Source organism: Streptococcus parasanguinis, from assembly GCF_047463195.1.
GTDB classification, from domain to species: domain Bacteria; phylum Bacillota; class Bacilli; order Lactobacillales; family Streptococcaceae; genus Streptococcus; species Streptococcus parasanguinis_R.
In genome coordinates this window covers 230,686-327,444 of record NZ_JASHEI010000001.1, presented here as the reverse complement: position 1 = coordinate 327,444, position 96,759 = coordinate 230,686, and the positions used below count along the sequence as shown (strand labels likewise).

General features: G+C 35.2%; 77 protein-coding genes and 4 pseudogenes. 15 read left to right on the top strand and 66 right to left on the bottom strand.

The features are described from left to right. The first annotated feature begins 785 nt into the window (after positions 1-785). From QM870_RS01480 to xerS, 6 genes are all read left to right on the top strand, one after another. Entirely contained in the window at positions 786-2,054 is a 1,269-nt protein-coding gene (locus tag QM870_RS01480) for a site-specific integrase (RefSeq protein WP_006151645.1), read from the top strand. 3 nt (positions 2,055-2,057) lie between these two features. Continuing rightward, positions 2,058-3,908, top strand: a complete 1,851-nt coding sequence (locus tag QM870_RS01475) for a hypothetical protein (RefSeq protein WP_025197155.1) — start codon at positions 2,058-2,060, stop codon at positions 3,906-3,908. Next, positions 3,905-5,575, top strand: a complete 1,671-nt coding sequence (locus QM870_RS01470; RefSeq protein ID WP_006151537.1) for a hypothetical protein — start codon at positions 3,905-3,907, stop codon at positions 5,573-5,575. Before QM870_RS01475 ends, QM870_RS01470 begins: the two co-directional genes overlap by 4 nt. Then, positions 5,568-6,281, top strand: coding sequence for a hypothetical protein (locus tag QM870_RS01465; RefSeq protein WP_006151858.1), 714 nt, complete (start codon positions 5,568-5,570; stop codon positions 6,279-6,281). Before QM870_RS01470 ends, QM870_RS01465 begins: the two co-directional genes overlap by 8 nt. 8 nt (positions 6,282-6,289) lie before the next feature. Then, positions 6,290-8,137, top strand: a complete 1,848-nt coding sequence (locus QM870_RS01460) for a zinc-ribbon domain-containing protein (RefSeq protein ID WP_414368296.1) — start codon at positions 6,290-6,292, stop codon at positions 8,135-8,137. Positions 8,138-8,413: 276 nt separating this feature from the next. Beyond that, on the top strand, positions 8,414-9,484 hold the full coding sequence (xerS, locus tag QM870_RS01455; RefSeq protein ID WP_070673944.1) for a tyrosine recombinase XerS: 1,071 nt from the start codon (positions 8,414-8,416) through the stop codon (positions 9,482-9,484). A gap of 83 nt (positions 9,485-9,567) precedes the next feature. On the opposite strand, the gene QM870_RS01450 is transcribed toward xerS, so the two are convergent. The 39 genes and pseudogenes from QM870_RS01450 to ptcA form a co-directional block, all read right to left on the bottom strand. Further along, positions 9,568-10,209, bottom strand: coding sequence for a hypothetical protein (locus tag QM870_RS01450; RefSeq protein ID WP_023918155.1), 642 nt, complete (start codon positions 10,207-10,209; stop codon positions 9,568-9,570). A 109-nt stretch (positions 10,210-10,318) separates the two neighbouring features. Next, positions 10,319-11,308: a lipoate--protein ligase gene (locus QM870_RS01445; RefSeq protein WP_414368293.1), complete on the bottom strand. Its 990-nt coding sequence runs from the start codon at positions 11,306-11,308 to the stop codon at positions 10,319-10,321. Between the two features lie 375 nt (positions 11,309-11,683). Then, a complete protein-coding gene (gene lpdA, locus QM870_RS01440; protein ID WP_414368291.1) occupies positions 11,684-13,390 on the bottom strand; it encodes a dihydrolipoyl dehydrogenase in 1,707 nt (568 codons plus the stop codon). A 41-nt stretch (positions 13,391-13,431) separates the two neighbouring features. After that, entirely contained in the window at positions 13,432-14,475 is a 1,044-nt protein-coding gene (locus tag QM870_RS01435; protein WP_195190009.1) for a dihydrolipoamide acetyltransferase, read from the bottom strand. A 220-nt stretch (positions 14,476-14,695) separates the two neighbouring features. Then, positions 14,696-15,688: an alpha-ketoacid dehydrogenase subunit beta gene (locus QM870_RS01430; RefSeq protein WP_003011072.1), complete on the bottom strand. Its 993-nt coding sequence runs from the start codon at positions 15,686-15,688 to the stop codon at positions 14,696-14,698. A gap of 16 nt (positions 15,689-15,704) precedes the next feature. Further along, positions 15,705-16,673 carry a thiamine pyrophosphate-dependent dehydrogenase E1 component subunit alpha gene (locus tag QM870_RS01425; RefSeq protein WP_003014979.1) on the bottom strand — a complete coding sequence of 323 codons (969 nt, stop codon included), beginning with the start codon at positions 16,671-16,673 and terminating at the stop codon, positions 15,705-15,707. A gap of 219 nt (positions 16,674-16,892) precedes the next feature. After that, positions 16,893-18,059, bottom strand: coding sequence for an ATP-grasp domain-containing protein (locus QM870_RS01420; RefSeq protein WP_214254945.1), 1,167 nt, complete (start codon positions 18,057-18,059; stop codon positions 16,893-16,895). Between the two features lie 21 nt (positions 18,060-18,080). Beyond that, positions 18,081-18,821, bottom strand: coding sequence for an esterase family protein (locus tag QM870_RS01415; RefSeq protein WP_003001389.1), 741 nt, complete (start codon positions 18,819-18,821; stop codon positions 18,081-18,083). A 39-nt stretch (positions 18,822-18,860) separates the two neighbouring features. Then, positions 18,861-19,688 carry an alpha/beta hydrolase gene (locus QM870_RS01410; protein WP_414368287.1) on the bottom strand — a complete coding sequence of 276 codons (828 nt, stop codon included), beginning with the start codon at positions 19,686-19,688 and terminating at the stop codon, positions 18,861-18,863. A gap of 94 nt (positions 19,689-19,782) precedes the next feature. Continuing rightward, complete coding sequence (gene trmFO / locus QM870_RS01405; protein WP_414368284.1) at positions 19,783-21,117, bottom strand: methylenetetrahydrofolate--tRNA-(uracil(54)-C(5))-methyltransferase (FADH(2)-oxidizing) TrmFO; 1,335 nt, start codon at positions 21,115-21,117, stop codon at positions 19,783-19,785. Positions 21,118-21,276: 159 nt separating this feature from the next. After that, on the bottom strand, positions 21,277-21,981 hold the full coding sequence (locus QM870_RS01400) for a DUF3307 domain-containing protein (protein ID WP_414368281.1): 705 nt from the start codon (positions 21,979-21,981) through the stop codon (positions 21,277-21,279). Then, a complete protein-coding gene (locus QM870_RS01395) occupies positions 21,965-22,642 on the bottom strand; it encodes a SatD family protein (RefSeq protein WP_414368279.1) in 678 nt (225 codons plus the stop codon). The genes QM870_RS01400 and QM870_RS01395 overlap by 17 nt, the downstream gene beginning before the upstream one ends. 107 nt (positions 22,643-22,749) lie before the next feature. Next, positions 22,750-24,831, bottom strand: a complete 2,082-nt coding sequence (gene topA, locus QM870_RS01390) for a type I DNA topoisomerase (protein ID WP_414368276.1) — start codon at positions 24,829-24,831, stop codon at positions 22,750-22,752. 86 nt (positions 24,832-24,917) lie between these two features. After that, a complete protein-coding gene (gene dprA / locus QM870_RS01385; protein WP_414368273.1) occupies positions 24,918-25,766 on the bottom strand; it encodes a DNA-processing protein DprA in 849 nt (282 codons plus the stop codon). A 61-nt stretch (positions 25,767-25,827) separates the two neighbouring features. Continuing rightward, on the bottom strand, positions 25,828-26,757 hold the full coding sequence (locus QM870_RS01380; RefSeq protein ID WP_049492884.1) for an ROK family protein: 930 nt from the start codon (positions 26,755-26,757) through the stop codon (positions 25,828-25,830). Between the two features lie 3 nt (positions 26,758-26,760). Further along, entirely contained in the window at positions 26,761-27,528 is a 768-nt protein-coding gene (locus tag QM870_RS01375) for a ribonuclease HII (RefSeq protein ID WP_414368270.1), read from the bottom strand. Then, entirely contained in the window at positions 27,515-28,366 is an 852-nt protein-coding gene (gene ylqF, locus QM870_RS01370; protein ID WP_414368267.1) for a ribosome biogenesis GTPase YlqF, read from the bottom strand. The genes QM870_RS01375 and ylqF overlap by 14 nt, the downstream gene beginning before the upstream one ends. Positions 28,367-28,480: 114 nt before the next feature. After that, positions 28,481-28,819 (bottom strand): ATP cone domain-containing protein, encoded by a 339-nt coding sequence (locus QM870_RS01365; protein WP_003001449.1) that lies wholly within the window; start codon positions 28,817-28,819, stop codon positions 28,481-28,483. Positions 28,820-28,996: 177 nt separating this feature from the next. Beyond that, positions 28,997-29,932 (bottom strand): 4-hydroxy-tetrahydrodipicolinate synthase, encoded by a 936-nt coding sequence (gene dapA, locus QM870_RS01360; protein ID WP_155167734.1) that lies wholly within the window; start codon positions 29,930-29,932, stop codon positions 28,997-28,999. 139 nt (positions 29,933-30,071) lie between these two features. After that, a complete protein-coding gene (locus QM870_RS01355) occupies positions 30,072-31,148 on the bottom strand; it encodes an aspartate-semialdehyde dehydrogenase (protein ID WP_414368264.1) in 1,077 nt (358 codons plus the stop codon). Between the two features lie 145 nt (positions 31,149-31,293). Then, entirely contained in the window at positions 31,294-31,845 is a 552-nt protein-coding gene (locus QM870_RS01350; RefSeq protein WP_024055977.1) for a LemA family protein, read from the bottom strand. Continuing rightward, positions 31,842-32,843 (bottom strand): annotated as a pseudogene (locus tag QM870_RS01345) (DUF3137 domain-containing protein). Before QM870_RS01345 ends, QM870_RS01350 begins: the two are co-directional and overlap by 4 nt. Before the next feature lie 329 nt (positions 32,844-33,172). After that, on the bottom strand, positions 33,173-33,688 hold the full coding sequence (locus QM870_RS01340; RefSeq protein ID WP_414368262.1) for a GNAT family N-acetyltransferase: 516 nt from the start codon (positions 33,686-33,688) through the stop codon (positions 33,173-33,175). A gap of 144 nt (positions 33,689-33,832) precedes the next feature. Continuing rightward, on the bottom strand, positions 33,833-35,611 hold the full coding sequence (locus QM870_RS01335; RefSeq protein WP_414368259.1) for an ABC transporter ATP-binding protein: 1,779 nt from the start codon (positions 35,609-35,611) through the stop codon (positions 33,833-33,835). 13 nt (positions 35,612-35,624) lie between these two features. Beyond that, entirely contained in the window at positions 35,625-37,361 is a 1,737-nt protein-coding gene (locus QM870_RS01330) for an ABC transporter ATP-binding protein (RefSeq protein WP_371608629.1), read from the bottom strand. Positions 37,362-37,538: 177 nt separating this feature from the next. Beyond that, entirely contained in the window at positions 37,539-37,988 is a 450-nt protein-coding gene (locus QM870_RS01325; protein ID WP_023918199.1) for a hypothetical protein, read from the bottom strand. Positions 37,989-38,096: 108 nt separating this feature from the next. Further along, positions 38,097-38,549 carry a hypothetical protein gene (locus QM870_RS01320; protein WP_003007432.1) on the bottom strand — a complete coding sequence of 151 codons (453 nt, stop codon included), beginning with the start codon at positions 38,547-38,549 and terminating at the stop codon, positions 38,097-38,099. 147 nt (positions 38,550-38,696) lie between these two features. Further along, positions 38,697-39,140 (bottom strand): hypothetical protein, encoded by a 444-nt coding sequence (locus QM870_RS01315; protein WP_023918201.1) that lies wholly within the window; start codon positions 39,138-39,140, stop codon positions 38,697-38,699. A gap of 293 nt (positions 39,141-39,433) precedes the next feature. Further along, positions 39,434-40,645 (bottom strand): tyrosine-type recombinase/integrase, encoded by a 1,212-nt coding sequence (locus QM870_RS01310; protein WP_414368256.1) that lies wholly within the window; start codon positions 40,643-40,645, stop codon positions 39,434-39,436. Then, positions 40,638-40,886: a DUF3173 family protein gene (locus QM870_RS01305; protein WP_049492926.1), complete on the bottom strand. Its 249-nt coding sequence runs from the start codon at positions 40,884-40,886 to the stop codon at positions 40,638-40,640. Before QM870_RS01305 ends, QM870_RS01310 begins: the two co-directional genes overlap by 8 nt. A 96-nt stretch (positions 40,887-40,982) precedes the next feature. Beyond that, a complete protein-coding gene (locus tag QM870_RS01300) occupies positions 40,983-42,914 on the bottom strand; it encodes a DnaB-like helicase C-terminal domain-containing protein (RefSeq protein ID WP_414368254.1) in 1,932 nt (643 codons plus the stop codon). 267 nt (positions 42,915-43,181) lie between these two features. Next, positions 43,182-44,105 carry a hypothetical protein gene (locus QM870_RS01295; RefSeq protein ID WP_414368251.1) on the bottom strand — a complete coding sequence of 308 codons (924 nt, stop codon included), beginning with the start codon at positions 44,103-44,105 and terminating at the stop codon, positions 43,182-43,184. 344 nt (positions 44,106-44,449) lie between these two features. Further along, on the bottom strand, positions 44,450-45,076 hold the full coding sequence (locus QM870_RS01290; protein WP_414368249.1) for a CHY zinc finger protein: 627 nt from the start codon (positions 45,074-45,076) through the stop codon (positions 44,450-44,452). Between the two features lie 399 nt (positions 45,077-45,475). Next, the gene (locus QM870_RS01285) at positions 45,476-46,150 is read right to left on the bottom strand and encodes a PIN domain-containing protein (protein ID WP_414368247.1); all 675 of its coding nucleotides are present in this window, start codon (positions 46,148-46,150) and stop codon (positions 45,476-45,478) included. A gap of 89 nt (positions 46,151-46,239) precedes the next feature. Beyond that, positions 46,240-47,772: a hypothetical protein gene (locus tag QM870_RS01280; RefSeq protein WP_414368245.1), complete on the bottom strand. Its 1,533-nt coding sequence runs from the start codon at positions 47,770-47,772 to the stop codon at positions 46,240-46,242. A gap of 493 nt (positions 47,773-48,265) precedes the next feature. Next, entirely contained in the window at positions 48,266-49,069 is an 804-nt protein-coding gene (locus tag QM870_RS01275; protein ID WP_013903607.1) for a glycoside hydrolase family 2 protein, read from the bottom strand. A gap of 102 nt (positions 49,070-49,171) precedes the next feature. Beyond that, positions 49,172-50,284 carry an agmatine deiminase gene (aguA, locus tag QM870_RS01270; protein ID WP_013903608.1) on the bottom strand — a complete coding sequence of 371 codons (1,113 nt, stop codon included), beginning with the start codon at positions 50,282-50,284 and terminating at the stop codon, positions 49,172-49,174. A gap of 39 nt (positions 50,285-50,323) precedes the next feature. Continuing rightward, the gene (locus QM870_RS01265; RefSeq protein WP_013903609.1) at positions 50,324-51,682 is read right to left on the bottom strand and encodes an APC family permease; all 1,359 of its coding nucleotides are present in this window, start codon (positions 51,680-51,682) and stop codon (positions 50,324-50,326) included. A 63-nt stretch (positions 51,683-51,745) separates the two neighbouring features. Continuing rightward, positions 51,746-52,759, bottom strand: coding sequence for a putrescine carbamoyltransferase (gene ptcA, locus QM870_RS01260; protein ID WP_013903610.1), 1,014 nt, complete (start codon positions 52,757-52,759; stop codon positions 51,746-51,748). A 223-nt stretch (positions 52,760-52,982) separates the two neighbouring features. Here ptcA and QM870_RS01255 point away from each other — a divergent pair, with 223 nt between their 5' ends. Further along, positions 52,983-53,954: a response regulator transcription factor gene (locus QM870_RS01255; RefSeq protein ID WP_414368240.1), complete on the top strand. Its 972-nt coding sequence runs from the start codon at positions 52,983-52,985 to the stop codon at positions 53,952-53,954. Between the two features lie 342 nt (positions 53,955-54,296). Here QM870_RS01255 and QM870_RS01250 read toward each other — a convergent pair whose 3' ends face one another. From QM870_RS01250 to QM870_RS01215, 8 genes are all read right to left on the bottom strand, one after another. After that, entirely contained in the window at positions 54,297-55,493 is a 1,197-nt protein-coding gene (locus QM870_RS01250) for a protein kinase family protein (protein ID WP_414368238.1), read from the bottom strand. 173 nt (positions 55,494-55,666) lie between these two features. Beyond that, complete coding sequence (locus tag QM870_RS01245) at positions 55,667-56,575, bottom strand: hypothetical protein (protein WP_414368235.1); 909 nt, start codon at positions 56,573-56,575, stop codon at positions 55,667-55,669. A 33-nt stretch (positions 56,576-56,608) separates the two neighbouring features. After that, on the bottom strand, positions 56,609-57,220 hold the full coding sequence (locus tag QM870_RS01240) for a hypothetical protein (protein WP_414368232.1): 612 nt from the start codon (positions 57,218-57,220) through the stop codon (positions 56,609-56,611). Positions 57,221-57,297: 77 nt separating this feature from the next. After that, positions 57,298-60,084 carry a DNA methyltransferase gene (locus QM870_RS01235; protein ID WP_414368230.1) on the bottom strand — a complete coding sequence of 929 codons (2,787 nt, stop codon included), beginning with the start codon at positions 60,082-60,084 and terminating at the stop codon, positions 57,298-57,300. A gap of 219 nt (positions 60,085-60,303) precedes the next feature. Further along, on the bottom strand, positions 60,304-61,059 hold the full coding sequence (locus tag QM870_RS01230; protein ID WP_414368227.1) for a hypothetical protein: 756 nt from the start codon (positions 61,057-61,059) through the stop codon (positions 60,304-60,306). A gap of 15 nt (positions 61,060-61,074) precedes the next feature. Continuing rightward, positions 61,075-61,740, bottom strand: coding sequence for a hypothetical protein (locus QM870_RS01225; protein ID WP_414368224.1), 666 nt, complete (start codon positions 61,738-61,740; stop codon positions 61,075-61,077). A gap of 4 nt (positions 61,741-61,744) precedes the next feature. Continuing rightward, complete coding sequence (locus QM870_RS01220) at positions 61,745-62,950, bottom strand: hypothetical protein (protein WP_414368223.1); 1,206 nt, start codon at positions 62,948-62,950, stop codon at positions 61,745-61,747. A gap of 104 nt (positions 62,951-63,054) precedes the next feature. Then, the gene (locus tag QM870_RS01215; protein WP_414368220.1) at positions 63,055-66,903 is read right to left on the bottom strand and encodes an SEC10/PgrA surface exclusion domain-containing protein; all 3,849 of its coding nucleotides are present in this window, start codon (positions 66,901-66,903) and stop codon (positions 63,055-63,057) included. A 160-nt stretch (positions 66,904-67,063) separates the two neighbouring features. Between QM870_RS01215 and QM870_RS01210 the strand changes: the two genes are divergently transcribed. Beyond that, positions 67,064-67,390: a helix-turn-helix domain-containing protein gene (locus tag QM870_RS01210; RefSeq protein ID WP_003013607.1), complete on the top strand. Its 327-nt coding sequence runs from the start codon at positions 67,064-67,066 to the stop codon at positions 67,388-67,390. Between the two features lie 216 nt (positions 67,391-67,606). Here QM870_RS01210 and QM870_RS01205 read toward each other — a convergent pair whose 3' ends face one another. From QM870_RS01205 to QM870_RS01165, 9 genes are all read right to left on the bottom strand, one after another. Then, entirely contained in the window at positions 67,607-67,972 is a 366-nt protein-coding gene (locus QM870_RS01205) for a hypothetical protein (RefSeq protein WP_414368217.1), read from the bottom strand. Between the two features lie 531 nt (positions 67,973-68,503). Further along, complete coding sequence (locus tag QM870_RS01200; RefSeq protein ID WP_414368214.1) at positions 68,504-69,265, bottom strand: ABC transporter permease; 762 nt, start codon at positions 69,263-69,265, stop codon at positions 68,504-68,506. A 1-nt stretch (position 69,266) separates the two neighbouring features. Beyond that, on the bottom strand, positions 69,267-69,617 hold the full coding sequence (locus QM870_RS01195) for a hypothetical protein (RefSeq protein WP_414368211.1): 351 nt from the start codon (positions 69,615-69,617) through the stop codon (positions 69,267-69,269). Positions 69,618-69,644: 27 nt separating this feature from the next. Next, the gene (locus QM870_RS01190) at positions 69,645-70,193 is read right to left on the bottom strand and encodes an ABC transporter ATP-binding protein (RefSeq protein WP_414368209.1); all 549 of its coding nucleotides are present in this window, start codon (positions 70,191-70,193) and stop codon (positions 69,645-69,647) included. 50 nt (positions 70,194-70,243) lie between these two features. Beyond that, complete coding sequence (locus QM870_RS01185; RefSeq protein ID WP_414368298.1) at positions 70,244-70,693, bottom strand: ATP-binding cassette domain-containing protein; 450 nt, start codon at positions 70,691-70,693, stop codon at positions 70,244-70,246. Positions 70,694-70,773: 80 nt separating this feature from the next. Further along, entirely contained in the window at positions 70,774-71,904 is a 1,131-nt protein-coding gene (locus QM870_RS01180; protein WP_414368207.1) for a hypothetical protein, read from the bottom strand. A gap of 36 nt (positions 71,905-71,940) precedes the next feature. Next, on the bottom strand, positions 71,941-72,831 hold the full coding sequence (locus QM870_RS01175; RefSeq protein ID WP_414368205.1) for a C39 family peptidase: 891 nt from the start codon (positions 72,829-72,831) through the stop codon (positions 71,941-71,943). 14 nt (positions 72,832-72,845) lie between these two features. After that, positions 72,846-73,979: a hypothetical protein gene (locus tag QM870_RS01170; RefSeq protein WP_414368202.1), complete on the bottom strand. Its 1,134-nt coding sequence runs from the start codon at positions 73,977-73,979 to the stop codon at positions 72,846-72,848. A 499-nt stretch (positions 73,980-74,478) separates the two neighbouring features. Next, complete coding sequence (locus QM870_RS01165) at positions 74,479-75,327, bottom strand: helix-turn-helix domain-containing protein (protein ID WP_414368200.1); 849 nt, start codon at positions 75,325-75,327, stop codon at positions 74,479-74,481. Between the two features lie 170 nt (positions 75,328-75,497). Between QM870_RS01165 and QM870_RS01160 the strand changes: the two are divergent. From QM870_RS01160 to QM870_RS01150, 3 genes and pseudogenes are all read left to right on the top strand, one after another. After that, positions 75,498-75,647 (top strand): annotated as a pseudogene (locus QM870_RS01160) (lactococcin 972 family bacteriocin); the annotation flags it as partial. 66 nt (positions 75,648-75,713) lie between these two features. Further along, positions 75,714-77,723, top strand: coding sequence for a DUF1430 domain-containing protein (locus QM870_RS01155; protein ID WP_414368197.1), 2,010 nt, complete (start codon positions 75,714-75,716; stop codon positions 77,721-77,723). A 2-nt stretch (positions 77,724-77,725) separates the two neighbouring features. Continuing rightward, positions 77,726-78,361 (top strand): ABC transporter ATP-binding protein, encoded by a 636-nt coding sequence (locus tag QM870_RS01150; protein ID WP_003003180.1) that lies wholly within the window; start codon positions 77,726-77,728, stop codon positions 78,359-78,361. A gap of 838 nt (positions 78,362-79,199) precedes the next feature. Here QM870_RS01150 and QM870_RS01145 read toward each other — a convergent pair. After that, the gene (locus tag QM870_RS01145) at positions 79,200-79,820 is read right to left on the bottom strand and encodes a tetratricopeptide repeat protein (protein ID WP_414368194.1); all 621 of its coding nucleotides are present in this window, start codon (positions 79,818-79,820) and stop codon (positions 79,200-79,202) included. A gap of 660 nt (positions 79,821-80,480) precedes the next feature. On the opposite strand from QM870_RS01145, the gene QM870_RS01140 reads away from it, so the two are divergent. The 3 genes from QM870_RS01140 to QM870_RS01130 all read left to right on the top strand — a co-directional run bounded on the left by QM870_RS01140 (position 80,481) and on the right by QM870_RS01130 (position 83,907). Beyond that, positions 80,481-81,788 carry an MFS transporter gene (locus tag QM870_RS01140; RefSeq protein ID WP_414368191.1) on the top strand — a complete coding sequence of 436 codons (1,308 nt, stop codon included), beginning with the start codon at positions 80,481-80,483 and terminating at the stop codon, positions 81,786-81,788. A 65-nt stretch (positions 81,789-81,853) separates the two neighbouring features. Beyond that, positions 81,854-82,585 carry an ABC transporter ATP-binding protein gene (locus tag QM870_RS01135; protein WP_414368188.1) on the top strand — a complete coding sequence of 244 codons (732 nt, stop codon included), beginning with the start codon at positions 81,854-81,856 and terminating at the stop codon, positions 82,583-82,585. A gap of 17 nt (positions 82,586-82,602) precedes the next feature. After that, the gene (locus QM870_RS01130) at positions 82,603-83,907 is read left to right on the top strand and encodes a beta-carotene 15,15'-monooxygenase (RefSeq protein WP_414368186.1); all 1,305 of its coding nucleotides are present in this window, start codon (positions 82,603-82,605) and stop codon (positions 83,905-83,907) included. A 537-nt stretch (positions 83,908-84,444) separates the two neighbouring features. Here QM870_RS01130 and QM870_RS01125 read toward each other — a convergent pair. The 5 genes from QM870_RS01125 to QM870_RS01105 all read right to left on the bottom strand — a co-directional run bounded on the left by QM870_RS01125 (position 84,445) and on the right by QM870_RS01105 (position 90,901). Beyond that, positions 84,445-86,019, bottom strand: a complete 1,575-nt coding sequence (locus tag QM870_RS01125) for an ATP-binding cassette domain-containing protein (protein ID WP_414368184.1) — start codon at positions 86,017-86,019, stop codon at positions 84,445-84,447. A gap of 643 nt (positions 86,020-86,662) precedes the next feature. Then, complete coding sequence (locus QM870_RS01120; RefSeq protein ID WP_414368181.1) at positions 86,663-87,319, bottom strand: ABC transporter ATP-binding protein; 657 nt, start codon at positions 87,317-87,319, stop codon at positions 86,663-86,665. Between the two features lie 4 nt (positions 87,320-87,323). Beyond that, positions 87,324-89,525 (bottom strand): ABC transporter permease, encoded by a 2,202-nt coding sequence (locus QM870_RS01115; RefSeq protein WP_414368179.1) that lies wholly within the window; start codon positions 89,523-89,525, stop codon positions 87,324-87,326. Positions 89,526-89,531: 6 nt separating this feature from the next. Then, positions 89,532-89,825: a hypothetical protein gene (locus QM870_RS01110; RefSeq protein WP_414368177.1), complete on the bottom strand. Its 294-nt coding sequence runs from the start codon at positions 89,823-89,825 to the stop codon at positions 89,532-89,534. A 203-nt stretch (positions 89,826-90,028) separates the two neighbouring features. After that, complete coding sequence (locus tag QM870_RS01105) at positions 90,029-90,901, bottom strand: helix-turn-helix domain-containing protein (protein ID WP_414368175.1); 873 nt, start codon at positions 90,899-90,901, stop codon at positions 90,029-90,031. 838 nt (positions 90,902-91,739) lie between these two features. On the opposite strand from QM870_RS01105, the gene QM870_RS01100 reads away from it, so the two are divergent. Next, positions 91,740-92,579, top strand: a complete 840-nt coding sequence (locus tag QM870_RS01100; protein ID WP_414368173.1) for a DUF4238 domain-containing protein — start codon at positions 91,740-91,742, stop codon at positions 92,577-92,579. A 390-nt stretch (positions 92,580-92,969) separates the two neighbouring features. Here QM870_RS01100 and gggC read toward each other — a convergent pair whose 3' ends face one another. From gggC to QM870_RS01085, 4 genes and pseudogenes are all read right to left on the bottom strand, one after another. Beyond that, complete coding sequence (gene gggC, locus QM870_RS01095; protein ID WP_414368170.1) at positions 92,970-94,511, bottom strand: streptosactin export ABC transporter GggC; 1,542 nt, start codon at positions 94,509-94,511, stop codon at positions 92,970-92,972. Beyond that, positions 94,504-94,596: pseudogene (locus QM870_RS10235) on the bottom strand (radical SAM protein); the annotation flags it as partial. The pseudogene QM870_RS10235 and the gene gggC, both read right to left, overlap by 8 nt. Before the next feature lie 237 nt (positions 94,597-94,833). Further along, positions 94,834-95,697 (bottom strand): annotated as a pseudogene (locus QM870_RS01090) (IS3 family transposase); the annotation flags it as partial. Between the two features lie 102 nt (positions 95,698-95,799). After that, complete coding sequence (locus tag QM870_RS01085) at positions 95,800-96,132, bottom strand: hypothetical protein (RefSeq protein ID WP_414368168.1); 333 nt, start codon at positions 96,130-96,132, stop codon at positions 95,800-95,802. Positions 96,133-96,759: the final 627 nt, after the last annotated feature.

Genomic DNA, 96,759 nt, shown 5'->3' with positions numbered 1-96,759 from the left:
TAGAATAGCCAATATGAATAGAAACGACAGTAGTCAATACTAGGGCTACTGTTCCGTTCCACAGTATCATTTAAAAATCATTTTCACACCCTTTCGTCTATTAGTATAGAAGAAAGCTCTCAGCACATGAGGAGAAATCATGAGGGATATTCTCAGTTGAATAAGTAAGAGTATAATCTACATCTCCAAAGTAGGAGTGGCCAGTTCCAGCAGAAAGACCTTCATAGGTTTTATAACTGAATAGATCGACTACTTTGTTGTCGAATTTTTCCTGTTCTTCAAGTAATCCTGAGGAATAGACGACAACTTTAAAATCAAATAAGCTAAAAACGCTCTAAAATCATTAAATTGATATAAAAATGTTTTTTATTGTCAAAATATACAATTAAAAAAATTTCCAGTTTTTTTAAAATCACTATCTCAGATGACAATTTAATCAAAATATGATATAATACAGAAAAAGTAAAAATAACAAAAGTAACTTACAAAAGTAAAAGAAAAAAAGTAAATAGATAGCCACGGCGGATATTCCTTTCATTGTTTAGAAGGAGTTGCTGTGGTTATCGTTGTTGCTGAGCTAATTAATTGCTCTTATTACTTAGATGAAGTTACTTTTGTTATTGAATTAATTCAAATAATAATAACGATCAATGAAAGTACTCATCGATATTCCCTTTATGCAGTTTAGAGCACAAAGGAAAATGGTACTGATTTGATCGTTTTTTTGTGTATTGACATCCTAAAACCCAGTCAGAACCTTCAGTCATATTAAACAAGGAGATAACATGAGATTTGTTGTATATAAACATTCACTAGTTTTAGGTGATAACAACATCGTGACAAAGCAATTTATCGTTCTGAAGCACGATGACGGCAACTTACAATTTACTGATTTTCATCGTTATGTTAAATCTACTTCAAGAATCAAGTCTATTTCAGATGATGGGAATAAACGCTTTTCTTACGTTGTTAAGTTTCTAAATTTTATATTTGGTACTTCTGGACTTAAAAGTATAGATCAACTTACACTTGAAATGGTTAGAGAATTTTTTACGCTTTATGGATTATCTCAGTTACCAGGAGATAGAGAAAAAAGAAAGAAAAGCACCGTTGAAAAATGCGTAAATGCAGTTCTTGACTTCTTAACTCTTTATTTAAGTGAGCGAGAGGGAAAGGCTAAGTTAAAAGCAGAAGAATTGTATTCTACGACAACTTTTACGAATAGTAGAGGACGGGTTATAAAGCGTAAAGAACCAAATTTTGAAATATACGTAAATGATAGCAACACTGAGAAAGCTATTTTTCGTGATATGCCAAATAGTGCTTTTGAGATGTTATTTTCTCACATAGCACACTATCATAAAGATCTACTCATGGTTGTGGCCTTGGGAGCCTTTGTTGGCTTAAGACCATCAGAAGCATGCAATGTAAGACGTGAAGATAGTCCTCTAGGGCCAGGTATTTTGTTTCACCAAAGTGATGGGCAAGTATTTAAGATTGAGATCGATCTACGAAAAGAAATACCTCTCCGAAGCGATTTAAAGCCAACTGGACGGATTAAAAAGGAAAGACTTCAAGCAGTACCTTATATCTTTCTGGAGGTCTTTTTAGACACTTATAATGACTATATGACTTATCTGGAAGGTAAGAAGTATGAGAAGGATTATGGACCTTTAAATCTTAACAGACGAGGAAAAGCATTATCATACGATGTATACTATCAACGATTTCGTAAGATTATTCGCGACGAAATGATCCCAATCTTCTTAAAATCTGATGATGCAGAGGTTGTCTTTTTTGGGCAGCTTTTGCAGGAGCATAATATTTCCCCACATATTTTCAGACACTGGTACACGACACAGTTAGTATTATCTGGGGTTTCTGAAATAAGTGAGCTTATGTCAGCAAGAGGTGATAAATCGCCTGAGAGTGCTTGGGTTTATCTACAAAACAAAGGAGAAATCGCAAAACAATATGGTCAAGTTAATAATGGTGTTTTTGACTATATGAATTGGCGAGCAAATGAACTTTTTGGTGATAAGTTAGAAAGGTAATGTATGACTTATTCAATTAAATCTTTGATCGAAAATCTGTTAAGTGAACTCGGAAAAAACGATATACAGTATAAAGGCAAAATTAGTAAGTTTTTAGTTGATAACAATTGGTTTAATATTGAGATTGATTTGGATAACTATTCTATCTCAGATAAAGATGCTCAATTATTAATAGAAAAAATAACCAATTATCTTCTTGGACCAACTGGTTTAGCAGGAATTCAGCCTATATTTAAACAAAAATTCCCATTAACTTACAAATATTTTCAGCAATACTCAGAAGATAGCAACTTATCTAAGGAAAACATGTTTTATGTTCAAGATTTTCTTGCTTTTTATCTTAAAAGAGATTTATTTCTCTGTAATGATAATGAGATTGAATTGTTGGTTGAAGAAGCAGTATATGCACTTGAAAAGCAAAAAGGCGAAGTTTTTATTGATTTTTTAAAGTGGTTAATGAATAAAATGAGATGTAACTATCACAAAAGATATGAATTTACACCTCGATACACATTAGAACAGGAGACTAACGCTTATGAGTTAGACGAATATTTAGAATTACTGTATTTTCTTTTTAATGACAATTACATTAGAAAAGAAGATATGCTTTATAAAGCAGCAATCTCAAAAGACTACGCAGATACCTGGCTATTTCTAGCACTTCATTTTATATGTGCGCTACGTGGAACAGATTTAGAACAACTTGGACATCCACAACTTCCTAGAACACCGAAAGAAGTTCTAAAATCAGTTAGAAGTGGTAATTGGAGTAGCAGTGAGGCAAGAAGAACTCTTTTAAGTATTACAACTCGTTTAACTTATTTAAATATTACTCCAAACAAAACAAAGCGAACTAAAAATATTAGTCAGATTAAATTTCAGGTCCCTGAGAGTTGTCAGGTATTGATTGGAACGTTGTTGGCTATCTGTGAAGCTCATTATCAGTTGAATAAAGATAATAATGATGAACCTTTAATTCGACAAATAAAAGAATATAAACGAATTAATCGATATATGGGGAAAGAAATTGGAGACTTATTTCTTGAAAGGAATTTTAGTTCTAGATCTGCAAATAAATCCTATCTTCAAACTGTTGCCATGTTAGCAGATGATGTTTTGCAAGAAAAATCTGAGTTAAATATTAAAGGCTATTTTTTAGCCGCATTAGCCCGTAGCCATAAAGGTTCATTCGATGAATTTGCACAAACTACAACAACGTACCTAAAAGATGCCCAACTAAGCCAGCTTAAACCAGAAATGGTTGCGAGAGAACTATTTGAACGAGGTGTTTTATCTATGATTCCATCAATGATCCTGACGATTGTAACTAGAGGAAAGTATAAAGAATTAAGTCCTAGTCAACAGACTCAGATGATTAAACAGTTAGATTTGACACCAAATGAGATTGAAAAAACATTGGCTTTAAGCATTCAGGCAGAAGTGAAATCGCAAAAGGCATTAAAGATTTTGGTAGAAGAAGAAGCAGAGCCTAATCAACTTCTTACTATTTGTCATCGTATAGGAAACGGTGAAGCCTTCTCAAAACAAGGTGAAAGCATGTGTCTTTTATCTGCGCTTGGAAAGATTTGTCCATATGACGATAGGCAACATTGCATCGGTTGTCATTATGAATTACAAACGAAATCTACTTTATTGTTATTAGTAGGAGAATTCAATCGTTTGAACAAACAATACTCTAGAGTTCGAACTGATTTAGAAAAAGGTAAAATTCGGAGTATTTTAGAAGAACAAATAAAACCTTGTTTAACTGAAATGTTGCAAGCTTTATGCGAGCAATATGGAGATGACGTGTTACATGATTACGAAGAAATAATAAAGGAGTTAATAAATTGAACAATCAAGCTAAACTTTTTAAAATTGAAAATTATTTTGAAACTTTTGACCGTGATTGTGTTCTGCGAGCAAAAGAAGTTTTCGATGACTATTTTGATAAAGGAATTATTCTAAGTTACGATTTTGATCATAAGAAATGGGAAACTACAAATGAATATGCCAATATTAGCCTGTTTTTTAACATTTCTGAATTTCAATATAGGAGATTTTATCAATCATTTTTTCAGTTGTCTTATAAGGAATTTATCAATTACTTAAAAAGTTTTATTGTTTTCTCAATGAAACAACATGTTTTAAAAACTTTACAGCTATTTCTAATGGATATTAAACAAATTATTAAAAATACAACCAAAGATACGTTTTTAGATTTAGAAAATATTTCTGTAAAATTTCCTGGTTTATGTATTGACTTTTTCTCAAATCTTCCCTGTTCAGATGATAGTCAACTAAATCAACTATTGGAGCAATTAGATAATAAATTAACTATCAACCTTCAAAAAAAGCAGAGGTCAAAACAGCAAAGACAATTAGCGCAATTTCAATCCTATTTTACTTTTAATGACATTTTAAATGATTATTGGTCTCAAACATTATCTAAGAAAGAACGTCTATTTTATTATCCATTGTATCTCTGGTGGCAGATTACAGCAATTTTACCTTTAAGGCCAAGAGAATTTCTTTTAATACAAAGAAACTGTTTAACCGAGAAAGATGGAAAATATTTTCTTACATTAAGGAGAAATATAATCAAAGGAAGGGATCGACTTGTTGCACATAAAATTTCTGAAGATTATACTTTGAATACTTATGAAATTACTAATTCATTAGCTTCTGAAATAAAGACTTACCTCAAACTTACGGAAAATAATAATTCTACTAAATTAGATACATTATTTGTGACTGATCCTCATTATAACCGTTGGGGTCGTCGAACAGGTGTTAATAACCGATTTTTAACTTACACTAATCTCAATACTATTTTGAGGTATTTTTTTAATGAGATTATTTCTCAAAAATACGGTTATCAAGTTAATTATTTTAGTTTTCCAGCTAGATTAGATGAAAACGAGATTAATTTGATTCATATTGGGGATACGAGACACATTGCAATGATCAATTTAATTGCAGAAGGGGCTAGTCCTGTTACAGCTATGCTTTTAGCTGGTCATGAAGATGTGACAACTTCATCTCACTATTTTTCAAATTTAAGCCAATTTATTGAATGTCGTAGTTATCAAATGTATCGTAAACTAACGAGTAAGAATACGAATTACACCATAAGTAAGAGACAGCCATTTTATACAGCACAAGGACAATACATCACTTTAGAAAATAAAGGACGGTGTTACTCACCCCGCTTTGCGAAAGGTGATTATTCAGATTGTCTGAAAGTTATTAGTGAGCATGCAGAACTAGGTGCTTGTACGAGCTGCCCTTTTTACCGTAAAGCAGGTAAAGATTATTTTTCAATGGATAAAACATTTAAAAAGTCAGTTGATGAAAAAGCTATGGTTGTAGATGAAGCGATTAGAAAAGTTAGGCAAGGGAAAGGTCATATTGAAGATATTGGAGAAGCTTTGTTGAAATTAAAAACAGTTAGCAATACCTATCAAGATTACTTAAATGCTAAACAACTATCTTTAGAGGAGAATAAGTCTAATGGCTAGAAAGAAATCAATTTCTGATGATGAATTGATTCATTTGTTTGAACAGTATTTAATTTCCCAGTGTTCCTGTGATTTAAGCTTGGTAAAAATCCCTCGGTTTGGTGACTATGTTAGGAATAATGGCTATCAAAATGTTGCGGATACAACCATTAGACGTAATAAAAGATTCAGGGATTTTTTAAAAGAAAGTGAAATTAAATACCAAGATGAAAATTATGAAGCTGTAATTACTTATAAGACCATAGATCCTGACAATTTTATGGCAAAAAATCGTGCTCCAGGTGCTATGAAAAGAGCATTGGTGGAAATTAGCCAATACTACAAGAAAATAGCAAACATTGCGGCCAGCTATAAACAAGAAGCAGATAAGTTACGTAGTTTAAATTCTGAACTACAGTCAACTAATGAAGATTTAAAACAGAAGCTACAAAGAGAAAATGAGTTAAGTGATGAGAATCAAAAACTATTACAAATAATCAAAACAAGTGTCTATCCAGAAATTGCGAATGAGCTTTTAAAAGAAGAAGGATTGTTAAAATATTCTCAAAAGGTTATCAGTGAGGATTTCCTAGCAGACAATATCATCACCGCTGATTCAGAAATAGATTTTCATTCTGGTGGTCTTATTGAACAAGAAAATCCTCAAAAATCAACTAAAGTGGTTTCTATTAAAAACTTACTAGACAGCAAAACTAATTATAAATGAGGAAAGAAATGAACAAGAAAGTTAAAGATAATCCAGCTATTTACATGTACTGGGATCAAAAACGAAATGTTCTTGACCCCAAAAAATTATCGTCAAATAGTTTAAAATATGCCTATTGGTCTTGCCCTTATTGTCAACACCATTGGGAAGCGAAAATCATTGATGTGCAGCTTGACAGTTATGAATATCTTAGGTGTTGCCCCCATTGTGGATTAGGTGAACGTTCCATTGATGAAAATGAGAGCGTCCTTCAGGTTTATCCCGATTTCAGAAATTATATAAACTACAGCATTGAGCGAGATGAAGAATTAGATGAGAAACTTCTTACCTTGCCGTTCAATAGTAAAAGAAAATTCAATTTTAAATGTCCGACGTGTCAATTAAGTTGGAAAGATTCTGCGACAAATAAGAGGTTATTTCAACTAACAAGTGGGGATTTATTTCATTTTGGCTGCAATGAAACTTCCTATCATTGCGATTACAAATCAATTTATCCAAATTTAGCTAAAATCTATAGCGAACATTTAAACAAATTTAAATTTAACGAACTGAAGCTGAGTTACAATATAACAGTACCTATCCATTGGGAATGTGATAAGTGTCATTGCAAATTTGAATTATCTATTGATAGATTATTGAACCGAATTAAAAGAAGTGGTCATTACTGTTTGGAGTGTCATTCTTCATTTGAAGAGTTATTGGATAAAGATTTTGATGTTTCTCCTCTATCTTTTTTAAATTCTTCCATGCTCAAGGAGTGGTCTAAAAGGAACAATAATACACCTAATCAAGTTGATGTATTATCTAATGTTCATGTGTTATGGGAATGTACGAATTGTCACGGAGAGTATTCATGCTCACTATTTGAAAAAACAGATAGGTCTTGTCCATTTTGTTCAAATAGAGAAAAACTTCAGGATTTTAATACACTAAATGAAACACATCCCTATTTGAGGGAATTTTGGGACCTCAGTAATGAAAGGGATTTTTCCGAATATTGGTTTAAGTCAAATAATGTAGTTAGTTGGGTTTGTCCTTGTTGTAAAATCAACTTTCAATGTAGCCCAGCCGAAATGATCAGTCGAACCGATTTAGAAAATCAAAACTTTCAAACATGTCCTAATCAATGTGACTGGAGGACTGAGGTATTTAAAAATAATATTTTCATTAAAGAGCCAAAACTCATCAAAGAATGGAGCGACAAAAATAAAATTCCTATTCATTTAGCTCAGACAACAATAGAAACGAAAAAATATTGGTGGGATTGTTCAAAGTGTCACGGGACATATCTATGTTCTATTCCAATTCGAAGAGAAGTTTCTCATTGTTGCCCTTACTGCAACAATGAGAAACCCCTGAAGGGTTATAATACATTTGATTATTTGTACCCTGAACTAGCAACATTGTGGGCACCAAATAATAAAGTCTCAATAGATAGTTTTGTTCCATTATTAACTGAAAAAAGGTTCTATTTATGGCGCTGCAAAGAATGTAACTTTGAATTTCATGAGCGCTTCAGCATTATATTAAATAAGTATTTAAGTTCTGAGACAAAAGATCTTAAAGAAATGTGCCCATTTTGTGCAGAATTAAAAGAAAGACAAGATAATATCTCTTTTGAAGATTTAATGAATGAGTGGGACTACCTTAATAATCTTATTCTAGGAGATCCAGAAAGAATTACAAATAGTACGAAATTAAGATTTTGGTGGATTTGTAAGAATAATCCAGAGCATCGTTATAGAATGGCTATCGTAGATAAGATTGCAAATATAAAACGATCTATTGAGCCATGTATGTTTTGTAAAGGGCGTAGACGAAAAAGAGAACATTTTGTTCCTTATAGGAAAATTTAAAAACAGGTTCAAATTTGAACTTGTTTTTTTATCGTAGATTTTTATAAAGTACATTATTTTAAAAGATTGAATTTTTAGTTTTCAAGTAGATAATGTACAGAATTTAAGTATGCGAAAGATTTAGTATTCACGGGAATAAAGTACATTTTTTGCTCAAAAAAAAATTTTTGTTAAAAGGGTTAACCCCTATAACATCTTTCCGAAAAACTATAATTTTCTTGAAAAATATATCTGGCTATGCTATACTACTAGTATAGAAAGATTTGGAGAAAAAACATGAAACGCGAGATCTTATTAGAACGGATTGATAAACTCAAACAAGTCATGCCCTGGTACGTATTGGAATATTACCAATCGAAATTGGCCGTTCCATACAGTTTTACAACCTTGTACGAATACTTAAAGGAATATGATCGATTTTTCACCTGGGTCTTGGAATCTGGTATATCGGATGCTGACACCATGGCCGAGATTCCCTTAGACGTTCTGGAGCACATGACCAAGAAAGACATGGAATCCTTTATTCTTTACTTACGTGAACGTCCTCTGCTCAATGCCAATACGACAAAAAACGGGGTTTCCCAAACAACCATTAACCGTACCCTTTCTGCATTATCTAGTCTTTATAAGTATTTGACTGAGGAGGTTGAAAACGAGCAAGGTGAACCTTATTTCTATCGAAATGTTATGAAGAAGGTTGCTACCAAGAAAAAGAAAGAAACCTTGGCGGCTCGAGCTGAAAATATCAAGCAAAAACTCTTTTTAGGGGATGAAACAGAAGGTTTCCTTAACTATATCGACCAGGAGTACCCGCAAACACTCTCAAACCGCGCCTTATCCTCTTTTAATAAGAATAAAGAGCGAGATTTAGCCATTATAGCACTCCTTCTCGCCTCTGGTGTCCGTCTCTCTGAAGCCGTTAACCTAGACCTTCGTGACCTCAATCTTAAGATAATGGTGATTGACGTCACTCGAAAAGGTGGAAAACGAGACTCTGTTAATGTTGCTGCCTTTGCTAAGCCTTATCTAGAACAATATCTCGCTATTCGAGACAAACGTTACAAGACAGAAAAGACTGATACAGCTCTCTTTCTGACCTTGTATCGAGGTGTTCCAAACCGAATTGATGCTTCTAGTGTTGAAAAGATGGTCGCCAAGTATTCAGAAGATTTCAAAGTCCGAGTGACGCCCCATAAACTACGCCATACATTAGCAACTCGTCTCTATGATGCAACCAAATCACAGGTTTTGGTCAGCCACCAGCTAGGACATGCTAGCACCCAAGTTACAGACTTATATACGCATATCGTTAATGATGAGCAGAAAAATGCCTTGGATAGTTTATAAAATTACATAACGTAAATTATGTAATATATTAGTTTTAAAAAGAGCGATAGATTTTTTGAATGTCTACCGCTCTTTTATACTTTCTATAAAAATTCGATCCAATAATTACGGTGTGGCTCAATAATGACTGGTTTTCCCCAGAATGATTTTAGATAGGCCAAGTTTGCAGGGGTGACAGGTCTTTTTTCACCATTGAACTTCTCTGCACTCTCTTTCGTTAGAAAGCATTTAACAGCTTCATATGGTGTACCATCGCTCGCTATTCGATCAATTCCTAAATAAGCAATTTCATCACCGGCCTTCGGAAAATCTGTAAATAGTTTACCAATAAAATAAACCGTCTTATCTTTCATTAATTCATAAGCTTTACTATTTTCCAATCTATTATTCGCTGCAGCGTACATAATACAAAAGCTATCCACGATATCTTTCAAAGGCATTAATTCTTCTTTGCTAACGATTATTTCCTCAGGAGCAAGACCACCAATGATTAAGTTTTTATAATAAGGTTGCTGGATGATGTTATCTAAAGCCATTCCTAATGGTAGTTGGACAGCTTGATAACCTAATGGTTCTAACTCCTGCTTTTTCTGGTCAAGGTGTTCTTGTGTAATACTGACATTTAAATCGTAAGGACTGGAAGGTTGTTGTTTGCTAAAAAAAGCCACTACTATACGATCTAACTGTTCAAATAGACCAAGATTTTCAACTGGAATTTTCATCATCGAATATGATCCCCTTTTGTGTTCAGATTTCTTCTATATTGTACACTCATGGTATTTAAATATCAAGTTTAAGATAAAAGATATCCATGTTAAATGGATATCCTTTACTTTATTCCACCACTGCTTCAGCAATTTCTTCTGCAGTGATACCTGCAAAGTAACGACCTAGGTTAATGGTTTGAAGGGCATTGAGGACGTCTTCACGTTCGTATTTAATGCCACGAAGAACCTCTTCTACTGCTGCAACATCTTCGATACCAAAGAAGTCACCGTAAATCTTGATATCTTGAATTTTTGATTCAATGACATTAGCGAAGATTTCCACCTTACCGCTTGGGAATTTTGTGCCACGACGGACATTGTATTCAGGAGACTTTCCATAGTTCCAATCCCAGGTACCGAACTTAGTTTCCTTGATTCGATTAATTTCAGCCAATTCTTCATCCGAGAAGACATATTCTGTCATCTCAGGGTATTCTTTCTTCATGTAGTCCAAAAGTAGGTCACGGAACTCTTCAACCGTGATTTTTTCTGGCAATTCATCGATGATATTGGTCACACGTGCACGAACCGATTTAACCCCTTTAGACTCAAACTTGTCTTTAGATACCTTGAGAGCATTGGCAAGGACTGACAAATCAACGTCAAAGAGAAGGCAACCATGGTGCATGATGCGTCCGTTGATGTAAGCTTGGGCATTTCCACAGAATTTCTTACCATCAATTTCCAAATCGTTACGACCCGTGAATTCAGCCTTAACCCCAAGTTGAGCTAAGGTGTTGATCACAGGAGTTGAGAAGCTCTTGAAGTCAAAGGCCTTGTTTTCATCTTCTTTTGAAATGATGGTGTAGTTGAGGTTGTTCAAATCGTGATAAACAGCCCCACCACCACTGATCCGGCGAACCACTTCAATCCCATGCTCCCGAACATAGTCACGGTTGATTTCTTCGATGGTATTTTGGTGACGACCAACGATAATGGATGGTTTGTTAATCCAGAGAAGGAAGATTTGATCCTCATCCAAGAGGTGCTTAAAAGCATACTCTTCTAAAGCAATATTAAAAGCAGTATCATTTGAATAATTAATAATGTATTTCATAGTAATTCCAAAAATTCGTTTTATAAATCCTACTCAAAGTAAGATAAGAGTTAGTAAGAAATAGTTGAATTTCACTTGAATTTTCTGAAGTAGTAAAAAGAAGGGAGTGGGACAGAACTTCGCTAGTAAAAAAAGTTCGTATTCCCACCCCCGCACAGTTGATTAGGTATCTTTGAAGCTTGTCCAGCGAACAAAGATACCAATCAACCACTGCGTCTGACTAATCCTTCCAAACATTTCTTCGATAAGGAAAATTATTTATTAAGCCATTTCTCGGAAAAATTGAGACAAGTGGCTCAATTTTTAGGCATGGAACTCTAAGAGAGGTCGCTGCCCTCCGTACTACTTTAAGAAAATTTAGTTGAAAGAATAGTATTATTTCTTCTTAGGTGAGTGAACAGCCAAGCCGAGTACATCCGCAAAGGCTTCGTACATTACTTCTGAGAAGGTTGGGTGACCATGAATAGTCTTGAGCATTTCTTCCACAGTGATTTCCATTTCAATGATGGTTGAAGCTTCGTTGATCAATTCAGCAGCTGCTGGACCAATGATGTGAACCCCAAGAACTTCACCGTATTTCTTGTCTGCAATGACTTTAACGAATCCTTGAGCCGCATCTGATGCAATGGCACGACCATTAGCCGCAAAGTTAAACTTACCGATTTGAACATCGTATTTCTCACGAGCTTGTTCTTCGGTCAAACCAACAGCCGCAACTTCTGGAAGGGTGTAGATAGCTGCAGGTGTCAAATTCAATTTGGCAACAGCATGATTTCCCTTAAGGGCATTTTCAGCGGCAACTTCACCCATACGGAAGGCAGCATGAGCCAACATCTTAGTACCGTTGATATCACCTGGCGCATAGATACCTGGAACAGACGTTTCCATGTATTCATTAACCTTGATCCGTCCACGATCCAATTCAAACTCAACTTCACCGATACCTTCAAGGTCTGGAACACGACCGATTGAGAGAAGGGCTTTATTCGCGATGATATCATCTTTTCCTTCAACCTTGATACGGAGTTTGCCATCTTCTTCAATGATTTCTTGGAGTTTAGTATCCGTCAAGATTGTCATACCTTTACGTTCAAGGATTAAACGAAGGTTCTTAGATACTTCCGCATCCATAGCTGGAACAATACGGTCCATCATTTCGATAACAGTAACTTTTGAACCGAAGGTCATGAAGGCTTGACCAAGTTCGATACCAACAACCCCACCACCGATGATCACGAGGCTTTCTGGGACTTCGTTCATTTCAAGAATATCGTCACTGGTCATGACAAGGGATGATTCCATACCAGGAACGTTAATCTTGCTAACTTTTGAACCACCGGCAAGGATGATTTTCTTCGTTTCAAGCAATTCAGAACCATTGACCAAGACATTCTTATCTTTAGTGATAGTACCGATTCCTTTATGAACATCCACTCCGTAGCTACGAAGAAGCCCTGCAACACCACCAACAAGGGTATTAACAACTTTAGATTTAGTTTCTAAAAGTTTGTCCATATCAACAGTGAAGTTAGGATTTTCAATTACGATACCACGATTTGCTGCATGACCGATGTTCTCGATAATTTCAGCGTTGTGGAGGTAAGTCTTAGTTGGGATACATCCGCGGTTCAAGCACGTTCCACCAAGTTCAGATTTCTCAACAAGAGCAACCTTACCACCTAATTGAGCTGCCTTAATGGCAGATACGTAACCAGCAGGGCCCCCACCGATCACTACGATATCATAAGCATCATCGCTCTTATTATCATCGTTTGAAGCACTTGCTGCAGCTGGCGCTGGACTCGCTTCTGGTGCTGCTGCTCCAGCTGTAGGGATGTTTTCCCCTTCTTCACCAAGATAACCGATTACTTCTGTTACAGGAACAGTTTCTCCATCCCCTTTTAGGATAGCGATCAAGTAACCGTCTTCTTCTGCTTCCAATTCCATGCTGACTTTGTCTGTCATGATTTCAAGGAGAACTTCTCCTTCTTTTACAAATTCGCCGACTTTTTTATTCCACTGAACGATTTGTCCTTCGGTCATATCTACGCCGGCTTTTGGCATAATTACTTCTAAGGCCATTTTATTTCCCTCTTTTTCTTGTTTCTATTCTCTTTCGTTGATTAGACCAACATTGAAATCGGGTCTTCAATCAAGGCTTTTAAGTCTTTCATGAATTTGGCACCAGCCATCCCATCGACAACGCGGTGGTCAATGGTCAAGCCCAAGCTCATGATTGGACGAATGACAATTTCACCATTCACAACCACTGGTTTTTCAACCGTTGCACTAACTCCAAGGATGGCAGAGTTTGGTTGGTTGATAATCGGACCAAATGATTGAACGCCAAACATTCCCAAGTTACTGATGGTGAAGGTTGAATTTTGCAATTCGCTAGGAGCTAGTTTACCATCCAAGGTACGTCCGATGACATCCTTGAAGGCTACGACCAACTCTGACAAGGTCATCTTTTCAGCATTGTAGACAACTGGAGTCATCAATCCATTGTCCATCCCAACTGCCATCGCTAAGTTGACATAATTGTGAGTGATGATGGTTTTGCCATCTTCTGTTAATGACGCATTGATGTATGGATGTTTCATCAAGGTCTTAACCACTGCTAGAGAAAGCAAATCTGTTACAGTGACTTTCTTGCCAGTGGCCTCCATAATTGGCTCCAATACCTTCTTACGAAGGGCCAACATTTGAGACATATCAACGTCATAGTTCAAAGTAAAGGTTGGTGCTGTCAAGTAAGATTCCACCATCCGTTGAGCGATTACCTTACGCATTGGTGTCATTGGAATCCGCTCAATCTCACCATAAGGTGTCACATTATCAGGAACTTCTTCGACTTTCTCAATTTGAGCAGGTGACTTAATGGTCTCATTCTCAATATTTTCAGGAAGGAAAGCAAGGACGTCCTTCTTCATGATCTTACCACGATGACCAGTTCCTTGAATCTCTTGCCAAGCAATATTGTGTTCTAAAGCAATTCGTTTTGCAAGTGGTGAAATGCGAACCACATTTGTGTCTTTATATGTTTCCACGTCTTCTTTGTGGACACGACCGTTTGCGCCTGAACCAGAAACATCATAGAGGTTGATCCCAAGATCATCCGCTAATTTTCTAGCCGCAGGAGTCGCTCTTAGCTTATCATCAGCCATGACCTCTCCTATTCTATTTATGATGCAAAGGGCGTTTAAAAGCGACCGAAAAATAGGAAATCGACGCAGACTTCGATGAAGTCAAGGAGATTTATCTTTTTTCCGAGCTTTTAGCCCGTGCTCTAATCTAAGATATTAAGGACGCAGAGAACTTTGTACCTAAAAAGATACAAAGTTTCCTTGTCTAATTCAAATGATATTACATAATTTATGTTATGTATTATTCTTTGTTATACGTTTTACGAATGGCATCTTTGATGCTTTCAACTGTTGGGATCATTGCATTCTCAAGATTTTGTGCGTAAGGCATTGGCACGTCTTCCCCCGCACAACGGCGGATCGGTGCATCCAAGTAATCAAATGCTTCTGATTCAGAAATAATAGCTGAAATTTCACCAATATAGCCACTTGTTTTGTGAGCATCATTGACAAGGACTACTTTTCCTGTTTTCTTGACAGAGTTAATGATGATCTCTTTATCGAGTGGAACCAAGGTCCGTGGATCTACTACTTCTACTGAGATGCCTTCTTCTGCTAATTCTTCAGCAGCTTGCATCACGCGACGAAGCATTTTTCCGTAGGTTACGACAGTGACGTCAGTTCCTTCGCGTTTGATTTCTCCGACACCAAGTGGAATCGTGTAGTCTGGATCAACTGGCACTTCCCCTTTTTGGTTGAATTCTGATTTGTACTCAAGAATGATAACGGGGTTGTTATCACGGATAGATGACTTGAGCAGTCCCTTCATATCCGCTGGAGTTCCAGGAGCTACGACTTTTAAACCTGGAATATGCGTAAACCATGATTCCAATGATTGAGAGTGTTGGGCTGCAGATCCAACTCCGTTACCAGCAGCACAGCGAATGGTCATTGGTACTTGACCTTTTCCACCAAACATGTAGCGAGTTTTAGCAGCTTGGTTAACGATAGCATCCATGGCAATTACTGAGAAATCCATGAAGGTCATATCAACGATTGGACGAAGTCCAGTCATGGCTGCCCCTGCTGCTGCACCTGAAATCGCAGCCTCAGAAATCGGACAGTCACGGACACGTTCTGGACCGAATTCCTCAAGCATTCCTACTGAAGTTCCGAAGTCTCCACCGAAAACACCGACATCTTCCCCCATCAACAATACATTTTCGTCGCGACGCATTTCCTCAGACATAGCAAGGATAATGGTATCGCGGAAAGACATTAATTTAGTTTCCATAATTCTCTACTCCCCCTTAGTCTGCGTAAATATCTTCGAAAGCTGATTCAAGTGGAGGGAATGGGCTTTCTTCCGCAAATTTCACTGAAGCTTCAACTGCTTCTTTTACTTCTTCTTGGATCTGATCCAATTCTTCTGCGCTCGCAATCTCATTTTCAAGGAGATACTTGCGAAGGTTTTCGATTGGATCTTTCTTCTTCCACTCTTCTACTTCTTCACGGGTCCGGTATTTACCAGGGTCAGATGAAGAGTGACCAAGCCAACGATAGGTGACACTTTCAATCAAGACAGGTCCTTTACCAGAGCGGACGTGTTCAACAGCTTTTTGGAATCCTTCATAAACATCGATAACGTTGTTTCCATCAGGAATAAACATTCCAGGAATGCCGTAAGCAGCACTACGTTCGTGGATATGCTGGATATTGGTCATTTTCTTGATGTCAGCAGAGATTCCATAACCGTTATTGATACAGTAAAAAATAACCGGAAGATTCCAAATAGAAGCCATATTGACTGCTTCGTGGAAAACACCTTCGTTGGTTGCGCCGTCCCCAAAGAAGCAGACGACAATTTTACCGGTCTTTTTCATTTGTTGAGTAAGGGCAGCACCTACTGCAATTCCCATACCACCACCAACGATCCCGTTAGCACCAAGGTTACCAGCATCGAGGTCAGCGATATGCATGGAGCCACCCTTCCCTTTACAAGTACCCGTATACTTACCAAGGATTTCTGCCATCATGCCATTCAAATCGATTCCTTTAGCAATGGCTTGTCCGTGACCACGGTGGTTAGATGTCAGCAAATCATCATCGTTCAAAGCCAACATCGCGCCAACGTTAGCCGCTTCTTCCCCCACAGAAAAGTGCGTCATTCCTGGCACTTTCCCTTTTTTTACTAACTGTGCAATTTTTAAGTCCATGCGACGGATTTCTTCCATTTTACGGAACATTTCCAATAAGAGACTTTTATCTAATGTTGCCATCATTTCGCCTTTCTTAGCATTTATTCATTCTCTTTCATTCTAGCCAAAAATGAAAGCACTGTCAAAAAAAATGCTCATATGATTTCACAAACTTTATTCCTTGGAAGGAGGTTTAATAAGCTTTTTAAAATCCTAATACAATATTTCACAAACTTATCTCTCATGACTTTGCTATACATATAAAAAAACCGATAGGATCCTATCCTACCGGTTGTTATCTTATGATCGGCGTTGACCAAAGTCATGAATCATTTGTTCCAATACTTCACGACTAGGTGTTGTAAGCATATAGAGGTAATCTCCCTGAAGTTCCGCAAAAGCTGCTGGCATGTCTTTCTTGACACGGAATTGATCATGGTATTTAGCCAAAACTTCTTCCTCTGACAGAGCATAGGTTGCATTGGCACGACGAGAAGTTGCCAAGCAATAAAGGGGCTCAAACTCAGAAGCTGGGAAAGGTTCTCCTGCTACGATGGCAGCATAGCCACGGTACAAATCAATCGAGTGAGCATAGTTGTAGACATCGATGGTAAAGCCACCTGCAGGGCGATTATTGTACTCGATCGCAATATAGTCATCCCCATCGCGGAAGAACTCAATGTGGAAGAAACGTTCCTTCATGCCAAAGGCTTTGACAATCGCTTCCCCGTATTGACGCAATTTTGGATCCATCTCTTTAAGAACATAATAAGAGTTATCCATCTTGTAGAGCATCAAATCGAGCGGCGTATAAGCATAGTCAAATGTAGTGGAGAAGACAATGTTGCCATCACGATCGACCAGACCATCAAAGGTACAAATCTCGCTAGAAGTGACGAATTTCTCAAAGAAGTACTCGGTGTGGCCATCCCACTCAGCCTTAAAATGATCCACATCTTCTGGCGTTTCGATCTTGAAGGTCGCTGCTGCTCCTACTCCATTGTCAGGCTTAGCAATCAAAGGCAACCCAATCTTCTTCACGGCCTTATCAATGTCTTTTTCTGTTTTAACTACAGCACCAGGTACGACTGGGACTCCTGCCTTCTTGAAGAGTTTCTTCATTTCGGATTTGAACTTGGTTTTCTTCAAATCTTTTGGCTTAGCCCCGAAGACATTGAATTGCTCCCGAAGCGCCGCATCCAATTCCAACCAGTACTCATTATGAGACTCAATGCGATCGATTGGGCCATGTTTATAAAAGAGAAAGGCTACCGCACGCTTCACTTCGTCCAGATTTTCCAAATTTTCAACACGGAAATATTCTGTTAAGCTGTTGCGCAAAGGCTCATCTAACTGTTCATATGGCTCTTGACCAATTCCCAAAACAGTGATCCCTTTATTAGCTAGTTCGATGGTAAATTGTTGGAAGTTTTGTGGGTAATATGGTGAAATAACGATATAATTCATTGAGGTCTCCTCCCTTTTTACTTATAGATACATTTGGCCTAGGAAATAAGGCATTTGTTTGCGCCACCATTCCCAATCGTGGGCTACATCATGTCCCCATTCAGCGAACCATGCAGGAATATTTTTGTGATCAAAGGCTTCTTTCAGTTTGTAGAAAGATGGAAGCCCGTCTTGTTCCCAAGCCCCTAAACCAGTACAAACAACGATTTCAGCCTGACGGTAACGATCGATAAACCAGCCATCATTTTGGTTCCAGATATAATCAGATGGAGAATTTTGGTAAATGGCTTCATCTCCACCAAAATCACCAACAAAGAAACGAGCGTCATAGACTCCACTCAAGGCAATCACTTTGTTAAAGACATCTGGATGTTGCAAGAAGAAATTAAGCGCGTGGTAGGCTCCCATTGAGCAACCAGTTGTCATCATCGGATCAAACCAGCCTGTTTTGTGCTTGATGAAAGGAATAGCTTCTTCAATCACATAGCGCTCGTAAGCACGGTGCATCTCTGCTCGATCATGAGGGTTTTTCCAATCACAAAGCCAGCTCTCACTATCGACACTGGAAAGGGTGAAGAATTGAACCCGACCTTCTTCGATAAACTGAGCACAAGCATCAATCATACCAAAGTCATAGTACTCGTTATGGCTTCCACCTGATGAAGCGAAGACCACAACAGGAATACCTGCGTGTCCATAGCGGTTCAAATACATTTCACGGTTGAGTTGGCCACTCCAGTGGCTTAGATGTTCAATATTCATAGGTTCCCTCTTTCTCTCTATTGATTTGTTCTGAGTCCATTAATCCCAATTTTCTGCCAAAAAACGAAGGCATTCTGGTAAATGTTCAGCCCAAGCTTCTTCGTGGTGAATAGCTCCAGATTGAATCCGAATGGCAATATTTTCTAAAGCAACCCCTTGTTGGATGACGTCGTGATAATAACGAAGAGATGAATCGATATAGGCTTGCTTGATGTTCCCTGCCATCAAAGTTTTATCTGTATCATCGGCTTCTTCAGTCCCTACATAGATGTAGATCCGTTGGTCTGCGTATAATTTTTTACGTTCAATATAATGATTGAAGGCATCTTGGTGCAGCCAGTTAGCGGATGAAAAGACACCTAAACAACCAATTTGATCTTGGTACTCTAAGCCCAAGAATTGGGTAATATTCCCACCCAAGGAAGATCCAATCATGGCCGTATGTTCTCGATCAGTAAGAGTCCGGTATTCTTGGTCGATAAAAGGTTTCACCACTTCCATGACAAATTCGCCGTACTCAACCCCCTTGCCACCAAATTGCATGCCAGGAATATTAGATTCCTTGTACTTCCAGGCAGAGTATTCATTCATGCGTTGGAAACCATCATTATCGATCGCAACGACAATCATGCGACTAATATCGGGATTCCGCTTAATGGCTGGAATCACCTTCCAGGAATGACCCGCATAAGCTTCCTTGCTATACAAAATGTTCTGCCCATCGTGGAAATAAACCACAGGGTAACGTCTATCTGTATCCGTTTCATAATTCTTAGGTAATAAGACTCGCACACGACGGAGTTTTCCGGTATAAGGCACTTTCAACTCGTGTGTCTTCATATCTAAATAAAAATAGGATTTGTTCATTGTCAGAAAACTCTCTATATTCTAAATTTTATTCATTATACCATTTTTAGAAGAAAAAGTCTGGATTTTCTCCAAACTTTTTTCCTTTATTGGGTTATTTTTCCATAAACTGAGCTAAATCTTGTAAAGAACGTTCGGCAATTTTTTCATAACGCTCTTTTTTATCTCGAATGCGTGGTCCTTCTATCTCCTTGATAATCCCGAAGTTGACATTCATGGGTTGGAAATGTTTGCTGTCGGCATGGGTGATATAGTGAGCCAGGCTTCCGATGGCTGTTGTTTCAGGGAAAATCGCTGCTTCTTCTCCTTTGAAAAGGCGAGCTGCATTGATTCCAGCTACCAAACCTGAGGCCGCTGACTCAACATAGCCTTCTACACCTGTCATTTGACCTGCGAAGAAGAGGTTTGGTTGTTTCTTCGAGCGGTAGGTTTGTTCGAGCAGATTTGGAGAATCCATGTAGGAATTGCGGTGCATGACTCCGTATCTGACAAACTCCGCATGTTCCAAACCTGGAATCATTTGGAAGACCCGTTTTTGTTCGCCCCATTTAAGGTGAGTTTGGAAGCCGACGATATTGTAGAGGCTGGCAGCCGCATTGTCTTGGCGCAACTGAACGACTGCGTATGGTGTCTTAAACTCCCCATCACGTGGACCTTTGTAATCATCTGGATACTCGAGTCCAACTGGCTTCATAGGACCATAGAGCATGGTTTTGATACCACGTTTGGCCATGACTTCAATTGGCATACAACCTTCGAAATACTTTTCTTTTTCAAAAGAGTTGAGCGGGGCTTCTTCTGCATTGACCAAGGCCTCGTGGAAATCCATAAATTCCTGTTTGGTCATGGGACAGTTGAGATAGGCTGCTTCTCCCTTGTCATAGCGTGACTTGAGATAGACCTTGTTCATATCGACAGTATTAACATCGATGATTGGAGCTGCTGCATCATAGAAATAGAAACCATCGCCACCATTAAGGGCATGGATCTTTTCTGCCAAGGCATCGCTGGTTAGAGGCCCCGTTGCGACCACTGTGATGGCATCTGTCGGCAATTCCGTAATTTCATCACGAATGACTTCGATGAGCGGGTGTTTGGATACCTTCTCCGTCACTCGACTAGCAAAACCTTCTCGGTCCACAGCAAGTGCTCCACCGGCTGGTACACGAGTCGCTTCTGCTGCTTCAAGGATAACCGAACCCAGACGACGCATTTCTTCTTTGAGAAGGCCAACAGCATTGGTGAGAGAATCTCCTCTGAGAGAGTTGGAACACACTAACTCAGCAAAGTTATCTGTTTTGTGTTGCGGAGTAGATTTGACTCCCCGCATTTCGTAAAGCTTGACCGGAATTCCCTGTTGGGCAATCTGGTAAGCAGCTTCGGAGCCAGCAAGGCCCGCACCGATAACATTGATATAAGATTGAGACATGACACTAATACCTCTTTGGGTATCCAAACACCCCACTGGACTGTTAGACACCCTCAAATCTTTCTAATTTTCTACTTGGTCCATTATACCAGAAAGCCAAGTAAAAAGACAGGGAGGCTTTTCCTTCCTGTCTTAGACCTAAGTCTGTTATTAATTTTCTTATAGACACAACCAAGCAGCAAAGAGGGATGATAGGATACTGAACAAGGACCCGATTAAATAATACTCTGCGAAGGCTGGATTCTCCGAAATTTTATTGTAGCGGGCGATAGATTTGGCTGTAAACACCAGACCGATCGAAGCAAATTGCCCATAGACGAGACAGGCGCCAATCACCAAACGTTCTAAAAAGCCAATCATGGAACCAGCCCCAGTGATCGTATCCATTTTCTTCTTGCTGGTGGGTTGATACTTGGCAAACAGAATTTTAAAGGCGACATTGCTTGGTTTTCCAACTAGGAGGACATAAAAGATTAGATTTAAAGTGTCCAGAGGCAGATAGGTCGAACCATTCTTCGCTCCTAAAAGGACTAGACACGTCAAGATGCCAATATGCAAGACTTGATCCAAGGCAAAGGTCCATGCGGTTGGTAATTTCAATTGCTTCTGCACGATCGGTTTTAAGAAATCTATTGTAGCATGAGTCAGTAAAATGCCCAAGCAAATCCACCACAAATCTAGATGACAGAGAGAAACCACGATCAGAGGCAGAGCTACATATAGAATGTGAAGCCCGAGCACCTTCTTATCCTGATCCTTGCGATCCGCCATCTTCTGACTTTGAAAATAATAATCCGATAACAAATGACAAATCAACAAAAGGATCAAGTATGGATTCGTTACGATACTAGACAATCCGCTCATGGGCCTCTCCTTTCTCTAAGTTTTGAATACAAGCTAGTGTTGCTGCTCGTCCCCGTAAATAAACACGAATACTGCTACTCTTTAAACGCTTGGACAGGGCGCTTGGGTTGATGGCTAGCGCTTGGGCCAATTCCTGTTGGCTAAAGCTTTCACTATAGACATATCTCTTTAAAAGATCAAGCAGGATCTCTTCCTGACTCTCTCGCCAACCCGAACGTATGGCTTCTCCGGAAGCGATGAGCGCATTCACCACCGAGTCCTTGCTGTCATTACCGCTCAAAAAATAGATCTGGGTGTTGCCATAATCATTTTTCTGATGGACCAGATTAATAGCTGCGCGTGCATTCCAATAGGCTGGTCCATCTGCACCGATACTTTGCAGGGGATCGATATCCGTTACAATCTCCCCGAGGCCAATGCCGAAACGAAGTTGAGTCGGTCTTAGTTCTGAACGTAGGGTATCAATGATTTGAAAAACCGGAGCCTCCACTTTTAAAAGCGCTTGAAACTCATCCCCCAAAGTTAGGGTAAAAGCCGATGCTAGGCAGTCTTTAAAAAGCTCATTGATCTTTTGAAGGGTTTTTTCTAACTGTTTTTGCAGGTCAAAACGTTCTTGTACGATTTTGGAATCAATCACATCTGCAATCAAAGCAAGATACATAAAGCCCACCTCCTTATGTCTATTATAACGAAAAAAAGCAAAAATGTCTATTATAACAGACATTTATAAAAATTGCCGTTATAATAGACATTGAATCATTTAAAAGCTTATTTCACTTTTTCTTCTTCGTAGTCGCCATTGCTACATACGACTTGTTTTCCGCCACCACGAACTTTTTTCTCAACTAAGTAGTGGCCACATTTTGGACAATCCCGACCGATTGGTTTATCCCAAGAGGTAAATTCACACTCTGGATAGCGATTGCATCCATAGAAGATACGGTTGCGCTTGGTTTTACGCTCGATGATTTGTCCCTGATGACAGTCAGGACACTCCACACCGATTTCTTTAACGATGGCTTGGGTATGACGACAATCTGGGAAATTACTACAAGCATAGAATTTACCAAAACGTCCTAATTTAATCACCATCGGGCTACCACAGACTTCACAATCAAAACCAGCTGGTTCGTCTTTGATTTGGATTTTTTCCATCTCTTCCTCAGCTTTTGCGACCTCTTTAGAAAATGGTTTGTAGAAGGAATCAATAACTTTCTGCCACTCTTCTTTTCCGAGTTCGACATCATCGAGTTTCCCTTCCATCTCCGCTGTGAAGGTCACGTTGACAATATCTGGGAAGAATTCAACGATCAGTTTATTGACGATCTCCCCTAATTCTGTTGGTTCAAAGCGTTTGGCTACCAGCTTCACATAATAGCGTTTTTGAATGGTCTCAATCGTCGGAGCATAGGTTGAAGGACGACCAACCCCATTTTCTTCTAAGGTCTTAATCAAGGTTGCTTCAGAATATCGAGCAGGTGGTTGGGTAAAGTGTTGCTCAGGCTTGCTATTGACTTGCTTAACGATATCGCCTTCTACCATATCCGGCAACATCTTGTTCTTATCTGAGTCGTTATAAATAGCCAAATAACCATCAAACTTCACCTGGCTCCCATTTGCCGTATACTGAACCCCATTTTGACCTAAACGGACATTCATGGTATCAAAGACAGCTGCTGTCATTTGACTAGCTACAAAGCGGTTCCAAATTAAGGTGTAGAGTTTTAATTGGTCTTTGTCTAAGTATTTAGCAATGCTCTCAGGAGTATTGAAGACGCTGGATGGACGAATCGCTTCGTGGGCATCTTGGGCACCAGAAGCATTCTTCACTCGGCTTCCATGCTTGGAATATTTCTCACCGAAGCGATCCACGATAAAGTTCGCTGCCTCATTTTGCGCAACTGGACTGATCCGTGTGGAATCGGTACGCATATAAGTAATCAAACCTTGAACACCAGAGCCAATATTGATTCCTTCATACAACTGCTGGGCGACCATCATGGTCTTACGTGTACGGAAGTTGATCTTATTGGCAGCATCCATCTGCATAGAAGAGGTGGTGTATGGAAGTGGCGCATTCCGACGACGTTCTTTCTTTTCCACCTTTTCAACGGTAAAATCTTTGCCATCTAAGCGTTCAAGAACAGCTTTCACCTCTTCATTGGTGTTGAGCTTCATCTTCTTGCCATCAATCCCATAGAAGCTGGCTTGGAATTGCTTGGTCCCTTTTTTAAAGACACCATCAATGGTCCAGTATTCTTCCGGCTTGAAATCATTAATCTCATTTTCACGATCAATGATTAATTTGAGGGCAACTGATTGCACGCGCCCTGCAGAAAGTCCTTTTTTAACCTTTTTCCAAAGAATAGGCGAAATTGAATACCCTACAATCCGGTCCAAGACCCGACGTGCTTGTTGGGCATCGACCAAGTCCATATCGATTTGGCGCGGTTCTTTGAAGGCATTTTTAACGGCATCCTTGGTGATTTCGTTAAAGACCACACGGTTTTTTTCTTTGGCATCCAAGTTCAAAATATGCGCTAAATGCCAAGAAATAGCTTCTCCTTCTCGGTCCGGGTCACTTGCGAGAAAGACTTGTTTGGCTTTTTTAGCTTCTTTTTTCAAATCATTGATCAAGGGACCTTTTCCACGAATATTGATATACTCCGGTTCATAGTTATTGTCGAAATCGATCGACATGGTTGATTTTTTCAGGTCCCGAATATGGCCAACACTAGCCATGACTTTGTAGTTACGACCAAGGTATTTCTCGATTGTTTTCGCCTTAGCAGGAGACTCCACAATCACCAAATTTTTCTTGGTTGTACTGCTTTTCTTTTTTGTTACCACGTTTTATCCCTCTGTATTGTATAAATCTCATTGAGTTTAATACATTTTAAGAAAGATGTCAACTAGGAACTTCTCCTATAGGAAAATCACAATTCGTATTTCAATTCATCAAGAATGTCCTGGCCTGAGGTGACAAGCTTTGCACCTTCTTGAATCAGATGATGGCAGCCTGCAGATTTTCCATCTAAAATATTTCCTGGAATAGCAAAAACGTCTCGGCCTTCTTCCATAGCACGCTCACAAGTAATCAAACTGCCTGAACGGAGTCGAGCTTCTGCCACAATCACAGCTTGACAGAGGCCTGCAATGATGCGATTTCGCTCAGGAAAATGAAACTTCAGTGGTGCCTGCCCTGGACCATACTCGCTCAAGATCAGATGGTGTTCCCCCATATGTGTCTGCAGTCTTTGATTGCTTTTAGGATAAAAGACATCCAGTCCCGTTCCTATCACTCCGATGGTCTTGCCACCATTTCGTATACTGGCATAATGAGCGGTCGCATCAATTCCCTTAGCAAGTCCACTAACAATGACCAGTTCATTTCCAAGTTCTTTAATAATCTTCTCTACAGAACGAACCCCTTCTCGCGTGGTCTCGCGAGCTCCAACAACTGCAATCTTCGGTTTGCTTAACAGTTGCAAATCCCCTTGGTAAAAAAGGAGTACAGGAGGATTGTAGATCTGTAGCAATTCCTCAGGGTATTCAGGATCAAAAATGGATAGAGATGGGAACCGTTCAAACTCCTTGTGTAAATGCTCTTCATCCAGCTGCCGGTATTTGTCTACAAAATGAAGGATACTGCGACAGCGAGCGATCCTTGCTATCTCTTCTAAGCTTGGTAAGGCTTGGTCTTTCCTACAGTAGTCCAAAACTCTCAAGACTTGCTCATTTGATAAACCAGCTTCTTTTAATTTAAAGATTTCAAATTTCTCCATGGTCACCTTCTACTTCCTCTCACTTATTTATTCGAAAAAGAATGGAAAAAAAGCTCTATTTCTAGAACTTTTTTTGATATGTAGAAGAATAAAAGTAAGATGCGGCACCAATCAAGTTGCTTTCATTATGGAAGCGAGCCGCTTGGATCGGCAAGGCCTCAAATTGTTTATGCCCTTTTTGAGAGAGTAGGTTATGGTATTGTCGACTGATCTCATCGATCAGTAGCGGTTGGCTACTAATGCCCCCTCCAATTGTCACCTTCTCAAGCAACAGCAAAGATTGAAGATTAAAAATCAGAATAGCAATATCATGACAATACTCCCGAAACAAGGATTTCAGCTCCTCATGGCCTCCTTGATCAAGAGCCTTGAAAACGGCTATACCATCTGCCTTTTCTAGGTTTAAGATGTGACTAGCCTTCTCAACAAATTGAACAGCTGAACCGGTGTTTTCCAAAAGATTGGAAATACCTTGCAAAAAGAGTCCGCGATGAAAGCGGCGATTTTCTGGTGTTCTTTCTGCCTTATCAATAGTCCGAATGTATTCTGTCAGTTGCCATCCTCTCAATAGATCACCGTTAGAAAGAAGAGCAAGGCCGACTCCTGTCCCTAAGACCAAGGTCGCACCGCAAGAACAATCTTTTAGATTGCCAAGCCTTGCTTCCGCTAAACCTGCGGCTTCTCCATCATTGAGAACAGTGACGGGAACTTGAAATGTTTGTTCGAGTCTACTTGCTAGAGGAATGCCTCGTAAATATGGAATGAGACCACCTCGAAAGACAAAGCCAAGGCTCTTTTGGATCTCACCAGGGCATGAAATGGCGATCCCCTCGATTTCTTCCCTTACGGGTGTAATGATTTCTTCTAATCCTTGCCAAAACTCTTCAATCGTAGATGGTGTTGAAATTTTGTCTGTATGAACCAATTGATAGTCCGCATCCATCAGACCATACTTTATAAAGGTTCCTCCGATATCGACGGTAAATAGCATATCCTAATCCTCACACATTGATTTGACGGGTTCAAATGAACGCCGATGGATAGGAGTCACTCCCAGTTGGACGAGGCCAGCCAGATGCTTAGCCGTCCCATAGCCAGCGTTCTTCGCAAAATCATAACCCGGATATTCTTTATCAAACTCTTCCATCATCTGATCCCGAGTCACCTTGGCTACGATGGATGCTGCAGCAATGGATAAGGAGTTAGCATCCCCTTTGATGATACTAGTTTGGGGAATAGGAAGATCCAACCTCATGGCATCAATCAAAAGATGCTGGGGTTGAGGCTCTAGCTGACCAATGGCCTCCATCATGGCTAGCTTCGTAGCTTCATAGATATTAACCTGGTCTATCACTTGATTATCCTTGATGCCGATTCCGATTGCAATGGCGTTTTGGAGCACAGCCTCATAGATTTCCTTGTGTTTGGATTTTGGAATCTTTTTACTATCGTTGAGCCCTGGAATCTTACAAGCTTTCGGCAGAATGACGGCTGCTGCGACGACAGGGCCAGCCAGAGGACCTCTCCCTACTTCATCCACACCTGCAATAAGGTGAATCCCTTGAGTATAAAGTTCTTTTTCATAGGCTAGCATTTTTTCCAAACGCAAATCTTCGTCCACTTGTTTTTGGAGTTCGCGTTTTCGTTTGCTGATAGCCGCTTGAACCCCCGCTCGACCATCAAGGATCAATTCTTCAAATAAGGGATGATCTAGATCGTCAATCGTTGCCAAACGCTCTTTGATTTCTTTAATCGTTGGCATCTATTTCACCTACACGATCAAGGGAATAGCGTCCCAAACGACCATCACGTACATCCTTGACAAACAAACTGTAAAAACGGTCGTAATCCTCTCGAAATCCTAATTTCTGGGTCATTTCCATAATGATTTCAGGAGCTTCTTGTTCCAGATCCATTTGTTTAAAACGTTCCTGCAAAACAGCTGGATAGTGCTTTTTGAAATAGTTAAGACCAAAGATGGTCACTTCATCCATTGGAAGCAACTGGTCTTTGATGGCACCTGTTAAAGCGAGCTTTAAGGCCACTTCTTCATCTTCAAACTTGGGCCAGAGAATCCCAGGAGTATCCATGATTTCAAGGTCTTTGTTGGTTTTCAACCACTGTTGCCCCTTGGTCACCCCTGGTTTATTTCCAACAACAGCAATCTTTTTCCCCGCTAAGCGGTTCATCAGAGTTGATTTCCCGGCATTAGGAATCCCGATAATCATGGTCCGAAGGGTTTCAATCTGAATCCCTCGTTCCTTCTGACGAGCAATTTTATCGGCCATCAAAGACTTAGCAGCATCTGTTACTTTTTTGACTGTTGACTGCTCTTTGGAGTTGATAGCTAAGGTTTTAATGCCTTGAGACTCAAAATAGTCCTGCCATTCTTTTGTTGCCACAGGATCTGCCAAGTCTACCTTGTTCAAAATCATTAATTTAGGCTTATCACCAACAATTTTCGTTAACATAGGATTTTGGCTTGATAGTGGTAAACGAGCATCTACCAGAACCGTCACAAAATCCACAAATTTTAAATTTTCTTGTACTTGTCTTCTAGCTTTGGACATGTGTCCAGGAAACCATTGTATAGTTGCCATGTTCTCCATTCCTTTCCAGTTCAATCTCTTCTATTATACCATGTTTTCTGAAATCACTGTGATTAATAAAAATACTAAAAAAAGAAGCTACCTAGGTAACTTCTTTTTTATATTCTAGCGAATTTGCTCAAAATGCAAATGCACGGCGATATGATCACCATAGCCGCTCCGTTCCAAATCACGTTGCAAGCGATAAGAAATGTAGTGTTCTGCAATGGTAATATAACCTGCTCCCAACAAGCGTTGTTCCACTAATGATTGGATCATACTGATGGTTGCGCGTTCTACTTGGGCTTCATCCAAATCCATGGCAACTTTCTTGGTTACTTGAGCTAGATTTTGTCGCAAATCATCTGTTAAAACATAGACAACTTGCGCAGCTTTCAAAATAGCTTGGTAAATTTTATCTGGGTTGAATTCAACCACTTCTCCACTACGTTTAATGACTTCCATCGGAGTCTCCTTTATTTTAAATTTTCATGAATACTCCATTTCCCTTAGAAAGAAATGAAGACCTACTACTTTATTATATAATTTTTTTGCCAAGAATCAAAGCTCTTTCAAAAATTAGCTTCATTCATTGAGATGTTAACTTATTCATGTTCAAACAAAAAATCCTGCAATTACACATTAATAATCCGGTCTTAAAACTCCCGTAATGATCTCTTTGGTTGCATGGTAATCCCCATCTACTACAACCTTGATGATGCGTTTCGCTTCTTCTGCCGGTGCTGGCACCAATGGCAAACGAGTTGGCCCTGCTTCAAAGCCCATATAGTTCAAGACAGCTTTGACAGGAGCTGGACTCGGATATGAGAAGAGAGCATTGACTTTAGGGATAAATTGACGTTGGATAGCTGCAGCCTTTTTAATATCGTTGTGTTCAATAGCTTGGAACATCTCATGCATTTCATCTCCATTTGTATGAGAAGCCACCGAGATCACTCCGTCAGCCCCAAGGTTCATCGCATGGAAAGCATCTCCATCTTCCCCTGTATAGACGAGAAATTCTTCTGGCTTGTGTTCAATCAAATAGGCCATATTCGCAAGGGTTGTACACTCTTTGACCCCAATGATATTTGGGTGTTCTGCCAAACGAAGCATGGTTTCAGGCGTCATTTCCACAACAACGCGTCCAGGAATATTGTAGATAATAATGGGAAGATTAGATGCATCCGCAATTGCTTTAAAGTGTTGATACATTCCTTCTTGAGATGGTTTGTTGTAGTAAGGGACGATAGCCAATCCTGCTGCAAAGCCACCAAAAGCATCTACTTCTTTCACGAACTCAATCGAGTCGCGAGTTTCATTGGTTCCGACACCAGCGATCAAAGGAACTCGACCATTGACAATCTTTTGAACGGCCGCAAAGAGTTGCAATTCCTCATCGTGGGTCAGAGTTGGACTTTCTGCAGTCGTTCCAGCTAAGAGAATCCCATCTGTATGATGAGCCAAGAGGTGCTCGATCAAAGCAGGAAGAGCGTCAAAATTAATGCTCCCATCTTCATGGAAGGGGGTGATAAATGCAGTGATGATTTTACAATCTTTTAAATCATTATAAGACATAGAAAAACCTTTCTCTATATAAGAAAGAGGCTGGGGCTTGCTTGCCTTTGCCTCATGATCTGTTCATAAAACAAGTTGATTCGTTAGAAAGCTGAGGAAGAAATCAAACTCTTCGAGTTACTGATTTCTGTTTCGCTCCCTACTTCAACTCAAATTTCAATTCAGCAGTTGGACGTACGAGTCCACGTTCGTGAAGAGTTTCTGCGATTTGGACTGAGTTCCAAGCGGCACCTTTAAGGAGGTTATCTGAAACAACCCACATGTGGATCCCTTTTTCAGCATCCAAGTCTTTGCGAATCCGTCCAACAAAGGTATCACGTGAACCGACCGCATTAACCGCTTGTGGGTAGATTTGGTGAGCAACATCGTCTTCAAGAACTGCACCTGGGAATTCTGCAATAGCAGCTTTCACTTCATCAATTGGTGCCACTTCTTTTGTTTCAATGTAGACTGACTCTGAGTGAGCTGACAAGACTGGAATCCGCACACAAGTTGCTGAAACGGCAATGCTATCATCTTCCATGATTTTCTTGGTTTCATTTGTCATCTTCATTTCTTCGTAAGTATAGTCATTTTCTGTGAAGACGTCGATTTGTGGAAGAGCGTTGAAAGCGATTGGGTAATGTTTTTTATCACCACCACATGGCAAGATTTCCGCTTTGACATCGCGTGGGTTGGCCCCATCATTCAAGACTTCCTTCAACTCACGTTGGGTTTCAAGAATAGCTCCCATACCAGCACCTGATACGGCTTGGTAAGTTGACACGATGATACGGTCCAAACCCCATTTTTGACGAACGGGCTCAAGAGCCACCATCATTTGAATGGTTGAACAGTTTGGACAAGAGATGATTCCGTTGTGAGCATCAAGAGCATGTGCATTCACTTCAGGAACAACCAATGGGACATCCGGATTTTGACGGAAATAAGAAGTGTTATCAACCACTACTGCGCCTGCTTTTACCGCATAAGGTGCATATTTGGCAGATGTTGAACCACCAGCTGAGAAAAGGGCAATATCAACCCCTTCAAAAGCATCTTCAGTCGTTTCTTCGATGGTCACGTCTTTCCCTTTGAATTGCAAGACTTTCCCTGCAGAACGTGCTGACGCAAGGTAGCGAATTTTATCGATTGGAAGAGTAGATTCTTCCAACATTTTGATCATTTGAGCACCAACGGCACCTGTAGCACCGACAACAGCAACTGTGTATCCCATAGTAAATCCTCTTTCAAAATTTTCTAAAAATTGAGTATTTGTACTATTATACAATTTTTTGGCATAAATGAAAAGTACCAACAGTAGGAAAAAATCCTGATTCTAAGACCAGGATTCTTGATGGTTATTTATCATAAATAGCTCTTTAGTTCAGGTCATAGTTCAAGTCGCTTAAATCTTTCTTACCTTGTGTTTCTTCAGCAAGAAATGGAACTTGATGGATCCCCTTTACACCTGCTACGATAGACGCTGGAAAGGAAACAATTTCTTGATTGATGTGGCTGACATTACTGTTGACAATTCGCTTCGCTGCAGCAAGATCTTCATTTTCGTCAGCAATTTCCTTTTGTAGGGCCAAGAATTGGTTAGAAGACAAGAGCTCAGGATAGTTTTCACCGACTGCACGAATTTGTGCCAAGACATCATTTTGATTGGTAATAACTTGGTTGGATTCTTGAATAGTCGCTCCTTGGCGTAAAGCAACTAAATCAGTGAAAATCTGTTGCTCATGTTTGGCATAAGCTTTGGCTACTTTTAGCATTTCCGAAATGGTATCATAGCGTTTTACGAGAACGATATCGACCGTTCTCTTTGATTCTTCAATGGTCACTAGATAGCGATTGAGACGATTTCCTACACTAATAAACCAAATAGCCAATAGGGCAACAAATATGATTAAGCCGATAATGAGATTCATGATGCTTCTCCTTCAAAAATTGCTGTTATTTCTTTAATTAATACTAGTTCTCTACATAATTTATGATATTCAGATACCAAGGATAGCTGATCAATATCTTCCGGTTTTTGGGGAGTCGGAAAGATATAGCGATCGGTATACGAAGAAATATAGAGTTTCTTTTCTTTCAAAAATACACACATGGCATTTTGAGAAATTTGTCGATCAAACCATTCTAACATCTTAGGGGTGAGAAATTTACGGGCAGACAGTTCATCTGTACAGTAGATATTGTAATTCTCGTTATTGCGAATATCCTCGGTTTCAATCTGAACTTCATCTCCTCTGGCTCCAGGATAAACCCCATTCACCTCCCTCTTAAATAGAAAGGATTTCTTGGTTGGCACAACTCGAAGATGACCGGAGAAATTGATCGGTAGACATAAAGAGAACACTTGTCCAAGGAAATCTGTAACTTCCACATGTTCCGTCCTCGTATGTCCATTGGACGTCCGGTAACGAGTCTCCGTATGATGGGCATAGAGATTTGACACCGTCAGCTCTTTGTCATCATGAAATGATAGCTCTTTGAAACATAGAAAATCAGTTGACCGAGGACATAAATGCGAAAGAGCTTCAGAAGGGATGGAACCATCCTCTTTGATCGAAGCCTTAGGAAAAACTTCCTTTAATACAGGCGACAAGATATCATCAAGATAGATCTCATCGTTCGAACGAATTCGATCCCCAAACAAGGCTTTTCATTTTTTATATTGTGGCCAATAATACAAACCTACAACTAAAAGTATCAAAGGAATAGCTGCAAAACGCAATAAAATGAGAGACAGTATGGCACAAACAATACCAAAAGATCGAAAAACATTCCATTGTAAATTGTTCTTCATTTGTTCTCGGATTAATCCGATGGCATCCTGAAATGGTTTGGAGTTTTCTAGCTCCTCAATTTTATGCGAATAGTCTATAGATGCTGGATCATTAGAATGATAGAAATCTCCCAATCAACTCCACTCCTTTCAGACATTAGGCACTTTACTATATTATAACACCATCGTAACTTTGTAGCAATTGTATTATAATAATTTTCAATTCTTTGAAGAAACAAAAAAATCCTGATCCGAAGATCAGGATTCGAGGCACCTTTCAGTGAGAGCAATCGGTTCACACAACTACTCAAGGTCCGCTCCTGCGTTACAATTGAATGTAGACCTCCTCAGCGCAAAAGGCTCCTAAGAGCCAATCGACTCATCGCATGAAACTAGTTTATCATGGAGTTCTTCATCTGTCAAGAAACGGGAGCTTGTTTTCTTACAGGACATACAAAAACTTTTCATTGCTCTTTCAAAGTTGACACAGGCCCATCCAATATTTTTTGCATCCAGACGATATCGTGCCATTGCTCAAACTTGTAGCCAACTTTTGGAAAATGAGCAACTTGGACATAACCCCGCTTTTCATGCATAGCAACGCTGGCCTCATTAGGGACTGCAATGCAAGCCAGAAAGCGTAAGTAACCTCGTGCTTCTAACTCTTCTTCTAAGGCAGTATAAAGGGCTGATCCAATCCCTTGTCCACGTGACTCTTTTGCTACATAAATAGACAATTCAGTGGTCCAATCATAGGCAGCGCGTGCATAATAGGTCGAGGCATATGCATAACCCACAACTTTCCCATCAACTTCTGCGACTAAATAAGGAAATTGAGTCAGTGTTTTTGTGATACGTCTTTCAAATTCCTGGACAGTCGGCACATCGACCTCAAAGGTGATGGCTGTCTCTGTCACATAAGGTTGGTAAATTGCTCGGATAGTCGCTGCATCACTAAGTTGAACAGGTCGAATAATCATGGTGTCCTCCTAAATAAATTACACCTAGTATACCGAGAAGGCTTCTTACTGTCAATGAAGGATTGTAATGAACTTATTGTTTCACTTTTTTGCAAAAGAAATTAAATAGAGAAAAGTTGAGAAATCTATCTCAAGCTTTTTAGATTAATTAGCTTGTTTACTTGAAAACTGGCTATTGTAGAGCTCATAGTAGAAGCCCTTGTCTACCAATAAGGATTGGTGGTTTCCTTGCTCAATGATTTGTCCATCTTTGAGGACAAGAATTTTATCTGCTTCTTGAATGGTAGACAAGCGGTGAGCAATGACAAAGCTAGTCCGCCCTTTCATCAAATTCTTCATAGCTTTTTGAATCAAGAGCTCTAAACGCGTATCGACAGAAGACGTCGCTTCATCCAAAATCAAAATCTTAGGATCAGCAAGGAGCGCACGCGCAATAGTTAGGAGTTGCTTTTGCCCTAGAGAAATATTGCTAGACTCCTGGTTCATTTCCATATTATAACCACCAGGAAGCGTTCTGATAAAATGATCGACATTGGCTGCCTTTGCAGCTTCAACAATGTCTTCATCCGTTGCTTCTAGGTTACCAAAGCGAAGATTTTCTTTGATGGTTCCCTCGTACAACCAAGCATCCTGAAGGACCATCCCAAATTGCTTACGGTAATCTTGGCGAGACAGATGGCGAATATCATGACCATCCACCGTAATCGATCCCGCAGTCACGTCGTAAAAGCGCATGAGCAGATTAATCAGGGTTGTTTTCCCTGCTCCGGTAGGACCGACAATAGCCACCATTTCACCTGGTTTCACTTCTAGGTTAAAATCACGAATCAAGGGTTTATCCGCTACATATTGGAAATCAACATGTTTAAAGCTAACTTGCCCTGTCAAATCTCCAGAGAGTGTTTCTGTCACATCTGCCACTTCATCTGGTTCATCCATGACTTGGAAAATCCGATCTAGTGACGATTTGGCACTTTGGAGTTGGCCGGCTAATTGGGTCAAGTTTTGAATGGGTTGATTGATCTGCCAGACATATTGAACGAAGGCTTGCATATTCCCGACTGTCAAACGACCCGCTAACACTTGCAAGCCCCCCATCAAAGCGATCATCAGATAGGTCAAATCTGAAATTCCATTTAAAATCGGCATCATTAAGCCGGAAATGAAGTTGGCCTTGAATCCTACCTTTTGTAGATGATGGGTAATATCATGAAACTCTTCCTGGGAAGATTTTTCTCGGACATAGAGCTTAAGGACATTGAAACCTGTTAAATTTTCTTGAACGAAGCCGTTCATTGCTCCCAAAACATCTGCCTGCTCTTTAAAGTAAGGCTGAGATTTTTTCATGATAAATCGAGCACTGAAATAAGTGATCGGAATGGACAAGATCACCACCATCCCCAATTGGATATTTAAGTATAAGACCATGCTGATGACAAAGAGCAAGGTAAAGATAGCGTTGACGATTTGTAAAAAGGACTGTTGCAAGGCATTAGAGACGGTTTCGACATCGCTAGTAAAACGCCCGAGTAAATCTCCAAATTGATGTCGGTCAAAATAAGAAACCGGAATGTGATTGATTTTATGAGACAAATCATTTCGCATGTCCTGAACGGTTTTTTGAACAGCATTGGTCATGAAATAGTTGGAATAATAAGATCCCAACTCATAGAGGACCCCACGGAATAGATAGAGCGTCATAATGATAGCGATGTAGGAAGTATTCAGACTAGCTCCTGCAAGGCCTTTTGCCATATCCATGAGATTCTTTGTCAATTCCGTAATGGCAAGCCCCAAAACAAAGGGTTCGACAACACTCATGATGACACTTAGGATTTTTAAGAAAATGGACAAGCAAACTTCCAAGCGATAGGCTCTCAAGTAAGTCCATAGTCTACTAAAACTGTTTTGTTCTTGTTTCATCTGCTTCTCCTTTCTATTCCTCTGTCAATGATGGACTATCGAGTTGCGAATTAGCGATTTCACGATAGATCTCATTACTTTCCATCAATTCATCGTGGGTTCCTCGACCGACGATCTCCCCTTGATCCAAGACAATAATTTGATCCGCATCCATAATGGTTCCCACACGTTGCGCCACGATCAAGACGGTAGCATCTCCTGTAACTTCTTTCAGACGCTTCCGCAAAGTAGCATCCGTCTTGTAGTCCAAGGCAGAGAAGGAATCATCAAAAATAAAGACATCTGGATCTTTGACAACAGCACGAGCGATGGACAAACGTTGTTTTTGACCACCTGAAAGGTTACTTCCGCCTTCTGCCAAATGCGTGTCAAAACGTTCCTCACGACTGTCAATAAATTCCTTGGCTTGGGAAATATCTGCTGCTTGTTCTAGCTCTTCTACAGATGCGTCTTCTTTCCCATAACGAAGGTTTTCAGCAATGGTTCCTGTAAAGAGTAAGGCCTTTTGCGGAATAAAACCAATCTTTTGGCGAAGGGCTTTCAGATTGTAGTCACGAACATCCACTCCATCGACCAAAATTTTCCCTAGGGTGACATCATAGAATCGAGGAATTAACTGCACCAGCGAAGATTTCCCAGAACCCGTCGAGCCGATAAAGGCAATTGTTTCACCAGGTTTGGCCTGAAAGGAAATGTTGTGAAGAACTGGACTCTCCGTCTCACCTGGATAAGCAAAGGTGACATTATCAAATTCCAAATAGCCACGAGATGCTGTCTCTGTGACACCATTCTCATTCGGATCAATCGAAATGGGCATGTCCATGATTTCCTTGAGACGACGGCTAGAAACCGCAGTCCGTGGATACATAGTAAAGAGATTGGCTAAAAAGAGGAAAGATAAGAGCGCGTGGAAGCTATACTCAATAAAAGCGACCAAATCCCCAATTTTCAAACTACCGTCATGAAGAGGATCCAAGGCAAACCAGACAATCGCTACAATCATCGCAATGATGATCTGCACAAACAAAGGTTCAGTCAAACCAGTTAGTTTGAACAATTTATTCGAGTTTTCTGCATAGACTTCATTTTCAGCTGCAAATTTGTCCTCTTGGAATTCTTCGCGGGCAAAAGCACGAATCACTCGGAGACCTGTCAAATTTTCACGTGCAAACTGGTTAAGATGGTCAAGGGTCTTTTGTTGCTTCTCAGAAAGTGGACGTGTCTTGACTGCTACATACCAGACAACGACAGCAAGAAATGGTACAGATACTGCTACAATCCATGCTAGAGAAGGACTGGTTGTCAGAATCAAGAGAACGCTGGAAACCATCATCAAGGGAGTGATGACACCCATCTTCAACATAGAATCCGCAAACTGCATCAAAACAAAGGCATCCGAAGTCAAGCGAGTGACCAATGACGATACCCCAATTTGCTCATACTCGCGATGCGAATACTCCTGTAACTTAGCATAGAGGTCATTGCGCATATCGCGAACCATGGTGGTCGTTAGCTGGCCAACCGCGTAAGACAAGATAATCCGACCCACAATCCCGAGCAAAATGATCGCAAACATGACCCAGCCCCAGAAATACAGCCGATCCACATCACGCGGGTTAATTCCTTCATCAATCATGCGAGCTAGAATCGTTGGCAAGCCCAAATTGACAATAACAAACAGGACCGCTGAAAATAGATTCAGGGCTAGCCACTTGGGATACTTTTTCAAGTAAGACCAAATATAAAGCATAGATGATTCTCCTTTTCCATAAATAATAACCTTGATCACACAGAAAAGAGGGAGCGAGACGAAATCATTTTCAAAGAAAATCATTCCTGCCCCAGTCCCATCTGTAGTCTCATTCATTATACCAAACTAGTCATAAAAGTAAAGCAAAAGAGCAGGTTTCCCCACTCTTCATATGCATTATTTCGTGCGTTTGAATTTAGCGTTTTTAAGAATCATAAGATCCCCTTGGTTGCTATTACTTAACTTAGAAAGATCAAATGTCAAATAATCACCATCGACCTTGTATGTAATCTTTTCTCCTTTACCATCATTTGACGAGATTGTTTTCTCTTTTTGATTGATTTTGACATCATAAGATCGCTCATTCTTTTGACCAGCGACTTCACCCGCGATGCTGAGGGTTCCTTTAGAATCTTTGATCTTAATAGAAACTTCAAAATTAATAACGTTTCCAATAGACTCTAATTGACTACCTGATAAGCCTTGCTCCTCAAGAATTTTCTTGAGTTCAGTTTTTGATGGTTTGTAGACATAAGTCCCATTATCACTTTTTGCACCACATGCCACCAAGAGGACTGCTGCAAAAACTGCAACGAAAGCTAAAAGAATACGTTTAATATTTTTCATAATCAATCTCCTAATGTATTTTATAATCAGATTTTACCACTATTTTAATACCGATTCAAGATGTTTTAAAGAAGAAAAAGAGCAGATACTCTCTGCCCTTCTCTTGTATTATTTTGTACGTTTGAATTTAGCGTTTTTGAACATTTCCAAAGCAGCTTCATGACCTGAACTCTTCTCACCAGATAAATCAAAAGTGAACACATCGCCTGAAACTTTGTATTTAACCTTCTCACCTTCACCTGTTTTAGATTGAAGAGTTTTCTTTTGTTGGTCAACTTTCATATCAAATGATTGGTCAGTCTTTTGTCCCATCATTTCACCTTTAATTTTAAGGCTACCTGTTTTATCTTTAATGGTCACTGAAACTTCCAATTTAACATTGTCGATCAATGCATCTACACTTGAACTTGGAGCACCTTGTTCTTCAAGGATTTCCTTCACTTCAGTTTTTGATGGTTTGTAGACATAAGTCCCGTTATCACTTTTGGCACCACATGCCACCAAGAGGACTGCTGCAAAAACAGCTACTACAGCCAAAAGAATACGTTTAAAGTTTTTCATAACTTCTCCTTTTTAGTTAGATTAACACTATTATATCAACAATTCAGGTACACGGCAATGAAAGTTTATAAATGTCATATTCTTGTAATATTTCTTGTATCAACAAAGAAATAGAATAAGGCGGAATTTAAATCCCGCCATGATTGCTTATTTAACTTTTTTGAACTTAGCAATTTTCATGTAGTTATTAAACATGTCTGTGTCACCCATCAAAGAATTCTTCACATCCTTAATCGTTAACACATTTCCTGAAACTTGATAAGTAATTTCCGCTTTCCCATACTCATTTTCTGAGACAAGAGTTTTAGCTTTTTGGTCTACTTCCAAATCAATCACTTGATTTACATTTTGACCACCTGCATTGGTGTCTACTTTCATCTCACCTTTCTTATCATTGATTGTAATCGAAATAGTGAATGAGTAATTATCACCTATCAAAGATTGAAATTCACTTGGCATAATATCTTTGATCTCATCCTTAGTAGGCTCAAACACGTAAGTCCCATTATCGCTTTTAGCGCCACAAGCTACCAAAAGGACGGCTGCAAAGACAGCTACAACAGCTAACAAAAGACGTTTAAAATTTTTCATCATCTTCTCCTTTATGATATGATTTATAGCCATTATAGCAACAAATTAGCAACATCTCAAGGGAATATAGCAAATGTAACATCATTAAAACTGCACTATTTAGTAGGTTTAGAGAAAATAAAGAGAGCTACACATGTTAGCTTTATAAAAGTCCTCTATTCACATTCTATCATCATTTTTTTCAACGACAAAAAAACCGAGGCCTAAACCTCGGTTTTCATTTTGATTGGAAACTCTATTATTTAAGAGTAACTGAAGCGTCGTTGCTTTAGTTGTTCTCACACAGCTATTTTTTACTTGGTTTCTTTACTTGGCGGGATTGTGGCGGGATTTGCAGTTAATCCCAGCTCTCCTAAAACCTCTGTTATCTCAGCACCACCAGAGACAACTTGTCTATCATAGAAATGAGAATAGGTGTTTAGTGTTGTAGCTTTGTCCGTTCTTCCTGAACGAGCCGAGACATACAAAACATCTTTTTTTAGAATGTTTATCATAAATGAATCATGACTATGACGTAGACCTTTCCCAGTAATAACCGGAACCTTAGCCACTAGTGCATGCCTTTTTAACATTCGACTTAAGGTAGATTTGTTCATGGGAGAGTTAAACCGTGCTAATACAAAATTATCTTCTCTATTATACACTTGTACAGTTCTCCAATTTTGCAACACTTTAACAGTTTCGTCATCTATTTCTAAGAAACGCATGCCTGCCCTAGTTTTTGTCTGCTCTTTTCGAACGTATTTCCCATTCCCTTGATATTCAAGGGTAGACTGAATATGAATAACCTTATTTTTAAGATCTATGTCTGACCACTTTAAACTAAGACCCTCAGAGACTCGCATCCCCGTCATAAAATAAAGCCAGATAGCCGTATAAAACTGCCTCTCTTCATAAACTGTCTGATCAAAAGTTTTTAATACCTTATCAAGTTCCTCCACAGTCCAAAATTCAGTTTTCGATTTTTCTCCTTTAGGATTGTCTAACTTTCGACAAGGATTATTCTCGATGTATTCCAAGCGTTCTGCATAATTTAAACACTTCTTCAGTTTACACCAAAGTCCTTTTGCGTAGTTTGGAGAGTAGTCTTCCATTAAAGATAATCTAAAATCTTCACATTCCCGAACATTGATTTCAGACAATTTCTTGTCAGCAAAAACTTCAATGAAAGTCTTATACTGAGGGAAAGCTGTTTGATAGGTTACGGACTGAACTGTTTTCTTATAATAGGGCAAATAAACATCTTCCATAAATTTGGAAAATGGAATATCTAATTGTGGTCTTTTTGAACTTGCACTAGCTATTTTAGCATTGTATTCAGTTCTTATCCTACAGACTTCGTCAAAGGCTTGCTTTTCTGTTTTAAAATCAATCCCGAAGTGATCTTTATAAGATTTAACCCTAAATCTCTTTCGGTCACCCGTAGATGGATCTACACTGAATTCAACCTCATAGTAAATTTTTCCTTTCTTATTTCGACTTACGCATTTATATTTTTTACTCATTTTGTTCCTTTCTTTCAGAAAGCAACTTAAAACCGAGTAATTCTTCTACAATATAAGTAGGAGCTAAATTAAGACGAGAATTGTCAAAAGGTGATTTACTTAATTCTACCATATTATTTGATAAAGCTCTAGATTCTTCAAATTGTCGGACAGCAATTAACTTGGCTTGTCTTATAATATCCCGTGCCGTATGTTCAGGAAAACCTAATTTCATTAATTCTGTATGATTTATTGTTTGCATTATCTCTTCCTTCTAATTCTTAATTACAGAGATTTCCATCTTTTGATAAGGCTTAGAGTAATTCAACAAATTAGATCATTAACCAAAAGCCTTATACTACTTTTCTTTAAAATAATTGTACATCGCATAATAGTCAAATTCCATCTTAATGCCAGTTCTTCCATTACGATTTTTTAAAACCACTAGCTCAATTTCTCTAGGATTTCTCGACTTAGCTTCATTAACATCAAAATTTGCTGGTCCAGTCCCCTTAAGTTGTAATCCAATCAAAACATCGCTAGAATACTCGATTGCTCCGCTCTCCTTGAAAGACTGCATACTGACAACAGATTTGTAGTTTTCTCTATTAAAAGAAGAAATAGCAATTACTGGTGTTTTAAAGTCTCGGCTAATCCTTTTCAATTCTATTACCGATCTATCTGTGTTTTGTTTTTCAGTAAATCGTTCATTCACCGGGTATAGAATCTGTAAGTAATCAATAATAACGACAGGTACTTTTCCAGTATATTTGAGATGATTTTCAACAGTTTTCCGAATTAGCTCCACACCAATAGGTCCAGTACCTTCGACAATGTAAATATTTTTGCAGTATTGAGAGTAATTTTCTCCAGCTTTTTTAATCAAATCAATCTCTGGGGTGCTGTAACCTGCATATCTACTTCCCTCAGTAATTCCTCGTGCTGTTTTTGCATTTCTGATATCACTATTAGAGGCAATAGATTCGATAACAGTGTGACGACTAAGACTTTTACTAATTATTTCCCATCTCGACATTTCAATACTAAAAATCAAAACATCTGTTCCCTGTGCTGCAATTTGATCAGCAATCTGAGTTACAAATGTTGTCTTACCAAGAGAGGAAATTGCACCAACACAATATAAACCTTCGTAAAGACCACCTTCTAATAAATCATCTAAACCTTCAAAATTTGTTTTAATACATGAATTATTAGAACCATTCGTAATACCATTAAAAAACTTCGGAAGATGATTAGCTGTTGAATTTTCAAGATACCGCTCTTTTTCACTTTTTGTTTGATTGATTGCATTTTCTACCATTTTGTTAAATACTCCTTTATTTTTCACTAACATATCGTTAGGATCTTTTACATCATCAATAGTTAATTTGAAAGAAATAAATTTAATTTTCTTACTTCTAAATTGCTCTGCTAATTTTAGTTCAGCCTCTCTCCCCTTTTCGTCATGGTCCAATGAGAGAATGAATGTACGATCAATTTTTAGATCAGAAACAAGATTAATTAATTTATTTATATTTCCAATGCTACCAAGTCCTACTGCCTTTCCACCAACTTCAACGATGCTCATGGCATCTATTTCTCCTTCTACAATAAAAATTGGATCCGTCGATTTTTTGAAGAGTTCGCTTTTATTAAAAAGATCGCTTCCCCCAACTTTCTGTTTAATATAACTCAATTGAGGTCCGGGTACAATTTCTCTTGTATCACGAGCAAAATAACAACTCTCGCTTAAAGGAATAATTAACCTGGGAGTTTCAGGGACATTTGGATTAGTCACTTTGGGATGCTTCCATTTTTTTACGTAGCCAACTTTAAACCGTTGGACTGTTGAAAAACTCAACCCTCGTTTAAGAAAATAGTCAGTTTCACAAAGATGCTTTGTTGCCTCATTATAAAAGCTTGAATAATTATCTTTTTTCTCTTTTTCCTTTAAAGGAAAAACAGCATTGTAATTCAAAAATTCAGTTCTCTGGTTCTTAAATCCATCACATTCAGTTGATAGATTAAACAACTCTCTGACACGCTTCAATCGATCCTTAAATTTATCAATTCCTTCTACATAGCCGATAAGATCAAAGATATCTCCACCTCTATCGCAAGAGAAACATTTCCACTGGATTTCATCGTAAATGTGAAAAGCACCAGTTCTGTTTCTTCCTTCACCACTGTGGCAGAGGGGGCAAATATATGCTCCCTTACCACCTTTACGACTTGGTTCAGAGGTTTGGTCAATGTATGTTTTCAAATAAGATTTTTCTTCTTCAAACATTTTTTTCTCCTTTTCTAGTTTCCAGTAAAAAAATAAAATCCGGATTTTTTTCTTTACAGGCAAAATTATAGCATTGCCTTCAATACGAAAATTGAAGGCATATGATGCTTATTAATATTATTAGTATTGAAAATCAGAGGCGCTAAAATATCAGTTATACCAAGGGTGAAAATTTTTTTTACAAATTCAACATACCCCAAATTCTAATTCAACATACCTCATACATAAATCCTGATTTAATCAAAGCAAATCGATAAATCAGTGAATTTAAATCCCTGAAACTTTAAAATGAATTCTAAATTTTTGAAATTCAAAAAATGATTTCATTTCTAACTGTTTATCTGATAAACGTACACCATTTGGATTACTGTATTCCCAACTAACAAGGATTTTATAATCGACTAGTTTATTAAGTGAATTATCTAAGCTCTCCTCAATTCTCGAATGCCATCCAGCTTTTTTCAATCTAACTTCTTCTATTGCAGGAATTTTAGGACATACATTCAATAGAGCTTCAACTGATATGACTTCATGAATTTTTTTCTTTCTATTATTATTGATACTTTGATGGTAGACTAGTTTCTTTGCTAAAGAATAAACATTTTTACTACGTTCATCAATTTTAAAAAGTCTGAGAGGGAAATTTGTCACATAAGAAGTAATTAAATATCTAACGAATTTTTCAGTCAATTGAACTGTATAAACTCCTTTTTTGCATTTGAATTCCTCAATCAGTTTCATATCTTTGAATTCTTTGATTTCCGATTTTCTCTTTTCTGCGGTACTAATAGAAAGATCGTTTAGCAAACTTAATGCCTCTTCAATGATACGACGTACATTTTTCTTCGTTGAAGTACTTTTTAGATTATTTTTCCCCATCAGTTCTGCATACTGTTTAATTGAAAATTCAACCAAGCAATTAACAGCCTCTTCTTCACTTAGTCTATATTGGTTCTTCTTCCCTACAAGCAAAATTAATAAATCTAACATCTTCAAAACTCGGAGTTTGAAATAATCTTTGTTAGCATCAAAATTTTCAATATGAATCGTACCAGGCCCTAAATGAATCGATGTTCGATTAGTGATTCGATCCCTTACTTTGTCATCTGTTTTCAAATTAACAGAAGGTAGCAAATTCAAAGTCGGTGTATTTAAAATCTTCTCGATTTTCTTGTTTTTATCAACAGGCATTATATAACCTCTTTTTATTTATTTGAAAAGAAAATTGAGAGCAAAAAAAAGAGTTGTAGCGATCAGCTACAACTCTCTTGCACTCAATTTTCTTTTCATACTTATAGTCTGCCATTTTTTGATAAAAGTAAAAAAAAGAAAAATCAAAAAAAGTCGCTTTTTCTACCAAAAATTGCTCAATTTTCTACTAAAATTTAAAAAGGACACTTTACAAAGTGCCCTTTAAAATAGCGGAAATAGCGATATTTTAAGGATTTTAAAACACATTATAATATCTTCCACATAGGATTTAAATTTTTTTGAAAAAATTTTTTAATTAATTTTATCTAATGACCTTAGATAGGTTATAACCCTAAACGGTCAGAATCCCAATTTCCATAATCATCGTATCCAAAACCATCAGGATCCATTGCATCAATTCCAGCCTGCTCAAGCGAATTACTGCAGAAATTACAATAATAGAAACCAGTTTCTGGATCGCTAAATTCCCAATCAATATCATCTTCATCAAAGTCGTTTCCACATTCAGTACAAACATATTGTCCTACAAATTGATGCATCTCTATAAATTGCTGCTTTTGTTCATCCGTTCCTCCTCGAACGAAGATTTTACCATTTTTACTATGGCAAAAATGACAGTCTGGAGTTTTTCTGTTTTGGGGATAATTAATATTATTTTTTATTTGTGATTCCTGCAACATAAATTGTTCATCATTTATAGCACTTATATAACTCGACTCATTTATATTAGATTCAAAGCTTTCATTATAATCATACTCATCCTCATATATTTCTTTCCTATTCCTATCTTCATTTAGTACTTCAACAACACTTTTTAGGATAGTAATAGCTGCATATTCTATAATCACTTCACGATTATCTTTAACCCACTTAAAACTTTTTTGACTCACATCAACTGTTTTATCTACTATCGCTTGTGATAAATCCTTCATCCCATTTATAAATTTCATCTTTCTCCAAACCCTTCTAAATATAAAATTTTAACGAAATAGGATATTCCTTAAGACTTTTCATTTTATATTTTTTAACTTTTCACTTATCACTGTTCAACATCTTTATCATTTAAAGAATTAATAATGACATACGCGTTTATTTTCCCAATTCTATACTTTTTATTTAGTATTTTTACAGATTCATAAAAACTCAAACCGTGCAAAAATGAATTATTTTTGTCACTTTTGTTATTATCAATTATGTATTGCGTAAATTTTTTCCTGAGAATAAAGTTCTTACAAAATAAAATCAAAACCAATAATGACAATGTTATGATTATATAAAACTGATAGTTCATGGTATCTCCTCTAATATCGTATAATTTTCATTCGAAAGAATTTACAGACTTTCTTAATTTATCGTATAGCTCGAATTAACTTTGGCATATACTTTGTTATAGTTGTACCAACTAATACTCCAGAAAGAGCATCTAATATTCTTGTCTTTAAGTTTATCTCGCGTTTATCATGATAATAAAGTCCGATAATCTTAATTTCCTTCAACTTATTATTCACGATATTAAAATTATCTTCTAATTTTGTCTTTCCTTTATGCAACAATCCATCTTGAGAAATGTAGCAAACAGATATTTTCGCTCCTAAACAGGAATTCAAATTATTTAAATTATATACATCAACACTTAGTTTTTTATCATTAGTTATAAGAAGCTGGCGATGTTTTATTTTTTCTTTAGTAATACGTGATAATAGTTCTGAATCAGCAAATGCACGTTCTGCCTCGGTATCATTCAAATTTTCATCTTCAAAAATAAATATTTCTTTATACTGTTTAAGTACCTCGATAACTTTTTGTGACTTATACTGTTTCGTTTCTACTTTTGAAATTAAGTGTCTATAAATTTCTAAACATACTTCTCTAGTCACAATTATTCTTTTGTTATAGTCAACAAAAATTTGGTAATAGCTTTCTAAAAATTTCCTTAGTTCCATTACATTCATAAGTGACGATGTATCAATGTATATCATGTCATTAGAACGAATTATTGAATTTACATATTCTAAATTTGTCATTAGAGGGAACCTCCTTCAGTTAATAAAATCATTATATTTTATTAATCTAAAGAGATCAACATCATTTGGGACTTCTTGGTCCCAAATGATTATTTTTCATAAATTGTTTCAAAATCTAAAATTTGACTTTTAAGATTCAATACATCTTCGATGTTGTTTAACCCAAGTTCAAAAGCAGTAATTAAATCTTCTCTTGTTAAAATTACCTTTTTATTTTTAAATTCAAATACCGCTTCTTTCTTTTTAGAAACTCTTTCAATATATTTTTCTTCTCCTAGATAGGAACCAATCTCTTTATCATCACTCAATCCTAAATCTTCCTCAAAGGGATTATATTCTTTAAATACAGGCTTCGTAATTTCTTCTTCAATACACTCAAACTCATCTTGGACATTAAAAAAGTAATAAATTTCATATGGGTCATCCCCTGGCAACACATTGAAATCTCGAATCAATTCCTTCTTGTTTTTTATGTTAATGAGCAAATTCTCAAGTTTTTCTTTCATTATTTCAAAGTATGAAATATAACTATATCTAACATCAAAAAAATTATTTGGTAATTTTTCACAGTATTCCTTTATTTCATTAATAGAATAAAATGTTTGAACTTCTGCTTGGTGTTCTTTTCTTTTTTTAGAATAAAAACTTTTAAATTCATCTTTCGTCAAATATTCCCTCATAAACATAGTAGTCTTAAAAACAGAAAAACTAAATTTTCCATTTTTAATTTCAGCATAGAAATACTCATTCCTATCTGGGATATAGTAATTAAATTGTTCTCCATAGACAACTATTGAAGCATCTTTGATTTTTGCACTTTTTCTAAATCCCCAATTTCTTGTGTCATACAATACCTCATAACACTTTTTTAATTCTTGTAAGTTCACATTATCTATTATTGGTGAAAACTCTTTAAACATTTCAGTTTCCTTATCTAAAACTTTTATAGAAAAACCATTTTTACTCTTTATGTATACTTCGTTTCTATCACTATTTTTACTTATATATTGACTTTCCCCATGGTAATCAACCTCTATTGTTGTTCCAACACTATAATTATATGGTTTATAAAATTCACCTAATGATGAGTTAAATTTCTCACGTTCAGAATATTTTTCTGACGATATATATTTTATCTTATTTTTAACGTTCTCATTTGATTTTACACTTTTAATCTTATTAGATAGTCGTAACTTTGAAAAATTATTGTCATCTAATATTTTGTTTACTAATTCCACTCCTTTGTATGCATAGTCGAAATGAGTTGATTTATCCTCACTCGCTTCTAATGCCGATCTTATAAAATAATCTCTATATCCTTCTGAAGGATCTAGGCTAGGCATATCATCATAATAAAATAACGCTTTATTTGTTTCTTCAACTGAGCAAAATAATGCTGCACAAATAGCGATTATACAATCCCGAGGTTGATTTGGTTTTCGTTTATTGAGAATTTTTCTAAACATTTCATAGTCTATACCTACCCTCTTAGCCAACTCTCTTGTAGTTAATCGTTCTCCAAAATCTTTTTCTTTTGAAAGTTCTTTAATGTAATTCTTAAAAGACTTATCATGCTTTTGTCTCTTAATAATTGTTGGCTTTTCAATTTGCTTTTTCCACATCGCAATTCCCTTTCAGTTAGATATATAAATTATAACTTACTTTCACGTATAAAGTAATCATTTTTGGGATATTTAGGTCCCGAAAATAGAACTGACATATAATAACTAATCTACATCAAATATAAAATAACTCAATTTTAGATTTAACAGAAGTATATTAAAATAAAAATGACATTCAAGAAAGTCATCTTGAATGTCTATATAAGTTAGTATTAGCGTATTTATTAATGTTTTAAGAAATCTGATTCTTTACAAACTTCCTTAAGGCTTATTTTGTCAAAGTTTTATTTTAGGTTGTTTCGAGATCACTTGCTTCCAACATCACACAGTTTTTTCTTTTTTGACTTCAAAGTAATTGTATGAATTTAATTAAGATAGAGAGTTTTCATTTTGTTTCTAACACTATCAAGAAACTTTATACTACTATAATTTTTGGATTATTTAACTATTACTAAATTCTAACCCCTTGTTTGTACAAACACAAAATAAATTATTAAACTTTTGTTATTGCTGTTTCTACAATTGTTCCATCATCAATTATCAACAATTCTACAAAAGAAATCGCTAAATAATTTATATCTAAATCATATCTTTTTTCAAGTTTATTAGTATAATCTATATTCTCCTTAAAAATAATATTTTTTTCTTTATCATATATATAAACACTAATTATAGCGCTATTAGAATATCCATTTAATAAGCAATCAATGGTTAATGTCGATTTATTAGAATTTTGACTATTTCCTAATACAGTATTAAAATCATATACATGTAGTTTAGGAGTACTATAAATAATGCTCTCCGAAATATTGTCTAAGATTGAATCTACCGTTGAATCTAGCATCACATTATTGTTTTGTTTTTCTTCTTCAATAGAGCATACCTTTATTTTAAGTTCATTTTCCTCCAAACATAGTAAATTTGTAATTTCAAACTCTATAGACTGTTCAAGTCCCTTTGAAAATCCAACAAAGACCCCATTCATCCAAATATACACGGGAAGATTTAAGCTTTTCATTTTCAAGAAAATATTTTTAGTAATTAATTTATCTTCACCTTTAAAATGATTAAATAAAGTTAACAATGTAGATTCGACATCACCATTTTTTTCATTGAAATCTGATTTCGTGTAAGTCCAATTTCTGCTTAAGTGCATCTTATCTATTTGATAATAGTCTAGTTGATTTATATCTACATATTTATCAAAATAATAATGCTCAGAGTGTTCAGGCAATTGATTGACTCCTGTTATAGCAGAATTTTTCAACCAGCTATATTCTACTTTAATATTTTTCATCTCTAATACCTCTTAGTAAAGCAATTTATCTTCATATTCCTCCGTCTATTTAATGCGATATATTAGAAAAAACAGAGTCTGCTTTACCAGACTCTGCATATGTTATTTCGTTGCTGGTTGTTGCTGTGTAATACAGTGAATATTACCACCACCATATGCAATCTCTGTAGTTTCAACTCCAACAACTTTACGATCAGGGAACATCGCTTGCACTTGTTTAACCGCCAATGCATCGTTCTCATCACCATATTGAGGGAGAATAATTCCTCCATTAACTATTAAGAAATTCAAATATGATGCAATTGCAACTTCTCCTTCCTCTCTTGGAATAGCCCCTTCTGAGAAATCAATCGTATCTGCATCTTTAAGATAGCATGGCTTCTTAGTAACACACATTTTATGTACTTTTAACTTTCTGCCTTTTGCATCTGTTTGTTCACTTAGGAAATCAAACGCAGCTTTTGCTTCCTTATAGAAAGGATGGTTCTCATCTTCAGTGTAAATACATGCAACTTCTCCAGGTTTTACAAAACATGCTACATCATCAATATGACCATTCGTTTCATATGGGTCAATTCCATCTTTCACCCAAATTACTTTTTCACAATTCAAATAATCTTTTAATTTTTGTTCAATTTCTTCTTTTGACAAATGTGGGTTTCGACTTGGATGAAGAAGACACATTTCAGTAACCATCACTGTACCTTCACCATCAACGTGAATTGATCCACCTTCTAAAACAAAATCATCTGTTTTATAAGAATCAGTATTTGTTAATTCACAAACTTTTCTTGCAACAAGCGCATCTTGATCCCAAGGGAAATAGAGTCCATCTACTAAACCACCCCATGCATTGAATTCCCAATCTACTGCACGACGTTCACCTTTATCATTTATAAGAAATGTAGGACCACAGTCGCGAATCCACGAATCATCATTTGTCATCTCGATTACTCTTATATTTTCACAATTAAGAGCAGATACACGAGCTATAGCATTTTCAAATTGAAGAGGTGGTACACAAAGTGAGACTGGCTCAAATTCACTAATAGCTTTAGCAACATCTAAAAATGCTTTTTGAGCCGGTTTAGCTCCTAGGCGCCAATTATCATTTCGCCATGGCCATAACATCCAAATTTGTTCTTGTTCTTCGAATTCTCCTGGCATTCGAAATCCATCTACTTTAGGGGTTGTACCCACAATACGTTTAGACATCTCAAGTCCTCCTTTTGTTGTATTGGTATTTAGTTACTATCATTTTTTGATTTTTTTCACACGAATAATTACTTCACCTAAGATAAGACAAATTAATGAACCGATAGTTACAGGTAATTTATCAGCTAATGTTACTTCGTCAAAAGATAATGGGAATGCTGTAAATAAAAGCGAGATCAAAATCATAATAATTGGAATCACAACCATAATTTTTAAAATAAGATCACTTCCTCCTACTTTAAAAGGTCGAGGGGTTTCTGGATCAATTTTTCTTAACTTATAAAATGCTGGAAAAACTGGTATATAAGAAAGTAGGAACATAACAAGGTTCAATGAGAAGAACGCCCAAAACAGATCCTGATTTGGCAATATTGGTGCAATGACTACTACAAATGTTGCAACAAAACCATTTGCTAAAGCTGATCCAATTGGCATGTTATTCTTTTTACTACGTTTTGCAAAAAACTTCGGCATATCTCCATTTTCAGCAGCATAACATGCCGTGTTATTCACTCCTAATGACCATGAAATCATATTTCCAAAAAGAGTTAGTAAGAACAGAAATGCCATTAAAATTATAAACCATCCATTTTCTGATCCGGTCAAAAGTTTAAAGCTGTCCATCATACCACTACTAGTAGAAATTTTATCAACTGGAATCGCTACCCCAATACCAAATGCAGAAAATATATAAATAGCCGCAATAACTAGACCTGCAACAATTATAGATTGAGGTATTTGTTTTTTAGGATTCTCCATATCATCCGCACACGTACAAATAACTTCAAAACCAAGTAGATTAAAAATAATAACAGAAATAAATGATAGACTGTTTAAATCAAATGATGGTAAAAGTGAATCCAACGTAATTTTATTAGCCATTCCTTTTGTAAAGGCAATGTATAATCCCAAGACTCCTACTAATAGTGCTAATATCATCTTTATAATTGCCGCACCATTGAGGATCCATACGCTATCACTTGCGGGGTAAAAGCTTATCCATATAATCAACCAAATAAATACAAGTTCAATTAATAATGTCCAGAACATCGAAAACTCAACACCCGTAATCGTTGTCAACAACCCAGGAGTCATAACAGCTAGTGATGCTAACCACAATGGAAAATTAATCCAATAATACCAGGAGGTCCTTGAGCCCCATCGGTGTCCAAACGCCTTCGTCACCCAATCATAGATTCCACCATCACCTATATAAGTAGTACCTAATTCAGCTGAAATCAATCCGTATGGTAACAAAAAAGCAATTAATAAAAATAACCACCAAAAGAATTGAGAATTCCCAATCGCTGCAACTGGAGCTGCAGCTTCTGCAACAAATACTACACATATTACAGTTAATACTGTAGTAAACAAACTAAATTTTTTCTTTTCTTCCATTTTTTTCTCCTTCCTTTAAGAGGAGAGTTATAACATCGTCAATTTAAAGCAAATTGACCCTTTTTATTTTAAAAATGATTCCAGTTCTGCTTTAGCTACAGATTGTTTTTCAAGGTCATATGGATGTCGTTTCGCAAAATCACGAAGTAGATAAACTAAGATACCTCGCATTGAAGTTAAACGATTTTCCGCCTCATCAAAACAAACTGAATTTGGGCCATCCATCACTTCATCAGATACTTCTTCGCCACGTGTAGCAGGTAAACAGTGCATGAATTTACAATTTTCTCCTGCTTTTGCCATCATCTCTGAATCAACATGATATTTAGGATAGAAAATCTTCATACGTTCTTCTTCTGATAATTCCGCTTCATATAGGCCATACCATACATCAGTGTATAAGAAATCTGCACCAGTAATTGAATCAATATCATCAGTTACTAAATATTTACCACCTGATAGTTTACAAATTTCATCATATTTTGACTTATGCATATCATTTAATTGGAATCCCTTCGGACCGAAGTGAACAAATTCCATACCCATTTTCAATGTTATTAATCCTAAAGAGAAGCATACTTGAGTTGCATCTCCTACAAATACTACTTTACAATCTTCTAATTTTTTTCCTTTCGGCAAGTTTTCAATAATCGTAATCAGATCTCCCAATTCTTGTGTAGGATGATTATAATCACTCATACCATTAATTACTGGTACTTGAGAAAATTTTGCTAAATCAACTACACTCTTATGACGCTCAACACGTGCCATTATAATATCTGTTAAGCGAGAAACCACGGTTGCTGTATCTTCTAGTGTTTCGTGTCCTCCTAGTTGAATTTGACCGGGTGCCAAATATTGTGCGTGCCCTCCAAGTTGAGTCATAGCGGTTTCAAAAGAAATCCGTGTTCTTGTAGATGATTGTTGAAAAATCATACCTAGAGTTTTATTTTTCAACAAAGGTGGGTAATACCCATTTTTAATACAAGCTTTAATCTTAAGAGATAGCTCAGCCATTTCTAATAGTTGCTCTTTAGAGAACTCTTCTGTTGTAATATAATCAATTTTATTGCTCATAATTGAGACCTCCTGTGTTGTTATGCTTTAATGATATTGCAAAATTTTATAGTTTGCGATAAACTTAAAGGTGTAAACCCTCTTTTTTAAAAGTTTAAGTACTAAACCCAGTATTTATGCTTTTAAAAATGTAATGCTATTTTAAATATAAACTCCCTATTTTATTGCTTTTCAATAAAGTTTAGAGTTTTAATTAGTTTCACAGAATTAATGGAGGCTAAATATGATTGAAATAGTTTATATATACAATGTATTTTTAATTATATTGTATACTTTGACCCTTGGTATTGTATTGACCTATTCTTTAAACTCAGAAAAGGATAAAAAATACTTATTTTTTGTAGTCGGTTTATATCTTGTTTTTTTTATTTTTGATAATCTGATCCTTTCAATGACAGAAATAATTAAAGATTTCGGAAACACATATAACCAACACTTTCTGGGAGTTCCTTTTGTGAAAACTGTCATATATCTTGTTAATAATATTTGTCAGTTTTGGATAGTTGCTAGACTGAGGAAAGAAACACCTTTATTAACCCACTATTGCTTAATTTCAATTACTTTCATATGGATGGCTTTCCCAATTCTAAACAATTCTCCATTAAGAGTTTTTATGTACTATTTACCCAATCAGCTTCTTTTGATTTATACTGGTATATATGCGAGACGAAATCTAAAATCTTTGAATATTAGTAGTCGAAATAAAAATTACTTAAAAACTATTTCAAATATCGGAGTACTATTTGGCATTCTAATTATCTTAGAAGATTTATTTGTAATTTTTAATATAGATTCGTATGACTTGTTGAATCTGCGAATTCAAAATAGAAATATGTGTGAAGACATGTTTACTATTGCTGTTTGTTATTTAATAATCAAATATATTCTTTCTGATTGGAAAGCTATTTCGAAAGTAGAAGAACAATTAAGTTCATTTGATAAATCACAAAAAATTGACAACCCCAGTACACTAGATCTATTCTCTGAAAAACTTCATTTAACTGAACGTGAAAAAGAAATTCTTCCTCTACTTCTTGAACACAAAAACAATCAGGAAATTGCGGATCAATTGTTTCTTTCAGTTGGAACTGTGAAGACACATGTACACAATATTTTTATAAAACTTGAGATCACTAAACGAAATCAACTTTTCGAAGTATATAATTCCTTTGAAAACGAACATCCTGAGCAATAATTGTGTCATAGCCCCTACTTCCAAAGACAGAATTAAAGACATCTGATTTAATTTCTTTCAGATGTCTTTTTAGTTGTTCTAATTATCAATTATATATTCGATAATATAAAAAAGCATCTCGTATATAACGAAATGCTTCAAATACACATAAACGAATATTAAAGTTTAGAGATTTTTTACATCGAACACAAGGTATCTCAATCCTCACAAATCTCTTTATATCAACAATTTTATCTTTGAAAGTTCCATAAAAACGGAACGAAATCCACTGATTTGGATAAAATTGAAATCAATTAATACCATAAAATAGAGTAGTCAACCATCCAATTTAATAGATCGGTTTTATTTTGGTTTAATTTTTAAAAACGACTTCTTTAATTCATTTATATCGCTAAATCTTTGATTCAAAATTGGATTTGTTCCCTTATTAATAAATTCCTCTAAATTACTATATTCAAATTTTGTAAAGTCTTTATATCTTCCAGTTAAGACAAAGTATAATAATTTTGACAAAGCAAAACCTTCAAAATGAAAATTATAATTACTAAACCCAACTCGTTGGAGGCCTGAATAATCATTAAATGCACCTCTTATTTCTGTATCTAGAGATGTTAACATGCTATTACTTAACTTTACATTCCCCAAATCAGCGATTTTAATAATTTTTACATCATCATACTCTTTAATCAAAATATTATTAGGTGATATATCTCTATGAAGTATCTCTTTTTTAGCTAGATACTCAAATCCTTTTATTATTTGATAACCTAGGTTCATTCTCTCGGTAAAAGTCAATTTCTGATTATGAGTCTTTATATATTTAAAAAGTGAAGTGTCAGCATACTCCATAACATACTCATTTTTAGTTTTATCAATAGAGTAAACTTCGAGTACATACGGAGAATGTAACTGCTTCATTGTATCAAATTCTAAATAAAATCGCTCTAAATCCTTTAATAAAATATTTTTTTTGGCACGTTTTAATGCAAAAGTTTTGTTGTAATTTTCATCATAGAAACTAAAGACAGTAGCATAAGAACCATCACCAACTGTTTTCAATTGGAACCGTTGTATAGTTTTATTCGGGATCTCGACAATATCCGATATTTCAAAAATTGGTAACTCATAGTATAATTCAACTTCCGACATATCATCTGGTACTGAGCTTCCACCAGATGACGATAGAAAACTATTACATTTTTTTAATACTTTATCATAGTATTCAACAATTCTAACTTTCTCACCAGAATTCTTAAGGTTGTTAACAAATCTGTCTGATAATGAAATTGATTTTATCAAATCTCTACTTGGTCCAGCCCAGAAATGTCTCCCACTATTTATACTATCATTTAATATTCTTAATCCCTTCACTAACTGATAGTGTATACTAGAACATAACTGACTCAGTCTATCATCAAAAATATCATTGTAAAGATGTTCATAATCAATAGCAAACTCTTTACCAAAGTAATTCAAATAATCCCTTTCAATACCTACTATACTATTTAATAGTTTTGCATTATCATTTACAGAAATCATTTTTCTCTTCTCTCCCTATAAAGTAGTCTTACAATATAAAATATACTTCTCCTATAATAATTAAGTGTTTATATGCTGATAATAAATAACATAGAAATAAACTACAGAGATGTTAGCTACCACATTTATTTAATTTGAGAAATTAAAATGTATGATATTTATTTGTTAAAACATTAATTTAATAGATTTCTATTTAGTAGTTTTAAGTCATCATTTATACTCTGTAATTTAAAGATACCTATTCCATCTCCGTCAATATAAAAATCATTCTCAACTATTCTTTCGAATCTTGAAAGAATCACTTTTCTTTCATTTGAGTAAACGATGTCTTTGCTAATCGCAAGACACATCATTTGACTTTTAAATTCAAACTCAATAATAACAATATACTCACTACCATTAATCTCAAATTCTTGTATATTTTCGTCAAATAATGAGAACTCTTCGGAAATTTTATCATAATAAAAATTAATAAGCCCTTCTTTATCAATGTTATTTTCTCCATTAGATATGGGATCAATATAGTCTACACATATTTTTTTATATATCTTTTCAGTAACAGATGCTATTGAATAATCTTTATACAACGGACCTGAATTAGCCTGGCGCTTATGATCGCTTTTTTTACCTGTTTGACTCGTATATCCTTTTGCTTCAATGGCAAAGTATTTATCATTATTAGTGATACCATAAAGATCTGGCCTAGATCCTTTAATGGGTAAACCTTTCTGTTTCATAACAGCTTCATAATTAAAAGTAATTTTCCCGCCAGATATATGTTTGAAACAAATATCTGCCATGGCTTTTCCTACTAAATTAGAAAAATGTGCTTTCGCTGTTGGATCATAAGCCCACGTATCAGTAGGTTCAAGAAAACAATTACACGGAGTATTACTAATATTTGGAAAATAGTCTTCAAAAAAAATCAATGCACCTACAGCTTTTCGACAACTATTCTTATCAACCATGTGCCCACAACCAGCTAAAATAATATGCTTAGCAAATTCTAAAATACCAATATTAAAAGTTCCGTTATTTATCTTCCCTTTATGGTCCTTATAAATATAGGTGATTTCAATCATAATCTACTACCTCATTGTAAATATTACTCTTCACTACTCAACAATAGTATAATCACCACTGTTTAACAAGTTTAAAACCTTTCTAACAAATGGAACTGAAAGTAAGTCTTCAATATTTCTTCCATAGGTTTTAAAATTTTCATCAATTTCAACTATATTAAGGCCTGACTTGATTGCTTCTACTTCATTAATTGGTTTATGAAAGCTAAATCCACCGATCTCATAATAAAAGAAATAAAAATTATTTTCAGTCTGGTAATCAAAAAAGTGAATTCTTGTATTTTGCTCGTGGTCAAAGTAATTACCTTTCCAAATAATATCACCTTCTTTTTCGACTAAGAGTTTTTGATAATCTTCTTCATAACTGTAAACACGTTTCGTATTTTTCACAAATTGTTTATGGATAACCGTTGGAGTAAACGGCTTTAATAATTCCTCTTTCATCCCGTAGTATTCAACCTTCTTTGCCATTGCATTGTCAATGTTATCTTGTAAATGCGAATGATATGGTGATTTTCTATATTCTCTAACTTTATCACGATAATTTTTTGCTCGTTTATTAACGGAATAAATACATTCAGCAATCATTTCAGTAGTTAGTTGCTTCTTTTTCAACAAATCAGAATACAATTTGGGAGTTTTCATAATTTTTAACCTTACTAAATTTGAAATTTCTAGTAAACATTAACTAGATTCGCAATGTTTAAACTAAAATTATTTTTTTAGTTCACTTTCTCTTCATACATCTCAAACAATCTTGCAACTGTTTCACTTTCAGTTAACCAAGTCTTCTTTCCATCGACTATTTTTGTCATACCATAGACTTCCATAACAGCTCTGTCATTTTTTTGGTGAGCTTTTCTTAACTCAACAGGCATAGTTAATTCATCATAAAGATCAGCTAACGAGCTATCAGGATACAGTGCACGTGCATCAAGAATAGCTTGAGCTGTTTTAGAAATCTTTTCTTTTTGAGATTCAGTTATATCCGGCCAAGGAAAGTTGTTATAAACTATCTTAGCGGAATAACGATAATCAGATTTAAGACGCCCAGCAACCGTACGCATCCAGGCCATATGTACGTTTGAAGTTAGGATACCAAAATCGTAGAGAGAAGCATTAGGAATAATTTGAACAGCATTACTTGAGATATCATTTGGAGACATAAAACCTATCGGAATATAACGACGTCTCTCAGATGTTACAGATGGGATGATAATGTATGGTGCAGCATCAGGTTGTGTTAGTTGAGCGAAAAGATGAGGTACTTTAGCATAACCTTGAGTTGTTTTGGCATTTGATGATTCTCTAAACTCCCTTACAGCATTAACACGATCATATATAAATTTATTGTTTCGAATTTCTACTGGTGAAGCATGCTTTAACCAAATACACCAACGTTTTATATTATTGATAAATTCATTGGCTCCGATATACGGTCTAAACCACTTCGACAATTGTGGGTTGTTTTTTATAAGTTCCTGGTATTCATCATCAGAAAAAATAAAATTTCCACCATCCCGTGGTTGATTGCCGAACTTCATTTGAGGGACATTGTTGATTGGTTTATTTCTACTTTCAATCAATATATTACTTGTATCAGTTAAATAGGGGCTTATATTATCAACTTTAATAAAACTAGAATTTATGAATAATTTTTTTTCGGTAGTTCTAACTTGAGAGAACCCAATAATGACACAGTGAACTGCTGCTTGATGCAACGAATCGCTTGTCCACTTAAAAGTCTGATAAGCAAAATTAATCTGTATTTTATATTCCTCTAAAAGTAGCTTCCAAAGAATAGGAACTTGTGAGCCTTGAACTATTGAGTTTGTCGACACCAAAGCAACTCTTATTTCAGTATCAACAATAAATTCTGCAGCTTTTTTAAACCAACAGGTTACGTAATCTAGCATTTGTACATCATTCTTACTAAGAGTTGAAAAAATAGCTTGAACAGCTTTTTTTTGACTATCTGCCATATTTCTAGCTCCCAAAAATGGGGGATTCCCAATAATATAGCTTAGTCTTTCTTTAGGTACAACTGTCTCCCAGTCGATTTCTAAAGCATTTCCTTCAACAATATTAGTATAGGACTTAAGTGGTAGAAAGTCGATGTTCGCAAATACAATATCTTTGGTTTCCTCTAGCATCTGACTTTCCGCAATCCAAAGTGCAGTTTTAGCAACAGAAACCGCAAAGTCATTAATCTCAATACCATAGAATTGTTTTAGCTTGACTTTAACAAGGTCTTGCCCTAAGTCTAATGCTACTGTATCCCCCATATAAAGTTTAATGGCTTCATTTTCTAAGCGTCTGAGAGATATGTAAGTTTCTGTAAGGAAGTTTCCTGAACCACAAGCTGGGTCGAAGAAAAGAAGACTCGCTAGTTTGGATTGGAACTGTTTTGCTTTTTGTTCAACCGTCTTAGGCTGTTTAAATTGACGAATTTCATTTAACTCTTCTTTTATCTCATTTAAGAATAAAGGATCAATAACTTTATGGATGTTTTCAATCGAAGTATAGTGCATTCCACCACTTCGACGTGTTTCTGGGTTAAGGGTTGATTCAAATACCGCTCCAAAGATGGTTGGACTGATTTCTGACCAGTCAAAGCTAGATGATGCATGCTCTAGAATTAGCTCACGAAGCTCCTCCGTAAAGTTTGGGATTTCCAACTTATTCTCAGCAAACATCCCTCCATTAACGTATGGAAACGCAAGCAGATCCTCGTCTAAGTATGGATCACGTTCATCAATCGGCGTATCTAAAATTGAGAAAAGGTCTATTAAAGCTCTACGAAAATCACGACTACTGAAACGAGCAAGGTAATCATGGAACATCATGTGATGACCGAAAATACCTGCATCTTCAGCGTAAAGACAAAACACCAGACGAACAACCAATTGGTTGATGGCATGAAGACTATCAGGACTCTCTGGATTAATATACTGCTTAAGAAGGGCCTCGTAAATCTCCCCCACGATCGCTCCAGCTTCAATAGAAACCTTCATCTCACGTTCTAGATGTTCATTTGTTTTATCAATCAAAAATTCTAAGCGATAGGCTTCCTTATCTAAATCAACAAGTTTAATGACCTTTGGTTCACCATTTGGTTGCTCCATGTCATAGACATAAAACTCTTTGAAATTACAAGTTACAATCCAACGAGGACGTTTAGAGTATGGAAGATTGGCTGAATATCGTTTAGCTTGCTGAAAAGGTGTTAATAACGTGTTGTCTGATTGTCTAATTGCCTGGTTTAAGTCCTTATCTGCCCCCTTCTGCTCAATTAACACCTTAGTAGTATCAATAAACCCGTCGATAAAACTTGTGTGGTCCATCTTAACCTTGTCTTCAAATGTAATGTATTCTGTAGGGTTTTCTACACCATACACAGATTGAAGCAAATCAAGCCAAAATGATTGACTGTCTTGGCGTTCATTTCCACGATTCTCCCAGCGTTTAATAAATCCCTTCGCTTTTTTCTTTTGTTCAGTTATATTCATATCAAAAAATACTTCCTTAATTTATAACGTTATTATACCATATTTAGTTATTATTTTTTGCTACTAGATATTAATTAAATCAGCTGATCTTTCTGTAAATATAAAAATAAAGCCTCACAAGAAAGCTTCCATTATGAGGTTTCTTGTGAGGCTTCTTTATTTACAAAGTTTCCTCTCTATATTATAAATCTAATCACAAAGATCCATAAGAAGTATAGACTAACGTTTAATATTACTTCTTTTAATAATTATCAAGAGAAAAATTAAAACAACAGAAAGCATTACAATAATGAAGAAAGGAAATTCTATTTTATTTCCATTCGTTTTTATGTTATTAATAGTTTCTTTTCCAGCTGCTTTATTTTCACTTTCTTTGCTACTTTTTGGTTTTATTGAATCATTTTTATCACTATCTCTATCTTTTTTAATGTCTTTATCATTATCATTTTTTCTACTTTGACTAGAACCTAGCATTCCAGTCTGAGATCCTATTGCTTCTTGATAGTATTCATTCATTTCATCTTGGCTAAAATTTCCTTTAAGGAAACTACCGTCTTTTCTTTGAAAATCAACTAATCCATAATATGCGGATAAAAATTTTTCGTCTCCTTCCATAACAACAAAACAAGGTATTTCTCTCTTTGATGGATTCTTAGTGACCCTTTTTACCATATAAGTTGCTTTTTGTTTTGTCGTGGCTCTAGGACTTAAATTTTCAATATATGTTCTTATTCTATATTCACCCTCTGGTACGCTTGTTTCTTGCATCCAATTATTTTCAGGATTAATTTTTAATGTTTTAACAACCTCTTCGGTATCTGCTTTTACTACAAGAACGACTATTTCTAACTTATAACCTTCTTGGACAATTCCTTGTACAACAAGAGGTCCTGTTTCTTCTGCATACACATTAGATATCTGAAATGAAAAAAATAATCCTAAAATCGTTATTATTATCTTTAATAAGTTTTTCATAATATTAATCCTTATTTATTGCGAATTCTTCATATTTTGAATCAAGACATCGACTTCTTTTATCTCGTTTATTAACTCTGAAAAAGGATCATCTATAGTATTTTTTCTACTTTCATAATAGGCATTTCCTAGTGTTAAAATTAATTTTTCACGTTTTTTATTTTCTTTATACAGTTGAGTATTGGTTTGAATTGATTGAGTTAATTCCTTTGTTTTCTTTCCAGCTTTAGAACTAACTTCAAAAAATTTTTCTGAGATATCAGATAAAAAGGATTTTTGAAGATTATTACTGTTAATTTTTGAGCCGCAGGAAATACAGTATTCACTTGTTTTGAAGTTTTTGGTGCCACATTTAGCACAAAAGTTATATTCTTCCCTGACCTCACTATTGTATGGTGGGACATATTCTTCACCGTGACTATTATTGTTTGGTGATACATATTCTTCCTCAAGGATAATATTTTCTGAAGTTTCCCTTTTTACTTCAACTTCAACTTCATCATTCTTCTTTTCTTCTGGTTCTCCGATACTATTTACGACACTTTCTGAAATAGGAGTCGTTTCAGCATTTAAATTTTCTACTTCAAACTCATTATTTTTCTTTGCAGTAAAAAATTCCACTGGACTTGGTTTGCGATTAAATTTTTCTTCAAATTGAGATAGCCATTCTTCTTTATTCATAACCTCATACTCCTGTATATCTTACATGATAATTATTTTGTAAAATACTAATACGTTTATCTTTAGACGGATATCCTAACTCGCAATATCCTTTAGCCAAAGATCCATCTTCCTCAGATACAGTATCGATATAATAACAATGAATTTCCCCAAATCCAATCGAAGCCATATACTGGTCTGAAAGATATGCGTCACGTTTTACAATTGATTTTACTAACAATAAAAAGATACTTATTAATGCAACTATTAATATTATCGAACCATAAAATAGAATAGCTCCTTCTTTTGTTTCAGAACTACCTGACCAAAATGAGTTTCTGCTGTCTCCATAATTTTTTTTAAAGCCTCCAAATAGTGTTGTTATTAATAAAATTAGTAAGACAATAATTAAAATGATATTTGAACCAACCACTACAGGTAAAAGATTTGGAGCCATATTATGGATTCGATGGAGCTCAAACATAATTTTTGGTTCTAAAAAATATGGATTATCAAGTAAGCTATCAGTAACAATAATTTTGTTCATACCTATTGCGTAGGCAGCAGGCACATCATTGTGAATCATGCGGATTTCAATATTATCTGGTAAGTTTAAACCTTTTTGACGCGCCTTTTGAATAATCTCATTGACAGGTTGTTGAACTTTTTCTTGATAATCACTTCTATCTATCCTCTTCGCACCAACAATCCAACAAATTAAGGATTGACCGGTATTTGATAATAAAAATTCTGTAAATAATAAAGCTATTAGTCCAACAATTCCCTCACCATAGTATGTTTCCAAAAATATTGCAATCGTGAAATATATTAGAATCCCCCATCTTTGTGTATCAAAACAATATTTTAAATAGTTAAGAACATTAAATCTTTTTATGATAGAGTGAATAATATTTTGATCTTTCTGTTCTAAAGATTTCCCACAACCACTACATTGCTTATTATTTCCATAATTCTTTGTTCCACACGAATTACAAAATATAGCATTTTGATCATTTTGTATTTCCACAACATTTTGTGAAACGTATTCGTTCAACTCTACTTGTGGCTGAACCTGTGGCGTAGCATTGCTTTCACTGTCATTAACTTTCGAAATAGCCGATAAATCTGATACTATTATTTCTCCTGATTGAACGCCAGCTTGAATCTCTTCTTCTGTTGGTACACGGTCGTTAATCTCTTTAAATATTTCAATCCATTGCTCTTTATCCATCATATACTCCTATGTTCATTATTAAAGTAAAAGGCTGAGGGAGATCACCTTAAAAGGTTCTATTTCCTCCAGCCTATAAATCTATTTATAGATTACTCTTAATTTTACTCACCTTTTTTGCGCAATTTTATTCCAGATAGTCCCATAAGCATCGCTCCTAAGCCAAGTAATACTAATCCATTTTGAGAACCAGTATTTGGTAACGAACGTTGAGGATTATATCCGGTTACTGAACCTCGATAGTTATAGTGATCAGATTGAGAACCAACCTCATTTTTAAGATCAAAAGTTTTATGATCTTCATTTTGGTTTCCAATTGATTTAGTTTCACTTGATAACTTCGTATATTGCATCAGTTGTTTGTTAGCGTTTTCGTAAGCAAGCTGTACAGCTTCATATTGTGCAGTTGCATCCAATTGATCTTGTAGAAGTGATTTAAGTTTAGCTTCCTCTCTTGCTACATTTTCAAGTGCTAAACGATGCTCTTCAACTGCATTGTCATATGCTTCTTTTGCTTTTTTCAAATATGCATCGGCATTTTCAAGATGATCTAAAAGTGTTTCTAAAGCAACTAAGTGAGTCTTAAATTTAGAAATTTCATCCTTAATTTGTTTTTCTTTAGCTTTTAACTCTTCAACTTTATTCTCACGGTTTCTGAGTTCTGCTTCATCCGTAGCTTTTTCAGCTTTAAGATCTGAAAGAACTTTAAGTTCTTTATCCAACTCTGCACGCGCATCTGCTAAAACTTTTTGTTTTGTTTGAATGTCTGCATTTAGATTTTCAACTGCTGATTGTGCTTTTGCGTAACGAGTCTTGGCAGCAATCAATTGTTGAGAAGCTTCATCTAGATTCTTTTGTGCAAGAGGTGTCTTATCTGAGATTGAGTTTAATCTTGCAATCGTTTGACGTGTAGCATTTAAGGCTGCCAAATGTTTTTCATGAATTTTTGTGACTTCATCTAAATTGTTTCTTGCAGTCTTATCTGTTGCTTTTGCTTTCTCAAGCTCCTCTTTTGCAGTTTCTAATGCTTTTTGCTTAACTTGAAGGTCTGCATTTAAGTTATCTAAAGCTGTTTGAGCTTTGATATATCTTGTTTCAGCTTCTTCTTTTTGTTGTTTCGCATTGTCGTATTTCTTCTGTGCACTTGGAGTTTGATCAGGAACTGACATCAATTCTGCTACTAGTTTTTGAGTTTGTTTCAGATTTTGATTTGCATTTTGATTTTCTACTTTTGCTTTTTCAAGATCAGATTTAGCTTTTACTTCTGCTGTTGTAGCCTGGTCTAAATTATCTTTTGCATTTGCTAAAGCTTGACGCTTGCTTTGAATATCAGCATTTAATTGATCAAGTGCATCTTGAGCCTTATTAAATTGGATTTGTGTTTCATTATAATTTTGTGTAGCGTTTTCCAATTTAGTAGTAGCTGCAGGTGTTTGATCAGGAGTAGCTTTCAGAGCATCTAATTTTGCTGTCGTTTCTTTGAGAGCTTTTGTACTTGAATCATTTTCTGATTTAGCTTTTTCCAAACGATTCTGTGCAGAATCATTTGCCGTATTTGCTGCAGTCTGTTTAACTTTAGCAACTGTTAATTTATCTTCCATTTTTGAAGTATCAAATGGAGTAGCTAGAGGTTTGGCAATCCCTTTATCATAATAGTCGTCAACAGTTACGAAATGATATTCACCAGTTTGTTCATCTTTAACATATTCAAGATGTGCATCTTGACCTTTAAATTCAATAAAGTGCATACGTCCAACACCACTTGGTGTGAAACTATTTGCAGCTCCAATTGCCCGAATATTTGTAGGAGCTTTCTGCCCAATCATGAGTTTCATGTGTCCAAAATAAGCATGAACATCATTTGTCATAAAACTAATTACAGCATCATATACCTCGCGATACAATTGAGACATTGTTGCTTTACGAGTTTCTTTAGCTTCTGAATAATACGCACCATAACCAAGCAATGTATTATCATAGCTCATGTTTTCTCCAGTCCAAACGATGGAATCTAATCCATCTTTCGCTAGAGCAGTATCGCTGTGACTTGTGCTATATGGTTTATTTTCTTCAGCATAGGCTTTTGCAATGTTTTTGACACCCTGAACAGATTCTTCAGTGACAATATAATGATGACTACCCCAAACTTGGTCTTGCAGATTGTTGGCGAGAAGTGCATAATATTGGCTCAAAGCTTCAATCTGTTTAGCTGTGAGATTATCCAAATCGACTTCAGAGTCATCGATAGGCAAAACAATATCCTTATTTGGCCAACCTTTGATAACAATATTTTGGTGTTCAGGAGAATATTCCGTTTCTGGAGTACCAAAATCATATTTACTGCCTGTGAACCATTTTTGAATAACGTCGTTTAAGGCATTTTTATTTGCGTCTGAGTTATCGGCAAGGTAAGTCTTGTAAGCATCAATGACATCTTGAGGCAATTGAGGAATAGTGAGATTTTTAATTGCTGCAATTTGTTTATTGAGCGTTTCAACCGCTTGATCAGCCTTCTCTTTATTCTCTTTTGCTTCCTGAGCTGCTAGTGTAGCACTCGCTAGCTCATTTGAAGTTTCATTTACTTTAGCCTCTTCTTGTTTTTTCTTAGTAGTTAAAGTGGAAATATCCGAAGCTTTCTTAGCATCATTTTCTTTAGCTTTTTTGAGCTCTTCTTCTGCACTAATCTTACTATTTTGTTTATTTGCTAAATCATTTGCTTTACTATCACGATTTGCGATTGTTTGGGCAAGTTGTGATTCAGAAGCATCTAGATTACTTTGCGCTGATACCTTATTTTCTTGAGATTTCTTTAGATTCTCCTGTGCTTGTTTTTGTTTTTCCTCAGCAGATGACAAGTTTTTCGCCGTTTCTTGGCTTTTCTTTATTTGATCCGCTTCAACTGATTTTGCATTTTTTAGTGCGGTAGCTTTTTTAGCATCTGCTTCTTTGGCACGATCAAGTTCCTGTTTTGCTGTATTTTCAGTTGCTGTTTTAGCATCTAAATCTTTCTTAGCAGCATCACGTTCTGCTACAATTTCTTCAACGCCAGTACCGTCTAAAACTTTCTGAGCAGTTTCTTTCTCTTTTTGAGCCTTCACTAATGTACTCGCTGCTTCTTCTGCAACCTTTTTAGCATCTGCTAATTGTTTAGCTGAGACTTGACTAGCACTAAGTTGCGTTTTTTCATCAGCAGAAGCTTTACTGAGTTCTTCGGCCTTATTTTTGTCTTCATTAATAGCATTTTCCAAAGCCTTTTTGGCTGCTGATTCTGCTGATTCTTTTTCAGCTACATCACTTTTTGCTTTGTCTCTTTCAGCAATGATTTCCGATGCTCCAGTACCATCAAGATTTTTTTGTGCAGTTGCTACTGCTCCCTCAGCTGTCGAAACTTTCTTTTCTTGATCTGAAATTTTATCTTGATCTTTTTTAATAACATCTGATTGCTGATTACGTTCTTTCTCAGCTTCTAGAACTTTATCAGATGCATCTTTTAGTGATGTTTCCTTTTTCTCAATATCAGCTTTTACTTCTGATATTTCATTTTTGGTTTTTTCAATTTTCTCAGGCGTAGCTGATTCTTTATTCGCCTCAGCATTCTTTAAGTCAACATTTGCCTCGGAAACTTTTGATGCAGCAGCTGCTTCCGAAGCCTTAGCGTTTTCTAATGCACTTTCTTGATTTGAAACCGATTGATCCGTTTCTTCCTTGATCGTTCTTGCTTCTTCTACAACTTCAGAAGTTGGCGTTTTCGTTACGGTTGCAACCCCATTATTAACAAATACTCCGTCTACTTGTTTTATATTTGTAGACGAAGTAGACGTCGATTCAACACTTAATGTTGACTCATTTGGCTGACTTGCAGTTACTTCATCCGCTTGTACAACAGAAATCCCCGCAAAAGCTGTAGCTATTGATACAGCGGATACAGTTGCTTTGATCGTTTTCTTTTTCATAATTCCCACCTTTATGATAGAGTATTGAGCAAATTATCACTATATAATTATAAACACCCGAATTATACTATATTTTAGCAACTTTGTAAAGTTGTAGCCAACCTTTTGAGAACTAGAACCTAACCTTATAAGGCTGTAAAATAGTCTTAAGAGGTGAGCAATGTCAGAATTACAAAAGTATATAAGCAAACGAATACGGATTTTGCGGATTCAGTCCGGGATGACTCAGGAACAGTTAGAAGAAAAAGCAGATCTTGGTACCAATTATGCCTATAAGCTGGAAAATTTAGAGCCCAATATAAAAATTAGTACGCTTGAGAAAATTATAGAAGCTTTAAATGTTGATCTACAAACTTTTTTTGATTTAACACTTAAAGAAGAAAGTACTGACTTAGCACAGCTTATCGACACTATCAAATCTTTACCAGAGTACAAACAAAATAAAGTCATTTCAGCTATTAACACAATTATTAACGAGACAAAATAAAAAAGAGTGGAAAAGGATAAGTATAATAACGATTCCTTTCCCACTCTTTTTGTGCATGAAAATAATGCTATTAGCTATTAGAGCCTGCGATTCTTGGGTAACCAAACGTCATATCGAGGTTATCTTTCTCGTAATTCTTGATCAATTCCCAGAAATCTGCAACTGATAACCGACCTATTTAATAATAGGCCGGTTATATTTATTTATATCAGTTTATTACTTGTTTTGAATCGCTTCCTTTACTTGGGCAATAGTGACAGGTTGAGAGTCTTTATAAATGACTTTTTCCCCTTTAGTATCAAAAATTTCTCCGACTAGAGGTTCGCTACTATCTGCAGATTTAACAGAAAACCCGCCACCCATATTTTCAGGATAGGCAATGATCGTATCCTGATCTGAAAATTGATTTAACGTTTCCAAGAGAGTAGAATCTTTAGAAGCTTGTTTTACCATTATCTCTAGAGTTGGTGGTTTCGCTTGGATATCCTCGCCTTTATCATTTGCAAATATTATGTTACTTCCGATAAGGACAGAAGAAATTAGAGTAACGATAAAAGCACATGTAGTGAATTTCTTGAGCATGTTGAGTCTCCTTAATAAACCTCGCCTTTCGTAGTTATTAGTGTAGTGTAAAATGCGAAAAGATATATCGTTTAGTTCTAACACATTAAATCAGAGAAATATAGTTTCCTAATTTTTTCCTTTCTATCTCTGTTTAAGCGGTAGTCCTTCCAATATTATTGTACGTTCTTTTTTTTAAAAATACAAGAAAAGAGAATTCTCAATTTATAAAATTAAGCTAGACAGAAAAAGCATCCCGTATTTTGGATACGAAATGCTTTCAACAAATGTAAATAAGTTTTAACGTTTACTAAATTGTGACGCTTTACGAGCTTTCTTAAGACCTGGTTGGAACCCCTCGTATTTGAATGAATTTCAATATATGCTTAATATCAATGTTTCCCCACGTTTTCAGAAAGAAATATTTCATCTAATTTGAATAACTTTCAATTGAATGGTGTAAATTTTACCCTAAAAATACACGAATTGAGCTAGATTTCACCAAAAAGTTCACACCATTTGAATTGTTACTGTTTTGTACTTTTTATAGATTTAGAATTCTTTGTTTTCAAATAGTTTAGTGTCAATGTAAAAAATTACTATTGAATAAATAACAGTTAAAAGTAGTTGAATGGTGTAGCTAATTATCGAAATATTCTTTGAAACAGGGTTTAAAATATTCAATACTCCTAATGGGCTAAAAGATAATAACAAGTTATTTTGGTCTAATAAACTTCTTGAAATCAGTTCTCCTAAACCTCTTAACAAAACAACTCCAACTAGGGTACTCGATAAAGAATTTGTTATCAAAAATAAACAAATAATTGCTGTACTATAAAAAATAGTTGTAAAAAACGTTGTAATAATTTGAATGAATCCGGCCGTAAAAGTAAGCATATTATCTGTAGATGAAGAGTAAGCTCCAACTTTAAAAAATCCAAATAGTAATGTTGTCGCTATAAAAGATGTTAGACATAAAACAACTAAAATTAAGAATGAGGCAAAAATAGATGCTAACAATTTTGAAAACAAAATTTCTACTCGTTTAACCGGCGTCACTAACAATGATTTAATTGTTTTTTGCTGAATTTCTTGATAAAACGGTACTAATGCTACTATAACTCCTACTATCAAAGCAAATATCGAAAATGTATCGCTGGAGGTTTTAAAAACATTTCCAAATGAAGATTCTGGTGCAACCATTCTTAGATACAGTATCAATAGAGAAATGACACAAACAAACCCTCCAAAAACATAGAAAATCTTTTTCCCAGCAAATAATTTGAACAACTCAATCTTTATTAATTTAAGCATATCAAACCTCCATATCTCTCTGCATTTTGATAAAAATATCCTCAAAATTATTTTGTTTCTCAGAAAAATTTATGATGGAGATATCCTGACGTAATAACTCTGTGAGTAGTTTCTCCTTTACCTCTTTCATTGATTCTATATCTAAAGATAACTCAAATTGCTCTATTCTATCAGTAAAAACAATGTTTAAGTTATTTAAGATAGACTTAGTAAGTTCTAAGTTATCAGTTTTCAACAACCAAACGTTCTTTATAGATCCAAGTGATAAAAATTCTGTCTTTTTCCCTTGGAAAATTACTTTCCCTTGATTGATAATTGTAACTGTATCTACTAACTTACTTAATTCTTCCAATGAATGACTCGAAATTACAATCCCAACTCATTTTTTAGACAATTCAATGAGCAAGTCTCTAAACTCTTTCATTCCTATGGGATCTAATCCATTGAATGGTTCATCTAATAATAAGATAGTTGGCTGATGGATTAAGGCTTGAGCAAGCCCCAAACGTTGTTTCATACCTAATGAAAAACTAGATACTTTACAATCCACACTATTGTCTAAACCAACTAAATGCAGATAGTTTAAAAGATCTTCTTTTGATAAGTTTACTTCATCATAAAGACTAGAAATAAGCATTAAATTCTGTCTAGCTGTTAAAGATTCATAAAATGTAGGATATTCAATAATCGTACCGATAGTATTCAAATAGCCCTTTGAGTTCCCTTCAATTAGTTTCCCATTGATTTTAATTTCACCAGATTCTTTTTTTACTAAACCTAAAATCGTCTTGAATATTGTAGTTTTCCCAGAACCATTTTGTCCAATGAGTCCCATTATTTCGCCACTCTGCAACTCAAATGACAAATCTTCAATTACTTTATTTTTGTTATACGATTTATTTAGACCAAAAATTTGTAATAGTGCCATTTCGTCTTCCCTTCTAGTTAACAACGTTTATATTCAACCATACTATTTATTTACTTATCTAAGGGAAATCCATCATAAATGATTCTTCCTTTATCCATAACAATAAATCTATCTACAAATTTCATGAAGCTATCTTCATGAAAAATACTTATTATTATCATGTTTTTTTTAATTGAATTTAAATATTCAAAAACTTTTTTCTCGGATTCTTTATCCAAACTACTTGTCGCCTCATCTAATAATAAAATTTCAGGATTACTTAGTATAGCTCTAGCTAATCCAACTTTTTGTTTTTGACCACCAGATAAGTTTTCTCCATTTTCTAGAAGAAATAGCCCTAGCCCATTTCCCTCTGATGTAAGTTCAAATAAACCAAATTCGATACAAATCCTATTGATTTCTTCATCTACAATCATTGAATTTCCCAAAGTTAAATTATCTCTCAGTGTCCCTTCAAATACATAGGGATCCTGACTAACGTATGCTAACTTACTTCTTATATAAAGGAGAGAACCAATTTAGTCATCTCCAGATTGTAACTTTTTATCAAGCCACTACAGTTGACAATGAGCCTTTATTATTAATTTGACCCTAAGTCTTTTTCTACTATTCTTAATCCGATTGGAAAATCATCTTTTCCCAATTTTAATTTCTGTTTCTCAATCAACTTAGCATCCTTGAGACTATATTGTAATAAATGTTGATCAGTAGCTAGATACAACATATTTTCATTTGAAATTGTAAAAGAATATATTTCCTCTGGTGTTTCACCTGAATTGTCATCCAACACAATCGCTTTTATAGTTTCATTTTGTAAATCAAGAACAGATAAAATATTCTTTCCTTCTACCTCGTGCTTGACGACAAGGTAATGATTATCTGGACTTGGATAAAGCATATTAGGATAAGGATTGGGTAAGGTAAATAATTTCCTTTCTCCAGTGTGCAAATCGATTGACAACAATTGGTTTCCTGCCACCTTCTCAAAAGTATCTGTATCACGAATTGCAGAGATACTTACGAATGCCCTATCTTTGACAATTGCCAAGCCTTCTAACATTTCAACCTTTTTACCATCTGAAGTTAATCGAATTCTATCTTTTTCTTTCCAATGCTCTTTTTCATTTAGTACTATTAAATCTGAATCCAACACGCCTTCTGGACGATTTCGTTTTGGATCTTGATAAGCAATCTCAGCATATACGTTAGAATTATTTGCAACAATCTGACTCGAAATTGCTGTCATTTGGTTAAATTTTTTCTGAAAAACTTGCTTTCCATTAAGAGAAAAGACTGTTAATATTCCTGAGTTTGCATCTGTTTGAGCAGTATAAAAGTAATTAGAAGAGATACCTGATCCCATCATTGCATAATTCTTAGTATGATTTTTCCTTATCTCGCCTTTGGAAAAATCAATTGAAATGATATTTTGATGATCTATTGGTGCAAAATCATCACCTTCCGTTACGATCATCTTATCACCACTGTTTAAACACGAAAACCAGAGATTAACATACGTTGCTACATCAATTTTTTCTACTCGATGTAACTCGAGCTTATTCTCTTTCTTAGTATATGATTGAATACTTTTTGAGGTGACCAAGTAAAGATTCGATTCTGGATCAACTTGAAACATTGGTGTTTGGACCTTAGAACAAGAAAGCAAAAGGAAGAATAGAAATAAAATCCCAAAAAGATAAGAGCGTTTCATAGGTTATCCCTCCTATCCATTTCACGACTCACTTTCTCACCAAGCATAATTTTTCTCACCGCATGTAGCCATTGCTGCTAACAGCTCCTCTGGTGTCAGTTTCTTCAAGCCTCCATAGGTTGGATCCTGTACATGTGTATCGGGGTCTAGATAATAGATTGCTGCGATGTCCTTGCTATCTGCTGTTAATTCATAGCCTACTCCAATCACATTATGTTCCCCACGTTTTCCAGGATAGATTTGAGCTACATTAAAGGTGTAATAGAGAGGATAGCCATCATCAATATCTTTGCGCACGCGTTCTTTAAAGAGGCGGACATCTTCCGAATCTGGACGAGCGTCTGTTACAGTAGCTAGTCGATAACCTGCTTGGTTTCCACTTGGTTCTGGATAGCCAAATAGATTCTGATTCAAGACGCGAATCGCATCTCGATTATGAGTCCCATAGGGATTATAAGTCCCCATTTCCTTAGCTAATTGATGTTGAGAGACGCTAACCCCTCGACTAGCCAGCATCATATGGACTGTCGCCGGAGCACAGAAATACCATTCTTCTTGAAGTTTTAGAGGAATAGGCAATAGTTTTCGGATCACTTGATTCTCTTTGCTAGATGATTCTTGCTTGAGCGATTGAGAAGGTTGCGTGTTCTCTGGCATTGAAGCTTGTTCCTGTTTTGAAGATGGCAAAGTTTGCTGAGTTCCAACTTCTGCGCCGTCTTCCTTGATTTTTAATCGCTCTGCTACTTCTGCTGGCATTGGAGGATTAGGTTCTGTACGCTCCTTTGTTTTTACACTAACTGTTGTTGATGAAGCAGATGTGACCTTACGAGAGCTGGAAGGACTTGTTTGGCTTTCTTTTGGTGTCTCTTTACAGCCAGATAAACCAAGCAAAGTTAGAAGTACAAGAAATAAATGAACTATTTTCATGGTTTTTCTCCTTTCTACCATTCCTGATAGCGCATTACGGAGTTTTCATTTCGATAGATTTCACCTTTTGGAATCTCACTATCCTTCTTTTTGAATTGAATCCATAGAATCCCTTTATCCGATAGTAAAATGGGGCCATGATCATATAAATAATGAATCCGATGCTTTAAATCCCACAAATAATATTGAGATTTAACACGCTCCTCACTTCTTCTTTCTCCCATATATGTGAGATAAATATTGCGATATATGGAGGTTTCTGCCTGTGAAGTAGAAAATATCTTTTTATGGTTTTTATTTTCGAAGGTAAACGAAGCATCTTTATTATTTGCAACCAAGTAAAGGAGATTGTGCCCGTTCGTCAATAAATCGACATAATAGCGTTGATCATCCTTTGTTTGATCTATAACTTTTTTCTGCCCATCACTTAAGGAGTAGGCTACAATTTTTGTAGTTAAAGCTGTATTATCAATTTGTACATAATACAAGTGATCTTTAAAGACAGTCGGAAAACCGCTATTTTCTGATTCAATCGTCTGATGAGTCCCTGTTTCAAGGTCAAATTCTTCAATTTGATATAGGCTATCGCCTACTTCATAATTTATAAAGAGTTTCTGGTTGGATCGAGCTACTTGAGTAACTGGAACTGTTCCAATAGGTCTCCTATCGATCAGTGTCGTTAAAGATTTGTCCTTTATCTTCCAAAGATAGTAAATCCCTGTCTGATTGAGTTGATCGTACTCTTCAAAAACAACAATATCATGATCTACATAGCTAACAGCTACATGAGTCAGATTAGATGTCTTTTCAACATCTTTTATCTTTTGAAATTCCTTGGTATGTAAATTCATACTGGCAAGATAATTCTGATCATCATGTCCTTGGTCAACAGCCTCGCCATAAGCAATCCCATCATTTGACAGTGCGGTAGGTGTAAAGATTTTCCCATCTGGATAAGGGATAGAAATAGAATTTTTTAATAAATCTTCTGCCTTTCTTTCCTCGAACCCTATTTTCCTAGACACATTGGTACTACCGGAAGGAGATTTTTTTTGTGGTCCTACAAGAGTGCAGGCTGATAAGAGAATGATAATACCAACGATGATAAAACCTAAAAATTTTTGTTTGACATGATCTGTTTTCTTCATCAGCCTATACCTCCTGACTTAAGCATTACTTCATTACCTATTTATCTACAATAAAAAGATAACGAACGATTTTAAAATTGAAATCTTTTTTTCTTTCTAGAATAATAATACACAAAATAAAAAAGCAAATGTCAAATTGTCTCTTATATACACATTTTATACTTAGATAAATGAACTCAAAATATTTTCCTCAGTATTTATTGGTTCAAACTATGCTATCAAAGTCTTCTGAACGGAAATCTCTTTATTTGATAATTGAAAATAATTGTATTTCATATTAAAAGCACCTCAAATATTAGATGAACTCTAACATTTGAGGTGCAATTCAAAATTATTATTTGTTAAATTAAATGATCATTTTTTCAAATATTGCTTAACTAGCTGATCTAACGGGATAATGTGTAGGTTGCCATCCCTTACCCAATAACCATTGAGCATGGATACAACAATATGTCGATTATATCTTCAAACCGTTTTATGACTAAATCCATTTAGAAACTCATTCCTTGAAAAAACGCTTCACATCTGACTGACATGCTTCCAACAACGTTATTTCTTCAGTTAATTCGAGTAACTGCAAGCCTTCATCGACCAACTTTTTATCCGTTAAACAAATTCCAAGTGTCACTTTAGCATTTCCTAGAAAATCATATCGCTTACTTTTTTTTGCCGTATCTAACAATAGATAACTGATACTCGTACATTTCTCCATCAAACCATTCCATAGAAAAATACTGGCTAAATTTGAGAGTAATTTATACTTGGTGGGAAGAATCTCTGTATAATCAGAGTAATCATTGAGCCTATCTATCACTTCATCACAGATAGAAATCACTGTTTCTAGTGGAAGTGTAAATAAAATAACGACAATTAATTTGAGGTCACTATGATACCAAACATCCTGATTTTTAATTTCGTTCCAAGCTTCCGTTGCCATTATTCTTACCTTTTCATTTGGACCAGATTCTCGTAAACAAAGAATGACCTCTACTCTCTTTAGTATATTTGACACAGGAATATCATTAGGATATTTTTTTAAATAAGCTACACTCTTATTCTTCAGTTCCAATAATTTATCATTTGATTGGTAGGCATTGTTATCTTCTGCCAATAAGATAATTTCTTCTCTATCGGAATGGTGGTAAGAATGACATATATATCGAAATTCTTCGAAATCTAGGCCAACTTGCTTTAGAAGATGCTCCATCAACTCAAAACTAGGCACTACTTGGTTCGATTCAATACGCGACAAGTGCGCTCTTGAAGTGTAATCCTGGCAAACTTCCTCTTGACTAATATGTTTTGACTTCCGTATTTTTTTATAGATCGTACCGTAATCCCAACGCATAACAACTTCACCTCTAATTATGTGTATAAATGTTACATTTTTACACTTCGTTATGTGTTTAGTATATCATATATATAGAAAAAGGAGGTGCAGATATGCAAAAGAAAATCACTATTTATTTTTTGTATTAATGCTTTCACAATCCAAATAACTGGGGTGCATTTTCAAATTATTACCATGATTACAAATATCACTGGTCAAGCGTAACTCGTGCAAGAGATAGTAAATCATCATATGCTTACGCTCCTTCTCATCAGACCTCAAGAGCTTTTATAAATAGAAATTTTGGTGAAACAGTATATTTTAATTACGGATTTTAAAAAAATTCATAGCTCATAGAAAAGATTATATTACAATTCATGAAAATTTTAGAAAGTGAGTAAAGTATGAAACGCTTCTTTGTCATCCTTTCAAATATCTTTATAACAAGTTTTCTACTTTGGATTTGTTTTTCAACCTCATATGTGGTTATTCACAATAGTTTTCCAGCTATTAGTATTCTTTCCCAGAACAAAGAGGTATCAAAAGATCAGGTAAAATACAGTTTAGATCAATTAGCAAATGAAACAGACAGTGTGATTGGTGAACAAATTGAAACAATAGACGATAAAGGTAAGGTTCATTTTTCCTATGCAATATTTGGATCTGGCCATATCCCAAATGGCCTTGTTAAAGCTAGTGAAGAAGATTTTTACAATAGTGGCTTATTGTCCAATTATTATATTTTATCTGGAAATCTCACTCTAGATAGATTAAATCATGAACTTCAATCATTGGGTTTCACACAAACATTTGTTTCATATCCAAATATTTTTCTTAGCTTATTTACGTATATGGGAAATGGTAGTCAATTACTCGTTTTGGTCATTTTTCTACTAACTTTTATAGCCTTAATGATTATTCAAAAAACCAAGGAAATGCGAACAGTTGGGATTCGATATATTTCTGGATTGCACCTAACTCAGATTTTTGGAAACTCAATTATTAGTGATTGTGGAGATTTACTTTTAGGGATAATTACAGGGGTTTTTCTTGGAATCTGTGGTGTAAGTCTATTCCATATCACACCATTTTCTATTCCAGTTATTTTTTCAGCTAGCATAACTTATAATTTGTTACTTTTGTTCCTTTCTATACTCTTTAGCTTTCTTTATGTTTTAAGTATTAAAGCGGTACATTTGGTTTCTTTACTCAAAGGAAAGTTACCTTTGAAACCGATTATGGGTATTCTTTACTTGGGGCAATTGGTTGCTTTTCTTTTAATAGTACTTACCATTCATAGAACAAGTATCTATTCAACTATTTGGCAATTGCATCAGGCTGGAGATACAGCATGGTCAAATCAAAAAGATTGGGTATTGCTTTCAACAAATAGGGAGTTTGGGGCAGAGGCTAGAAATCAGGATAGTAGAAAAATGTTGGAAGAACAATGGAAAAACTTCATAGAAACTGGCATTCAGAATGGAGGAATGCTTGTTCAGCATCCACTTGCATCATTCGATCTAAAAGGTCTGTCTTCACATCCCTTAATGGGAAAAATGTCGATAAATGACTACAATCCGTATGCTAATAGCTTATATGTGACTCCTAATTATCTAGATATTCAGAATGTAGAATTAAATGAAGAAGATAAGAAGAACATTAATAGCCTTGGAGAAGGAGAATTTGGACTACTATTGCCTGAAAAATTAAAAGATCAAGAAGATAAATTGCGTCAAATTTATGAAGATTTCCTAGCGATTCGAAACGATAAGGGAAATAAAATTCAACAGGCTATGAAAGCTCGTGTTTTCTATATTTCAAACAATAAGAAGCGTTTCGTATATAATTCTACACCAATCTCATATCAACAATTTCTAAGTGATCCTATACTTATTGTCCTTAAACCAAGCTCTTTTGGAAAAAATCAAAATGATTTCTTCACTTATCCATCTGATTATCTGTATTTTAAAGGTTTGGATGCCACTAAAAAACTAGTTGAACAAGGTGGAATAAAGAGATATATCAGTCAGTATGATCTTGCCTATTATGTTTATCGTGGTATGAGTCACAACATTCAAGTTGAAATATTGACAATCATTGCTGGTGGTTTTCTCGGTATAGCTACCTCAATTCTACTCTTTAATACAATGACAATCCTCTACTTTGAAGAATTTCGTAAAACTATTCTTATTAAGAAAATATCAGGATTAAATTTTTTTGAGTTACACCAGAAATTTTTTATCTGGCAAATAGTTATCTTCATTTTGGGAGGGGCTATTGGTCTTTTGCTAACAAATAAACTTTGGGTAGTCTTTCTAACCTCTTGCGTCTTTGGTTTGAATTCTATTTTAATACTAATGCATCGTTCTCGTAAGGAAGATAGGATGGCTAGTATTATATTGAAAGGAGCATAGAAATGATTAAAATCCATCAACTAACAAAAACCTTTGGGGACCGGACGGTATTTAGTGATTTGAACTTAAATTTTGATGCAGGTAAAGTCTATGCTCTTATCGGAAATAGTGGTTGTGGCAAAACAACCTTACTAAATATGGTAGCCAAGCTAGAACCTTATGATCAGGGAAGTATTCAATATAAAGGAAAAGATTTACGAAAGATTAAACCAACAAACTATTTCAGAAATGAACTCGGTTATCTCTTCCAGAATTTTGGACTTATCGATAATAAAACTGTTTCAGAAAATTTAGATTTGGGATTAATTGGTCATAAATTAGACAAACAAAAAAAGAGAGAGACCAAAGAAGAAGTATTAGATAGAGTAGGACTATCTTATATTCAACTAGATCAAAAAGTATATGAGCTTTCTGGAGGAGAAGCACAACGTGTAGCCTTGGCAAAGATCATTTTAAAAGATCCTCCTCTAATTTTGGCAGATGAATTAACTGCCGCTCTTGATCCTGAGACCTCACAGGAGATTATGGACTTACTCCTAACATTAAAAAATAAGGAACGTCTGATCATTATTGCAACACATAATCCAACCATTTGGAAACAAGCTGATCAAGTGGTAAGCCTAAAAATTAGTCAATGAAGAATAGGGTAATAGCACAGATTTTCATTACGTTACATATTCATTTCCTGACAAAACATCCCGAAAGTTAAGTGCACCCAAATAGTTAGATTAATAATTTATCCAAAGGATTTAGTTCTGTATTGCACAGGACTGAGTCCTTTTCTACTATTTGTATAGAAGTGTATACATTTTTAATCTATAGTCGTAGAGATTTAGTAAATTATTCGTAACCAAAAATGTTTTTGAGCTAATCATTGTCAATTATATACTCTATTTAAGTGAACACTGGAAATTTTAAATGCTGATCTTATACTGTAAAATGTACTTTATTTAAGGGAAAACTAAAAATTTTTCAAATGTACATTCATACAAAAACACGGCTCATGAATCATGGCCGTGTTATTTTTTACTTAAGTTAGTTAACTAATTCTCTTAGTTAATATTTACTTACATTTTATTTGCTTTAATTCCTTCATCTCTTTTAGAATACTAAAAATATAGAAACTAAATAGAACTACACCTAAAAAAGATAAAACAAAGAAACCAGACGTAAGTTTTTCGCCTCTAACAGCTAGTACTCCAAGGGAAAAAATACCGATAGCCATTATGGAAATTATGAGGATAAACCACAAGTAAATCATATAAAACTTATAAAGATAGCAAAAGGACTTATTTTTTTGTTTAGGGTTATCCTTCCATTCTAAATAAAAGAAATAAGGTATAAAAATAATTAAAATAAATAGAAATTCTATCTCTATCATAACCTCTCGTCTTATCTCCCTTAATCAAATACATGATTTATAGCATATTAAAACTTTTTATTTAGGCAAACTAATGACAAAATCTAAATGCAAAATCATCGATTAATCAATTCCTCAATTTCCTTTACCCCTTCAAACTCTCCAACACTTTCGAAAAGTTCTATAGCTCGTTTGAAATGTGTGTTGGCTAATCCTTTATCTTCCAAGGCTAAATAGATTTCACCTAACCCTCTATAGCTACAAGCCTGAGAAATCACATCATCAGTCTGTAAAGATTGTTCCAGTGACAGATTCATGAATGTAAGAGCTTCATTAAGATTGTTTAATTTCAATCTCAAATAGCCTTGTTCGTAGTTATTTATAGCTTTCTTTAGATTATCATTGGGAAAATACTCTTCAATTATCTTCTCTTCATCTTCAATGAGCTTTAAAGCCTTATAAAAATCACCCTGATCTCTGTAGATCATCGCTAATTGATGTAATCCAATGTGTTCATGTTCTTTATCTTCATTTTGTTGAGCTAATAAAATGTATTTCTCAAAGATACGGGTACACGAGGCATAGTCTTTTTCTGCCAATAATAAATACCCCATCAGATTTAAAAGGCTAAAATCTGTACAGGTATCAATGGAAAAATCTTGTTCAACCAACTTTTTAGCTTCTGATGTTTTTCCCTCCAGAAACAAGTCCCAAGCTGTATCAATTTTAGAGACCATCTATTTTCCCCTTTCAACTATAAACAACCTTCATAAAATAAAATCACTCAACCAGAAGATGCTAAACACTACCTTTATAAATTTAATCCACTAGGCTAAAGTATAGCAAAAAGTCCAAATAACTACTATTTGGGCAAAATGTTACTTAGTTTCTTTTTAAACGAGCAATGAGTAACTTAATAAGATAAGCTAGAACTACAAGTGCTACTACGCGTGATAATAGATAGAAAATAGAATAAACAAAATAGATTTGCATATCTGACACCTCCCAAATAAAAGAGATTAACCATCTTGTCCTCAATATTATTGTACTCCCGTTCGAAAGCGGTGTCAAGAGTTGTGACAAATAGTATCAACATCTAGAATGAAGTTAAAGCCTATAAAAAGCAAAATAAATCAATCTGTTCCATTTTGAATTCCTTTAACGATTGTAAAATATATCCTATTTTAGAAGAGGTACGTATGAAGTTATCAATTTAGATAATGTCAAAGCAAGAGAGAAATATAATTAGTAAACATAAATACAATATTTTCTACATTTTTTAATATACTTTTATTAGTATAATTGGTAAAATCTTAATTAACAAAAATTATGTTTTATCTACTATCCCAATTACCTTACAACACAGGTTCATTGAATAGGATTAGATAACCAAAGCAATGTTGAAACGAATGGAGGGGGTTAATATTAAGAATTTAATAAGTGATCAAATGTCTAATAGACAAATCATCAAAGACTTTATTAGTAGTTTTATTAGTTCTTTAAGTGGAAAAGCTTTTAATTTTGCTTTAGGATTAATGTTACTGGACCAAACAAAATCTGCAATGAGTTTTGGAATCAATATGATCATCTATCCTTTAGTTAGTTTGATTTTCTTGCTTCCAATCGGTAATTTAGTAGACCGATACCGTCATAAAAAGATCTTAATTTATAATTTTATCTTTAGGCTTATAATCTTTCTTCTGTTTTATGCTTTTTATTTTTTAACGAATTCATCTACTATCTTATACCTCGTAATCCCGTTTGTCATACTCCACTCAATTACAGTTAACATCAATGATACTTGTTATTCAGCCTCTATCCACGAGTTAGTAAACGATAAAAAAATTCAACGATTAAGTTCTGTTACACAAACCGCCATTGCTATCGCAACCATGCTTTCCCCAGCTATTGGAGTCATTCTTTATAATTGGTTAGGCTTCTCAGGCTTTATTCTTATAGAAATCATTGCAAATATCCTTTCTTTAGGTGTCTTACTTACCATGAAATTCTTCTATGAACACGAAGAGCAAGAAGCTAAGATTAAACAGAATGAAAAGCATCAACACGGGGTCAAAGAAATTATCCAATTCTTAAAAGAAAATCAGATTGTCAAATATATTATTCTTGTTAGTGTTGTACTGAATTTTTTCTATACTTCCATTAGCATTGGAGTACCATTTGTAGTCAAAGAGCAACTCTTATTAGATAATGCAACAGTAGGTATCCTAGAAACTATGTCTGCAGTTGGAATGTTATTAGCCAGTGTGTCTATGTCGCTACTGCCAGACAAAAAAGAAACCAACACACTTCTCACTAATAGAATCCGCATCCCGCTTTTTCTTCTAACTATCGCTATCGTTGGTTTGGGTATTACATTTGCAACTACTAACGCCCAGGTGATTATTTCTTCCGTTGGCGGTTTATTTATGGGAATTATCGCATTTACTCTTGTTATTCTAAATATTGTCGTCATGACCTATCTTCAAAGTAGTATTGAAACAAATTATTTAGGAAGAGTAATGAGTACTTTGTTCACACTGAATACGTCTATCATGCCGATAGGTACCATTGTATTTACTTATTTATTTCAAAAGGACATAAACGGAGGCCTGATATTCGTATTTGGAGGAGTTTCTCTCCTGATCTATACCATGATAACGTTACCTCGAATCTATAGAATACTCCAAAAAGAACACATTTATTGATATTGACAGAATTAAAATATTGTATAATTAAATCAAAGATGACACTGGAATCAGGAGGATTTATTATGGTTAATAATCTAGCTGTTGAAGTCACAAATCTTTCAAAAGAATTTTTACTAGGGCAAGATAAAACTGTCTCTATTTTGAAAGATATTTCTTTATCTGTCAATTATGGAGAATTTGTATCAATACTTGGTGTCAGTGGTTCTGGAAAGTCTACTTTATTAAGTTGTTTATCAAGTTTATCTGAACCAACAAGTGGCGAAGTTGTTATCAATGGTGTGAATCCATACACTTTAAAAGAAGGGAAACTTGCTAAATTTAGAAGGCAAGATATTGCAATTATTTTTCAAAATTATAATCTGGTACCCGCTCTACCTGTTCTAGAAAATGTTACACTTCCTCTGAGACTTTCAGGAAAGAGTATTGATAGCAATAAAGTAAAAAAAATGTTGGATAGTTTGAATTTTAAAGCAGAACTATCATCATTAGTTTCTACCTTATCAGGTGGAGAACAGCAAAAAGTGGCTATTACTCGTGCAATAATAGCTGATAGTAAAATTATTTTTGCTGATGAGCCAACAGGAGCTCTGGACAGCGTCTCAAGAAAACTTATTTTTGAAACACTTCGTAATTTAGCGAGTCAAGGAAAATGTGTTTTTATGGTCACTCATGATATTGAGTTGGCTTCAAAAACTGACAGAGCACTCATTTTAAAAGACGGAAAAATATCTCGACAAATTATTAAACCTTCAGCTGATGAGCTCTACCAAGCACTTGAAAGTAGTAAAGATTAATTTGAGGAGGTTTTATTATGCTAAAATTAATCATTTACCAATTTCAGTACTCAAAAAGACAATGGTTAGGAACAATACCATTACTATTTGTATCTAGCCTGATTGTTGGAACATCTTTATTTGGTATTGCTAGTTCAATAAAGACTGCTAATATTAACGCTTCACAACTTTTTCAAATGCTAATAGTTTTTGGCGGGACTACTCTATTTTTCCTTATTTCAAATAATATAAGACTGCTAATAGATATCTTTAAAAAGGATTACCAATTATGGGCTATCTTAGGCGCAAGCAGAACTCAGCTATCTTTACTAGTATCTGGACAGTTTTATTTAATGGCAGTGATTGTTAGTAGTATTGGTACAATACTTTCATTCTTCATGGCAGATAGTTACTACAAATTTTTACAAAATTTATTAGGAAGAGATGAGTTACCTGATTTGGTTATTACAGCCAACATTCAATCAATTTTATTGAGTGTTTTTATAGTCCCAACAATTGTCGGGATAGGGGCTTACTTTTATTCAAGTCGAATACTTAAAATATCATCAATATTAAAACCAAAAAAGAAAAAAAGAAAAGTTACAGTAACTGGCTCTGTTCGTTTATTCCTATGGTTACTATGTATAGGTTTTATTGTTTCAGCAGGTTTTATCAGAAACAAAGAAATAATTGCAACACAGTCAAGCATAATATTATTTTTATTAATTATTCACATCCTTATTATTCAATCACTATCTCCATCAATTCAAATGTTTCTAATAAAATTTTTAATGAGGATATTTCCAACTGAAAATTATGTAATCAATACAGGCTTTTGGGATCTACTATCCAATCCTAGCTATTTGAAAAGTATACAAACTTCAATGAGCATGGGAGTAACTCTCATTTCTGGGTTTATTCTTTACACCCAAAATATGTATTCATTCATGAATACAGCAAACGGTGTACAAGAAGCAAGAGCTTCCTTTATTGCTTATCTGTCTGCTCCAATTATTCTGATTATTACTAGTTCTATTTCTCTTACAATTTTATCTTCTAATAAAGATATTGAGGACATTAAACAGTTAAAGACACTGGGAGTGTCAAGATTACAACTTTTTAAAATACGTATAGCCGAGGCAATAATACATTCGGTGTTAATTTTATTAGTATCAGTAGTTTTCAATTTAATTATTTTAATTTTAGTTAGCTTTATTGGCCAACTTTTAGGCCGTAGTTTAGTAGATATATCAGGTTTCTGGCAACCGAGTCTTATAGTTATTTCTTTGTTAGTTATTTTTTATAGTATTACAAAGGGATTTTATTTATTTCAAGATAGATAAATTGGAATAGTTACTGATTCAAAAAGAACACACTTATTGACATTGAAACAAAAGCAATACTAAAACGAAAAAGACAAGGATAAAACACCTTGTCTTTTTTAAAATACTAACAACTTAGACTAACAATGGGACTTTTTTCATAATTTAGCACCTTTTTAGTAACCTGTTCAAGATACGGATGTATAGTCCAGATAAAGACAATTCAAATTAGATTACGTCTACCTATTTATTTTATCTTTTATTTGCTTTATGTCCTGTATCTCTTTCAGAATACTAAAAATATAGACACTAAATAGAACTACACCTAAAAAAGATAAAACAAAGAAACCTAACGTAAGTATTTCGCCTCTAACAGCCAGTACTCCAAGGGAAAAAATACCAATAGCCATTATGGAAATTATGAAGATAAACCACAAGTAAATCATGTAAAACTTATAAAGATAGCAAAAGGACTTATTTTTTTGTTTAGGTTTATCCTTCCATTTTAAATAGAAGAAATTTAAATTATTTATCCAACATATTGGGTTCATTATAAAATCAAGTCTTTCTAAGTTCAATGACTTGATCGTATCGACTTTCATCATCAATATGGTGAGCGATTTCTAACACCATCATCGGTAGTGAGAAAATCAAGTCTCGAACCATCTGGCTATTTTCTGCGTCAAGAGCTGCAGTTACCTCATCTGCTAATAAAATATCCTTTTTACGAAGTAGGAAGCGGGCTAGTTCAATCCGGACACGTTGTCCACCTGAAATATTTTCTCCGTTATTAGTGATTACAAAATCAAGTCCATCAGTTAGTTCATGATCGAGTTTGACCTGTCTTAAGACAGTCTCTAATTCTTGATCTGAAAACTCTTGTCCCAAACTGAGATTGTAGCGAATAGTATCATTAAAGAGGAAAGGATGCTGACTGATGATACCTACCTGACGAATAAAATAACTTGTTTTTGCTCCATCCCTTGTCCGACAAGAAATCGTCCCATCATTCGCCTTTTCTTCCCCTGTGATCATTCGAAAGAGGGTTGATTTTCCACAGCCACTTGGCCCTTTGATGAGGACTTTTTCGCCTTGTTGAATGGTTAGATTAAGATCGCGTATAATCTCTCTACCGTTATAAGATTTACTTAAATGAGAAATTTCTAGTTCTTCTACTTGTGAGATCGAATGATTGTCCGATTCACTATCATCTGCTCGATTTAAAATTCCGAAAATCTTTTCTGCCGTTGTTTTGGCTCCTTGTACTTCAACCACATCATACATGATATTTTGTATAGGACCTACCAGTTGACCAGCGGCAATATACATTGCAACCAGGCTAGCCACTGAAACATGATGACCATGCATGGCAAGGAAGAACCCCAATACCAAGGGGAGTACTTGGCTAAGAAAGACCATGAAACCATTACAAAAGAAAACAATATTATGGGTAAAAGCAAACTTTTGAATGGCTCGTTGATAACGAAGATTGATATTCCAGACGCGCTGAGAATTTTCAGGCAAGGCTTGATTCATCCGCAAGGTTTGAGCCCCTCGAATACTATCAGAGATTTGGTTATGAACGGCTGTTCTTCCCTGAGACATTTCATCCCCTGAATTCTTTAGCTTATTATTCATTAAGAATTGTGGAATGGGACGTAAGATCGTGAAGAAAACAAAGATAGAACCCAATAAAACATTTTGGGCAATGATATAGATCGCCGTAATCAGTGCTCCAAATCCCCAACATGAAATAGACATATAGCGTTCAAAAAAGTTATCTCCTAGAAATTCCATATCCTGTGTCAGCATGGTAATCTTTTCATCTTCACTATATTCCCTGTCTTCCATTAACTTCTGAAAAAGTGCCGTTCGGATATTCATGTGAATTTCACGTCTAAAGACATTATTTGCATGATTACAAAATAACATTAGACTATACAAAGCGAAATAGACAGAAAAACCAAAGAGGGCAAATTTCCAAATAGAAGAATAGGTAAGGTTATTTTGATCTATCGATAATGCTTTGGCAACAACCAAGGGTTGCCCCAAAGCGAGACCCCCATTTGCCAGTGCCCCAATAATGGTTAGGTATTTTGTTTTTTTATCAAGATATTTAAAAATATTAATCATAAATCCCTCCTAAATAATAGAATCCTATAATTAAGAAATATCATATGTAATCATTAAATCTTATTACATATTATTCTTTGTGATATATTTTACATGATCATTATACGTCTAAAAATAAGTCTGGTCAATGAATATTCAAAAAATTAGAAATATTTAAATTCTTAATAATTAACATTTTAAGTTGAGACTTTTGAAAATACTCTACCTATCTGTCTGATGAAAATTTGTTTTAGTCAATCTTTACAGAGGTGAAATAGGGGTTCACTACACGTCAATAGATGTGAGAAACCTTGATTTTAAGCGATTCTTGAAATTCTAAATTTCACTACATTGCAATATAAATCAACCGAATGACTACATTTTTGACTACATTTTTTGTTAAATAAATTAGATGTTTGGATATATAGAAAACGCTCTAGTCATATTGTCTAGAGCGTTTTTGTGTTGTCTAGTAAAAATAAATGTGGCTTTTATGTGCCTACACGTCTCAGGTATTTTAAAATTAAAATTTAATTACCGATAACAAGAAAGGTTTTTTATGTTTACACAGAATTATTGACAGTATCAATTTTTCATGCTTAAACTTCCACTTCCTTCATTGTTCTATAGACTAAAATGATCGTCTCAGTTGTAAGTGACTAGATTAGTTTCCAAAAGCTGATTTCAACGAGACAATTCGATCACATTGTTTCGCATGGTTTAAATTATGTGTGACGATTAGAATTGTTTTTCCAAACTGATCTCTCAATGACCGAATTAAGTCAAATGATTTTTGAGCCATATCAGGATCCAATGAACCTGTTGGTTCATCTGCCAAGATGATATCACCTGGTTTTAGAATAGATCTCACGATGGCGATTCTCTGCTGCTCACCTCCAGACAATTCATTGACCTTGCTATCTAGCCTATTTTCCAAACCAACAAACCGCAAGGTTTCTTTAATCTTTTTCTCCTTCTCTTCCTTAGAGAAATTAGTAAAGGTCAAAGCAAGCATGAGATTATCTTTTACACTGGATGTAGAGATGAGTGCATTTAATTGAAATAGATAGTTGATAACATTCTTTCGATAGTTAACCGCAGAACGCGAATTCACTTTTGGTAAGATCTTCCCGTTGATTAAAATCTTACCACTATCAATATTATCCAAAAGGCCAATCATATTGAGTAACGTAGATTTTCCAGAACCAGATGGCCCTACTAAAGCTACAAATTCATTTTCCTCAACATCAAAACTTAAGTCTTTTAAAATCTCACGTGAACCAAATTTTTTTGACACATTTTGTACGGAAATCATAGACATTAAATCACCCCTTAAACGATTGTATGAGATTTTCTCCTTCTTTACGGAATAGATTGAAGTAAAGAAGTAATAATTGGAAAGCAAATGTAACTAGTGTTAAAACTATTCCCAACTTAGAGCCTAGTAAGATAGAAACTAGTAGTTCTACCGCAGAAACACCAACGACAAGAGAAAGAACACCGCTATACCTCTTCCAAGGAGAAAAGCCCATGAAGTATTGTACATACAGTTTTTCTTCGAAAAGCAAGCGATAAATCAAGACAAAACTCCAAAAGATAGCCATCATAGTAAAGACAATAATAGCAATGATACTTCCAAATAGGTAGAAAGTATAGCCGAGATCTTTCTGAAGTCCATTGATATAATTCTTAACCGTTGTAAATTTCAGTGCATTGTCTGATAAATCAGGGAACTCATTATCTAAAATTGATTTTACCTGATTCATTGTTTCCTTATCACGAACTTTCAAAATTCCGTCATATCCACTCACAGATAGGTTTGCTGATTCCATGAAGTACAAGTTTTCAGGAGCTGCTACAAAAATAACAGGTTCTTCACTAGTTACACCTCGATCGATTGATCTTGACCAAGTAAAAATGGACTTAGATGGCTGATAGGTTCTAAATAAAAATCTTGGATTTTCTGTAAACTTAGTCCCTATATCCCCTGGTTTTACTCGAACAACTTCTTGTAAGTAAGCCTTCATGGTTTCAACATCCGCTGAACCTAGAGTATCAGGAATAAGGTACAATCTGGCACCATTACGTATTTCGGATAATTCTTCATTACTTAACTCAACTCCTAGTTCAGATAAGTAATTATAAGAATAGGTTAAATACCAAAATGGTTTTTTAGGAACATTTTGATACGTACCATAGATTGTATCAAGGTATTCTTGCCCGAGATATTCTCCCTGAGCAATATAAACACCTGGAATCTCTGAAATTCGTTGGTAAAAGTGATACATGCTGCTTTCTAATGAATTTGTATTACCAGAGTAGGTTCCTATATCATCCCCTTCTACAAAATCCGAAATAACATACATATTTTCAACACTTTTCCACTCCCTAGCTACTTTGACATTATCAAAGAACTGATTCATTGGCGCATCTAAGGAATGACTAACTGCTATTAATAAACCAGCTACTAAAGTATAGAATAACAAACTGGTTGCCATTAATGGTTTCATTGGTAACCGTTTATGAATTGCAGCTAATGGAGAAACCAAATAAACAACAATACTTGGAATAATTAATGTTAGCAATAGTAACAAGATTGAAAGACTTGTACCCGCAAAGACTAACACAAATGATGATAATCCAAAACTAGCCCAACCTGACAAAAACCAAGTTGCTAGTGCGGAAACAGGTGCAATATAAATAGAAAACAGAAGAGAATCCTTGAAGAGGGCAGACCACAACTCCTTCCTATCCCATCCAAGTAGTATCAATGTCCCAAAATGTTTAAAGGATTGTAAAACACATATTAGGAAAAGAACAAGAAGAACCATAGCATTTACTGCAATACTAGCAGCTAAAACGATTGGCACAATTCCCTCAACAGTATTACTGCCAAAACTCTCTTTAATCAAGTCTTCAACAGAAATCCCAGTAATGGATGAGAGATTTGATAAAAACGTTTCTCTTGAGAGGTTGTCCTGAAGACCATTGATATGATATATCCCGTTTATTGTATTTGTTTCTTTAAAAATATGGTCTAACCGATTAATAACAACAGGGGTTGTAAATAACAAGCTCGGTAATTCATAGAGCATATTATCAGTTCCCTTATCAAGTCCAATAGTCAAGTTATTGTCACTATGGGATAATAAATCCGAAATTTGTTGGTGTGATAAAATTATTTTACCACCGTTTGTAAAATCTGAAAAACCTTCAGGATTGCCAAGAACATCTAAATATATTCTATTTATTGAACCATCCCTACTACTATTTGTAGTACGTTTCGTCCAAATAGACAAGTCACTTTGTTCCAAAAAGTATTGGTATACACTTTGCGACTGTTCTTCAGATAATCTTTGAAGATAAACTGTAACTGACCCAGAATTACGGTTATAACTTTGCCATGACTCCTCATACTGAACACCTGTAAAAAAAATTGCCATCAGAGCAAGTAGTACGCTCTGAATGGCAATCAAAAACAGGATTAAGTACTTCATTTTACCTAATAACATGTTTTTGTATGTCATAGGCGCTTACCTACAATTCCAGTAACATTGTGCTGTACCAGTTCCAATATATTTAGATGCACGTGCTTCAATTCCTGGCCGTTTCCAACCTGAGAAACCTCCGTTAGCACTTGCTGCGTGTTCATACACACCAGATTGAACGTGTGAGTAACTCCAAAGTCCTACTGTACGACCATAGTTCCAATAAACGGCAGAACCTTTATAATAAACTGTTGCAGCAGAAGCGATTGAACCACCTGCACCAGCTAGGGTAAGAGCAAGTAACGATGTTGAAATAATCTTTTTAATGCTATTCTTCATACCTTGCAACCCCTTTCATATTTCTTGATTGTATTCTATCATGCAGAATATTTTTTGTCAATAATATTTATAAATATTTTTTTATTTTATTTTTTTATTATGAATAAGTTTATTTTAACTGTAGAAATAACTCGTTTCATGAGAGATGTTACAATAAATGCATATAAAAAACAACACAGTAAAGACTGAGTTGTCTATAACAATTATGCTGGGAATGTTTCATTGATAAAACGCTCAAGGTCTAAAGCCATCTTATCATTTCCCTCTAGCAAGTATGCATGCTGCGCTGTTACAAAGTACTGTTTAACGGCATCTTTATGGGCAAAACCTTCACTAACATTCCCAAGTAAACAGTAAAGATTAGCTAAACAGTAGAAACTATTATTTTTGAGACAAATATCAATCGTTTCAAAAGTCTCACTTATCGCTCTCTCTGTTTGCTGGTTTAACCATAGATACCGACAAAAGTTATACCGACATTTAATCAGAATTTCAAGTTCATCAATTGTCCGAACCTTAACACTCTTAAAAAGATTGGTCATGCGATTATAGACTTCTTCAAATTTTGAGAGTTCATCCGTCTGAAAGTAAAAGTGCAATAAACTATTTGAGATATTCAAATATTCCCAATCATATTCGCTATATTTTGACAAAATAGCTTCTAATTTTTTGATCGCTTCATTCTGTTTAAGGTCATGGTTAAACAACACAATAGCCTCTATCCACTGAAGGTATAACTGATCGGAGAGAGGGAGTTTTACTGTCTTCGCAGCTTCTAACTCATAGATATATTTTAGTGAATCATAATCTCGTAAGTCTAAGAATTTCTTAGATACAGCACGAAATTGAGTCAAAAACTCCGATTCGACATGGATATCCTCGTCAAAAAAGTAGTCCATTGATACATTTAGCTTTTTTGCAAGGGCATATACTAAGTCTGAGCCAGGACTATAGTCTGCATCTCGCTCAATTTTACTGATTTGGGCCTGTTCACAGATACCCGCAGCTAATTCAACCTGAGACAAATTCAGTTCTTTTCTCCGACTACGCATTCGGCTCGCCAATAGTTTCCCCATATGCCCACCTCTATTCTATGTAATATTTATCTTTATATCACAAATTATAACATTATGACTTTTATTTTTCAATTATTCATACTCACCTAAAATCAAAAACTAATCCAACTTCTATGAACAATAGATTTTAGTACTGTCCAATGCAAGCTCCTATCAAATGCTATAATTTTTACATTTCTAAAAAACAATTTCTAAAAGAAAGTTACCAAACACTGTTTAAAGAGCAAGTACAAATAATGAATGTTGAGTTCAGAAAATCTAAAACATTTGAAACCTTGAATAGTTTATTACTATTAATAAGCACTAATCTTGAAAATGATTTAAATAATTTGTTACTGTCAATAATTACGTGTAAACACTCAAAAAGAGGCATTTAAGCCTCTTTTACTCTCCTTCAAACACTCTGTCACTGTCCATTTACTGTCCAATATAATGTAATATTATTGAATATCGTTAATTTTTTTGAACTCTAAAGCCTTTAAAATCAAGATTTCTAATGATATCAAGACCTAAAGAATCTTAAATTAAGTCTTGCATAGCCAAGTATACTCGTGGATAAAGAAGTATGATAGTTATAGTGACGAAAGATTAATTGATAAAAGAGGTCGACACAAACAGCACACTAAGGATTTTTCTTATAGATATATATCCTTCTTCTATATAGTATACTAGAATATTGTTACAGAGTAGATACAACAAATGTCTGTTATAATAGAAAATTTTAACAATATCTATTATAACAGCAAAAAATCCAATAAATCTCTAATTTCTAAAGTAGTCTAAAAACAATGTATGGTATAATTGATATAAGAATATAGTTCAATCGTGAGACTCTAAAATGGTAACCAGAAGACAGCACTACTATCCTAGATCGTTAATAAAGCACTTTGCGGATGAACATGGAAAACTTCATGTCTACATAAGAATGGCTAATAAATGCCGAATAATGTCCTATGAAAAGATATGTTCGGGAAATAATACTTACGAAAGCAATGGGGTTGTAGATAACATATTAGAAAATAAGTTATCCAAATTTGAAACCACCATAGGAAGTATATTGAAGTATATTTTAAATGATTGGTATAAACCTGATTTTACAGTATCAGAAGTTGATATGGAATCTATTTATCAGTATTTAATACTGCAATCATTACGTACTGATAGTGGGAGAATTAATTTTATAAGAATGTTTGATAATATCTTTTCCCCTTTACCAAGAAAAACACCAGTAGAATTAAAAGAAATACAACAAAGCAAGAATCATATTGAAAGATTCAACTCGATTTTCAAAAAGAAGGATTATTTGGAAAAGTATATAGAATCTATTCACATCCCTGAAAACATGCAAATGCATATCGCCTATAGCACAGAGAATTTACTTACTAGCGATAACCCTGTTATTGCAACTGATGAATGGAAACAAATAATTTTTCCAATTAATCCATTTCTATGTATAGAATTTCAAGATATAAATTTAAATCCCTCCTCAAATCTAATTGTAGCATTAACTAAGGATAAAATTCGCTACTTAAATGAAGCAACTATAAATACTGCTAATTATTATATTATTTCTAATCAGACTTTTACTTTATCCGAAAATTCATATATATATAATAGGTTTAACAACCCAGAATGGACCTTTAAAAGCCCACACTTTCAATTGACTGAAAAAAACTAAACATAAAAGACGAATAATATTTTATCTGATATTCAAAAAAGAGGAGCTTCACAATAAAGTTCCTCTTCTTTTAAATATCCGAATCATTATTTTTATTTCAAAAAAGGTAGTGAAAAAGGTAGTGATTCGGTTGATTTATATTGCAATGTAGTGAAATTTAGAATTTCAAAAATCGCTTTAAATCAAGGTTTCTCACATCTATTGACGTGTAGTGAATCCCTATTTCACCTCTGTAAAAATTGCGTATTTTTTATTTAAAATGTATTAGAATTAAATTCATATAAAATATGCACGAAAAATAAATCAAAATTATTGACAGTATCAGTTTTTATTATCCAACCTACAAAAAAGAGAGAACTTGCCACTCCTTTCTGAAATCTATACCTCCACCTATTTCTCCAGTTTTATCACCTTATCATAGCGCTTCAAGTCCTCTTCACTATAGTGATGAATCACTTCTACGAGTGCTTGAGGGAGCGAGAAGAGAAGTTGACTGATTTTCTCTTGATTTTTTAGGTCCAGATTGGCTTTAACTTCATCAGCTAGGATAAATTGGCGATTGTGATAGAGAGCACGTGCAATTTCTAACCGCTGCTTCTCACCGCCTGACAGAGTCTGGTTACTAGGGGTTTTGCTTTGAAGAGCTTTCAAACCAGTTTGTCGCAGGATTTCATCCATCTTTATGGAATCCAGTTCTTGTCCCAGAGCAATATTTTCCTCTAGGCTCAAACCATCAAAGATATGACTAGACTGGAGAATATAGGCTCCTGCCTGATAGAGTTCATCCGAGGTTAGCTCTTGCCCATGGTAGCGAATCCGACCATGACTGGGCTTAATTTCACCATAAATTAGGTTCAGTAAGGTGGTTTTCCCAGACCCACTTTCTCCGATAATAGCAATCTTTTCGCCTTCCTCAATAGTTAGGTCACAAGGGGCTAGAATTTCTTGACCATCACGCACTACACTTACTTGCTTTAACTGGATAGGAAAGACAGAATCTTCGAGAACAGAAGGCATTTCAAAGCCCACTCTCAGCAATTTTTGATATTTATCACAGAGAGACTTGGCTGATTTTCTAGTATTGATAAAATAAGACAACTCCTGAAATTGATAGCCAATATTATACGATACTAGGTAAATCCCTACAAAGCTGGCTGCAGATAGGTAGTTATAATAGGTCATAAAACCACCAATGACAATAGGCGCAACAGAGCAAAAAGCATCAATTCCATTGATAAAGATACTATTTATGGTCCGTTGCTTCTCATAGGCGATTTCTTCCTTTAGAGCCTTATGCAAATCTTTAGAAAACAGTTTGAAAAACAAACTTTGTCCCCGATAATACCGTATGGAACGAGCACCTGCGATCATATTGGTTGCTTGAGAGACATAGACTTGGTTCGCCAGGGACTTCTCCTTCGTAATTTCATCCAAACGTTTAGAACCAATTCCACTACAAAGAATAGGTATCGAATAAAAAATGATAAAGAGCAAGCCAAGATAAAAATTTGTCCAAAGAGCATAACAGATAGAGACGGTTGTAAATCCCAAAGAAGAAATGATAATAACAGTCGACTCAATATAATTATCTTCTAGCTGTTTTACATCATTTTCCAAGTCTGACAAAACTTCCTCATCCGCAATCCGACGGCTATATAAGAAAGTCTGAAAGATATCCTTCTTAATACCCGACTTGAAGTCTGTCAGCACTCGTGCATAGTAATAACGTTTCCCCGCCAAACCCAGCAAGAGAATCAAATTTCCAATAATCCCCCAAACCAAGACTTGCCATAGCAAATTCAACTGGTGATTGGTAAAACTAGAGACAATATACTGAATCAAAGCTGGTGTAATGATAGCCTCCAGCCAAGTAATCATAATCGCCACAAAATAGAAGAATAAGTGCTTCTTGGTTACATAAGATCTAAGCATAACGTATAAACCTCCTGAAATTATTTACCAACTTAGATAGTCGCTCTTTATCTCTAGAAAGGTATATAATTTGTTGTATGCAATATTATTGTAACACCTTATCAAAAAAATCACTAGGTAAGGTGTTGGTTTTGTGTACACTTTTTACACTAAACTTTAGCTCAAAAAAAGACAATTTCCTTCGTTTGTCATATGGAACTCAAACTATTTTTCATCTAATACCTTGATATACTTGACAAATGGTAGAAAAAGGACTCAGTCCTGTGAAATTCAGAACTAAATCCTTTGGATAGCCTATTTGTCTAACTTTTTGGGGTCAGTACATTGGTTTAGCTGCTTCCAAATTGCGTTGAATAAGGTTGTCTGCTTTCTTGCCAACTTCTCCTTGGTATGAAGAATACTTGCGTTTACGACGAATACGAGCTGTTAAACCAAGAATTTTCATCAGACGTTGCACCCTTTTGTGATTGACCGCACGACTACGATTTCTTAATTCAAGAGTAACTCTACGATAGCCGTAATTTCCCTTATGTTCATTATAAATGGCTTGTATTTCCACTTTGATAGCTTGATCTTTATCTACTTGATTCAGTTGCTTTAAGTGGTAATAATAGGTTGAACGAGAAAGTTTGATAATGTTTAGAAGGATATCTAAAGGAAACTCTGTTACCAATCCTTGAACAATTTCTGTTTTTCTTCTTGCTCCTTTTCGTCCCTCAATCGGAGTTCTCTCAACTTTTTTAGAATAGCATTCTCCGCTCTCAGGTACTCATTTTCTGCTTGAAGACGTTCTAACTCTGTCATCTCTTCAGGTTTTTTCTTTGGTTTACGTCCCATTTTAGGCGGTCTCCCTCTTGTTTTCTCAACAATAGTATACCCGTTTTTCTTATATTGTGCTATCCAATTAGGCAACATTCCAACACTTGGCAGAGCATAATCTAGAGACACCCTTATTTGTGAACGACCTTCAATCAGAACTTTATCAATGATTTCTCGTTTTAATTTAGGAGAATAATAGCGATTTCTCCCCTTTTTAACAAACTTCTATACCGTAACGATCCATCAATTTAATCATGTACTGAAGATTGGGAATTTTTATCCCAAATATATTTGAAAGCTCTTTGAAGCTTCGCCCTTGTTTTCTATGTTCATAGATCTGAACTTTATCTTTATAAGTTAATTTCATAATAAAAACACCCCAAAAGTTAGATTTTTTCTGTCTAACTTTTGGGGTGCAGTTCAAAAAACGATTCCTTTCCCACTCTTTTTGTGCGTAAAAATATGGTTATTAGCTATTGGAGCCTGCGATTCTTGGGTAACCAAACGTCATATCGAGCTCGTCTTCCTCGTAATTCTTGATCAATTCCCAGAAATCTGCAACTGATAACGCTGCAACTGATTCATGCCAATTGAATTTAAAAAACAAATCTAAGAGAAATTTAATTACTTGGTGAACTTTGGCTGTCTGTTCTACAGTATCAAATGTAATCAAAATTTTCTCACACAATGGATCAATCAATTCAATTTCAATGCTATCATTTACAAAATTGAATGACACTTCTTGATCCTGGTCATTCAAGATTGAGATATACTGATCCTCTTCAAATGTTGAATAAAACATTCTAATATTGACTTCTTCATTGTGATTAATTAACTCTGTAAGATATTGTTGAGTTAAATTAATCACATGGTTTTTATACGTTTTCATTTTGTTTTCCTCCGATTATTATTAAAAAAAGATTTTTCATTCGTAAATTTTCACGGTGGCCTTACTCTCTTTAATATTATTAAACGATTGTTCTTGAGCATCTGCTACCCCCTTTTTTAAGGAACAAAAAAAAGACAGTTCACCACTGCCTTTTTTATCTATACTATTATTATGCCATTTTTCTGTAAAAATAAAAACAACATTTCCATTCCTAAAATAACGATGTTTTTTCTTTGATCTTTATTTTTATCAAAATATGGCATACTATTATTGTAAATTAAATTGATTAAGTAGAGCCATTACCATTAGTCATATGGTGAGAAAGTTTGTTACTGGGCACGGTAAACGTACTTATCTCTCATATGCTAGTCATTGCAAAGGAAAAAACTAAGAAAAAAAGAAAGAAAATCTAAATGGTTATTCTCTACTGAATAACATGAAGTAAAGAATAACCATTTAGTAGATAAAAAAGTAAAGAAAAACGTGTTTAAGGTAAAATAAAAAAGGTAAAAATAAAAGTAAATACTAAAAAAATAACTA

What these genes read in the sequence shown, in the direction of transcription:
- QM870_RS01460 (WP_414368296.1), top strand. Translation starts at nt 6,290, where the DNA reads ATGAACAAGAAAGTTAAAGATAATCCAGCTATTTACATGTACTGGGAT.
- QM870_RS01410 (WP_414368287.1), bottom strand. Translation starts at nt 19,688, where the DNA reads ATGAACAAATCCTATTTTTATTTAGATATGAAGACACACGAGTTGAAA.
- QM870_RS01165 (WP_414368200.1), bottom strand. Translation starts at nt 75,327, where the DNA reads ATGCGTTGGGATTACGGTACGATCTATAAAAAAATACGGAAGTCAAAA.
- QM870_RS01400 (WP_414368281.1), bottom strand. Translation starts at nt 21,981, where the DNA reads ATGAGCGGATTGTCTAGTATCGTAACGAATCCATACTTGATCCTTTTG.
- QM870_RS01210 (WP_003013607.1), top strand. Translation starts at nt 67,064, where the DNA reads ATGTCAGAATTACAAAAGTATATAAGCAAACGAATACGGATTTTGCGG.
- ylqF (WP_414368267.1), bottom strand. Translation starts at nt 28,366, where the DNA reads ATGGCAACTATACAATGGTTTCCTGGACACATGTCCAAAGCTAGAAGA.
- QM870_RS01285 (WP_414368247.1), bottom strand. Translation starts at nt 46,150, where the DNA reads ATGACAAATTTAGAATATGTAAATTCAATAATTCGTTCTAATGACATG.
- QM870_RS01395 (WP_414368279.1), bottom strand. Translation starts at nt 22,642, where the DNA reads ATGTATCTTGCTTTGATTGCAGATGTGATTGATTCCAAAATCGTACAA.
- QM870_RS01450 (WP_023918155.1), bottom strand. Translation starts at nt 10,209, where the DNA reads ATGATGAAAATTCCAGTTGAAAATCTTGGTCTATTTGAACAGTTAGAT.
- aguA (WP_013903608.1), bottom strand. Translation starts at nt 50,284, where the DNA reads ATGTCTAAACGTATTGTGGGTACAACCCCTAAAGTAGATGGATTTCGA.
- QM870_RS01425 (WP_003014979.1), bottom strand. Translation starts at nt 16,673, where the DNA reads ATGGCAACATTAGATAAAAGTCTCTTATTGGAAATGTTCCGTAAAATG.
- QM870_RS01105 (WP_414368175.1), bottom strand. Translation starts at nt 90,901, where the DNA reads ATGGGGAAACTATTGGCGAGCCGAATGCGTAGTCGGAGAAAAGAACTG.
- QM870_RS01115 (WP_414368179.1), bottom strand. Translation starts at nt 89,525, where the DNA reads ATGACATACAAAAACATGTTATTAGGTAAAATGAAGTACTTAATCCTG.
- QM870_RS01100 (WP_414368173.1), top strand. Translation starts at nt 91,740, where the DNA reads ATGGTAACCAGAAGACAGCACTACTATCCTAGATCGTTAATAAAGCAC.
- QM870_RS01085 (WP_414368168.1), bottom strand. Translation starts at nt 96,132, where the DNA reads ATGTTTTATTCAACATTTGAAGAGGATCAGTATATCTCAATCTTGAAT.
- QM870_RS01305 (WP_049492926.1), bottom strand. Translation starts at nt 40,886, where the DNA reads ATGCAAACAATAAATCATACAGAATTAATGAAATTAGGTTTTCCTGAA.
- QM870_RS01110 (WP_414368177.1), bottom strand. Translation starts at nt 89,825, where the DNA reads ATGAAGAATAGCATTAAAAAGATTATTTCAACATCGTTACTTGCTCTT.
- ptcA (WP_013903610.1), bottom strand. Translation starts at nt 52,759, where the DNA reads ATGAGCAATAAAATTGATTATATTACAACAGAAGAGTTCTCTAAAGAG.
- QM870_RS01180 (WP_414368207.1), bottom strand. Translation starts at nt 71,904, where the DNA reads ATGAAACGCTCTTATCTTTTTGGGATTTTATTTCTATTCTTCCTTTTG.
- QM870_RS01220 (WP_414368223.1), bottom strand. Translation starts at nt 62,950, where the DNA reads ATGGATAAAGAGCAATGGATTGAAATATTTAAAGAGATTAACGACCGT.
- QM870_RS01200 (WP_414368214.1), bottom strand. Translation starts at nt 69,265, where the DNA reads ATGCTTAAATTAATAAAGATTGAGTTGTTCAAATTATTTGCTGGGAAA.
- QM870_RS01355 (WP_414368264.1), bottom strand. Translation starts at nt 31,148, where the DNA reads ATGGGATACACAGTTGCTGTTGTCGGTGCTACAGGTGCCGTTGGTGCT.
- lpdA (WP_414368291.1), bottom strand. Translation starts at nt 13,390, where the DNA reads ATGGCCTTAGAAGTAATTATGCCAAAAGCCGGCGTAGATATGACCGAA.
- QM870_RS01230 (WP_414368227.1), bottom strand. Translation starts at nt 61,059, where the DNA reads ATGAAAAACTTATTAAAGATAATAATAACGATTTTAGGATTATTTTTT.
- QM870_RS01430 (WP_003011072.1), bottom strand. Translation starts at nt 15,688, where the DNA reads ATGGAAACTAAATTAATGTCTTTCCGCGATACCATTATCCTTGCTATG.
- QM870_RS01235 (WP_414368230.1), bottom strand. Translation starts at nt 60,084, where the DNA reads ATGAATATAACTGAACAAAAGAAAAAAGCGAAGGGATTTATTAAACGC.
- QM870_RS01170 (WP_414368202.1), bottom strand. Translation starts at nt 73,979, where the DNA reads ATGAAGAAAACAGATCATGTCAAACAAAAATTTTTAGGTTTTATCATC.
- QM870_RS01375 (WP_414368270.1), bottom strand. Translation starts at nt 27,528, where the DNA reads ATGCCAACGATTAAAGAAATCAAAGAGCGTTTGGCAACGATTGACGAT.
- trmFO (WP_414368284.1), bottom strand. Translation starts at nt 21,117, where the DNA reads ATGTCTCAATCTTATATCAATGTTATCGGTGCGGGCCTTGCTGGCTCC.
- QM870_RS01380 (WP_049492884.1), bottom strand. Translation starts at nt 26,757, where the DNA reads ATGCTATTTACCGTCGATATCGGAGGAACCTTTATAAAGTATGGTCTG.
- dapA (WP_155167734.1), bottom strand. Translation starts at nt 29,932, where the DNA reads ATGTCTTATAATGATTTAAAAGATTGTAAAATCATCACTGCATTTATC.
- QM870_RS01330 (WP_371608629.1), bottom strand. Translation starts at nt 37,361, where the DNA reads ATGCTTTATATTTGGTCTTACTTGAAAAAGTATCCCAAGTGGCTAGCC.
- QM870_RS01245 (WP_414368235.1), bottom strand. Translation starts at nt 56,575, where the DNA reads ATGATTGAAATCACCTATATTTATAAGGACCATAAAGGGAAGATAAAT.
- QM870_RS01475 (WP_025197155.1), top strand. Translation starts at nt 2,058, where the DNA reads ATGACTTATTCAATTAAATCTTTGATCGAAAATCTGTTAAGTGAACTC.
- QM870_RS01140 (WP_414368191.1), top strand. Translation starts at nt 80,481, where the DNA reads ATGTTGAAACGAATGGAGGGGGTTAATATTAAGAATTTAATAAGTGAT.
- QM870_RS01435 (WP_195190009.1), bottom strand. Translation starts at nt 14,475, where the DNA reads ATGGCTGATGATAAGCTAAGAGCGACTCCTGCGGCTAGAAAATTAGCG.
- QM870_RS01150 (WP_003003180.1), top strand. Translation starts at nt 77,726, where the DNA reads ATGATTAAAATCCATCAACTAACAAAAACCTTTGGGGACCGGACGGTA.
- QM870_RS01415 (WP_003001389.1), bottom strand. Translation starts at nt 18,821, where the DNA reads ATGAATATTGAACATCTAAGCCACTGGAGTGGCCAACTCAACCGTGAA.
- QM870_RS01290 (WP_414368249.1), bottom strand. Translation starts at nt 45,076, where the DNA reads ATGAAATTTATAAATGGGATGAAGGATTTATCACAAGCGATAGTAGAT.
- QM870_RS01280 (WP_414368245.1), bottom strand. Translation starts at nt 47,772, where the DNA reads ATGTGGAAAAAGCAAATTGAAAAGCCAACAATTATTAAGAGACAAAAG.
- QM870_RS01225 (WP_414368224.1), bottom strand. Translation starts at nt 61,740, where the DNA reads ATGAATAAAGAAGAATGGCTATCTCAATTTGAAGAAAAATTTAATCGC.
- QM870_RS01480 (WP_006151645.1), top strand. Translation starts at nt 786, where the DNA reads ATGAGATTTGTTGTATATAAACATTCACTAGTTTTAGGTGATAACAAC.
- QM870_RS01250 (WP_414368238.1), bottom strand. Translation starts at nt 55,493, where the DNA reads ATGATTTCTGTAAATGATAATGCAAAACTATTAAATAGTATAGTAGGT.
- QM870_RS01120 (WP_414368181.1), bottom strand. Translation starts at nt 87,319, where the DNA reads ATGTCTATGATTTCCGTACAAAATGTGTCAAAAAAATTTGGTTCACGT.
- QM870_RS01465 (WP_006151858.1), top strand. Translation starts at nt 5,568, where the DNA reads ATGGCTAGAAAGAAATCAATTTCTGATGATGAATTGATTCATTTGTTT.
- QM870_RS01445 (WP_414368293.1), bottom strand. Translation starts at nt 11,308, where the DNA reads ATGAAATACATTATTAATTATTCAAATGATACTGCTTTTAATATTGCT.
- QM870_RS01135 (WP_414368188.1), top strand. Translation starts at nt 81,854, where the DNA reads ATGGTTAATAATCTAGCTGTTGAAGTCACAAATCTTTCAAAAGAATTT.
- QM870_RS01145 (WP_414368194.1), bottom strand. Translation starts at nt 79,820, where the DNA reads ATGGTCTCTAAAATTGATACAGCTTGGGACTTGTTTCTGGAGGGAAAA.
- QM870_RS01350 (WP_024055977.1), bottom strand. Translation starts at nt 31,845, where the DNA reads ATGAATCTCATTATCGGCTTAATCATATTTGTTGCCCTATTGGCTATT.
- QM870_RS01265 (WP_013903609.1), bottom strand. Translation starts at nt 51,682, where the DNA reads ATGGAAGAAAAGAAAAAATTTAGTTTGTTTACTACAGTATTAACTGTA.
- QM870_RS01240 (WP_414368232.1), bottom strand. Translation starts at nt 57,220, where the DNA reads ATGAAAACTCCCAAATTGTATTCTGATTTGTTGAAAAAGAAGCAACTA.
- QM870_RS01155 (WP_414368197.1), top strand. Translation starts at nt 75,714, where the DNA reads ATGAAACGCTTCTTTGTCATCCTTTCAAATATCTTTATAACAAGTTTT.
- QM870_RS01365 (WP_003001449.1), bottom strand. Translation starts at nt 28,819, where the DNA reads ATGGAAGTCATTAAACGTAGTGGAGAAGTGGTTGAATTCAACCCAGAT.
- QM870_RS01325 (WP_023918199.1), bottom strand. Translation starts at nt 37,988, where the DNA reads ATGAAAAATATTAAACGTATTCTTTTAGCTTTCGTTGCAGTTTTTGCA.
- QM870_RS01215 (WP_414368220.1), bottom strand. Translation starts at nt 66,903, where the DNA reads ATGAAAAAGAAAACGATCAAAGCAACTGTATCCGCTGTATCAATAGCT.
- QM870_RS01255 (WP_414368240.1), top strand. Translation starts at nt 52,983, where the DNA reads ATGATTGAAATAGTTTATATATACAATGTATTTTTAATTATATTGTAT.
- QM870_RS01340 (WP_414368262.1), bottom strand. Translation starts at nt 33,688, where the DNA reads ATGATTATTCGACCTGTTCAACTTAGTGATGCAGCGACTATCCGAGCA.
- xerS (WP_070673944.1), top strand. Translation starts at nt 8,414, where the DNA reads ATGAAACGCGAGATCTTATTAGAACGGATTGATAAACTCAAACAAGTC.
- QM870_RS01335 (WP_414368259.1), bottom strand. Translation starts at nt 35,611, where the DNA reads ATGAAACAAGAACAAAACAGTTTTAGTAGACTATGGACTTACTTGAGA.
- QM870_RS01315 (WP_023918201.1), bottom strand. Translation starts at nt 39,140, where the DNA reads ATGAAAAATTTTAAACGTCTTTTGTTAGCTGTTGTAGCTGTCTTTGCA.
- QM870_RS01275 (WP_013903607.1), bottom strand. Translation starts at nt 49,069, where the DNA reads ATGAAAAATATTAAAGTAGAATATAGCTGGTTGAAAAATTCTGCTATA.
- gggC (WP_414368170.1), bottom strand. Translation starts at nt 94,511, where the DNA reads ATGCTTAGATCTTATGTAACCAAGAAGCACTTATTCTTCTATTTTGTG.
- QM870_RS01205 (WP_414368217.1), bottom strand. Translation starts at nt 67,972, where the DNA reads ATGCTCAAGAAATTCACTACATGTGCTTTTATCGTTACTCTAATTTCT.
- QM870_RS01190 (WP_414368209.1), bottom strand. Translation starts at nt 70,193, where the DNA reads ATGGCACTATTACAAATTTTTGGTCTAAATAAATCGTATAACAAAAAT.
- QM870_RS01175 (WP_414368205.1), bottom strand. Translation starts at nt 72,831, where the DNA reads ATGAAAATAGTTCATTTATTTCTTGTACTTCTAACTTTGCTTGGTTTA.
- QM870_RS01420 (WP_214254945.1), bottom strand. Translation starts at nt 18,059, where the DNA reads ATGAATTATATCGTTATTTCACCATATTACCCACAAAACTTCCAACAA.
- QM870_RS01310 (WP_414368256.1), bottom strand. Translation starts at nt 40,645, where the DNA reads ATGAGTAAAAAATATAAATGCGTAAGTCGAAATAAGAAAGGAAAAATT.
- QM870_RS01300 (WP_414368254.1), bottom strand. Translation starts at nt 42,914, where the DNA reads ATGTTTGAAGAAGAAAAATCTTATTTGAAAACATACATTGACCAAACC.
- QM870_RS01125 (WP_414368184.1), bottom strand. Translation starts at nt 86,019, where the DNA reads ATGATTAATATTTTTAAATATCTTGATAAAAAAACAAAATACCTAACC.
- dprA (WP_414368273.1), bottom strand. Translation starts at nt 25,766, where the DNA reads ATGGAGAAATTTGAAATCTTTAAATTAAAAGAAGCTGGTTTATCAAAT.
- QM870_RS01320 (WP_003007432.1), bottom strand. Translation starts at nt 38,549, where the DNA reads ATGAAAAACTTTAAACGTATTCTTTTGGCTGTAGTAGCTGTTTTTGCA.
- QM870_RS01130 (WP_414368186.1), top strand. Translation starts at nt 82,603, where the DNA reads ATGCTAAAATTAATCATTTACCAATTTCAGTACTCAAAAAGACAATGG.
- QM870_RS01295 (WP_414368251.1), bottom strand. Translation starts at nt 44,105, where the DNA reads ATGCCTGTTGATAAAAACAAGAAAATCGAGAAGATTTTAAATACACCG.